The following is a 113899-nucleotide window of genomic DNA, read 5'->3' on the forward strand; positions in this document are numbered from 1 at the left end:
TGTCCGGACGTAAAGCGTCGCAGCTCGCGCGAAGCGCGGTGACCACGCGACGGAGGCGCACATCGATCACAGCGCAGTCCGGACACGCACCTCCGGAGACCCCGGCCCCCGGCAGCACAACGGCGCACCCGCACCACGACCCCCCGCCGGACGGCGCACCGCACCCGCACCACCGGCCCCAGCCGAACCGCACCCCGCACACCACGGCCCCCTGCCGGGAGGCGCACCGCACACCACGGCCCCCCGCCGGACGGCGCACCGCACCACGACCCCCCGCCGGACGGCGCACCGCACCCGCACCACCGGCCCCAGCCGAACCGCACCCGTCACCCAATATCCGGCGGATCAATCCGCACCCGCACCTGATCCCCCCCACCCCGTGCCAACCTCCCCGCCTGCGCCCCCTTCAGCGCCCCGGCAAGCGCCGCCCCACTCCCCGGCGGCACCCGCACCAACGCCCTCTCCCACCGCTCCCCCACCGGCGCGTCCCCCGCCCGACGCGGTCTGCCCGGATCCGTGACCGGCATCGGCACAGGCCCCAGCACCTCCGCGTCGACCGGCAGTTCCGCGGCCGCCGCCGCCAGGAACGCGGCCACCGCCTCCCCGCGCCCCAGCACCGCCGCCATCCGCGACACCGGCGGAAACCCCAGCTCGGCACGTTCCGCCAGTTCGCGCTGCGCGTGCCCCACGGGATCCCATCGCACCAGCGCCTGCACGGGCCGCAGCGTCGGCTCGGCGACCACCACCACCGTGCCGCCCTCGCCCTGTCCCCGTACCAGCGCCCCTGCCTGTATCCAGCGGCGCAGCGCCTCCTCCCCCGCCCGCAGATCCGGCCGCCCGAGCATCGCCCAGCCGTCGAGGAGCAGCGCCGCCGCGTAACCGCCCTCCGCCACCGGCTCGGCGCCGGGGGTGCTGACCACGAGGGCGGGGCGGCCGGGGACGGAGTCGAGCACATGGTCGCGTCCCGATGTACGGACGGGGACGGCCGGGAACGCCCGTCCCAGCTCCTCCGCCGTACGCCGCGCCCCCACGATCCGCGCGCGCAGCCGGGTGCTCCCGCACGCCACGCAGTGCCAGGCCGGTTCGTCCCGGCCGCACCAGCCGCAGTGCAACTCCCGTTCCCGCGCCGCCTCCAGCGGCCCCGCGCACTGCCGGCAGCGGGCGGGCGTACGACACCGTTCACACGCGAGCCGGGGCACATAGCCGCGCCGGGGCACCTGCACCAGCACCGGCCCGGTCTTGAGCCCTTCCCTGACGGCCTGCCAGGCGAGGCTGGGCAGCCGCGCGGCGCGCGCCGCCTCGTCCCGCGCCAGCTCGCCGTCGCCGATGGTGCGCACGAGCGGCGCGGCCGTACGCACCTGCTCGCGGCCGGCCGCGAGGGGCAACGCCCAGCCGGTGCCGACCAGTTGGGCCGCCTCGACGGTGCAGGACGTACTGCCCAGCAGGAAGCCGCACTTGTCGTGCGCGGCCCGCAGCAGCAGTACCTCGCGGGCGTGCGGCTGCGGTGCGTGCTGCTCGCTGTGGCTGCCGTCGCCGTCGTCCCAGATGACCACCAGCCCCAGGTCCCGCACCGGCGCGAACATGGCCGCGCGGGTCCCGACGACCGCCCGTACCGCTCCGCGCCGTACGGCGAGCCACTCCCGGTACCGCTTCTCGGGCCCCGCCTCGGCCGTGAGCAGTGCGTGCCGCCCTTCGCCCAGCAGCGCCGTCAGCGCCGTGTCGACCCGCGCGGCGGCCCGCCCGTCCGGTACGACGACGAGCGCGCCCCGCCCCGAGGCCAGCGTCGCCACCACGGCGCGCGCCAGCTCATCGGCCCAGTGCGGCCCCGGGAGCGCGGTCCACACGGCCCGCGGCGCCCCGCCCCCGGCGAGCGCGGCCAGGAACGCGGGCCCGTTGACATACCGCTCCCAGGTCCCCGCGTCCGGGGCGGCGGGCGGTGGCAGCGGCTCCGGGGAGGGCTTCGACTCGGCACGCGCGTTCCGCGGCGGGATGGCGAGCTGGAGTACGTCCGCGAGGCTGCCCGCGTACCGGTCGGCGACGGCACGGGCCAGCCCCAGCAGCTCCGCACTGAGCACGGGCTCGGGCGACACCACATCGGCGAGCGCGGCGAGCGGCCCGGAGTAGTCGGACTCGGCCCGCCGCTCGACCACGAACCCGTCGATCAGCCGCCCGCCCTCACGCCGCCCGCCCCGCACCTGATGCGCCCCGGCCCCGAACCGCACCCGCACCCGCACCCCCGGCTGCGCCGCCTCGTCCAGCTCCTCCGGCACGGCGTAGTCGAAGAACTGATCAAGATGCAGCACGCCTTTGTTGACCACCACCCGCGCGACCGGCAGCTCCCCGGCCAGCGCGGCCCCCCGCCACGTCCGCGGCTTCGCGCGCGGCACCTTGGCCTTCCGCACACTCTCCCGAATCAGCGCAAGCTGCTCAGGCCCGCCACCCCCGGCGGGATCGTCGGCCTGCCTGTCGTCCCTGCTCACAGCTTCATACCTACCAGACAGCACCGACACGACGACTTCCGAGCTGTCCGGGGTGGGGCCGGGCACGCGCGAGGCCCCGGACCGTCATGCGGTCCGGGGCCTCGACGTCACGCCTGAAGGGTCAGACCCCCGCGGCCTTGCGCAGGGCGTCCACGCGGTCCGTGCGCTCCCAGGTGAATTCGGGCAGCTCGCGGCCGAAGTGGCCGTACGCCGCCGTCTGGGCGTAGATCGGGCGGAGCAGGTCGAGGTCGCGGATGATCGCGGCCGGGCGGAGGTCGAAGACCTGCGCGATGGCCTGCTCGATCTTCTCCGTGTCGACCGTGGCTGTGCCGAAGGTCTCCACGAAGAGGCCGACCGGCTCGGCCTTGCCGATCGCGTAGGCGACCTGGACCTCGCAGCGGGCGGCCAGGCCCGCGGCGACGACGTTCTTCGCGACCCAGCGCATCGCGTACGCCGCCGAGCGGTCGACCTTGGACGGGTCCTTGCCGGAGAAGGCACCGCCGCCGTGGCGGGCCATGCCGCCGTACGTGTCGATGATGATCTTGCGGCCGGTCAGGCCCGCGTCGCCCATCGGACCGCCGATCTCGAACCGGCCCGTCGGGTTGACCAGCAGACGGTAGCCCTCGGTGTCCAGCTTGATGCCGTCGTCGACCAGCTCCTTGAGGACATGCTCGACGACGAACTCGCGCACGTCGGGGGCGAGCAGCGAGTCCAGGTCGATGTCCGAGGCGTGCTGCGAGGAGACGACGACCGTGTCGAGACGGACGGCCTTGTCGCCGTCGTACTCGATGGTGACCTGCGTCTTGCCGTCCGGGCGCAGGTACGGGATGGTCCCGTTCTTGCGGACCTCGGAGAGGCGGCGCGAGAGCCGGTGCGCGAGGTGGATCGGGAGCGGCATCAGCTCGGGCGTCTCGTCGCAGGCGTAGCCGAACATCAGGCCCTGGTCGCCGGCGCCCTGCTTGTCCAGCTCGTCCTCGTCGCCCTCGACGCGCTTCTCGTACGCCGTGTCGACGCCCTGCGCGATGTCGGGCGACTGCGCGCCGATGGACACCGAGACGCCACAGGAGGCGCCGTCGAAGCCCTTCTTCGAGGAGTCGTAACCGATCTCCAGGATCTTGTTCCGCACCAGCTGGGCGATCGGCGCGTAGGCCTTGGTGGTCACCTCTCCGGCCACGTGCACCAGACCGGTGGTGATCAAGGTTTCCACGGCGACCCGGGAGGACGGGTCCTCCTGCAGGAGCGCGTCAAGAATGGTGTCGCTGATCTGGTCAGCGATCTTGTCGGGGTGACCTTCGGTCACTGACTCCGAGGTGAACAGACGGCGGGACACATCGCTCCCTGTGGTTGCAGCGGCTGCTGGCTGATCATTGGCGGACCGGCGGAGGGCTGCAGCCCCGCGACGGTCCACGACCACTTTATCGGTCGTATCGGGCCACGGGGGCAAGTGTCTCGATCTGTGGGAGTCCCGCCGCCCGCGGCTCTGCATTATGCGATACGCCGATCGACCCTGACCAGGGGGTGCTACGCCGGGATTCTTCGGTTTTCCGCTCTCCGCCGCGGTGATTCCCCGGAAACGGGACGGCGGCGGCGCAACGAAGAATTCACGCGCACCACGGTTGACGTTCAGCTGGAGCCCTCGGAATCGCGCCCCCGCCCCCACGGGCCCCTCAGGTCCCAGGCGTCTCAGGTCACCAGCCGTGGCGCCACCAGGTCCCAGACGACATCCGCCAGCGCCTCCTTCGGCCCGTACGGCACCGCCGTCTCGCCGCCGTCCGCCGCGAGCACGACCGCCTCGTTCTCCTCGGCGCCGAAGGTCTTCCGCTCCCCGACCTCATTGACCACCAGCAGATCGCACCCCTTGCGCCGCAGCTTCTTCCTGCCATTGGCCAGGACGTCGTCCGTCTCCGCCGCGAAGCCCACGATCACCTGTCCGGGGCGGGCCCGCTCCGCCGAGATCTCGGCGAGGATGTCCGGATTACGGACGAGCGCCACCGGCGCGGGCTCCTCGCCGTCCTTCTTCTTGATCTTGCCCTCGGCGTAGGACGCGGGCCGGAAGTCGGCCACGGCCGCCGCCATGACCACGGCGTCGGCCTCCGCGGCCGCCTTCAGCACGGCCTCACGCAGCTGCACGGCGGTCCCGACATGGACCACGTCCACACCCGCGGGGTCCGCGAATCCGGTATTCGCCTCGATCAGGGTGACCCGCGCGCCCCGCGCCGCCGCCGTACGGGCCAGGGCGTATCCCTGCTTCCCGGAGGAGCGGTTCCCCAGGTAGCGGACCGGGTCGAGCGGCTCGCGCGTACCGCCCGCGCTGATCACGACATGGTGTCCCGCCAGGTCGGGCACGGAGTCGGGTACGGACGCGCCGCGCGCCAGCACGCGCTGGCAGAGCTCGAAGATCTCTCCCGGGTCCGGCAGCCGCCCCTTGCCCGTGTCGACGCCGGTGAGGCGGCCCACGGCGGGCTCGATGACGACGGCGCCACGGCGGCGGAGCGTCGCGACGTTCTCCTGGGTGGCGGGGTGCTCCCACATCTCGGTGTGCATGGCCGGCGCGAAGACGACCGGACAGCGGGCGGTCAGGAGCGTATTGGTCAGCAGATCGTCGGCGAGTCCGTGCGCCGCCTTGGCGAGCAGGTCGGCGGTGGCCGGCGCGACGACGACCAGATCGGCGGCCTGCCCGATCCGCACATGCGGCACCTCGTGGACATCGCTCCAGACCTCGGTGGAGACGGGGTGGCCGGAGAGGGCCGACCAGGTGGCGGCCCCGACGAAGTGCAGCGCCGAGTCGGTCGGTACGACCCGTACGTCATGGCCCGATTCGGTCAGCCGTCGCAGCAGCTCGCACGCCTTGTACGCGGCGATCCCGCCCGCGACCCCCAGAACGACCTTCGGCTTGTCCACCGTGTCTCCCCTCTCTCGTCCGTCCCCGGCTCTCACGTCCGTGCCCGGCCCTAGGGACATGACACACCACAGGCCCGGCGGTCGGACCGCCGGGCCTGTGCTGAAAAGCCTGTTACCGAAGAGCGCGTACGCCTACTGGGCGGGGCCGTCGATGGCCTCGGAGGTCAGCAGACCCGCGTTGATCTCACGCAGGGCGATCGAGAGCGGCTTCTCGTGGACGTGGGTGTCCACCAGCGGACCGACGTACTCAAGCAGGCCCTCACCGAGCTGCGAGTAGTACGCGTTGATCTGGCGCGCGCGCTTGGCCGCGTAGATCACGAGGCTGTACTTCGAGTCCGTGGCCTCGAGCAGCTCATCGATCGGCGGGTTGATGATGCCCTCGGGCGTGGTGATGGAAGAGGACACTCTCTAGCCTTCCGAAGAAAATTCAGGGAGAAACCGGTAATTGCGGGATTCACCAGGGAAGGAAAGCCCACAAAAGATCATGCAACTGCCATCAAGGCTAGCAGCTCGCGCGCGACGTCCTCGACCGAGGTGTTGACCAGCGTCGTATCGAACTCCGACTCGGCGGCCAGCTCCACCGTGGCGGCCTCCAGACGGCGCTCGATCACCTCGGGCGATTCCGTGCCCCGGCCGGTGAGCCGGCGCACCAGCTCGTCCCAGCTCGGGGGCGCCAGGAAGACGAGCCGGGAGTCGGGCATCGACTCCTTGACCTGCCGCGCACCCTGGAGATCGATCTCCAGCAGTACGGGCTCGCCCGCTCCCAGCCGGTCGAGGACCGCCTGGCGCGGAGTGCCGTAGCGGTTGCCCGCGAACTCCGCCCATTCCAGCAACTCACCATTGGCGACCAGTTTGTCGAATTCATCGTCGGTGACGAAGAAATACTGGACGCCGTGGCGCTCGCCGGGACGCGGCTTTCTGGTGGTGGCCGACACCGAGAGCCATACCTCGGGGTGGACCTTGCGCATATGCGCGACGACCGTGCTCTTGCCGACCCCGGAGGGGCCGGAGAGCACGGTCAGCCGCGGTCGTACCTCTGCTGCCATGCAGCGATTATCCAGGTTCCCGGGGGTGCCCGGGAACGTCAGGCGGCCTTGCCGCCGAACTCGCGCTCCAGGGAGGCGATCTGGTTGGAGCCAAGACCACGCACTCGGCGGCTCTCGGAGATCCCGAGCCGCTCCATGATCTGCTTGGCGCGGACCTTGCCCACGCCGGGCAGGGACTCAAGCAGTGCGGAGACCTTCATCTTCCCGATGACGTCGTTCTCCTGACCCTGCTTGATGACGTCATGGAGGGAGGCGCCGGAGTGCTTGAGTCGATTCTTGACCTCGGCCCGCTCCCGGCGAGCCGCGGCGGCCTTTTCGAGCGCGGCTGCGCGCTGTTCAGGGGTAAGGGGCGGAAGAGCCACGCCTACGTCACCTCGGATGTCGAACTGTCGGATACGGACCGGTGAGGAACCTAATCGCCCCACACCAGGCGAGCAACGGGCAACGCACTGCTCGTTGGCTCTCGACGGAGACTAGCGGCCATGACCGCCGGAGTCAGCGAGAACAGACGAAAAGTCCTGGTCAACGTCGATCGGGCCGGACATTTCAGGCATATTGCCCAGCTTTTTGGCCAAGAATCTCTTCATCGGCGTCCCAGCGGTGTTCCCCTGGCGTTCAGGGACACCGCTCGAAGGACGCTCGCCGCACCACCTGAAGCCTTCCGACACGCCCCCGGCGCACGCCCTACGCGCCCCCGACAGCCGCCCTCACCTCATCGGCGAAACGCTCCGCCGCCGCCCTCAGCGCGCCGAGGTCCGGACCGTGCCGCAGTACGCCCCGGCTGACGCTCGGGACCACATCGCCGACCGCCGCGCCGAACACACCGGGCAGATCGGCCGGGGTCGCGCCCTGCGCGCCGATACCGGGCGCGAGAAGCGGCCCGTTGATCGCGAGATCGACCCCCGCGTCCCCCAGGGTGGCGCCGACGACCGCGCCCACCGAGCCGAGCGGGGTCGCGCCCGCGTTCTCCGCGGCCATGTGGTCCAGCATCAGCTGCGCGACGGGCCGGCCGCCGGCGGCCGTGGCGCGCTGCACCTCCGCGCCCTCGGGGTTGGACGTCAGGGCGAGTACGAAGACACCCGAGCCGGAGAGCGCCGCCGCGTCCAGGGCGGGACGCAGGGATCCGAAGCCGAGGTACGGGGAGACCGTGACCGCGTCCGAGAAGAGCGGCGAGTCCTTGTCCAGATAGGTCGCCGCGTACGCCCCCATGGTGGAGCCGATGTCGCCGCGCTTGGCGTCCATCAGGACCAGCGCCCCCGCCGCGCGTGCCTCCGCCACGGTCTTCTCCAGGACGGCGGTCCCGCGCGACCCGAAGCGCTCGAAGAACGCCGACTGCGGTTTGAGCACGGCCACCCGGTCCGCCAGCGCCTCCACCGTCGTACGGGCGAAGCGCTCCAGGCCCGCGAGGTCGTCGCCCAGGCCCCAGTCCGTGAGCAGGGAGCCGTGCGGGTCGATACCGACGCAGAGCGGTCCACGGGTGTCCATGGCGCGCCGCAGCCGGGCCCCGAAGGGCTCTTCCGCGGCCGGATCCGGGGCCGGTGCCGTGGGGGCGGGGGTCATGCGGTCACCTTCCGGGTGTCGGCGCCGACGGCCTCGGCGAGCGTGGCGTACGGGCTGACCGCCAGCCGGGCGGCGAGCCCCTTGTGGATCGCGCGGCTCCAGAACGGGCCCTCGTAGATGAAGGCGCTGTAGCCCTGGACGAGCGTGGCGCCCGCGAGGATACGCTGCCAGGCGTCCTCGGCGTTCTCGATGCCGCCGACGCCGACGAGCGTGATCCGGTCGCCCACGCGCGCGTACAGCCGGCGCAGCACCTCCAGGGAGCGTGCCTTGAGCGGCGCGCCGGACAGGCCGCCCGTCTCCGCGACCAGGGCCGGGTCCGAGACCAGGCCGAGCCCCTCGCGCGCGATGGTGGTGTTGGTGGCGATGATGCCGTCGAGGCGCAGTTCCACGGCCAGGTCGGCGACGGCGTCGATGTCCTCGTCGGCGAGATCGGGCGCGATCTTCACCAGCAGCGGCACCCGGCGGTGGGTGACGGTACGGTCGGCGGCCTCCCGTACGGCCGTGAGCAGCGGTCGCAGCTGGTCGACGGCCTGGAGGCTGCGCAGTCCTGGGGTGTTGGGCGAGCTGACATTGACCACGAGATAGTCGGCGTGCCCGGCCAGCCGCTCCGTCGAGAGCACGTAATCGCCGATCGCCTCACTCTCGGGGACGACCTTGGTCTTGCCGATGTTGACGCCGACAGTGGTCCTGAAGACCGGCCTGCGCGCCGCCAGCCGGGCCGCGACGGCGGCCGAGCCCTCGTTGTTGAAGCCCATCCGGTTGATCAGCGCGCGGTCGGCGACGAGCCGGAAGAGCCGTGTCCTCGGGTTGCCGGGCTGCGGCTCCCCGGTGACCGTACCGATCTCGATGTGGTCGAAGCCGAGCATCGTCATGCCGTCGATGGCCACGGCGTTCTTGTCGAAGCCCGCGGCGAGCCCGAAGGGGCCGTGCATCCGCACTCCGAACGCCTCGGTGCGCAGTTCGCGGTGGCGCGGCGCCAGGGCGGCGGCGATGAACGTACGCAGGACGGGGATACGGGCGGCGAGCCGGATCCAGCGGAACGCCAGGTAGTGGGCGCGCTCCGGGTCCATCCGCCGGAAGACCAGCCTGAAGAAGAGTCTGTACATGGAGTGGTTTGTCCTCGAAGAGACCTCATGAAGAGGGGGACACCGGCTTCGGTGTCCCCCGTCCTCGGGCCGGCTAGTTGTCGCGTGCCGCGGTCAGGTGCCCGGCGTGTTCCTGGAGGGAGCGGACGCCGACCTCGCCGTGTTTGAGGGCGTCGATGCCCTGGACGGCGGCGGCCAGCGCCTGGACCGTCGTCAGGCAGGGAACGCCGCGCGCCACGGCCGCTGTGCGGATGTCGTAGCCGTCGAGCCGGCCGCCGGTGCCGTACGGGGTGTTGACGATCAGGTCGACACCTCCGTCGTGGATCAGCTGGACGATGGTCTTCTCGCCGTCCGGGCCCTCGCCCTCGCTCTGCTTGCGCACGACGGTGGCGTTGATGCCGTTGCGCTTGAGCACCTCGGCGGTGCCGGAGGTGGCGAACAGCTCGAAGCCGTGGGCGACCAGCTCACGCGCCGGGAAGATCATCGAGCGCTTGTCGCGGTTGGCGACGGAGATGAAGGCGCGGCCCTTGGTGGGCAGCGGGCCGTACGCGCCTGCCTGCGACTTGGCGTACGCCGTGCCGAAGACGGAGTCGATGCCCATGACCTCACCGGTCGAACGCATCTCCGGGCCGAGGACGGTGTCCACCCCGCGCCCGTGGATGTCGCGGAAGCGCGACCACGGCATCACGGCCTCCTTGACGGAGATCGGCGCGTCGAGCGGCAGCGTGCCGCCGTCGCCGTGCGCCGGCAGCAGCCCCTCGGCGCGCAGTCCGGCGATGGTGGCGCCGAGCGAGATTCGGGCCGCCGCCTTGGCGAGCGGTACCGCCGTCGCCTTGGAGGTGAAGGGGACCGTACGGGAGGCGCGCGGGTTGGCCTCCAGGACGTACAGGATGTCGCCCGCCATCGCGAACTGGATATTGATCAGCCCGCGGACCCCGACCCCCTTGGCGATGGCCTCGGTCGAGGCGCGCAGCCGCTTGATGTCGAAGCCGCCCAGCGTGATGGGGGGCAGCGCGCACGCCGAGTCGCCGGAGTGGATCCCGGCCTCCTCGATGTGCTCCATGACGCCGCCGAGGTACAGCTCCGTACCGTCGTACAGCGCGTCCACGTCGATCTCGATGGCGTCGTCGAGGAACCGGTCCACCAGGACCGGCCGGGTGGGGCTGATCTCGGTGGACTCCGCGATGTACGAGGAGAGCCTGGTCTCGTCGTAGACGATCTCCATGCCGCGCCCGCCGAGCACGTACGACGGTCGGACCAGTACGGGGTAGCCGATCTCGTCGGCGATGGCCTTGGCCTCGGCGAAGGTGGTGGCGGTGCCGTGCTTGGGCGCGGGCAGCCCGGCCTCGGCGAGGACCCGGCCGAAGGCGCCGCGGTCCTCGGCGGCGTGGATCGCCTCGGGGGACGTGCCGACGACCGGTACGCCGTTGTCCTTGAGCGCCTGGGCGAGTCCGAGCGGGGTCTGCCCGCCGAGCTGGACGATGACGCCCGCGATGGGCCCGGCCAGCGTCTCGGCGTGCACGATCTCCAGGACGTCCTCCAGGGTGAGCGGCTCGAAGTAGAGCCGGTCGGAGGTGTCGTAGTCGGTGGAGACGGTCTCCGGGTTGCAGTTGACCATCACGGTCTCGTAGCCGGCGTCGCTGAGCGCGAAGGAGGCGTGGACACAGGAGTAGTCGAACTCGATGCCCTGGCCGATCCGGTTGGGGCCGGAGCCGAGGATGATCACGGCGGGCTTCTCGCGCGGCGCGACCTCGCTCTCCTCGTCGTACGAGGAGTAGAAGTACGGGGTCTTCGCGGCGAACTCGGCGGCGCAGGTGTCGACCGTCTTGTAGACCGGGCGGATCCCGAGCGCGTGCCTGACCTCGCGGACCACATCCTCGCGCAGCCCGCGGACACCGGCGATCTGGGCGTCGGAGAAGCCGTGCCGCTTCGCCTCGGCGAGCAGCCCGGGGTCGAGCTCGGGGGCCGCGGCCAGCTCGTCCGCGTACTCCTTGATCAGGAACAGCTGGTCGACGAACCACGGGTCGATCTTCGTCGCGTCGAAGACCTCCTCGGGGGTGGCACCGGCCCGGATGGCGCGCATGACGGTGTTGATCCGGCCGTCGGTGGGGACCTTCGCGGTCTCCAGCAGGGCGTCCTTCTCGGCGGGACCGCCCGCCTCGCCGGTGAAGTCGAACTGGCTGCCCGCCTTCTCCAGCGAGCGCAGCGCCTTCTGGAGCGCCTCGGTGAAGTTACGGCCGATGGCCATGGCCTCGCCGACCGACTTCATGGTGGTGGTGAGGCTGGCGTCGGCAGCCGGGAACTTCTCGAAGGCGAAGCGCGGCACCTTCACGACGACATAGTCGAGCGTGGGCTCGAAGGACGCCGGGGTCTTCTCGGTGATGTCGTTGGGGATCTCGTCGAGCGTGTAACCGACGGCGAGCCGGGCGGCGATCTTCGCGATCGGGAAGCCGGTGGCCTTGGACGCGAGCGCGGAGGAGCGGGAGACGCGCGGGTTCATCTCGATGACGATGACCCGGCCGTCGTCGGGGTTGATCGCGAACTGGATGTTGCAGCCGCCGGTGTCGACCCCGACCTCGCGGATCACGGCGATACCGATGTCCCGCAGGATCTGGTACTCCCGGTCGGTGAGCGTCATCGCGGGCGCGACCGTGATCGAGTCGCCGGTGTGCACACCCATCGGGTCGAAGTTCTCGATGGAGCAGACGACCACGACGTTGTCGTGCTTGTCGCGCATCAGCTCCAGCTCGTACTCCTTCCAGCCGAGGATGGACTCCTCGAGGAGCACCTCGGTGGTCGGCGAGAGCATCAGGCCCTGTCCGGCGATCCGGCGCAGGTCCTCCTCGGTGTGCGCGAAGCCGGAGCCGGCGCCGCCCATGGTGAAGGAGGGACGTACGACGACGGGGTAGCCGCCGAGTTCGTCGACGCCCTTGAGCACGTCGTCCATGGAGTGGCAGATGACCGAGCGCGCGGACTCGCCATGGCCGATCTTGGCGTGGACGGCGTTGACCACGTCCTTGAAGAGGTCGCGGTCCTCGCCCTTGTTGATCGCCTCGACATTGGCGCCGATCAGCTCGACGCCGTACTTGTCGAGCGTGCCCGCGTCATGGAGCGAGATCGCGGTGTTGAGCGCGGTCTGGCCGCCGAGGGTGGGCAGCAGCGCGTCGGGGCGCTCCTTGGCGATGATCTTCTCGACGAAGTCGGGGGTGATCGGCTCGACATAGGTGGCGTCGGCGATCTCCGGGTCCGTCATGATCGTGGCGGGGTTGGAGTTGACCAGGATGACGCGCAGGCCCTCGGACTTGAGGACGCGGCACGCCTGGGTACCGGAGTAGTCGAACTCAGCGGCCTGGCCGATGACGATCGGTCCTGAACCGATGACCAGGACGGACTGGATATCGGTGCGCTTAGGCACGCTGGCCCTCCATGAGCTCTGTGAAGCGGTCGAACAGGTACGCGGCGTCGTGCGGGCCCGCGGCTGCCTCGGGGTGGTACTGGACGCTGAAGACCGGCCGGTCGAGCAGCCTGAGCCCCTCGACCACGTTGTCGTTGAGACAGACGTGGGAGACCTCGGCGCGGCCGTAGGGGGTGTCGGAGACCCGGTCGAGCGGTGCGTCGACGGCGAATCCATGGTTGTGGGCGGTGACCTCGACCTTGCCCCATGTGCCGTTGGCGTCGCGCTCCTGCACCGGCTGGTTGATGCCGCGGTGCCCGTACTTCAGCTTGTACGTGCCGAACCCGAGCGCGCGGCCGAGGAGCTGGTTGCCGAAGCAGATGCCGAAGAGCGGGGTGCCGCGCTCCAGCACGCCCTTGACGACGGTGAGGTCGGCGGTGGCCGGGTCGCCGGGGCCGTTGGAGAGGAAGACCCCGTCGGGCTCGGTCGCGTACACCTCGTCGAGGGTGGCGGTGGCGGGCAGGACATGCACCTCGATGCCGCGCTCCGCCATCCGCTGCGGGGTCATGCCCTTGATGCCCAGGTCGAGCGCGGCGACGGTGAAGCGCTTCGTCCCCTGCGCGGGCACGATGTACGTCCGCTCGGTGGCGACCTCGGCGGACAGGTCGGCACCCGTCATCTGGGGGGACTCCTGGACGCGGGCGAGCAGCGTCGCCTCGTCGGCCAGGGAGGCGCCGGAGAAGATGCCGACGCGCATCGCGCCGCGCTCGCGCAGATGGCGGGTGAGCGCGCGGGTGTCGATCCCGCTGATGCCGACGACGCCCTGGGCGACCAGTTCGTCGTCGAGGGAGCGCCGGGAGCGCCAGTTGGAGGGGGTGCGCGCGGGGTCGCGTACGACATAGCCGGAGACCCAGATCCGCCGCGATTCGGCGTCCTCGTCGTTGACGCCGGTGTTGCCGATGTGCGGCGCGGTCATCACGACGACCTGGCGGTGGTACGACGGGTCGGTCAGGGTCTCCTGGTAGCCGGTCATGCCGGTGGAGAACACCGCCTCGCCGAAGGTCTCCCCCACGGCCCCGTAGGCGCGACCGCGGAAGCTGCGGCCGTCCTCCAGGACGAGTACGGCGGGAGTCGCCTGGTCGCGGGCGGTTCCCGGGGTGGAGGTGGTCATCGTGCGGGGCCTTCCGTCGTCGTGAACTGATTGGTGAGGTTGATCGCCTCGACCCATGCGGTGTGCTCGGCGGAGCGGTCGGAGCGGAAACCGGAGTCGATCAGCCGGTCGCCGTGCTGCCAGGTGACGATCAGCAGTCCGCCCTCGGCCAGGACCTTGCCGGCGATGCCCTTGTCGAGCCGGGCCTCGCGCAGCTGGGCGGCCGGGATGAAGAAGTCGTTCGCGCCGGGGCGTACGACCTCCAGCCCCGCGTCCGTCAGCGTCAGCTCGACGCGGCTGCGGGCGCCCAGTCCCTGGGCCACGATCCGGTCGAGCCACTGCCCCGCGGTCGTGGAGCCGTGGTAGCGGCCGCTCATGCTCAGCTTGGCCTCACCGGGCGTGTCCGGCGCGGCGGGCAGCTCCGGCAGATCGGACTGGAGGCTGCCGCGCCACTTCCAGCCCTGGCGCATCAGCCAGTACACGAAGGCGATGAAGAGCAGCAGACCGAGGACCCAGCCGATCCGGGCAGCCCAGTCGGTCACCTCCGCCGATTTCTGTTCGGCGGCCAGAGGAAGCAGAAGGTTCGCAGTTGTCACGCCAGATTCCCGTCGACGACCGTGGCACGGCCCCGCAGGAAGGTGTGGGTCACCCGCCCCGGCAGCTCACGCCCCTCGTAGGGGGTGTTACGGCTGCGGGAGGCGAACCCCGCGGGGTCCACGGCACCACGGTATGCCGGATCCACCAGCGTCAGGTTGGCCGGCTCACCCGCCGAGACGGGACGGCCATGGCCGTCGAGCCTGCCGATGCGGGCCGGCCGGAACGACATCCGGTCGGCGACCCCGGCCCAGTCGAGCAGTCCGGTCTCGACCATCGTCTCCTGGACCACCGACAGCGCCGTCTCCAGCCCCACCATGCCCATGGCCGCGGCGGCCCACTCACAGTCCTTGTCCTCGTGCGGATGCGGCGCGTGGTCGGTGGCGACGCAGTCGATCGTGCCGTCCGCGAGCGCCTCGCGCAGGGCCGTCACATCGGCCTCGGTGCGCAGCGGCGGGTTCACCTTGTAGACCGGGTTGTACGACCGTACGAGTTCGTCGGTGAGCAGCAGATGGTGCGGGGTGACCTCGGCGGTGACGTTCCAGCCCTTGGACTTCGCCCAGCGGACCAGCTCCACCGATCCGGCGGTGGAGAGATGGCAGATGTGGACGCGGGAGCCGACATGGGCGGCGAGGAGGACATCGCGGGCGATGATCGACTCCTCGGCCACGGCGGGCCAGCCGCCGAGCCCCAGCTCGGCCGAGACGATGCCCTCGTTCATCTGGGCGCCCTCGGTCAGCCGCGGTTCCTGGGCGTGCTGGGCGATCACGCCGTCGAAGGCCTTCACGTACTCCAGCGCGCGGCGCATGATCACCGCGTCGTCCACGCACTTGCCGTCGTCGGAGAAGACCCGGACGGCGGCGGCCGAGTCGTGCATCGCGCCCAGCTCGGCGAGGTGCTTGCCCTCCAGACCGACCGTGACGGCGCCGACGGGCTGGACATCGCAGTAGCCCGACTCCTTGCCCAGCCGCCAGACCTGCTCGACGACCCCGGCGGTGTCGGCCACCGGGAAGGTGTTCGCCATGGCGTGGACCGCGGTGAAACCGCCCACGGCCGCGGCCTTCGTACCGGTCAGTACGGTCTCGGAGTCCTCGCGGCCGGGCTCGCGCAGATGGGTGTGCAGATCGACCAGACCGGGCAGCAGGATCCGGCCCTCGGCCTCGATGACGGTCGTCGCGCCGTCGGCGGGCAGCTCCGTGCCCACCTGGGCGATGGTCTCGCCGTCGATCAGTACGTCCTGTGCCTCGCCGCCCAGTACCCGCGCGCCCCGGATCAGAATCTTGCTCATGGTTACTTGTTCTCCTCGGCGTTCAGACGGGAATGGGTGACGGCGGGCTCGTTGCCGCCCAGCAGCAGATAGAGCACGGCCATCCGGATCGAGACACCGTTGGCGACCTGCTCGACGGCCGTGCAGCGGTCGGAGTCGGCGACCTCCGCGGTGATCTCCATGCCGCGGTTCATCGGTCCCGGGTGCATCACGATCGACTTCCCGGGCATCCGGCCCATGCGCTCGCCGTCCAGTCCGTAGCGCCGGGAGTACTCCCGCTCGGTGGGGAAGAAGGCGGCGTTCATCCGCTCGCGCTGCACCCGCAGCATCATCACGGCGTCGGATTCCGGCAGCACCCGGTCGAGATCGTACGAGACCTCGCACGGCCACCGCTCGACCCCGATCGGTACGAGCGTGGGCGGGGCGACCACGGTGACCTGGGCGCCGAGCGTGTGCAGCAGCAGGACATTGGAGCGGGCGACCCTGCTGTGCAGCACATCGCCGACGATGGTGACGCGCCGCCCCTCCAGATCACGTCCGATGCCCGCGTCCGCGCCGACCAGCCGGCGGCGCAGGGTGAAGGCGTCGAGCAGCGCCTGGGTGGGGTGTTCATGCGTACCGTCGCCCGCGTTGACGACCACGCCGTCGATCCACCCGGAGGTGGCGAGGCGGTACGGGGCGCCGGAGGAGCCGTGCCGGATGACGACGGCGTCGGCGCCCATCGCCTCCAGGGTCAGCGCGGTGTCCTTGAGCGACTCGCCCTTGGAGACGGACGAGCCCTTGGCGGAGAAGTTGATGACATCGGCCGACAGGCGTTTGGCGGCGGCCTCGAAGGAGATCCGCGTACGGGTCGAGTCCTCGAAGAAGAGATTCACCACGGTGCGGCCGCGCAGGGTCGGCAGCTTCTTGATGGGCCGGTCGGCGACCCGTGCCATCTCCTCGGCGGTGTCGAGGATCAGCACGGCCTCGTCGCGGCTGAGGTCGGCGGCGGAGATGAGATGGCCGGGTGTGCGGGGGCCGGCCCCCGGGAGGCGCAGCATCTGGGGAGTGCTCCGTTGTGTGGGTGTACGGGCGTGCGGGCGCGCGAAGGCATCCGTACGGGATGGGTGGCGTACGGAGGCGTGCTAGCGCTCGCCGGACGCGGCAGGCTGCTTGAGGCCGAGCAGGACGGTGTCCCGGCCGTCTTCCTCGGCGAGCTGGACCTTGACCGTCTCGCGCAGCGAGGTGGGCAGGTTCTTGCCCACGTAATCGGCGCGGATCGGCAGTTCGCGGTGGCCCCGGTCGACGAGGACGGCGAGCTGCACGGCGCGCGGGCGCCCGATGTCGCCGAGCGCGTCGAGGGCGGCCCGGATCGTTCGGCCGGAGAAGAGCACGTCGTCGACGAGGACGACCAGCCGTCCGTCGACGCCGTCGCCGGGGATGTCCGTACGGGCCAGCGCGCGGGCGGGCCGCAGGCGCAGGTCGTCGCGGTACATCGTGATGTCGAGGGAGCCGACGGGGATCGAGCGGCCGGTGATCTCGGCGAGCTTTCCGGCCAGCCGGCGGGCCAGGAAGACTCCGCGGGTCGGAATGCCGAGCAGCACCACGTCGTCGGCGCCCTTGGCGCGTTCGACGATCTCGTGGGCGATACGGGTCAGGGCCCGTGCGATGTCGGGGGCCTCCAGGACGGGGCGTGCCGCCTCGCCGATGCCCTCTGTCCGGCCTGCCCCGCCGACGGGGCCGGTCTCGCTGGTTCCGGTTTCGCTGGTGTCGCTGGTGTCGCTGGTGTCCATATGAAACGGACCTCCTTCTCCGCCTCACGGGACGGATCTTAAAGGACGTCGGAATTACGCCACCCAGGCTAGCAGGAGGCCCGCGCCGTACCTGCTCGCACCCCTGTCGTGGCACGGCGGAAAGCCCGTTGCGGGCCGCGGGGCGACTCCTTCGGCTTGACGCATCCAAGTAACGCTGCGTAACCTCACAGTGAGTTACCAGACTTCGTCCGGGGAGCTATATGTCCAGCGAATACGCAAAGCAGCTCGGGGCCAAACTCCGCGCCATCCGCACCCAGCAGGGCCTCTCGCTCCATGGCGTGGAGGAGAAGTCCCAGGGCCGCTGGAAGGCAGTGGTGGTCGGTTCGTACGAGCGGGGCGACCGCGCCGTCACGGTGCAGCGCCTCGCCGAGCTGGCGGATTTCTACGGGGTCCCCGTGCAGGAGCTTCTTCCCGGCACGACCCCCGGCGGAGCCGCCGAGCCGCCGCCGAAGCTCGTCCTCGACCTGGAGCGGCTGGCCCATGTGCCGCAGGAGAAGGCGGGCCCCCTCCAGCGTTACGCGGCGACGATCCAGAGCCAGCGCGGCGACTACAACGGCAAGGTGCTGTCGATCCGCCAGGACGACCTGCGCACGCTCGCCGTGATCTACGACCAGTCGCCCTCGGTCCTGACCGAGCAGCTGATCAGCTGGGGCGTTCTGGACGCCGACGCGCGGCGCGCGGTCGCCCACGAGGAAGGCTGACAAACCCGCCGCAGACCAGCAGAAACGTCACCTCCGGAGGGCGGTCCCGTATGCCTACGGGCCCGCCCTCCGGTGCGTTGCCACAGGCCGCCCACACCCCCGGAAGAGGCGCGCCGGGAGGCCCCGTCCCGGAACGCGGCAAAGCGCCGGACAGAGCTGGGACAGCCCGTCCGGCGCTTTCGCGGCACGCCGGCCAAGTCCATGATCCGGAGCGTCTCCGTGCCCCGGTGGCCGCTCAGACGCGGCGCAGGCTCGGCTTGAGGTCCTTGAAGCGGCCGAGCAGACCGTTCACGAAGGACGGGGAGTCGTCGGTGGAGAACTCCTTGGCGAGCTGTACCGCCTCGTCGATCACCACCGCGTCCGGGGTCTCGTCCACCCACACCAGCTCGTACGCGCCGAGCCGCACGATGTTCCGGTCGACGACCGGCATCCGGTCGAGCGTCCAGCCCACCGAGTAGGTGGAGATGAGCTCGTCGATGCGGTCCGCGTACTCCGCGTACCCCTCGACCAGCTCCATCGTGTACTCGCCCACCGGCGGCTGGCGGTCATCGGTCCGGGCATGCCGCAGCCAGTCCGCGAGGACGGTCTGCACGGACGCCCCGCGCTGGTCGGCCTCGAAGAGAATCTGGAAGGCGCGCTTACGGGCCTTGTTGCGGGCAGCCACGGTTAGCTGTTCACCCGGCCGAGGTACTCACCGGAGCGCGTGTCGACCTTGATCTTCTCACCGGTGGTGATGAAGAGCGGGACACCGATCTCGTAGCCGGTCTCCAGCCTGGCGGGCTTGGTGCCGCCGGTGGAGCGGTCGCCCTGGACGCCGGGGTCGGTGTGCTCGATCGTCAGCTCGACGGCGGCGGGCAGCTCGACATAGAGCACCTCGCCCTCGTGGGCGGCGACGGTGGCCGTGAAGCCCTCGATCAGATAGTTGGCGGCGTCCCCGACCGCCTTGCGGTCGACCATCAGCTGGTCGTAGGTCTGCATGTCCATGAAGACGAAGTACTCGCCGTCCATGTACGAGAACTGCATGTCGCGGCGGTCAACGGTGGCCGTCTCGACCTTCACGCCGGCGTTGAAGGTCTTGTCGACGACCTTGCCGGAGAGCACGTTCTTCAGCTTGGTGCGCACGAAGGCCGGGCCCTTGCCGGGCTTGACGTGCTGGAACTCGACGACGGACCAGAGCTGGCCCCCGTCGAGCTTGAGCACCAGGCCGTTCTTGAGGTCGTTCGTGGAAGCCACGGTTGCGGAATCTCCTGGACTGAAGCTGGTGGACGACCGAGGGTGCGCGCTAGAGCGCGAGCAGCTCCTTGGTCGTGATGGTGAGTAGCTCGGGTCCGCCGTCCGCCTCGGGGCGGACGACGAGCGTGTCATCGATCCGGACACCGCCCCGGCCCGGGAGGTGGACCCCCGGTCCGACGGTGACCGGCACACAAGCGTCCAGTTTACCCATGGCCGCGGGGGCGAGCTGCGGGTCCTCGTCGATTTCGAGTCCGACACCATGTCCCGTACGGGGTGCGAGCCCCTCGCCGTGCCCCGCGGCCTCCAGCGGGTGCCGGGTGGCGTGGTCGACCTCGCGGTAGCCGGCGCTCGGCACAAGGGCCTCCCGACCTGCCCGTTGTGCCGCGAAGACCAGCTCGTACAGCTCGATCTGCCAGTCGGCCGGGGAGGTCCCGATGACAAACGTGCGGCCGATCAGACACCGGTAGCCGCGGTAGTCGGCACCGAGGCTGACGGAGAGGAAATCTCCCTCCTCGACCCGGCGGTCCGAGGGGTGGTGCCCGCAGCGCCCGGAGTTGGGGCCGGTGGCGACGGCGGTCGGGAAGGCGGGGCCGTCCGCGCCGTGGTCGACGAGGCGCCGCTCCAGCTCCAGCGCGAGATGGCGTTCGGTACGGCCCACCAGGATCGACTCCAGCAGCTCGCCCAGCGCCTGGTCGGCGATCTCGGCCGCGATCCGCAGGCAGGCGATCTCCTCCTCGTCCTTGACGATCCGCTGCTGCTCGACGGCGCCGGCCAGATCGGTCAGCCGCAGCCGTGGCGCCACGGAGCCGATCGCGCGGTGGCGGGCGACGGTCAGATGGTGCTCCTCCACGGCGAGGGTCCCGGCGACCGACGAGCCGAGGGTTCCCGCGGCGGCGATCGCGGGGTCGCCGGTGGTGTGGGACAGGACGGTGAGCCGGAGGTGTTCGTCGATCCGCCGTCCCCCGGCGTCGTCGTCGGAGGGAGGACGCGGGCAGTACAGCATGTCCCCGTCGGGTCCGGGGCCGAGCAGCAGTACGGCGCCGGGGGGCGTCCCGCCCGCGAGGTAGCGGACGTTGGCGGGGCGGGAGACCAGGGCCGCCGCGACGCCCGCGGCCGAGCACCGGTCACGCAGCCGCGCGCGGCGGGCCGCATACACGTCTGACATGACCCGAGCGTATGAGCGAGGACCTCACCCGGCCGGTTCAGCGCGTCCGACCGGGGGGCGCGGCTCACGGCGGCTCACATCAGGGGCGCGGCTCACGGCCGGCGGCGCGGCTCACGGCGGCTCAAGCCGACGGCACGGCTCATGTCGTACGCGCGCCGCCGACAGCCGCCGGCCGTCACCAGCTGGGCGGGCTCGTGAGGGAGCGGGCGAGGAAGTCGTCGAGGACCCGGGCCGTGGTCTCCACGTCGTACTTGGAGTTGTCGATGATCGGCAGCCCCGAGCCGTACCAGCCGGCCATCCGGCCGTGGATGCTGGCCACCTCCTCGTCGGAGAGCCGGCGGTTGCCGCTGCGCTCGGCGTTGCGCTCCAGCACGATCTCCAGCCCCGGCAGCAGGACCACCGGCAGCAGGCCGGGGCCCACATGGCGCTTCCAGCCGCCGAGACCGACGACCGGCCGGTCGGGGAAGACCGCGTCGTCGAGGATGCAGGAGATGCCGTTGGCGAGGAAGTTGCGCGCGGCGAAGCCGCAGGTGCGGCGGGCCAGCCGGTACTGCGCCTCGGAGTGGTCGTTCCAGCCGGACTGCGGATCCGCGAAGCCGGAGCAGACCCATTCGCGGACGTCATCGAGGCTGATGTGCGCGGTGGGCACGCGGCGGCTCATCGCCCAGTGCCTGGCCACGGTCGTCTTGCCCGCGCCGGCCGGGCCGATCAGCAGAACGGCGAGGGTCGCCGCGCCGGTGCCGCCGTCGGGGGCGGGTGGCATGGCGGGTACGGGCACCGGGCCACCGGGCGGCAGCTGGATATGACCGGTGGAGTCCGCGGCGGGCGGCCCGGCGGGCGGCCCCTGCGGCGGTACGGGCGCGCCGTGCGGCGCGTGCGCCGGACGCGGGCCGGGAGGCTGGTGCGGGCCGGGCGGCTGAGGCTGCGCGGGCACATGGTGCGGCCCCGGAGGCTGAGGGGGCACAGGCGGTTGCCCCGGCCCCTGGTGCGCCCATCCGCCGGATCCGTACCCCGGTCCCTGGGGAGGCGGCAACGGAGCCCCCGCTGAGTGCTGCATCCGGTGCCACTCCGTCTCGTGCGACTGCGCTGGTCGGCGACTCCCTGCCCTGTCGGCCGCGCGCTACCGAACGGTACCGCCCCCCGCCGCCACACTGGCAACGGCCGGGGTGCGGCAACAGTGCCCGGTCAGCCGGACACTTCCTCCGCGAGCGCCCGCAGGGCGAGCCGGTACGACCCGATGCCGAAGCCCGCGACCGTACCGCTGGCGATGGCCGCGACCACCGACGTATGGCGGAATTCCTCCCGTGCGTACGGATTCGAGATATGCACCTCGATGAGCGGCGCGGTGCGCTGAGCCGCCGCGTCCCGCATTCCGTACGAGTAGTGCGTGAACGCACCGGGGTTGAGAACGACCGGAATCGAACCGTCCGCGGCCTCGTGCAGCCAGCGGATCATCTCCCCCTCGTCGTTCGTCTCACGGACGTCCACCTCGAAGCCGAGCTCCTTGCCCAGCTCACGGCACGCGTCCACGAGACCCGCGTACGAGGTCGCGCCGTAGACATCGGGCTCGCGCGAGCCGAGCCGGCCGAGGTTGGGGCCGTTGAGGACGAGGACCCGCCGGGTCACGCCGACACCTCCCCGTACGCGGCGAGCAGTACCGCCGGGTCCGGGCCCTCCAGGACGGTCGGCTTGGCGAGCCCGTCCAGCACGATGAAGCGCAGCAGATTGCCTCGGGACTTCTTGTCGACCTTCATCGTCTCCAGCAGCCTGGGCCACTGGTCACCGCGGTAGGTCAGCGGCAGGCCGACGGACTCCAGCACGGAGCGGTGCCGGTCCGCGGTCGCGTCGTCCAGCCGGCCCGCGAGCCGGCCCAGCTCCGCGGCGAAGACCATGCCGACGGAGACGGCGGCGCCGTGCCGCCACTTGTAGCGCTCGTTCTTCTCGATCGCGTGGGCGAGGGTGTGGCCGTAGTTCAGGATCTCGCGCAGCCCGGACTCCTTGAGGTCGTTGGAGACGACCTCGGCCTTGACCCGGATCGAGCGCTCGATCAGCTCGGCGGTGTGCGGGCCGGAGGGCGTACGCGCGCCCTCGGGGTCGGCCTCGACGAGATCGAGGATGGCCGGGTCCGCGATGAAGCCCGCCTTGATGATCTCGGCCATACCGCTGACGTAGTCGTGGACGCCCAGCGAGTCCAGCGCGGCGAGGTCGCAGAGCACCCCGGCGGGCGGATGGAAGGCGCCGACGAGGTTCTTGCCCTCGGCGGTGTTGATACCGGTCTTGCCGCCCACGGCCGCGTCGACCATGGCGAGCACGGTCGTCGGTACGGCGATCCAGCGCACCCCGCGCAGCCAGGTCGCGGCGACGAATCCGGCCAGGTCGGTGGTGGCTCCGCCGCCGACCCCGACGATCACATCGGTACGCGTGAAGCCGGTCTGTCCGAGCGCCTTCCAGCAGTACGCCGCTACCTCGGCGGTCTTGGCCTCCTCCGCGTTGGGCACCTGGATCGCGACGGCCTCGTACCCCTGGTCCGCGAGATCCTGGCGCAGCGCCTCGCCCGTACCCTCCAGCGCCTCCGGGTGCAGGACCGCGACCCGCTTGGCCTTCGGGCCGACGAGCGCGGGCAGTTCCCCCAGCAGCTGCCGGCCGACCAGCACCTCGTACGGGTCGTGCCCGGCGGTGCCGCCGACCTGGATACGGGTGACTGTCTGGTCCGTCATGCGGGGTTCTCCTTGCCGGGGGTCCGGAGTTCTTCTGCCGGGAGGTGCTTGAGCTCCAGCGCGTCGAGGACGGCCTCGGCGACCTCTTCGGGGGTGCGGTCGTCGGTCGGGACCACCACCCGGGCCACATCCGTGTAGTGATGGCGGCGTGCCTCCATCAGCGTCTTCCACTGCTGGCGGGGGTTGACGGCCAGCAGCGGGCGGGCGATGTTCAGCCCGACCCGCTTGACGGCCTCGCCGACCTCCATCGAGAGATAGACGACGGGGAGCCCGGCGAGCAGCGCGCGCGTGGCGGGATCCAGGACGGCGCCGCCGCCGAGGGCCAGTACGCCCCGGTGCTCGGCGACCGCCCGCCGCACCGCCTCGCGCTCCAGCTCGCGGAAGCGCGGCTCACCCTCGTCCACGAAGATGTCCGCGATCGACCGCCCCTGGCCTGCGACGATATCGGCGTCACTGTCGCGGAAGCCGGTGCCCAGACGTTCGGCGAGCAGCTCGCCGACGGTCGACTTACCGACCCCCATCGGCCCGACCAGCACGATGACCGGTGCGCTCACCCGCTCCGTCCCCTCTGTGCCCTCTGTGCCCTTCACCGGATCTGCCTTCTCCACCGGATCCGGCCCGCTCACCGGAACCGCAGATTGTCGAGGTACGAGCGGACATTGCGCCGCGTCTCGGGCACGCTGTCGCCGCCGAACTTCTCGGCGACCGCGTCCGCGAGGGTCAGCGCGACCATGGCCTCGGTGACGATGCCGGCGGCCGGCACGGCACACACGTCGGAGCGCTGGTGGTGCGCCTTCGTGGCCTCGCCGGTGACCACATCGACGGTGGCCAGCGCGCGCGGCACGGTCGCGATGGGCTTCATCGCGGCCCGCACCCGCAGCAGTTCACCGGTCGTCAGCCCGCCCTCGGTGCCGCCGGAGCGGCCGGACGCACGCCTGATGCCGTCGTCGGTCGCCACGATCTCGTCGTGCGCCTGCGAGCCCGGCACCCGCGCCAGGTCGAAGCCGTCGCCGACCTCGACGCCCTTGATCGCCTGAATGCCCATCAGGGCGGCGGCGAGCCGCGCGTCGAGCCTGCGGTCCCAGTGCACGTGCGAGCCGAGCCCGACGGGCACCCCGTACGCCAGTACCTCGACCACTCCGCCGAGGGTGTCGCCGTCCTTGTGGGCCTGGTCGATCTCCGCGACCATCGCCTCGCTCGCGTCCGCGTCGAGGCAGCGCACCGGGTCCGCGTCCAGCTTCGCCACATCGGACGGGACCGGGTACACACCGTACGGAGCCTTGGCCGTGGCCAGCTCGACGACATGGGACACGATCTCGATCCCGGCCGTCTCCTTCAGATACGAACGGGCCACCGCGCCGAGCGCGACCCGCGCGGCGGTCTCCCGCGCGCTGGCCCGCTCCAGGACCGGCCGGGCCTCGTCGAAGCCGTACTTCTGCATCCCGGCGAGATCGGCGTGGCCGGGCCGCGGGCGGGTCAGCGGCTCGTTACGGGCGAGTCCCGCCAGCACGTCGGGGTCGACCGGATCGGCCGCCATGACCTGTTCCCACTTGGGCCACTCGGTATTGCCCACCATGATCGCGACGGGCGATCCCATGGTCAGACCGTGCCGTACACCGCCGAGGAACGTGACCTCGTCGCGCTCGAACTTCATCCGGGCACCGCGCCCATAGCCGAGGCGCCGCCGGGCCAGGTGGTCCGCCACCATCTCCGTGGTGATGGGCACACCGGCGGGAAGTCCCTCCAGCGTCGCCACGAGTGCGGGGCCGTGGGACTCCCCCGCGGTCAGCCAGCGCAACCTGCTCAACGGTGCTCCTCATGCTCGCGCCCTCGACTGCTAGTGGCGCGACCGGTGCGCGGCCCTGGCCCGCCATGTCCGATCCTCCCACGGCCGGGAGTCCGACCGCCGACACGGTCCGATACGCGGACAAAGACGCGCGACGAGGACGCGCGAGGCGGAGCCCGACGCCGCCGTCAGGACGAGAACGAAGACGAGGACGAGGACGGCGACGAGGACGGCAACGCGGACGGCGACGCGGACGAGCCGGCGGCGTCCGCGTTCCCGCCGATCGCGGCGGTCCCCGCCGCCCGCATGACGGCGAGCGGGGCGGGCGAGCGGCCCGTCATCAGCTCCACCTGGAGCACCGCCTGGTGCACCAGCAGATCGAGCCCGCTGATGACCGCCCCGTCGCGCTCCGCCCAGGCCGCCGCCAACGGGGTCGGCCAGGGCTCGTACAGCACGTCGAAGAGTGTCCCGGCCCCGGCGGGAACGGCCGCGGTCAGCTCGTCGGTGGCACCGGCCGGGGTGGTGGCGATCACCAGAGGGGCGCGCAGAGCCCGGTCCGCCTCCGCCCAGTCGGCGATCCGGACGTCGACCGCGAGCCGCTCGGCCCAGCCGCGCATCTCGGCCGCGCGGGTCTCGCTGCGTACGTACGCGGTGACCGGGCCCGTACAGATCAGGGCGAGCGCCGCGACGGCGGACGAGGCGGTCGCGCCCGCGCCGAGGATCGCCGCGGACTCCACCTTCTCCACACCGCGCTCACGCAGCGCGGCGATCATGCCGGGGATATCGGTGTTGTCGCCGGTACGCCGGCCGTCGTCGCCGAAGACGACGGTGTTGACCGCCTCCACGGAGGCGGCGGTACCGGTGATCTCGTCCAGCAGCGGGATGACGGCCCGCTTGAGCGGCATGGTCAGCGAGAGACCGGCCCAGGACGGATCGTCCCGCAGCGTCTCGAAGAATTCGGGCAGCCCAGCCTCTCCGACCTCGAACCGGTCGTACGACCAGCCGTCCAGGCCCAGCGCGTCGTACGCGGCGCGATGCAGCACCGGGGACAGGGAGTGGGCGATGGGCGATCCGAGGACCGCCGCCCGCCGACATCGGGTCACGGTTTCTTGCTTTCCTTCTCGTACTGCTGACGGTTCTCCTCGTGCTCCTCATTCGTGACGGCGAAGAGCGTCTTGTCCGAGGTCACCGAGACGAAGTAGTACCAAGGACCGTCCGCCGGGTTGATCGCCGAATTCAGGGCGTCGGCACCCGGATTCCCGATCGGCCCCGGGGGCAGACCCTTGATGTCGTACGTGTTGTACGGGTCCTTGATCTTACGGAGATTGTCGACCGCACCAATATCCAGTCTGCTCTGGCTCTTGATGTAGTTGATCGTGGAGTCGAATTCAAGGCGTCCGACCGTCTCCGTGTTCTCCGGCTGAAGGCGGTTGTAGACGACTCGCGAGACCTTGTCGAAGTCGTGCTTGTACTTGCCCTCCGCCTGCACGAGGCTCGCGACCGTGATCAATTGGAGCGGTGATTTCAGTCCGAGCTTCGCGGCCTCGGCCTTGAGGTCCTGCTTGCCGTATTCGGCGTTGGCGCGGGCGACCATCTTCTTGAGCACTGCCTCGGGCTTCATGCCCTTGGCGACCGGATAGCTCGCGGGGAAGAGGAAACCCTCCAGCGGGTCCTTGATGTCCTTGTTGTCATTCGCCCAGGCCGGCAGACCGAGATTCTTCGCCTCGGCCTTCGCGACAGCGGCGGTCTCGCCCTTCTTGAGGTCGAGCCGCTTGTCGATCTCCTCGTAGACCCAGACATTGCGCCGGCCCTCGGGAATGACCAGCGCGTTACGGCTGCTCGGGCTCAGCATGGTCTTCACGGCGTTCGCCGCGGACATTTTCTTGCTCAGCCGGTAGACGCCCGCCTGGATGGTATTGCCCTTGGGATTCGCCTGCTGCGCGGAGACAAAGGCGCGCTGGCTCTTCACCACGCCTTTCTTCACCAGGAGTGCGGCGATCTCATAACCGCCCGCGCCCTGCGGGATCTCCACCTCGACCGTGCCCGATCCGGTGCCGACGTAGTCAGGCGGAGGACCGAATTTCGTCTGCCAGTACTGGTATCCGACATAGCCGACGCCACCGACACCGCCGACCAGCACCACGGCCACGACCATGCAGGCGACGCCGTTGCGGCCCTTCTTCTTCGTCTTGCCGCGACGGTCCCGGCCGCCGCCCCGGCGGCCCTCGCCCGGCTCGGCGCCCTCGTCGTCGCCATCGCCGTCACCGGTGAAGAAGGGGTGGGTCTCCTTCTGCTGCTCGTCCTCCCAGCCGTCCCCCTGTTCGGGCGCGGGCTCCGGCTCGGCGCGTCGCTGAGCGGGCGGCTGTGGCGGCGGATACGCGTCGGGGGTGGCGTAGTAATCCTGGTTGTCGCCGTAGCCGGCGGGCTGCTGGGCGTCGTAGGACGTACCGGGCTGTCCGCCGTACGGCATGGTGGCCTGCTGGCCGTTGTCCCAACTGCCGTTGTACTGAGGGTCGTTGTACTGCGGCTGCGGATGCTGCTGATGGGCCTGCCGCGCCTGCTGCTGCGCCTGGGGATGCTGTTGCTGATGAGGGTGCTGCTGCTGACCGCCGTACTGCTGGGTCTGGTGCGCCTGCTGCGGATCGCCGTACTGGGGGTTGTGGTACTGCTGCCCGTCGTACCGCGGCTGCTGCGCCTCGTAGTGCGGCTGCCCACCCTGCTGCGGGTGGTACTGCTGCTGGTACGGGTCCTGACCGCCCCCGTACTGGGCCTGCCCCTGCGGGTGCGGCCGCTGCGCGTACTGCTGCTGGGCCTGCCCGGCATAGGGAGCGCTGCCGTCGGTGGCCTGCTGTGCCGCCCACCCCTGGTCCCCGTACAAGGGGTCCTCGGGGTGCCACGGTTCGGAGCCGGGGCCCCGGCCATAGTCAGTCATCGATCCCCTAGAGCCGCGAGGCGATAGCCGCTGAGCGCTGTGGCGCCGCGTCCGTTTCTCCTCTTTGCTGTGCGGCAGCTGTTCGAACACTGCCGCATCGCGCGGAACGTTACCGTATCGCGATCAGATGACCACTTCGACGCCCTCGCCGGGAGGATTACCTGATACCCGTTCGGCCTCAAGCGCGCTCTGGAGGATGACGACCGCCGCCACTTGGTCGATCACGGAGCGGCCCTTCTTCGCTTTCACGCCGGAGGCCCGCAATCCCTGACTGGCCGTCACTGTGCTCATCCGCTCATCGACCAGTCGTACGGGCAGCGGCGCGATGGAGCGCGCCATCTCCTCGGCGAACGTACGTACCTTCGCCGCGGCCGGTCCCTCGCCCCCGTTGAGGGAGCGCGGGAGCCCGATCAGCACCTCGATCGGTTCGTACTCCTCGACGATCTGGCGCAGCCGCCGGTGGGCGGCCGGGACGTCGCGTCCCGGCACGGTCTCCACCGGCGTGGCGAGGATCCCGTCGGGGTCGCACGAGGCGACCCCGATGCGGGCGTCCCCGACATCGATCGCTAGCCGGCGTCCGCGTCGCATACGGCGTCAGGCCGTTTCGGCGACGAGGCGTTCCACAGCGGCGACGGCGTCCCCGATGGCGTCCGGGTTCTGGCCGCCGCCCTGGGCGACGTCCGGCTTGCCGCCACCGCCGCCGCCGAGGGTCTTGGCGGCGGTACGGACCAGGTCACCGGCCTTGAGACCGCGCCCACGGGCGGCCTCGTTGGTGGCGATGACCGTCAGCGGGCGCCCGTTGGCCGTGGTGAACAGGGCCACGACGACCGGCCGGTCACCCTGGACGCGGCTCCGGACGTCGAGGACCAGCTTGCGCAGATCGTCGGCCGAGGTGCCGTCCGGGACCTGTCCGGTGACCAGCGCCGTGCCCCGTACGTCCTTGGCGCTCCCGGCGAGCCCGGCGGCGGCGGCGAGCACCTTCTCCGCGCGGAACTTCTCGATCTCCTTCTCGGCGTCCTTCAGCTTGGCGAGCATGCCGGAGATCTTCTCGGGCAGCTCCTCGGAACGGCCCTTGACCAGCTCCTGGAGCTGGGCGACGACGGTGTGCTCCTTGGCCAGGAAGTTGTAGGCGTCCACGCCGACCAGCGCCTCGATACGCCGCACCCCGGAGCCGATGGACGACTCGCCGAGCAGCTTCACCAGACCGAGCTGGGCGGTGTTGTGGACATGCGTACCGCCGCAGAGCTCCTTGGAGAAGTCGCCGATGGTGACGACGCGGACCCGCTCGCCGTACTTCTCGCCGAACTCGGCGATGGCGCCCTGCTTCTTGGCCTCGTCGATCGACATGACCTCGGCCTGCACATCCAGCTCGCGGGCCAGGACCTCATTGATCTTCTGCTCGACGTCGAGCAGGACCGTGCCGGGTACGGCGGCGGGCGAGCCGAAGTCGAAGCGGAAGCGGCCCGGCGAGTTCTCCGAGCCGGCCTGGGCGGCCGTGGGACCGAGGGCGTCACGCAGCGCCTGGTGCGTGAGGTGCGTGGCGCTGTGGGCGCGGGCGATGGCGCGGCGGCGGTTGATGTCGATGGCGGCGTAGGCCGAGGAGCCCACGGTCACCTCGCCGACCTGCACGGATCCCTTGTGCACGGAGACCCCGGGGACCGGCTGCTGGACATCGCGGACCTGGATGACGGCGCCGCTGTCGAGCTTGATCCGGCCCTGGTCGGCGAGCTGGCCACCGCCCTCGGCGTAGAAGGGCGTGCGGTCGAGGACGATCTCGACGTCGTCGCCCTCGGTGGCGGCGGGCGACGGCACCCCGTCGACGAGGAGGCCGACAATGGTCGACTCGCCCGCGGTGGAGGTGTAGCCGGTGAACTCGGTGGAGCCGCTGTTGTCGGCGACGGCGCGGTAGGCGGAGAGGTCGGCGTGGCCGGACTTCTTGGCCTTGGCGTCGGCCTTGGCCCGCTCCCGCTGCTCCTTCATCAGCCGCCGGAAGCCGGCCTCGTCCACGGAGAGGCCCTGTTCGGCGGCCATCTCCAGGGTGAGGTCGATCGGGAAGCCCCAGGTGTCGTGGAGCAGGAACGCCTTGTCGCCGGAGAGGACCTGACCGCCGGCGGACTTGGTCTCGGTGACGGCGGTGTCGAGGATGTTCGTGCCGCCCTTGAGGGCCTTGAGGAAGGCGGCCTCCTCGGCGAGGGCCACGGTCTCGATGCGCTTGCGGTCGGTCTCCAGCTCCGGGTACTGCTCGCCCATGGTCTTGATGACCACGTCGATCAGATCGGCGACGACCGGCTGAGTGGCGCCGAGGAGCCGCATATTGCGGATGGCGCGGCGCATGATGCGGCGCAGCACATAACCACGGCCCTCGTTGCCGGGGGTGACACCGTCGCCGATGAGCATGGCGGACGTACGGATGTGGTCGGCCACCACGCGCAGGGAGACGTCCGAACCGCGGTCGGCGCCGTAGCGCACGCCGGTCAGCTCGGTGGCCTTGTCCATGACGACGCGCAGGGTGTCGGTCTCGTACATGTTCTGTACGCCCTGGAGGATCATGGCGAGACGTTCGAGGCCGAGACCGGTGTCGATGTTCTTGGACGGCAGCTCGCCGAGGATCTCGAAGTCCTCCTTGCCGGTGCCCTCACCGCGCTCGAACTCCATGAAGACCAGGTTCCAGATCTCCACATAGCGCTCGTCGTTGACGGCGGGGCCGCCCTCGACGCCGAACTCCGGACCGCGGTCGTAGTTGATCTCCGAGCAGGGGCCGCAGGGACCCGGCACGCCCATCGACCAGTAGTTGTCCTTCTTGCCCAGCCGCTGGATGCGCTCGGCCGGCACGCCGATCTTCTCGCGCCAGATCTGCTCGGCCTCGTCGTCGTCGAGGTAGACGGTGATCCACAGACGCTCCGGGTCGAGCCCGTAACCGCCGTCCGCCACGGAGCTGGTCAGCAGCTCCCAGGCGTAGGTGATGGCGCCTTCCTTGAAGTAGTCGCCGAACGAGAAGTTGCCGCACATCTGGAAGAACGTGCCGTGCCGGGTGGTCTTGCCTACCTCTTCGATGTCCGGTGTGCGCACGCACTTCTGCACGCTGGTGGCGCGCCGGTGCGGAGGCTTGACCTCGCCGAGGAAGTACGGCTTGAAGGGCACCATGCCCGCCGGGACCAGCAGCAGAGTCGGGTCGTCCGCGATGAGCGACGCCGAAGGGACGACGGTGTGACCGCGCTCCTCGAAGAAGCTCAGCCAGCGGCGACGAATTTCAGCCGACTCCATCAGTGGTCCTCATTCCGGTTGTGCGGGTTGTAGTGACGCGGGTGGTGGTTCTGCGGGTGGGCGGAGTACGCGGTCCGGGGCTGTTCGGTGTACTCGATGGCGGCGAGGCGCCGGGGGGCGGGAAGCGCGGGATCGACGGGCGCTTCGAGGCCGAGCGCCTCGCCGAGCTCCGCCTCGCGCCGTACCATCCCCGTCCTCACGTCAACGGCGAATTCCCTGACTTTGTGCCCGGCGTCGATCGCCTTGTTCGCGGCCTGGGCGGCGAGGCTCTCCGGGGTCAGCTGCTTGAGCTTGCGGTGGACCTTGGTGGTGGCCCAGACGCCGGCGGCCGCGCCCGCGGTGAACCAGAACGTACGGCGGAACATCGCTGCGTCAGCCCTTCTTCTTCCTGCGCCGGGCGGACGGCAGCGTACGCCCGGCGATGACCGTGCGCCGGACGGCCGGCTCGGGCGCCGTACCGGCGTCCTGCGCTCCTCGCCGCCCGAGCGCCTGGCGTACGCCGTAGCCGAACGCCGCGACCTTGACCAGTGGTCCGCCGAAGGTCGAGGCGACCGTCGTGGAGAGCGCCGAGGCATTGGAGGTGACTTCCTGGACGTCCGTCGCGATGGCGTCCACCCGGTCGAGCTGGGTCTGTGCGGAACGGACCGTCGCCGACGCGTCCGCCAGCAGCGGCACGGCCTGTTCGGTCACCTCCGCCACCAGTCTGGTGGTCGCCCTGAGCGTCTGGGCCAGCCTCACCAGCACCACGGCCAGGAAGGAGACCAGAATGGCCCAGAACACGGCCACCAGGATCCCGGCAACCTCTCCACCGGTCACGCCGCACCGCTCCCTGATCGTCGACGGTCATCTGGAAAGCGACTGGAAAGTCGTCCTCCGACCCTATCGCGCCGGGGGTGGCGTCCCGTACCGGATTAGCTCCTGTCCGGCCGGGGGCCGGGTGGCGTTCGGCGGGAGAGATTGTACGGAGTGCGGCGGGTTGAGTACTCTGCGTGTCCCATGCGACGCCCCTTTCGCTCCGGCCCTCCGCCGGCCGTACCCGCCCCGGCTCCGGGCAATCTCCCCGCCGAGCTGAACCGCTTCGTGGGGCGCGACGACGAGCTGGCCGCGCTGACGCGGCAGCTCGGGGAATCCCGGCTGGTCACGGTGGTGGGGGTGGGCGGAGTCGGCAAGACCCGGCTGGCCCTGAAAGCCGTGGAGGCCCTGAAGAAACGCTACTGCGATGGCATCTGGCTCGCCGAACTCTCCGCGCTCCGCGACCCCGAACTGCTCGAACACGCGCTGGTGGAGGCGCTCGGACTGACGGACCACAGCGGCAGGCCCACGCGTCAGGTGCTCACCGGCCGGCTCGCCACGCGCCAACTCCTGCTGGTGATCGACGGATTCGAGCAGCTCGTCGACGCCTGCGCCGTGATGGTACGGGAACTGCTGCGCCGGGCACCGGAGTTGCGGGTACTCGCCGTCGGCAGGCGACCGCTCAGGGTGGACGGTGAGCTGGTCTTCTCGCTCGCCCCGATGACGGAGACGGACGCGGTACGCCTCTTCGCCGAACGGGCCGCCGCCGTATCGCCCGGCCCGCCCGTACCCTCCGCCGACGCCCGGTCCGCCGCCGTACAGGAACTGTGCCGCCGCCTCGACGGGATCCCGCTCGCGCTGGAGCTGGCGGCCGGACGGCTCCATGTCCTCTCCGTCGAGCAGATCCTCGACCGCGTCGGGGACCGCTTCCGGGTGCTCACCGACGGCAGACGGGGCGCGCCGCCGCGCCATCAGACGCTCAGGACCGCGATCGGCTGGAGCCATGAGCTGTGCACCCCGGCCGAACGGCTGCTGTGGGCGCGGCTGTCGGTCTTCGCCGGACCGTTCGACCTGGAAGCCGCCGAGTATGTGTGCGGCGGACCCGAACTGCCGGACGAGGAAGTCCTGGACGTGCTCGCCGAGCTGATCTCGCAGTCGCTCGTCGTCCGCGAGGAGACCCCGGCGGGGACGCGCTACCGGATGCTCGACACCGTCAGGGCGTACGGCGCCGAGTGGCTGGAGGCGCTGGAGGACACGGAGCGGATGCGACGCCGGCACCGCGACTGGTACATGGGGCTGGCGACCTGGTACGAGCTGGACTGGTTCAGCCCGCGCCAGGCCGAGGTGGCGGCCGGTACGGAGAGCGCGCTGCCCAATCTGCGCGCCGCGCTCGAACTGTGTCTGGAGAGTCCCGAAGAAGCCCATCTGGGCCAGCATCTGGCGGGCACGCTCTGGTTCTACTGGGCGGGATGCGGCCGGCTGACCGAGGGGCGGCACTGGCTGGGCCGGGCCCTCGCGCTGGACACCCCGTATGACGAGTCACGGCTCAAGGCCCTGTGGGTGCTCGGCTATGTCGCCGTACTCCAGGGGGACAGCACGGCCGCGATGGGCGCCCTGCACGAGTGCCGGGAGGAGGCCGCGCGTACCGGCAACGCGCCGGCGCGCGCGTATGCCGTGCACCGGCTGGGCTGTCAGGCGCTGCTCACCGACGACATGCCGCGCGCCGAGCGGCTGCTGCGCTCGGCGCTCGACATGTACCGGGATCTCGGCGAGCTGAACAGCAATGTGCTGATGGCCCAGGTCGAGCTGGCCATGACCCTGGTCTTCCAGGGCGATCTGGAGGCCGCCGTCGCCCTGTGCGAGGAGGTCCGCGAGATCTGCGAGGACAGCGGCGAGCGCTGGACCAGGGCGTACGCGCTGTATGTGCTGGCCTACGCGGCCTGGACGCGCGACGCGCACGCCGAGGCCCGGGCGCTGGTCGCGGAGTCGATCACCATCCACCATGGGTTCAACGATCTGGTGGGGCTGGTGCTGGCCGTCGAGCTGATGGCGCTGGTGACGGCGAGCGAGGGCGATCACGCGGAGGCCGCGGTGCTCCAGGGCGCCGCGAGCCGGCTGTGGGAGTCGGTCGGGCCGCCGCTGTTCGGCTCCGGTTTCTTCGGTGCGCCGCGCGCGCTGTGCGAACGGCGCGCGAACGAGGCGCTCGGCACGGAGCGGTACGCGGCGTACGAGGACGAGGGGCTCGGGCTGTCGACGAGCGCGGCCGTGGCGCGGGCGCTCGCCGAGCGCAGACCGGCCGCCGCGGTGCCGCACCAGCAGCCGGAGGCGTCCCGGCCGGCCCGGAAGACGCGGAAGCCCGCCGGCTCCCCCACCGTACGAGGCGGGGAAGCGGCGGGCTGAAACGCCCTCTGCTCACGCCCGCGTCAGCGGGCGCTCCACATCAGCGGGCGTAGTACTCGACGACCAGCTGCTCGTCACAGATGACCGGGATCTCCTTGCGCTGCGGGTCACGGTCCAGGCGGAACGCCAGGGCCTTCAGGTTGACCTGCAGGTAGCGCGGGGTCTCGCCGTCCGTGTCGTAGCCGCCCTCGCGCGCGACCTGGAAGGGGACCTTGTCGCGGCTGCGCTCGCGGACCATCACGACGTCGTCGGGACGGACGCGGAACGACGGCTTGTCGACCTTGCCACCGTTGACCTCGATGTGGCCGTGGACGACCATCTGGCGGGCCTGGTAGATGGTGCGGGCAATGCCCGACCGCAGGACCAGGGCGTCGAGGCGGCGCTCCAGCTCGACGACCAGGGCCTCGCCCGTCTTGCCCTCGGCCTTGCGGGCGCGGTCGTAGGCGCGGGCCATCTGGCGCTCGCTGATGTCGTACTGAGCGCGCAGGCGCTGCTTCTCCAGCAGACGGACCTTGTAGTCACTGTTCTGCTTGCGTCCACGGCCGTGCTCGCCCGGCGGGTAGGGACGGGCCTCGAAGTACTTGACAGCCTTCGGCGTCAGCGCGATACCGAGCGCGCGTGACTTCTTGACCTTGGGACGCGACTGGTTAGGCACGTTCTCCAGACCTCCGTTGTAGGTTAGGTTAGGCTCACCTTACTTAAGGAGATCGCATGTCTCGCCCTGGGAACACCACGCGCATCACAGACAGCCTCGGCGCACAGAGCGACGAATCGACGGAGGTCCGATCAGCTCATGGTCAGCCGCGTCCCAGCGGGCTTGAAATCGATCGGATGCCGTCAGCAGCCGAGCGCACACGAACTCTCGTACAGAGTACATGCTCGGCAGTACTGATCATTCCGGGCCTGGACGGTGCCAAGCCCTACCAGCTGATGCCCGACGCGCGGAGCGTCGGACCGGACGGTGAGGTGTTCCTCGCGTTCCCCGCCGACTCCCCCGCCGTACGCGCCGCGGCCCACGCGCAGCACGACGAGCTGAACGCGGTGCTGGAGATCACGGACGTCGCGCCCGTATCCGTACCCCACCGTATCCGGGGCCGCGCCTGGCTCTCCGGCTGGCTCACCCGCGCACCGGGCGGGGCCGGACCCGGGCGGATGACGCTGCGCCTGGAGGTCGGCGAGGCGTCTGTGGACGATCTCTGGGGCGCGGACCCGGTGGAGCCGGAGGACTTCGCCACGGCCGCGGCCGATCCGCTGGTGGAACACGAGGCGGAACTGCTCCAGCATCTGCACTCCGCCCACAGCGCGGAGGTCCAGTCGCTGCGCGCGCTGCTCGGCGAGCGGGCCGCGCTCCTCGGAGGCCGGGACCGCCGCGGGGACCGTCGCCGTACCCGTCGCGCTCGACCGATTCGGACTACGGGTGCGCTTCGCCGGAGTGCGGTGCTTCGACGCCCGCTTCGACTTCCCCGAGCCGGTGCGGAACGTCAACGAGCTGCGGTACGCGATGCACACGCTCTTCGACGCGGCGGCGGGATAACGGGCTCACGGGGCAGCCGGCTCAGACCCCGTCACCGCTCGGCGCCGTCACCGCTCTCCGCCGTCACCGCTCGGCGCCGTCGCCGCGCAGCCGCTCGCGCACCTTGTCGACCACGTCCGCGTACCGCGCCTCCGCGCCGTACCGCGTCGGCTCGTAGTAGCGCCTGCCCCGCACCTCGTCCGGCGCGTACTGCTGGGCCGCGATCCCGCCCGGCACATCGTGCGGATAGATATAGCCCTGGGCATGGCCCAGCTTGGCCGCGCCCTTGTAGTGGCCGTCGCGCAGATGCGCGGGGACCGGCCCCGCCAGCCCCTTCTTCACATCCTCCAGGGCGGCGGAGATGGCGGTCGTGGCCGCGTTCGACTTGGGGGCCAGCGCCAGCGCGATGGTGGCGTGGCTCAGCGTGAGAGCCGCTTCCGGGAAACCGATCATGGCCACGGCCTGGGCGGCGGCGACCGCTATCGGCAGGGCGGTGGGGTCGGCGAGGCCGATGTCCTCGCTCGCCGAGATCATCAGCCGTCTGGCGATGAACCGGGGGTCCTCCCCCGCCTCGATCATCCGGGCCAGATAGTGCAGCGCCGCGTCCACGTCGGAGCCCCGGATGGACTTGATGAGCGCGCTCGCCACGTCGTAGTGCTGATCGCCGTCACGGTCGTAGGCCACCGCCGCCCGGTCGACGGTCTCCTCCAGGGTCCGGAGGCTGATCTCCTTCTCACTCTTGTCGATCGCGGCGCCGGCCGCCGCCTCCAGCGCCGTCAGCGCGCGCCGGGCGTCGCCGCCCGCGATCCGCAGCAGATGCGCCTCGGCGTCGTCGGGGAGCGTGACCGCGCCGCCGAGGCCGCGCTCCTCCGTGAGCGCCCGCCGCAGCAGACCGCGCAGATCGTTGTCGGTGAGCGGCTCCAGCGTGAGCAGCAGGGAGCGGGAGAGCAGCGGGGAGATCACCGAGAAGTACGGATTCTCGGTGGTGGCGGCGATGAGCGTGACCCAGCGGTTCTCGACCGCGGGCAGCAGCGAGTCCTGCTGGGCCTTGCTGAAGCGGTGGATCTCGTCGAGGAAGAGGACGGTCTCCTTGCCGAACCCGCCGGAGGCGCGGCGGGCCCCGTCGATGACGGCCCTGACCTCCTTGACGCCCGCGGTGATCGCGGAGAGCTCCACGAAGCGCTTGTTGGTCGCCTTGGAGACGACATACGCGAGGGTCGTCTTGCCCGTACCCGGCGGGCCCCAGAGGATCACGGACGAAGGACCGGCCGGGCCGCCGTTGCCCTCGCCCACCAGTCTGCGCAGCGGGGATCCGGGCTTCAGCAGATGGCTCTGGCCGACGACTTCGTCGAGGACGCGCGGCCGCATCCGGACGGCCAGGGGGCTGCTGGACGGGTCCTTCTCCTGGCGGTCTTCCGCCGCTGCGGTAAAGAGGTCGGGCTCCACGCGTGAAGCCTATGCCAGACCACTGACAGCGCTGGTCCCGTCGGTCCCGTCAGGGATCCCCGGCCGCCGACACGGTCCTCAGCCGGTCCAGAAGTCCCACCAGCGGGTCAGGATCAGCATCCCGATGATCCCGATGTGCAGCACCGGCAGCACCCAGGTGAACTCGCTCAGGAAACCGCGCAGCCAGGACGGCGCGGGCAGCACGCCCTCACGGATGTTGTGGGACGTGACGTACCAGAACATCAGGATCGTGGCGACCCAGGCCAGGCAGCACCACAGGCAGAGCGAGTTGATGCTGTAGAGCGACTGGTACTGGAGCCAGGTGCAGAATCCGACGCCGAAGAGGGTGCCCGCGTTCAGCCCGAGCCAGAACCAGCGCCGGTAGCGCGCCCCGGCGAGCAGTCCGACCCCGATGGAGATCACCACGGCGTAGGTGACGAGCCCGAGCATCGGGTTCGGGAAACCGAAGACCGACGCCTGGTCGCTCTTCATGATGTTGCCGCAGGAGACCACCGGGTTGAGGCTGCACCCGGGGGTGAAGTTCGGGTCCTCCAGCAGCTTGAACTTGTCGAGGGTGATCACCCAGGCCGCCAGCAGGCCCGCCGCGCCCGTGATGACCAGCAGGAGCGCGAACGCCCGGCCGCCGCCGACCGTGCCCGCAGCCGTCTTCTCCTCCCGGTCGGAGGAGGAGACGTCGTCCACCACAGCTCTCGTCATCATCGCCGTTCCATCACTCAGGGAGTTCCCGCACTCAGGGACCCGCGGGGGCAGGCTCATTGTGCCGCACGGGCCCCGGGGTCCACCGTTCGCCCGGGATAAGGAAAGCGGGGCCCGGACGGTCTCCGTCCAGGCCCCGCACGGTCTCCGCGCGGTCAGCCGAGCCGCTGTGTCAGCTCCGTCACCAGATCATCGAGAGCCACCGCCGACTGCTCGCCGCTCTCCATGTCCTTGAGCTGAGCGACCCCCTCCGCGAGATCGCGCTCGCCCGCGACGATCGTGTAGCGGGCACCGGAGCGGTTCGCGTTCTTCATGGCCCCCTTGAGGCCCTTCGCGCCGTACGAGAAGTCCGCGGCGATCCCGGCCCTGCGCAGCTCGGTGACGACGGCGAACAGCCGACGCCGCGCCTCCTCGCCGAGCGGCACCGCGAAGACGCTGGTGGCGTTCGGGAGGTCGAGCCGGATCCCCTCGGCCTCCAGCGCCAGCACCGTACGGTCCACGCCGAGCGCCCAGCCGACCGACGGGAGCGCCGGGCCGCCGATCATCTCGGAGAGCCCGTCGTAACGGCCGCCACCGCCCACCGCGGACTGCGCGCCGAGCCCGTCGTGCACGAACTCGAAGGTGGTCCTGGTGTAGTAGTCGAGCCCGCGTACGAGCTTCTCGTCGTCCTCGTACGCCACCCCGGCGGCCGTCAGCAGCTCGCGCACCTCCTCGTGGTACGCCTTGCACGCGTCGCACAGATAGTCGCGCAGCATCGGCGCCCCGACGAGCTGCTTCTGTACGTCGGCGCGCTTGTCGTCGAGCACCCGCAGCGGGTTGATCTCGATGCGCCGGCGGGTGTCCTCGTCCAGGTCGAGCCCGCGCAGGAAGCCCTGGAGCGCCTCGCGGTAGACGGGGCGGCACTCCTTGTCACCCAGCGAGTTGAGCAGGATACGGAAGTCGCGCAGCCCCAGTGAGCGGTACGCCTGGTCGGCCAGGATGATCAGTTCGGCGTCGAGAGCGGGGTCCTCCGCGCCGATCGCCTCGGCCCCGACCTGCGAGAAGTGGCGGTAGCGGCCCTTCTGCGGGCGCTCGTAGCGGTAGTACGAGCCGGAGTACCAGAGCTTGACCGGCAGATTCCCGGCCTTGTGCAGATTGGCCTCCAGCGCGGCGCGCAGTACGGAGGCGGTGCCCTCGGGGCGCAGCGCCAGCTTGTCGCCGCCCTTGGTCTCGAAGGCGTACATCTCCTTGGACACGATGTCGGTGGACTCGCCGACACCGCGGGCGAACAGCTCGACGTTCTCGAAACCGGGCGTCTCGATATAGCCGTAGCCGGAGTTCTTCAGCGGCGCGGAGATGGCCTCGCGCACCGCGAGATAGACCGCCGAGGCGGGCGGGATCAGATCGTAGGTGCCCTTGGGGGCCTGGAAGGTGCTCATGAAGATCGGTGCTTCACATTCCTCGTCGCGGAGCGGCGGTGGGGCCGCTTCCGTGGCCGGCGGCCAGCTCCCTGAGATAGGGGTTGGTGGCGCGCTCGCGGCCGATGGTCGTCTGGGGGCCGTGTCCGGACAGCACCACGGTCGAGTCGTCGAGCGGCAGGCACACCCGTGCCAGGGACTCGATCATCTCGGCGTGGTCGCCTCCGGGCATATCGGTGCGTCCGATGGAGCCGGCGAAGAGCAGATCGCCCGAGAAGAGGACCGGCGGAATATCCGCGCCGCCGACCGCCTCGGGTGTTCCGAACGTCACCGACCCCTTGGTATGGCCCGGCGCGTGCGCGACGGTGAACTCCAGCCCCGCCAGCGTCAGTTCGGCGCCGTCGGTCAGTTCCTGGACCTCGTCCGGCTCGCCCACGGTCAGCTCGCCCATCAGCGGCATCCCGATCGAGCGGCCGAGCGCCTTCTCGGGGTCGCTCATCATGTAGCGGTCCGCGGGGTGGATCCACGCCGGGACGTCATGTGCTCCGCACACGGGGACGACCGAGGCGACATGGTCGATATGCCCATGGGTCAGGATGACGGCGACGGGCTTGAGCCGATGCTTGCGGACCGCGTCCTCGACGCCCTGTGCGGCCTGGTGGCCCGGGTCGATGATCACGCACTCCTCGCCTGCGGCGGGGGCGACCAGATAGCAATTGGTCCCCCAGGCCCCGGCGGGGAACCCGGCAATGAGCACGATCGTCCTTATATGTCGTCCGTCGGGAGAATGCAGCAGTTCAGAGACTACCGGCGGTCCTCAATCCACAGCGAACCCATATACCGTACGCGCTAGATCAGGCCGGACAGGAATACACATACGAGGAGTAGGAGTGGACCCGGTGGTCAACAGCGATCAGCGGCGGCGGCAGCTCGCCCGGGAGAAGTTCGAGCGGCAGCAGCAGCGCCGGGCCGAGGCCCGGAAGAAGGCGAAGCGCCGCAATGTCATCATCGCGTCCGTGCTCGCCGTGGTGGTGCTGGCGGGAGCCGCGGCGTACGCCTCGGGCGGTCTGTCGGGCGGCGACAGCAGCGACAAGGCCGCCGCCCCGGAGTCGAGCGACTCCCCCGCGCCCTCGCCGAGCGAGAGCGGCGAGCCCGAGCCGAAGATGACCATCGACAAGAACGCCGCGTACACGATGGCGCTCAAGACGAGCCAGGGCGACATCTCCATCGCCATGGACGCCAAGAAGACACCCCACACGGTGAACTCCTTCAAGGCGCTCGCGGACAAGAAGTACTTCGACAACACGAAGTGTCACCGGCTGACCACCGAGGGGATCTTCGTGCTCCAGTGCGGCGACCCGAAGGGCGACGGCACCGGCGGTCCCGGCTACACGATCGAGGACGAGAATCTGACCGCCCTGGGCAAGGCGGGCGCCGACGGCTCGGTCACGTACCCGGCGGGGACGGTCGCGATGGCCAATACCGGCCAGCCGCACACCGGCGGCAGCCAGTTCTTCCTGGTCTACAAGGACACCAAACTCCCGCCCAGCTACACGCCGTTCGGGACCATGGACGACGCCGGCCTGAAGACCGTGGAAGCCGTGGCGAAGGCCGGAGTGGACGGCGGCACGGGCGATGGCGCGCCCAAGAAGACCGTCACCGTGGAGAAGGGCACGGTCGACAAGGCGTGACCCTGTGAATTTCGGCCGTGCTGAGTGCGGACAGCCGGGCGGCCGGTCGCCTAGATTGGCGTTGTGCAGGGCGGGCGCAGCCCGTCCCAGGAAACTGTGGATGATGCCCGGGGGCCACACCCTCACAGGCATCAGGTGGAGGAGGCGCTGTGAGCAGCGACCCGTGGGGCCGCGTCGATGAGACGGGCACCGTGTACGTGCGTACGGCCGAGGGCGAACAGGTCGTCGGATCGTGGCAGGCTGGCTCTCCGGAGGAGGCTCTGGCCTATTTCGAGCGCAAGTACGAGGGCCTGGTTGTCGAGATCGGCCTCCTCGAACGGCGGGTGAAGACCACCGATCTGTCCGCGAAGGATGCGACGACGGCCATCGAGCATCTGCGCGGCCAGGTCGACGAGCACCACGCCGTGGGCGATCTCGAAGCGCTGCGCAAGCGGCTCGACGCGCTGGTGGCGACGGTCGACTCGCGCCGCGAGGAGCGCAAGGCGCAGCGGGCGAAGCAGGCCGACGAGGCGCGCCATGCCAAGGAGGCGCTGGTCACCGAGGCGGAGGAGCTCGCGCAGAGCGACCAGTGGCGCTCGGCCGGTGAGCGGCTGCGGGCGCTGGTGGACACCTGGAAGGGCCTGCCGAGGCTGGACCGGAAGTCCGACGACGAGTTGTGGCACCGCTTCTCGCACGCCCGCTCGGCGTTCTCCAAGCGCCGCAAGGCCCACTTCGCGGCGCTCGACGCGCAGCGCGAGGAGGCCCGTAAGGCCAAGGAGAAGCTGGTCGCGGAGGCCGAATCACTGTCCGGCTCCACCGACTGGGGCGGTACGGCCGCCCGCTACCGCGAGCTGATGACGGAGTGGAAGGCGGCGGGCCGCGCCCAGCGCGAGGCCGAGGACGATCTGTGGAACCGCTTCCGCGGCGCCCAGGACGTCTTCTTCGCGGCGCGCGGCGAGGTCTTCGCCGAGCGGGACGCGGAGCAGACCGAGAACCTCAAGCTCAAGGAGGAGCTCGCGGTCGAGGCGGAGCGGCTGGTGCCGGTCACGGACCTCAAGGCGGCCAGGGCGGCGTTCCGGGCGCTCAACGAGCGCTGGGAGGCCATCGGCCACGTACCGCGCGACGCCCGGCCCAAGGTCGAGGGCCGGATGCACGCGGTGGAGCGGGCGCTTCAGGAGTCCGAGGAGAACGAGTGGCGCCGGACGAACCCGGAGGCGCGGGCGCGCGCCGCGGGTCTGACGGGTCAGCTCCAGGGCGCGGTCGACAAGCTGCGTACGCAGATCGACGCGGCGCGCGCGGCGGGCAACAACGCGAAGGCGGACAAGCTCGCCAAGGAGCTGGAGGGCCGGCAGGCCCTGCTGGACCAGGCGCTGAAGGGTCTCCAGGAGTTCGGCGGCTGAGCGCGGCCCCGGCGTCGCCGGGCAGCTGATACGCGACGTACACGAAGGGGCTCCCCGCAGCGGATGCGGGGAGCCCCTTCGTTGTCGCCTGCCGCCCTTGACGGCCCGCGCGTTACGGCCTGCGCGCCGAGGTGACCCGGTAGACGTCGTAGACGCCCTCCACGCCCCGTACCGCCTTCAGCACGTGTCCCAGGTGCTTCGGATCGCCCATCTCGAAGGTGAACCGGGACGTGGCGACCCGGTCGCGGGAGGTCTGGACGGCCGCGGACAGGATGTTCACATGCTGGTCGGACAGGACGCGCGTGACGTCCGACAGCAGCCGGGAGCGGTCCAGCGCCTCGACCTGGATGGCCACCAGGAAGACCGACGACTGCGTCGGCGCCCACTCGACTTCGAGGATCCGTTCGGGCTGCTGCGAGAGCGAGTCGACGTTGACGCAGTCGGCGCGGTGCACGGAGACGCCGCTGCCGCGCGTGACGAAGCCGATGATCGGGTCGCCCGGCACCGGCGTACAGCAGCGGGCGAGCTTGACCCAGACATCCTCGACGCCCTTGACGACCACGCCGGGGTCGGCGTTGGCGCGGCGCTTGCCGCGTCCGCGCGAGGGCGGGGCGCTCTCGGCGATGTCCTCGTTGGCGGCCTCCTCGCCGCCGAGGGCCTGCACCAGCTTCTGCACGACGCCCTGCGCGGCCACATGGCCCTCGCCGATCGCCGCGTACAGGGACGAGATGTCGGGGTAGCGCATCTCGTGCGCGAGCGTGACCAGCGAGTCGCCGGTGAGGATGCGCTGGATCGGCAGGTTCTGCTTGCGCATGGCCCGCGCGATGGCGTCCTTGCCCTGCTCGATCGCCTCGTCGCGGCGCTCCTTGGAGAACCAGGCGCGGATCTTGTTCCTGGCCCGCGGCGACTTGACGAAGCCCAGCCAGTCGCGCGAGGGGCCGGCCCCGGACGCCTTGGAGGTGAAGACCTCCACCAGATCGCCGTTGTCCAGCGTCGATTCGAGCGGTACGAGCCGCCCGTTGACCCGGGCCCCTATGGTGCGGTGGCCGACCTCGGTGTGGACGGCGTACGCGAAGTCGACGGGGGTGGCACCGGCCGGCAGCGCTATGACATCGCCCTTGGGCGTGAAGACGAAGACCTCGTTGCGGGAGAGGTCGAAGCGGAGCGACTCCAGGAACTCGCTGGGGTCCTCGGTCTCCTTCTGCCAGTCCAGCAGCTGGCGCAGCCACGCCATGTCGTTGACGGTGTCCTGGCCTGCGCCCTTGCCCGCGTTCCTGGGCACGTCCGTACGTACCTTGGAGGCGCCCGCGACGGCCTCCTGCTTGTACTTCCAGTGCGCGGCGATGCCGTACTCGGCGCGGCGGTGCATGTCGAACGTGCGGATCTGGAGCTCGACGGGCTTGCCGTTGGGTCCGATGACCGTCGTGTGCAGCGACTGGTACATGTTGAACTTGGGCATCGCGATGTAGTCCTTGAACCGGCCGGGGACCGGATTCCACCGCGCGTGGACGGTGCCGAGCGCCGCGTAGCAGTCACGGACGGTGTCGACGAGGACGCGAATGCCCACCAGGTCGTAGATCTCGGCGAAGTCCCGGCCGCGGACGATCATCTTCTGGTAGACGCTGTAGTAGTGCTTCGGCCGGCCGGTGACGGTGGCCTTGATCCGGGCGGCGCGCAGATCCGACTGGACCTCGTCGGTCACTATGGCCAGATACTCGTCCCGCTTGGGGGCGCGCTCCGCGACGAGCCGGACGATCTCGTCGTACATCTTCGGGTAGAGGATCGCGAAGGCGAGGTCCTCCAGTTCCCACTTGATGGTGTTCATGCCCAGCCGGTGGGCCAGGGGCGCGTAGATCTCCAGCGTCTCGCGGGCCTTCTTCTCCTGCTTCTCCCGCTTGAGATAGCGCATGGTGCGCATGTTGTGCAGCCGGTCGGCGAGCTTGATGACCAGGACCCGCGGGTCCTTGGCCATGGCGACGACCATCTTGCGTACGGTCTCGGCCTGCGCCGCCTCGCCGAACTTGACCTTGTCCAGCTTGGTGACGCCGTCGACGAGCAGCGCGACCTGGTCGCCGAAGTCGCGGCGCAGGGTGTCGAGCCCGTACTCGGTGTCCTCGACAGTGTCGTGCAGCAGACCCGCCATCAGAGTGGCCGGGTCCATGCCCAGCTCCGCGAGGATCGTCGTCACCGCGAGCGGATGGGTGATGTACGGGTCGCCGCTCTTGCGCTTCTGACCGCGGTGCCAGCGCTCGGCGACCTGGTAGGCGCGCTCGATCTGGCGGAGCGTGGCGGTCTCGATCTTGGGGTCGTTGCCCCGCACGGTCCGCAGGAGCGGTTCGAGCACGGGGTTGTACGGCGACGAGCGCTGCACCCCGAGCCGGGCGAGCCGGGCCCGTACGCGGTTGGAGGACCCGCCGGAGCGCGGCGCGGCCGTGGCGCCGGGCTTGGGGGCGCTGACGGGCGTGGAGGGGCGCTCCGGGGGCGCGGGAGGCAGCGGCGCCGGGCCGGGCGCCGGGGGCGCCTCCACGGGGCGCGCGTCCGAGGTCTCCGCGGACGCGCGGGCGGCCTTCTCCTCCGCCGCGACCGCGGCCTTGTGCCGCGACACGGCCGATGCCGCCGCGGCCTGCTCAGCGGAGTGATCGGGCGTTGCGGCGGCCAGTGGCTGGACCTCTTCTGGCAAGAGCGCTCCTCGTGCGGATCCAGGTCCCCCGGTCAGGCCCGGAGGTTCCATGGTATCGACCTCGGGCGTCCCTCTCGCCCCAGGATCCGGGTCCCTCGTCCGGACCCCGCAGAACGACGGACGGGCACCCGGTTGTTCCCGGGTGCCCGTCCGTGTGCCTCGAAGGGCCGCTCAGAGCGTGATCAGAGCCTCCAGCGGGGCCCCGCGCAGGGCGGGCTCCAGCCGGGCCCGGCCGCCCAGGAAACCCAGCTCCATCAGGACCGCGACGCCCACGACCTCGGCGCCGGCCCGCCGGACCAGCTCCAGCGAGGCTTCGGCCGTACCGCCGGTGGCCAGCACGTCGTCGATGACGAGGACCCGGTCGTCCTGGTCCAGGTCCTCCGCGTGGACCTCGATCTCCGCGGAGCCGTACTCCAGCTCGTACGCCTGCGAGAGCGTCGCGCCGGGGAGCTTGCCCGCCTTGCGTACGGGGATGAAGCCGACGCCCGCCCGGACCGCCACGGGGGCCGCCAGGATGAAGCCGCGCGCCTCCAGGCCGACGATCTTCGTCGCGCCGTACCTCGCGCACAGCTCCGCGAGCGTGTCGGTCAGCGCCGTGAAGGCCTTCGGGTCGGCCAGCAGCGGTGTGATGTCCTTGAAGACCACGCCCGGCTTGGGGTAGTCCGCGACATCACGGATACGGCTGAGCAGCAGCTCCCGCGTACTGGTGTCGGTCACCGGCGCCTCCCCGAACCCGACGGACGGCCACGCCCGCCCCGGCCGCGCTGACCGGCCACCGCGGCCGCCGGCGCTCCGGGAACCATGTCCGCCGGACCGTCCTCGACGGCGTCGTCGCTGTCCGAGGAGCCGTCGGCCGGCTCGCCCTTGGCGGCAGCGGCGGCCCGCTTGGCGAGCACCCGCTTCTTCAGCGCCTTGATCTGCGGGTCGCGTTCCTTCAGGTCGGCGACGAGCGGTGTGGCGATGAAGATCGAGGAGTACGCACCGGCGGCGAGGCCGACGAAGAGCGAGAGCGAGATGTCGTTCAGCATGCCGGCGCCGAGGAAACCGCCGCCGATGAAGAGCAGACCGGCGACCGGCAGCAGCGCGACCACGGTGGTGTTGATGGAACGCACCAGCGTGCTGTTGATCGAGCGGTTGGCGACCTCGCTGTAGGTCCAGCGGGTCTGCTTGGTGATGCCGTTCGACCCCTCCTTGAGACTGTCGAAGACGACGACGGTGTCGTAGAGGGAGTAACCGAGGATGGTGAGCAGACCGATCACCGTACCGGGGGTGACCTCGAAGCCGACCAGCGCGTACACACCGACGGTGATGGTGAGGTCATGGATCAGGGCGACCAGTGCCGCGACCGCCATGCGCCATTCGAAGGCGATCGCCAGATAGATCACCACCAGGACCATGAAGATCCCCAGGCCCATCCATGCCTTGTTGGCGATGGTCGCGCCCCAGCTCGGACCGACGAGTTCGGCGTTGATCTTCGCCTCGTCGACCTTCAGGTCCTTGGCGAGCTGCGTCCGCACGCCGTCGGCCTGCTTGGTGTCCAGTTCGGTGACCTGGATCCGCATGCCGCCGTTGCCGAGCTTCTGGACGATCGCGTCGTGGCCCGAGGCCTCTTGGGCGTCCGTCCGGGCCTGCGTCACGGAGACGCTGGTGCTCGGGATGGTGAAGACGGCACCGCCCTTGAACTCGATGCCCATGTTGAGTCCGCGCACCGCCACGCCCGCGATGGCCGTGATGGTGATCAGGATCGAGAGCGCGTACCAGAACTTGCGCTTCCCGATGAAGTCGTAGCCGACTTCGCCGCGGTAGAGCCGGGCGCCGAGTGCGCCGAGTCGCGACATCTCACGCCTCCTTCGGGTCGGTGGGAGCGCTGACACGGCGGGAGCGGCGCAGCGGGGGCTTGGCGCCGAGCCGCTTCGGGTCCAGTCCGGACCAGGGATGACCGCTGGCGAAGAACTTCGTGCGGGCCAGGAGCGTCATCACCGGCTTGGTGAAGAAGAACACCACGACCACGTCGAGGAGCGTGGTCAGACCGAGAGTGAACGCGAAGCCCTGGACCTTGCCGACCGTGACGAGGAACAGCACGGCGGCGGCGAGGAACGACACGAAGTCGGAGACCAGGATCGTGCGCCGGGCACGCGGCCAGGCACGTTCGACGGCGGGCCTGAGCGTGCGGCCCTCGCGGATCTCGTCGCGGATGCGCTCGAAGTAGACGATGAACGAGTCCGCGGTGATACCGATGGCGACGATCGCGCCGCACACCGCGGGCAGGTTCAGCGCGAAGCCGATACCCGGGCCGAGCAGTGACATGATCGTGTACGTCATGACGCCCGACGCGCCGAGGCTGACGATGGCGATGCCGGCGAGGCCCCGGTAGTAGGCGACCAGGTAGATGACCACGAGTCCGAGGCCGATCGCGCCGGCGATCAGACCCGCCTCCAGCTGCTCACCGCCGAGCGCGGCGGTGACCGTCGTGACGCTCTGCTCCTGGAAGGAGAGCGGCAGCGCGCCGTACGACAGGATGTTGGCCAGGTCCTGGGCGGACTGCTGGGTGAAGCTGCCGGAGATCTCGGCGCTGCCGCCGAGCGTCTGGCTCACCGAGGGCGCCGAGACGACATTGCCGTCGAGCACGATGGCGAACTGGTTCATCGGCGGCTGCTGCTGGGAGAGCTTGCCGGTGATGGACTGGAACTTCTTCGTGCCGCCGCTGGTGAAGTCCATCGTGACGATCCACATGCCACGCTGCGGGTCGAGAACGCCCTTGGCGTCGTCGACGTCCGTGCCCTCCAGCTCGGCGGGGCCGAGGATGTACTTCTCCCACTCGCCGCCGGAGTTCGTGCCACAGGCCACGATCGTGTCCTTGGGCGCGGCGCCCTGGTTGGCCTTGGTGCGCGCGGCCTGGTCGGTGCAGTCCAGGTCCGTGAACTTCTTCTCCAGCGCGGCCGTGGCCGGGTCGGTGGAGGGCGAGGAGGAGGGGTCGGGGCTCGGCGAGGAGCCGGGCTTGTCCGAGGAGGACGTGCCCGGAGAGGGCGTCGTGTCCTTCTTCAGGGCGTCCGTGACGGCACGGCCCTGAGCGGTGGAGCTCGCCGACGGATCGGGGCTGCCGGCCGACGTGTCGCTCGACGGAGCGCCCGCGGAGGGAGAGGAGGAGCTGCTCGGAGAGCTGCTCGGCGAACCGCTCGGGGAGCCGCTGGTGGAGGGCTGCGGGGCGGCCGGGCCGCCCGCGGCGACCGTCAGTACCGGCCGGAAGTACAGCTGGGCCGTGGTGCCGACCTGATCACGGGCCTGCTTCTCGTTCGTCCCCTTGGGGATGTTGACGATGATGTTGCTGCTGCCCTGGGTCTGGACCTCGGCCTCCGAAACACCAAGACCATTGACACGCCGCTCGATGATGCTGACGGCGGTGTCCATGTTGGTCTTGTTGATCGCGTTCGGCTTGCCCGGCGTGTTCTTCGCCTGGAGCGTGATGCTCGTGCCGCCGGCCAGGTCGATTCCCAGGCGTGGCGTGACATGACCGGACCAGAACATCCCGCCCGTGAGGGCGACCATGGCAATCAGGAACAGTGCCAGGGTGCGCCCTGGCCTGCCTGGGGACCCCGCTTGCCTGCGGCCCTTATTAGGTGCTGCCACCTTCTCGTTTCTCCCTGTCCAACCGCCCCACGCCGGGTGTGCGCCGGAGCGGCCACGAAGTGTAGTGGGGACCTGCCCCCGCAGAATTCCAGCGCGACCTTACGCCGCGACGGGCCGCGGAGCGGCCCGTCGGCACGGTCGGGACTACTTCGCGCCGGCCTCGCCGTCGGCCTTGCCGTCCTTGGGCTCGGCGTCGTCGGCCTCGGGCTTCTTGCCCAGGTCGATCTTGGCGTCGTCCGGGGTGCTGTCGGTCTCGGTCAGCGAGGAGGCGTCGTCCGGGACGACCGGAGCGTCGAGGTCGCTCTTGAGGTCGTCCTCGCCGTGCACGATGCGGTTGTACTCGTCGTCGTCCAGGACGGCGCCGATGGCGTTCTTGGCGTACACGGCGTGGACACCCGGAGCGACCTCCAGAAGAACCATGTCGTCGTGCACCTCCTTGACGGTGGCGTACATGCCCCCGATGGTGCGGATGCCGGTGCCCGGCTGCATTTCGTCGCGCATCTGCGCGGCGGCCTGCTGCTTCTTCTTGGCGGACCGGGTCATCAGGAACATGGCCCCGATGAGCACGATGAAGGGGAGGAGGGTCACGAGACTCACGGGAGGGAACTTCCTTCGCACGACCGCGCTGTCGAGCGGCCTGGTATACGGGGGTGGGCATGCCGACCCGGAAGGGCGGCATCGGCGGAGTCTAAGCGAGTCCGCTTCGTTGGAACAACGCCCAGCATCGCACCGGGGTTCCTGACCGTACGGGTGTCGTTGCCCTCACGCCCCGAACAGACCCTGTTGTCCGCTTGCGCCGGGGGCCTGCTGAGGGGGTACGAGCCCCAGGTGGGCCCAGGCGGCGGGGGTGGCGACCCGGCCGCGCGGAGTGCGGGCGAGCAGCCCCTCCCGTACCAGAAAGGGCTCCGCGACCTCCTCCACCGTCTCACGCTCCTCCCCCACGGCCACCGCCAGGGTCGACAGCCCGACGGGGCCGCCGCCGAAGAGCTTGAGCAGGGCTTTCAGTACGGCGCGGTCGAGCCGGTCCAGGCCACGGGCGTCGACCTCGTAGACCCCGAGGGCCACGGCCGCCACCTCGCGGTTGATGACGCCGTCCGCCTTGACCTGCGCGTAGTCGCGTACGCGGCGCAGCAGCCGGTTGGCGATACGGGGCGTGCCCCGCGAGCGTCCCGCGATCTCCGCGGCGCCCTCGGCGTCGATCTCCAGGTCGAGGAGGTGGGCGGAGCGGTGGATCACGCGCTCCAGCTCGGTGCTCTCGTAGAACTCCATATGGCCCGTGAAACCGAAGCGGTCGCGCAGCGGGGGCGGCAGCAGCCCGGCCCGGGTGGTGGCGCCCACCAGGGTGAACGGCGGCAGCTCCAGCGGGATGGCGGTGGCGCCAGGACCCTTGCCGACGATGACGTCGACCCGGAAGTCCTCCATCGCCATGTAGAGCATCTCTTCGGCGGGCCGGGACATCCGGTGGATCTCGTCCAGGAAGAGCACCTCGCCCTCCTGGAGCGAGGAGAGGATCGCCGCGAGATCGCCGGCGTGCTGGATGGCGGGGCCCGAGGTGATCCGGATCGGGGCGTTCATCTCGGCCGCGATGATCATGGAGAGGGTGGTCTTGCCGAGCCCCGGGGCGCCGGAGAGCAGGACGTGGTCGGCGGTCGCGCCACGCGCCAGGGCCGCCTTCAGCACCAGGTCGAGCTGCTCGCGGACGCGCTCCTGGCCCACGAACTCACCCAGCGACTTGGGCCGCAGCGCCGCCTCGACGGCCTGGTCCTCGCCGTCGGCGGAGGAGCCGACAAGCCGCTCGGCGATGTCGTCCGGCGGCGTCCCGCCGCTGGTGTCGTCCCAGTTCACTCTGTTTCACCTCGGGAAAGGGGCGCGTCGCTGGACGGCGCCTCGGAGTACGGCACGGAGGAGCAGCCTGCGCCGGCTCAACGCGTTCTGTTCAGGCTCTGGAGAGCGGCCCGCAGCAGCCTCGGCACGGGCGGCTGCGCCCCCTCGGCGAGCGCCGCCTCGGCCTGCGGGGTGACCAGGGCGACCGCGTCGTCGGCCTCGCGGGTGGCGTAGCCGAGACCGATCAGGGCGGCGTGCAGCTGGTCGCTCCAGGAGGAGGACACGGCGGAGCCGACGCCCGGCCGTCCGGCCGCGCCGACCGGCTCGCCGAGCCGGTCCTTCAGTTCGAGCAGCAGCTTCTGGGCGCCCTTCTTGCCGATGCCGGGGACCGCGGTCAGCGCCTTCTCGTCGCCCGTGGAGACGGCGATACGCAGCGCGTCCGGGCTGTGCACGGCGAGCATGGCCTGCGCCAGCCGCGGGCCCACCCCGCTCGCGGTCTGCAACAGCTCGAAGACCTGGCGTTCGTCGTCGTCCGCGAAGCCGTACAGGGTCAGGGAGTCCTCCCGTACGACCAGGGAGGTGGCGAGCCTCGCCTCCTGGCCAACGCGCAGCCCGGCGAGCGTGCCGGGCGTGCACTGGACGGCCATGCCGACGCCGCCGACCTCGATCACGGCCGTGGTCGGGGCGAGGGCGGCGACCGGGCCGCTGACGAAGGCGATCATCGCGTGACCTTCCGTACGGACGCTGTGGTGGGGATACGGGAGGCACGGGCCGCGGCCTGTGCCTGCTGGAGCCGGTTCAGCGCGGGGGCACGCCAGATATGGCAGATGGCGAGCGCGAGGGCGTCGGCGGCGTCGGCCGGCTTCGGCGGGGCGTCCAGCCGCAGCAGCCGGGTCACCATCGCGCCGACCTGGGCCTTGTCCGCACGGCCGCTGCCGGTGATGGCCGCCTTGACCTCGCTGGGGGTGTGCAGCGCCACGGGGATGCCGCGTCGTGAGGCACAGAGCATGGCGACCGCGCTGGCCTGTGCGGTGCCCATGACCGTACGCACATTGTGCTGGGCGAACACCCGCTCCACCGCGACGAGTTCGGGCCGGTGCTCGTCCAGCCAGGCGTCGATGCCCTGCTCGATGGCGACCAGCCGCTGTCCGGTCTCCTCGTCCGCGGGCGTACGGACCACGCCGACGCCGAGCATGGCCAGCGGACGGCCCGCGACGCCCTCGACGACGCCCACACCGCACCGGGTCAGCCCGGGGTCAACTCCCAGCACCCGCATGGCGCCCCCTCCCTCGGTCAAATGTTCCCGCTGATCAGCACAGTATCGGTCGTCACCGACAACGCGACGGGCCGACGGGATGGCGTGTCCCGTCGGCCCGTCAGGTGAAGCCGTGTCAGCCGTGACCGTCAGGCGTCGACCTTCTCCATCACATCGTCCGAGACGTCGAAGTTGGCGAAGACGTTCTGTACGTCGTCGCTGTCCTCCAGGGCGTCGATCAGCTTGAAGATCTTGCGCGCGCCCTCCTCGTCCAGCTCGACCTGCATGGTCGGGACGAAGTTGGCGTCGGCGGAGTCGTAGTCGATACCCGCCTCCTGGAGCGCGCTGCGGACCGCGACCAGGTCGGTCGCCTCGCTCAGCACCTCGAAGGACTCACCGAGGTCGTTGACCTCCTCGGCGCCCGCGTCGAGCACCGCGCCCAGGACGTCGTCCTCGCCCAGCTCGCCCTTGGGGACGATCACAACGCCCTTGCGGTTGAAGAGATACGAGACGGAGCCCGGGTCGGCCATCGAGCCGCCGTTACGGGTCATGGCCACGCGGACGTCGGAGGCGGCGCGGTTGCGGTTGTCGGTCAGGCACTCGATGAGCACCGCGACACCGTTCGGGCCGTATCCCTCGTACATGATCGTCTCGTAGTCGGCGCCACCGGCCTCCAGGCCGGCGCCGCGCTTGACGGCCGAGTCGATGTTCTTGTTCGGCACCGAGCTCTTCTTCGCCTTCTGGATGGCGTCGAAGAGGGTCGGGTTACCGTCGACATCGGCACCGCCGGTGCGGGCCGCGACCTCGATGTTCTTGATCAGCTTCGCGAAGAGCTTGCCGCGCTTGGCATCGATCACGGCCTTCTTGTGCTTCGTCGTAGCCCATTTAGAGTGGCCGGACATCTGCCTGTCTCCTTCGCGTAACCCATCCTGCTCCGTTCGGCAGCGATCCTACCGGGATCCGGTCACCGTGCGGAGCGCACCATGTCAGTGAAGAACCGGTGCAGCCTGTGGTCGCCCGTCAGCTCCGGATGGAACGACGTCGCGAGGGCGTTGCCCTGCCGTACGGCGACGACATGGCCCCCGTACTCCGCGAGCACCCGCACCTCGGCGCCGACCGACTCGACCCAGGGGGCCCGGATGAAGACGCCCTCCACGGGACCGCCGTCGACACCGCTGACCTCGACCGCCGCCTCGAAGGACTCGTTCTGCCGGCCGAAGGCGTTCCGGCGGACGATCATGTCGATCCCGCCCACCGTCTCCTGGCCGGAGCGCGGATCGAGGATCTTCTCGGCGAGCATGATCATCCCGGCGCAGGTGCCGTATACGGGCATCCCGGCCCGTACGCGCTCCCGCAGCGGCTCCAGCATGCCGAAGAGCGCGGCGAGCTTGGACATCGTGGTGGACTCGCCGCCCGGGATCACCAGCCCCTCGACGCCGTCGAGCTCCGCCGGGCGCCTGACGGTCCTGGCCCCGGCTCCCGCCGCCGCCAGGGCCGTCAGATGTTCCCGGACGTCGCCCTGGAGCGCCAGGACGCCGATCACAGGGGTGTTCATCGCCGGTTACCAGCCACGGTTCGCGTAGCGCTCGGCCTCGGGAAGGGTGTCGCAGTTGATGCCGACCATGGCCTCGCCCAGATTGCGGGACGCCTCCGCGATGACCTTCGGGTCGTCGTAGAAGGTGGTGGCCTTCACGATCGCCGCGGCGCGCTTGGCCGGGTCACCGGACTTGAAGATGCCGGACCCGACGAACACGCCCTCCGCGCCGAGCTGGCGCATCAGCGCGGCGTCGGCGGGGGTGGCGACACCGCCCGCGGAGAACAGCACCACCGGCAGCTTGCCGAGCGCCGCGACCTCCTTGACGATCTCGTACGGCGCGCGCAGCTCCTTGGCGGCGGCGTACAGCTCGTTGTTGTCGAACCCGCGCAGCCTGGCGATCTCGTTCTTGATCTGCCGCAGATGCCGGACGGCCTCGACGACATTGCCGGTGCCCGCCTCGCCCTTGGAGCGGATCATCGCCGCGCCCTCGCCGATCCGGCGCAGCGCCTCACCGAGGTTGGTGGCGCCACAGACGAACGGCGTGGTGAACGCCCACTTGTCGGAGTGGTTGACCTCGTCGGCCGGGGTCAGCACCTCGGACTCGTCGATGTAGTCCACACCGAGCGACTGCAGGACCTGGGCCTCCACGAAGTGACCGATCCGGGACTTGGCCATCACCGGGATCGAGACCGCGTCGATGATGCCCTCGATCATGTCCGGGTCGGACATCCGGGCGACGCCGCCGTCCTTACGGATATCGGCGGGCACCCGCTCCAGCGCCATCACGGCGACCGCGCCGGCGTCCTCGGCGATCTTCGCCTGCTCCGGGGTGACGACGTCCATGATCACACCCCCCTTGAGCTGCTCGGCCATGCCGCGCTTCACGCGCGCGGTGCCGGTCTCGGGGGACTGGGGGACGGTGGGAAGCGTGGTGGACACGGAGCGACCTCACTGGCTGAAAACGATGGGGAAGTGACACCCCAGAAAACGCCCCGGAACCAGTCCACAGCAAGGGCCAATGAGGAGGCGGTGGCTCGTTTCCCGTGCTCAGGAACCCGGCCGGTCGGCCAGCGCGACCGGCGGCTCGTCGTCCATCTCGAACGCGAGCGGAAACGGCGCGTGGCCGGCGAGCCGGAACCAGCGGACCTTGCGGTGCCGCCGCAGCGCGCGGGCCGCGCGTACGGAGTCGTTGTGGAACCGCCGCGCCATGGGTACGCGCCGCACCGCCGCGGCCAGCTCCCCGGCGGCCTCCTCGCCCCCGGGGGCGGCCCGCACCGCCTCGACCTGCGCGGCCTCCCCGAAGACGGCCCGCAGCGCCTGGCTCAACTCGCTCTCCGCGACCTCGCGTTGCTCCTCCTCGGCCTGCCGGGCGGCGTGGGCGGCCTGATACAGGACGATCGACGCGGCGGGATCGAGCACGCCGGAAGAGGCCAGCTCCTGAGTGACCGAGGCGCGCCGCAGCAACTGGGCGTCGAGGGCGGCGCGGGCGGCGTCGATGCGGGCGTGGAGGCGGTCGAGGCGGCCGGCGGTCCAGCTGAGGTAGAGGCCGATCGCGACGACGGCGACGACGATCCAGATAAGGGTCTCGATCACGGGCGCCACGGTATCGCCTCCCGGCGGGGGGCCGTTGTGCGGTGCGGTGCGCCTCCCGGCGGGGGGCCGTGGTGCGGGGTGCGTTCGTCTTCGGCCGGGACCGGTTTCCGGGTACGGGTTGTCGCCAGGGTGCGGTGCGCCGTCCGGCGGGGGGTCGTGGTGCGGGGTGCGGTGCGCCGTCCGGCGGGGGTGCGTTGTGGTGCGGGGCGCGGTGGGTGGTGCCGGGTGCCGGGGCCTCCGGAGGTACGTGTCCGGACTGCTTTCCTCACCGCGCTTCGCGCGAGCTGCGACGCTTTACGTCCGGACACGCACCTCCTCCGACCCCGACCCCCTCCCCCCGGTGGGCCCCAACCAGCCGCCATCCGGCCGGGGTTGGGGGTCGGTGCGGGACGGTTCGTAAGCCCTGCGCACGACCCAGGCCGCTTGTGCGGGCGGCGAAGGGGGGCGCGCAGGGGTCGTGTCCGGGACACTAAAGCGTGATTTGTGGCGCGCGACCGCCCGCCTTCCAACTGTGGCCCGGTACGCGCCGTAAATCATGCCGTCCCGGGCGCGAGCCCCGGAGCGCACCCCGGCAACAACCCGCACCGCACCACCGGCCCCAGGCCAAAGACAACCGGCCCACGCCCCCCGCCGGAAGGCGCACCGCACCGGCCCCAGCCGAAACGGACCCCTACCCGCCCGAGAAAAGCGTCTCGCCACCGCTCTCGCCCCGCCGCCAGAGGCGGCCCCTCAGTCCCGTTCGTTCGTCCGTCGCCACCGACGCCGCCCCGTCCGTCACCGTCTCGTACACCGCCAGAATGTCCGCCCCCACCGTCGACCAGTCGAAGCGCCGCACATGCGCACTCCCCCGCTCCCGCAGCTCCGCTCGCCTTCCCGCGTCGCCCAGCAGCCGTACCGCCGCCCCCGCCAGCGCGTCCGCGTCCTCGTTGGTGAACAGTTCGCCGGCCGCACCCTGGTCCAGGACCTGCGCGAACGCGTCCAGGTCGCTCGCCAGCACCGCCGCGCCCGCCGACAGCGCCTCGACGAGGATGATGCCGAAGCTCTCGCCGCCCGTGTTGGGCGCGACGTACAGGTCGACGCTGCGCAGCAGCCGCGCCTTGTCCTCGTCGCTGACCATGCCGAGGAACTCGACGCGCTCCCGCATCTCCTTGGGCAGCGACTCCACCGCCTCCTTCTCGTCGCCGCGCCCCGCGACCAGCAGCCGCGTCTCCGGGTAGACGGCGAGGATCCTCGGGAGGGCGTTCATCAGCACCGGCAGGCCCTTGCGCGGCTCGTCGATCCGGCCGATGAAGCCGATGGTGCGCCCCTGCCAGGCCGGATTGACCTCGGCCTTGGCGAAGAAGTCGACGTCGACGCCGTTCGGGATGACCACGGCGTCGCCGCCCAGATGCTCGACCAGCGTCCGCCGCGCGTACTCGCTCACCGCGATCCGCGCGCTGATCTTCTCCAGTGCCGGCTGGAGGATCGGGTACGCCGCGATCATCGCCCGCGACCGCGGGTTCGAGGTGTGGAACGTCGCGACGATCGGGCCCTGCGCGGCCCAGCAGGTGAGCAGCCCCAGTGAGGGCGCGGTCGGCTCGTGGATGTGGATCACGTCGAAGGCGCCGTCGTGCAGCCAGCGCCGCACCCGCGCGGCCGAGAGGAGGCCGAAGTTCAGCCGGGCGACCGAGCCGTTGTACGGGACGGGCACGGCGCGGCCGGCCGAGACGACGTACGGCGGGAGCGGGGTCTCGTCGTCCGCGGGGGCCAGTACGGACACCTCGTGTCCGAGCCGGATCAGATGTTCCGCCAGGTCCCTGATGTGGAACTGGACGCCGCCCGGTACGTCCCAGGAGTACGGGCAGACGATGCCGATCCTCACTCGGGCCCCCGCTCCAGGTCCTTGAGCCACAGCCGTTGCAGCATGTGCCAGTCCTCCGGGTGCTCGGCGATTCCGTCGGCGAAGGCGTCGGCCATCGCCTGTGTCATCACAGACGTCTTCTCGGCGCGGGTACCTGTCTCCGGCACCTCGATCGCCGGGTACACACGTCCCCGCATGACCGTCGAATCGTCGAACCAGAGCGCCGCCGGCATCAGCAGCGCGCCGGTCTGCTGGGCGAGCAGCGCGGGTCCGGCCGGCATCCGCGTGGCGTCCCCGAAGAAATCGACCTCGACACCGGACGACGACAGATCACGGTCGGCGACCAGACAGACCAGGCCACCGCCGCGCAGCCGTCGCGCGAGCAGGCCGAAGGCGGAGCCGCCGGTGTGCGGCAGGACCTCCATGCCCAGGCTCTCGCGGTAGGCGACGAACCGGTCGTACAGCGTTTCCGGCTTGAGCCGCTCGGCGACCGTGGTGAACGGAACCCCCTGCCCCCGGGTGAGCCACGCGCCGGCGAGGTCCCAGTTGGCCATGTGCGGCAGGGCCAGCACGACGCCGCGTCCGGAGGCGAGTCCGTCCATCAGCAGGTCGATGTCCTTGATCTCGACGCCCGCGCGCACCCGCTCCTTGCTCCAGGCGGGCAGCCGGAAGGACTCCATCCAGTAGCGCATGTACGAGCGCATCCCGGCCTTGGAGAGCGCGGCGAGCCGCTCGGGCCCGGCGTCGGGGACCACGCGCGCGAGATTGGATTCGAGGCGCAGCACGCTCGGCCCGCGCCGCTTCCACACGGTGTCCGCGATGGTCCGGCCGAGGGCCGTGGCCACGGGCTCCGGGAGCTTCTTGACCGTGCTCCAGCCGAGCCCGTACAGCGCGTCGGTCACGCGGTCGCGCGCCCCGCTCATGAGGTGGCCCCGCTGCCCCGTGAGCCGGCCGCGGCGTCGGCCTCTGCGGACTCGCGGCGTACCGTCACGACGCGCTGGCCGAGTGTGACGAGACTGCCCACGGCGACGATCCACAGGGCGATCGGCAGCAGGATGTCGATGCCCGGGACCCCGAAGCCGTGCAGCCCGGCGAGACCGGCCGCGACCAGCGAGATGACCAGCCGCTCCGCGCGCTCGACCAGTCCGTTGACGGCCACCGGCAGCCCGATGGACTCGCCCCTGGCCTTGGTGTACGAGACGACCTGGCCGCTGGCCAGACAGAAGATCGCGACGGCGCACAGCGTGTTGTTGTCGCCCGTGCCCGCGTACCACAGCGCGAAACCGGCGAAGATCGCGCCGTCCGCGACCCGGTCGAGGGTCGAGTCCAGGAAAGCGCCCCAGCGGCTGGAGATCCCGGCCTGCCTGGCCATATTGCCGTCGATGAGATCGGAGAAGACGAAGACGGTGATGACGATGGTGCCCCAGAAGAACTCCCCGCGAGGGAAGAAGACCAGCGCACCCACCATCACTCCGGCCGTACCGATGAGCGTGACCGCATCCGGACTGACTCCGCGGCGGAGCAGAAATGCGGCGAACGGTGTGAGGACACGCGTGAAGAATGCACGCGCGTACTTGTTCAGCATGGCCTTCCCGAGGTTCGGTGGGCCGAGTGGCCCCGACGGCCACCGGCTGGGCCCTGCCCGGTGGGTCTCCGTGGGCCTTCGGACAGGACCTGGCCCATCGTAGCCAGGACCCCGGCACCGTACTCCCGGGCACCCGCACCATGGGGCCGGGTACGACGTATGGACGCACCATGGCCGGAGTGCGAAGCTCGAAGGACCACCGCGGGCCTCGCCGGAGCTGCCGCGCGGCTCACCCGGCCCGCTCCTCTCTCCATCCCCTCACCGTGGACGATCGGGAGGCAGGAATCATGGGCGACAAAGCGCATATACACCCCGGAGCCGCCGGAAGGGCGCCGACGGCCGACCGGCCCGCGTCCGTACGGAACGTGGTGCTGGTGGGCCACAGCGGTTCGGGAAAGACCACCCTGGTCGAGGCTCTGGCGCTCACCGCGGGTGCGGTGAACCGGGCGGGCCGGGTCGAGGACGGCGCGACGGTCTCGGACTACGACGAGATCGAGCACCGCCAGCAGCGCTCCGTACAGCTCTCTCTCGTACCCCTGGAATGGGGTGGATACAAGATCAATCTGCTGGACACCCCCGGCTACGCGGATTTCGTCGGGGAGCTGAGGGCCGGTCTGCGCGCCGCGGACGCGGCCCTCTTCGTTGTGTCGGCCGCGCAGGAGGCGGAGGCTGTGGCGGGGGCGACCCGTACGGTCTGGGACGAGTGCGCGGCGGTCGGGATGCCGCGCGCCATCGTCGTCACGCATCTGGACACGGCACGCACCGATTTCGACGAGATGACCCGGATCTGCGCGCGGATCTTCGGCGGGGACGACCCGGACGCCGTGCTGCCGCTGTATCTGCCGGTGTACGGCGCGGAGGGGCCCGACGGACACGCTCCGGCCACCGGGCTCGTGGGGCTGCTGTCGCGGAAGATCATCGACTACGCCTCCGGGGAACGCCGGGAGAATCCGCCCGGCCCCGGCGAGCTGCCGCGGATCGAGGAGGCCCGCGACCGGCTGATCGAGGGGATCATCGCGGAGAGCGAGGACGAGACCCTCATGGACCGCTACCTCGGCGGCGCGGACATCGACGTCAAGACGCTGATCGAGGATCTGGAGAAGGCCGTGGCGCGCGGCGTCTTCCATCCCGTGCTCGCGGCGGCCCCCGCACCGCCCGGCGCCCGGCAGGGCCTGGGTACGGTCGAGATGCTCGATCTGATCGCCAGCGGCTTCCCGACCCCGCTGGAGCGGCCGGCCCCCGCCGTGACCACCCCGCAGGGCGCCCCGCGTCCGGAGATCCACTGCGATCCACAGGGCCCGCTGGTCGCCGAGGTGGTCAAGACCGCCTCGGACCCGTATGTCGGCCGGATCTCTCTCGTACGGGTCTTCTCGGGCACTCTGCGGCCGGACGAGATGGTCCATGTCTCGGGCCACGGCCTCACCGACCGGGGGCACGAGGATCACGACGTCGACGAGCGGATCGGCTCGCTCTCCTCGCCCTTCGGCAAGCAGCAGCGCGTGCTGGCCCACTGCGTCGCCGGCGATCTGGCCTGTGTCGGGAAGCTGTCCCGCGCCGAGACCGGCGACACGCTCTCCGCCAAGGACGATCCGCTCCTGATGGAGCCCTGGACCATGCCCGATCCGCTGCTGCCGCTGGCCGTGGAGGCGCACAGCAAGGCCGACGAGGACAAGCTGTCGCAGGGGCTCGCGCGGCTGGTCGCGGAGGACCCGACGATGCGGCTCGAACAGAACCAGGACACCCATCAGGTGGTGCTCTGGTGCCTGGGCGAGGCCCATCGGGAGGTCGCGCTGGACCGGCTGCGCAGCCGGTACGGGGTGCAGGTGGACGCCGTACCGTACCGGGTCGCGCTGCGGGAGACCTTCGGCGGGAGCTCCGCGGGGCGCGGCCGGCATGTGAAGCAGTCCGGTGGCCACGGCCAGTTCGCGATCTGCGAGATCGAGGTGGAGCCGCTCCCTCCGGGGTCCGGGATCGAGTTCGTGGACAAGGTCGTGGGCGGCGCCGTGCCGCGACAGTTCATTCCCTCCGTCGAGAAGGGCATCCGCCTCCAGGCGGCGCGCGGGGTCGCGGCGGGTCATCCGCTCGTCGACGTCCGGATCACGCTGCTGGACGGCAAGGCCCACTCGGTGGACTCCTCCGACGCCGCCTTCCAGACGGCGGGTGCCCTGGCGCTGCGCGAGGCGGCGGGCGACGCGTCCATCCATCTGCTGGAGCCGGTCGCCGAGTTGGCGGTCCTGGTCCCCGACGAGTACGTAGGCCCGGTGATGAGCGATCTGTCCGGCCGGCGTGGCCGGGTGGTCGGCACCGAACAGGCGGGTCCGGGAAGGACGTTGGTGAAGGCCGAGGTCCCGGAGCTGGAGATCGGGCGGTACGCGGTGGACCTGCGGTCGGTCTCGCACGGCACGGGCCGTTTCAGCCGCTCGTACGCGCGCCACGAACCCATGCCGCCCGCGGTCGCGGACCGGCTGCGCGCGCAGGAGGAGGCGAGCGTCTGAGTCCGTTCGGGTAAGTCCGTTCCGGCGCCGGAGAGTTGCCGTGGTGCGCCTTCCGGCGTCCTCGGGTGGCGAAAGAGCGCCAGGTCTCCTGACGCGGAGGGTGCGACCCGGTTACGCTGAGGTGCCCAGCTCCAGCAGGTGTGCGGGGTACGCGCGCCGGGAGGCCGGCCGCGGCAGCGGATCCTTGTGGCGGAGGGGCGCCAGTGGCGGACGACGTATTCGACTTCAGCCCGGGGGCACAGGTCCCGCTCCTGGGTTCTGATGGACAGACCGCGGCGACGCATGCCCTCGCCTCGGCCGCGTACCGGGACAGCCCGGTCGAGGAGATCCTCAAGGCCGACAACGAATGGCACAAGTCCAAGGTCTCGAAGGGCAAGTTCTCGCTCTTCGAGCCGAATCTGGGCGAGGCGTTCGCCCGTGCCGTACAGCTCCGGATGCTCGGCGGCGGCCGTGGCGCACTGATCCAGTCCTTCGGCATGGAGCCGCAGACGGTGGTGGAGCACGCCCTGGCGGCGACGCGTATCCGCAAGGAGCGTGACTCCAAACTCACCGCCGTGACCGTGGTGTTCGGGGTGCTGTTCCTGCCCGGACTGCTGCTCTGGCTCGGGGTGTTCCAGCTGCGCCGCACGCTGGCGGGGTCCAAGGACAAGCGGGCCGGCATGGTGGGCGGCGCGCTGCTGCTCGCGGTGGCGGTGCTGGCCGTGATCGTTCTGGTCGCGCTGCCGTTCAACGGCGTGCTCGGCTGGTATCTGCGCGGCGTGATCCTCGCGCCCGTCGTCGGCTGGCTGGTGGCCAGGCGGATCTGCGAGGCGACCGCGAAGGATCTGCGCACCCGCTGGGACGATCTCCTCTCGGGCGGCGGTGTGGGAGCCAAGATCCCCGAAGCCGTGCCGGGGAACCCGGGCGACGCCACGCGCGAGGCGCTGCGCCAGGGGCTGCAGAAGCTCACCGCCGAGCAGCGGTCCAATGTGGTCTTCTACGCGGGGCCCAAGGGCATATTGGGGATGGGCACCCGCTGGGGCAGCTGGCAGCTCGCCGAGGCCCTGGTCCCCAAGGACGCGGGCAAGGAGATCCACCAGTTCCGCGCCTATGACGTGATACGGGCGATCCACGACCAGATGAAGCTGCTGGAGCGCGGCCCGCTCAACTCCGGTGGTTTCCCGACCCCTTCGGTGAAGCACTGGATCGTGTCGCCGGTCGGCGAGGGCGCCGGCTCGGTCTCCAGGCCCGAGGGCCAGGACATCGAGGCGTTCCAGGTCAAGAGCCACGAGATACAGCGCATCTGCAACCACCAGCAGTTCGGCAAGGGCAACCGGCACTATCTCGGGGTCCAGTTCACCCTGTGGGAAGGCCAGTTGGTGATCACGATGATGATCTCGGTCACCGTGCTCCACGAGACCCTGCGTATCGAGGTCACGGGCCATGCCCTGGGCCCGGTGCACTCCCTGTTCACCACGAAGTCCTCGCCCAAGACCGTCACGGTCGCCAAGACGGTCCGGTTCTGGGAGACCACTTCGCGGACGCTTCCCCTGGTCGAGCCGCGCGAGGTGGTGCGGCTCGCGGTCCGCGCGCCCCTCAGCTGGTATCCGCCGGTCCTGGACTTCCTCGGCGGCAAGCTGTCGCTGCCCGAGCCCTTCGGCCTGCGGCACGCCTGGGCCGATCAGCCCTGGCGCCACCGCTTCATGGCCGACGACGCGATGCGCGCCGCCACGCCCGTGCTGCGCGTGGCGCACAACGCGGCGATGCGGGTCCTTGAGGAACACGGCGTGGACATCGAGCGCTTCAGCAGCCGCGCGTCCTCGCTCCTCGGCGCGGTGCAGGACCCGTCACCCAAGAAGGTCGACGCGTACGACGCGTAGGCCCGGCTACGGGCGGTGCGGCCAGGCGTCGGCCAGCATCGCCCGGGTGTCGGCGAGCAGCTGCGGAAGCACCTTCGTATGGCCGACGACGGGCATGAAGTTGGTGTCGCCGCCCCAGCGCGGCACCACATGCTGGTGCAGATGGGCGGCGATCCCGGCGCCGGCCACCGTGCCCTGGTTCATCCCGATGTTGAAGCCGTGCGCCCCGGAGGCCGTACGGAGCGCGGTCATCGCCCGCTTGGTGAACAGGCCGAGCTCGGCGGTCTCCGCCTCGTCCAGCTCCGTGTAGTCGGCGACATGACGGAACGGCACGACCATCAGATGCCCGCCGTTGTACGGGTAGAGGTTGAGCACGGCGTACACCCGCTCGCCGCGCGCGATCACCAGCCCGTCCTCGTCGGACTTGGACGGGATGGAGCAGAAGGGACAGCCGTCCTCGGCGCCCGGCCCGGTGGGCTTGTTCTCGCCCTGGATGTAGGCCATCCGATGGGGCGTCCACAGGCGCTGGAACGCGTCCTGGGTCCCCACTCCGATCTGCTGCTCCGGCTCACTCGTCATGCTGTGCAGCATATGACTTCGGCCCCGCCGAGCGTGTCGCCGGGCCCGTGCCCTACGGGCCCCCGCGATGCTGGGGCGATGCATGTCCGAAATGGTCCCGACCGGCTGCTCGGCTGGGAGCGGCGTACGGAGTTGCCGCTGCTCGCGGCCTCGGTGCTGTTCCTGGTCTGCTACGCGGTACGCGTCCTGAACCGCAGCCCCGACCCGTTCTGGCGCGACCTCGCGCTGGCCCTGGCCCTGCTGATGTGGCTGCTCTTCGTGGTGGACTACGCGGTGCGGCTGGTGCTCAGCGACGAGGGTCTCCGGTTCGTCCGTACGCACTGGCTGGACACCGTCGTGCTGGTACTCCCGCTGCTGCGTCCCCTGCGGATCGTGAACACGTACGAGACGCTCCAGCGGCGCCGGGATCGCCCCCGGCTCAGCCTGTACGGGCGGGTGATGGCGTACGCCGGGATCACGTCCGTCCTGCTGAGCTTCGCCGCGGCCCTCGCCGTCTATCAGCAGGAGCGTGACGCTCCCGGGGCCACGATCACCACGTTCGGCGACTCGGTCTGGTGGGCCTGCTCCGCGATCACCACGGTCGGCTACGGCGATGTGACGCCCGTGACGCCGCTCGGCCGGGTGTACGCGGTGTTCCTGATGATCTGCGGGCTGGCGCTGCTCGGCGCGGTGACCGGTTCGTTCTCGTCCTGGCTGATCCAGGTCTTCGGCAGGGAGGACAAGGAGGGGCCCCCGGGGAGTGGTCGCTCCCCGGGGGCCCCTTCCTGATGTCCCGGACCTGCCCGCTCCCCGGACCCGCCCGCGGCCTCGGCCCTGACCGCGGCCCCGGATCCGGGCGCTGCCTCAGATCTGGGCGCGCTCGTCCACGACCTTGGCGATCTTCGCGATGGCCTCGTCGACGGGGATCCCGTTCTCCTGCGATCCGTCGCGGTAGCGGAAGGAGACGGCACCGTTGGCCATGTCCTCGTCACCCGCGATGATCATGAACGGAACCTTCTGCTTCTGCGCGTTCCTGATCTTCTTCTGCATACGGTCGGACGACGAGTCCACCTCGACCCGCAGCCCCCTGGCCCGCGCCGCCTTGGCGAACTCCTGGAGGTACGGGATGTGCGCGTCGCCGATCGGGATGCCCGTCGCCTGCACCGGCGCCAGCCACGCCGGGAACGCGCCCGCGTAGTGCTCAAGGAGGACCGCGAAGAAGCGCTCGATCGAGCCGAACAGCGCGCGGTGGATCATGACCGGACGCTGCTTGGACCCGTCCGGCGAGGTGTACTCCAGGTTGAAGCGCTCGGGCAGGTTGAAGTCGAGCTGCACGGTCGACATCTGCCACGTACGGCCGATGGCGTCCCGCGCCTGCACCGAGATCTTCGGACCGTAGAACGCGGCGCCGCCCGGGTCGGGGGTCAGCGGCAGGCCCTGCTTCTCGGCCACCGCGCGCAGCACCTCGGTGGCCTCTTCCCACGCCTCGTCGGTGCCGACGAACTTCTCCGGGTCCTTGGTGGACAGCTCCAGATAGAAGTCGGTCAGACCGTAGTCGCGCAGCAGGTTCAGCACGAAGGTGAGCGTCGAGTCCAGCTCGTCCGCCATCTGCTCCTTGGTGCAGTAGATGTGCGCGTCGTCCTGGGTGAAGCCGCGGGCCCGGGTGAGCCCGTGCACGACGCCCGACTTCTCGTAGCGGTAGACCGTCCCGAACTCGAACAGCCGCAGCGGCAGCTCACGGTAGGACCGGCCCCGCGCGTCGAAGATCAGGTTGTGCATCGGGCAGTTCATGGGCTTGAGGTAGTAGTCCACGCCCTCGTCGAGCTGCATGGGCGGGTACATGCCGTCGGCGTACCAGTCCAGGTGCCCGGACTTCTCGAAGAGCTTCCCCTTGGTGGCGTGGGGCGAGTAGACGAACTCGTACCCCTCCTCCTCGTGCCGGCGGCGCGAGTAGTCCTCCATCGCCCGGCGGATGACGCCGCCCTTGGGGTGGAAGACCGCGAGGCCCGAGCCGACCTCGTCGGGGAAGGAGAACAGATCCAGCTCGCTGCCGAGCTTGCGGTGGTCGCGCTTCTCGGCCTCGGCGAGGAACTCCAGATGCGCCTTCAGCTCTTCCTTCGACGGCCACGCGGTGCCGTAGATGCGCTGGAGCATCGGGTTCTTCTCGCTGCCCCGCCAGTACGCGGCGGCGTTCCGCATCAGCTTGAACGCCGGGATGTTGCGGGTGGTGGGCAGGTGGGGGCCGCGGCAGAGGTCCTTCCAGCACAGCTCGCCGGTCTTGGCGTCCAGGTTGTCGTAGATGGTCAGCTCGCCGCCGCCCACCTCGACATCGGCGCCGTCGTCGGTGGAGGCCGCGCCCTTGATGCCGATGAGCTCCAGCTTGTACGGCTCGGCCGCCAGCTCCTCGCGGGCCGCCTCGTCGGTGACGACACGGCGCGAGAAGCGCTGCCCGCGCTTCTGGATCTCCTGCATCTTCTTCTCGATGGCCTTGAGGTCATCGGGGGTGAAGGGGGTCGCCACATCGAAGTCGTAGTAGAAGCCGTCCTTGACCGGCGGGCCGATGCCCAGCTTGGCCTCGGGGTGCAGCTCCTGAACCGCCTGCGCCATGACATGCGCGGTGGAGTGGCGGAGGATGGCGAGGCCGTCCTCGGAGGAGATCTCGACGGGCTCGACGACCTCGCCCTCACCGATCTCGTACGCGAGGTCCTTCAGCTCGCCGCCCACGCGCGCGGCGATCACGGTGCGCTCACCGGGGAAGAGCTCGGCCGCCGTAGTGCCCGTCGTCACCACGCGCTCTTCCCGCTCGGAATCGCGTTGGATGATCACACGGACGTCTGACACCGGTCTCTCCTGACTCACGGGGCGCGACAGCGGATACTGCGCGTTCTGAATCGTACCGAGCCCGGAGGACCGCGCGCGAAACGGTTTGCCGGGAGGCCGGCGGACGGCGCGGGCGGCCCCGGCAACGGTCCGGTCACCGTCCGGCGCCCACTGGACACGGCGCGTACCGGACGGCCTGTCCGGGTATCCCCTTTTCGGGCAGAGCTGGAACATCTGCCGCTCATGCGCGAGGAGTTCGGGAATGACGTGTTGGTACGAAGGGCCGCTGGCCGCATTCGACACCGAGACGACGGGGGTGGACGCCGAGGAGGACCGGATCGTGTCGGCCGCTCTGGTCGTCCAGGACATGGCGGGCGCCCGGCCTCGGGTGACGCGTTGGCTGATCGATCCCGGTGTGCCCGTGCCTCCGGCCGCCACCGAGGTGCACGGGCTCACCGATGACTTTCTGCACCGCAACGGCCGCTGGCCGGCGCCGGCGCTGGACGAGATGGCGCGGGCGCTGGCCGGGCAGTGCGCGTCGGGCCGGCCGCTCGTGGTGATGGACGCGCCATTCGATCTGACGGTCCTCGACCGCGAACTGCGCCGCCACCGCGCCTCGTCCCTCGCCGAGTGTCTGCGGAACGTACCGCTGTGTGTGCTGGACCCCCTGGTCCTCGACAACCATCTGGACCGTTACCGCAAGGGCGGTCGTACGCTCGCGGATCTCTGCGCCCATTACGAGATCGAGCTGGACGGGGTACGGGATGCGACCGGTGGTGAACTGGCCGCGCAGGCGGCCCTCGACGTCGTGCGCGCGGTCGGACGGCGCTTCTCCGCGCGGATGGAGCGGCTGAGCGCCCCGGAGCTGCATACGCTCCAGGCCGTCTGGCACGCGGCGCAGACCCGGGGCCAGCAGACCTGGTTCTCGCGCGGGGGCGAGGATCCGGCGGATCCGTCCTGGCCCCTTCGGCCCGAACTCCCCGCCGAGGCGGCCTGATCCGGAAAGCCCCCCTGCGGAAGCCGGAACGCGCGAAGGCCGGTCCGTCATCGACGGACCGGCCTTTCCCGGTGGGCGATACTGGGTTCGAACCAGTGACCTCTTCGGTGTGAACGAAGCGCTCTCCCACTGAGCTAATCGCCCGGGAACGGTCTGAACCATACAGGCCCTCGCGGGCTTCCTTCAAACCGAATGCGGCGTACTCACCCGCGTATCTGAGTACGCGCACCGATGGCGGACCGTGTGGCGCCGGACACACTCCCTGTCCATGGAGAACATTCCGCCGCCCGCCCAGGAGCTGGCGATGATCGACCAGGAGCTGGTCCGACTCGACGCGCGCAGAGGCCAGTTGCTGGCACGCAGGGCGCAGCTGCTGAGTCTTCTGGCGCGGTCCGCGCCACCGCCGTGGGCGCCCGCGCCGCCGGTCCCGCCCGGCCCGGGGCGGGCGTCCGCCCCGCTCCCCGCCGGGGAGATGCCCCCGCCGAGTGCGCAGAATGTGCTGCTCGCGCTGGGCGGGACGCTGCTGACGGTCGCCGCGATCGCGTTCACCCTGGTCAGCTGGGGTCAGCTGAGCGTGGGCGGCCGGGCGGCGGTGCTGACGGTCATCACGGTCGCGGCGCTGGCGGTTCCGGCGGCGCTGCTGCGCCGGGGGCTCGCCTCGACCGCGGAGGCGGTGGCCGCGTTCGGGCTGGCGCTGACGGTGCTCGACGCGTACGCGCTCCATGAGGTGGCGCTGCCCTGGACGGACGGCCTCCGCTACACGGCGGGCGCCACCACCGTACTCGCCGCGCTCTGGGCCGGGTACGGATCGGCGCTCGGCCGGCTCCGGCTGCCGCTGCCCGTAGCGGTGGTGACGGCCCAACTCCCGCTGTTACTCGGCTCGCTGGCCATCGAGGCGTCCGCGCTGACGACGGCCTGGGCGCTGCTGATCACAGCCGCGCTGGACACGGCGCTCGCGCTGCGGCTGAAGCCGGGCGCCGTACGGACCGTCGCGGTCGTCGCCGCCAGTGGGACAGCGGGCGCGGCGCTGCTGACGGGTGGTTCGCTGTCGCTGACGGCCGGGACACCGCTCGCCGCGGCCGGGCCCGGCGGGCTGCTGCTCGCGGCGTCGGGGCTCGGGCTGTTCGCGGCATGGCGCGCGAGCCGTGTCGCGAGCCGTATCGCGAGCCGCATGGCGCCCGCGTGCGGGGTGGTGGCGGGTCTGGCGGCGGTCGCGGCGGCCGGCGGTGTGATCCGTGCGGCCGTGCCGGACGGCTGGGCCGTGCTCGGGTATCTGCTGTGCGGGCTCGCGCTGTTGACGGTCGTACGGACCCGGCTGCCGCGCGCGGTGGTACATGGCCTGGCCGGCGCCTCGGGGGCGGTGACGGCGGCCTCGGTCCTGTGGACGCTGCCGGCGTTCGCCGTGGTGCCGCTGGGCGCGCTGAGCCGGATCACCGCGATCTGGACGGGCGCTCCGGGCGGCGCGCGGGCGGCGCTCGGGGTGGATCTTCCCTGGCCGGAGCAGCCGACGGCGCCGCTGGTGCTGCTGATCGCGGCCGGGGTGACGGCGAGCGCGTACCGCCTGCTGCCGGGGGCGCGGGAGTCCGGCGGGCGGGAGTCCGGCGGGCGGCAGTGGCGCGTTCCGGCGCTCTGCGGCGCTGTCGTGTTCGGCTGGGCCGCCGTTCTGGTGGCGCCGCCCGCGCTGGACCTGGGATATCCGGCGGCGGTGGCGGTGCCCCTGGTGCTGACGGCGGTCCTGCTGGCAATCGTCGTACGCCCGCGTGCCGCGGTGGGTACGGCGGTAACGGTCGCCGCGCTGGTCTGCGCCCTGACGGGTTCGGTCTCCGTGGCGCTGCTGTCCCTCGCCACCCGGACCGCGACGGTGACGGCGCTCGCGGCGCTCTGCGCGCTGTTCACGGGGGCGGCCGTAGCGGTGGAGAGCGTACGCGCGCGAGGCGCCGCAGCGGGCGTCCAGAGGGCTCCACGGCCCGTGCGCGCGCTCCTCGCCTGTGTGGCCGTCGGAGACGCGACGGCGCTGGTGGCCGCTGCCTGCCCGGCGGCCGGTCTGCCCGCCGAGCACACCGCCCTGGCGCTTCTCGCCGTACCCGCCGCCGTGGCGCTGCTGGGCGCCCGGCTGCGCCGTCATCCAGTGGCGCCGCCGATCGAGCTGACCGCCGCCGGCGCCGGAGTCCTCGCCGTGGTCCTCGCCGCAGGCCGGGCGCCCGTGCTGGCGCTGGTGCTCGCGCTGTGCGGGGTGATCGCGGCGGGCACGGCGGTACGGGCCGAGCGGCGGCCGGTGGCCGGGTACGCCGCGACCGCGCTCTTCGTCCTCGCCACATGGGTACGGCTGGCCTCGTCCGGTGTGTCGGCGCCCGAGGCGTACACGCTGCCGGTGACGGTGCCCGCGCTCGCCGTGGGGCTGCTGCGGCGCCGGCGCGACCCGGCAGCCTCGTCATGGACGGCGTACGGCCCGGGGCTGGCGGCGACGCTGCTGCCGAGCCTGCTGGCGGCCTGGGGCGACCCGGGCTGGCCGAGGCCGCTGCTGCTGGGCCTGGCGGCGCTGGCGCTCACCCTCGCCGGAGCCCGGCTGCGGCTCCAGGCGCCGCTGGTCCTCGGCGGTGCCGTGCTCGCCCTGGACGCGCTGCACGAGCTGGCCCCGTACGTCGCGCAGATGGTGGGCGTACTGCCGCGCTGGCTGCCGCCCGCCCTCGCCGGGCTGCTGCTCCTCGCGGTGGGAGCCACGTACGAGCAGCGTCTGCGGGAGGCCCGCCGGCTGCGCAGAACACTGGGCCGGATGCGGTGAGCGGCGGAAACGGCCGAGGCTCCGAAGACCTTGCCGGTCTTCGGAGCCTCGGTTCCGGGTGGGCGATACTGGGTTCGAACCAGTGACCTCTTCGGTGTGAACGAAGCGCTCTCCCACTGAGCTAATCGCCCGGACGCACCGCACACATTACCCCATGTCAGCGGCGTCCCCGGACGCGTTCCGGGTCACTGGTCGATCTTCCAGGGCATGACGATCCCGAACTTCCAGAGGTAGATCCCGACCAGCACGGCGATGATCACCAGGCCGACGGTGGTGAGGATGATGTTGCGCCGCCGGACCCTCGGGTCCAGGGCCTTCTGGGCCGCCTCGGTGACCTTGCGCCGGGTCCAGCGCAGCACCAGCTGCGCCCAGACGAACTCGGTCGCCCAGATCGCCATACCGCCGAAGATCACCAGCCAGCCCGGACCCGGCAGCACGAGCATGAAGACGCCCGCGATCACCACCGCGAGGCCGACGACGAACACGCCGACCTGCCAGCTCAGATGCAGCGTCCGCGACGCCTTGATGAATCGGGGCGCACGGGACCCGAGCTCACGCTCCGAGTCCCCCGGCACACCCTCCGCCACGTCCCCCGGCACGGGGCGTTCAGCCGTCGGCACCACGACATGCCCCCGCTCGTCACTCTGCGCATGCATGGGCCCCAACTTACCGGAATCGCCCGCATCACTGGAATGGCCGTATAACCCGAAGTCACACACCGCCGTACGAGCTACCCGAAGAATCACAAAACAGACAGAGGGGTTTACAACGGCACCGTAGGTGGCATGTCGATTTCGCCGACGTGCGAATCCCCGAGCGCACACTGAGCGAAAGGCCCTGGCGCTTATGAACACCACGGTCAGCTGCGAGCTGCACCTGCGCCTCGTTGTATCGAGCGAGTCCTCACTGCCTGTACCCGCGGGCCTCCGGTATGACACGGCCGATCCCTATGCCGTGCACGCCACCTTCCACACTGGAGCCGAAGAGACGGTCGAGTGGGTCTTCGCCCGCGACCTTCTCGCCGAGGGGCTGCACCGGCCCACCGGCACCGGCGACGTCCGAGTCTGGCCATCCCGCAGCCACGGTCAGGGCGTCGTCTGCATCGCACTGAGCTCCCCAGAGGGCGAAGCCCTGCTCGAGGCCCCGGCGCGGGCCCTGGAGTCGTTCCTCAAGCGGACCGACGCCGCGGTGCCACCGGGCACCGAGCATCGTCACTTCGATCTCGACACGGAGCTCTCACACATCCTGGCCGAGAGCTGAGCCAGGCGGAGAGCTGCACGGCGCCGTCCGACTCGGGGAGACGGCGCCGCGCGGACAACCGCATACGGAGGACACCGGCGCCGTCGCCGCGGAACCCACCGCGACGACGGCGCCGGTGCGTCCCGACCATGCCCCGTCCGGCGCGAGCAGGGACTAAAGTCGGCGGGATTCGGCGGGCACCGGCCCGCGGCAGGCCAGGGAGCGGATCGTGCTGATTCCACACGACACCCGGATCGCACTCGACACGGTCGTCGATCTGGTGAACACCGCACCGCAGGAGGATTCGGGCGGCGTCGGCGGTACGGACGGGCTCGGGGACGTCGAGGCGCTGTACGGCTTCGTACGGAGCCATGACATCAGCGGGGTGGGAGATCTCGGCGACCGCGATCTGCGGGCCGTACTGAACGTACGGGCCCGGTTCGCGGAGGTCTTCGCGGCGCCGGACGCGCGCTCCGCCGCCGATCTGATCAATCAGCTGGTCGCCGGTGCGGGGACGACGCCGCAGCTGACCGATCACGACGGCTACGACTGGCATGTGCACTACTTCGCGCCGGGCGCCTCCGTGGCCGATCATCTCGCCGCCGACTGCGGCATGGCACTGGCGTTCATGGTCGTGGCCGGGGAACAGGAACGGCTGCGCCGCTGCGAGGCCCCGGACTGCGGGCACGCGTTCGTCGACCTGTCGCGGAACCGCTCGCGCCGTTACTGCGACAGCCGCACCTGCGGCAACCGACTGCATGTGGCCGCGTACCGGGCACGCCGCAAGGAAGCGGCGGCCGGCTGACGGCGCTCACAGCAGAAAGAGATCGTGCACCGCCGCCATCAGCAGCAGCGAGCCGATCACCGCCAGGAAGATCATCAACGGCGGCTGGGAGAGCGCGAAAAGACAACCGCGCTGCTCATCGGTGGGTGCGGGGGGTTCACCCCGTGAGGTATCGAGCATCTCGGGGCGATCATGACGTACCCCGAACCGGGCCGTTGACCAACACGCGTCCTCGGGGCGGGAGTTCATCATATTCCGTGGAAAACATCCCCGAAATTCCGCCGAATCCCGTCTCACCTGCGATGCTGCCCCGCACTCGCGGAAACGGGGAGCGCGCTCCGGTCTGCGGCCAGGGTCTGCCGTGAGCCCCTAGATGCCGTGCTTCTTGAGGATGGCCTCGATGTCACTGAAGTCGTCGGCCGGCTTCGCCGCGGGCTGGGCGGCCTTGGGCTGGGCGGCCGGCCGGGCGCCGGGGCCCAGTGAGGGCGCGGACGCGGCGGGTTCGACCGCGGCTCCCTGGCGCGCCGCCTTCGCCGCGGCTCTGCGCTCCTTGCGCGTGCCGCCGCGCCTGCGCTCGATGGCCCGGGTGGTCATGAAGAGCAGCCACGCCACCGCGAGGACCCCGAAGCCCGCCCACGCGACCGGGCTGAACGCCGTGTTGGCGGCCCACTTCACGATGCCCGTCATCGCCAGCGCCACCGGCACCAGCGAGTAGGCGGCGATACGCGCCGCCGTGAGGAAGCGCTTCCGGTACGCCGTGATCGCGGCGATGCCCAGGCCCGCTGCTGACACCGCGGAGCAAATGGTCTCGGCAATCATCAGGTCCTCCAGGCAGGGCGCGTCATCGGCCGAACACTTCTCGCTCTCTATCGTGCACCTCGTGACCGGGTCGGGGCCACGGTGCGGGGCGGGGCCGGGCGGATCTGGGGGAGATCTCGGGGACGGAGTCCTCCCCAGGTCCCGGTCGGCCGGGGGTACGGCGGGCTGGAAGACTGGCCCCATGAACGACTCCACCGCCACCCGCCCCGTCGTCCTCGACGTCTGGTGCGAGCTCGAGTGCCCCGACTGCCACCGGGCCCTGGACGATCTGCGCGCGCTGCGCGCCCGCTACGGGGACCGGCTGGAGCCGCGGCTGCGGCACTTCCCCCTGGAGAAGCACAAGCACGCGTACGCCGCCGCGCAGGCCGCCGAGGAAGCCGCCGAGCAGGGGCGCGGCTGGCCGTACGTCGAAGCCGTACTGGCCAGGTCGGCGGAGCTGTCCGCCAGGGGGGAGCCCGTCCTGCTGGAGGTGGCACGCGAGCTGGGGCTGGACGCCGAGGAGTTCGACACCGCGCTGATCGACGGCCGGCATCTCCTGGCCGTCGACGCCGACCAGGCCGAGGGCAAGGCGATCGGGGTCACCGGCACCCCGACGTATGTCATCGGTGACGAGCGGCTGGACGGCGGCAAGAGCCAGGAGGGGCTGCGGGGGCGCATCGAGGAGATCGCGGACCGGCTGCTGGCCGGCTCCTAGCGGCGGCCGGCGGTCCGGGGTGCTCGGATCGGCTGTTCCGCTCAGAGCAGCTGTTTGAAGAAGTTGCGGCTCGTGGTGGCGTACTGGAGCGATTCGTACAGCCGGAGCGCCGGGGTGTTGTTCGCGAACACATGCAGCCCCAGCAGGCTGTCCCCGGTCTCCAGCGCCACCCGCTCGGCGAGCAGCATCAACGCGCGGCCGTAGCCCTTGCCGCGCCGGTCCTCGGCCACCGCCACGTCGTACACCCACGAACCCCATTCGCCGGGCCGCACCTCGCGCGGGGCGACCCACACATGGCCGACGACCGTTCCCGCGTGCACGAGGACGGTGATGGAGACGCCGGGGGTGGCCAGGCCGTCGGGGAGGCTCTCGCGGTGGCCCGCCTCCGCCTTGGCGCGGGCCTGCTCGGGCGGCACGCCCCGGGCCGTCCAGTTGCGCGCGTAGTCGTCGAGGGCGTGTGCCTCCCAGACCTCGTACTCCGCCTCGTTCATGGGACGGGCCTCGACATCCGCCGGGAGCTCCGGCGCACGGGGCGGCACCGCCTTGACCATGTTGCGGCTGCGCTCGGTGTAGCCGAGGGACTCCAGCAGACGGAGCGCGGGCACCGCGTCGGGCGGTACGGGGGCCAGCACCTGGCCGCAGCCCCAGCCGCGCAGCACTTCCTCGGCGGCGAGCGCGGCGACCGTGCCCCGGCCGCGCCGGCGGTCGGGTTCATCGATGCGCAGCGCCTCGATGATCCCGGCTCTGTGCCCGAAACCGGGGTCCGTGGCGAGCTCGATCGTGCCGACGCGGCGGCTGTTCACGCAGACCTCGTAGGAGCGTGACTTCCCGCCGTCGTCGGCCTGCTGGAGCGGCCCGGTCGGCCGCAGAGTGGTGGTCATCAGGGGAGTTGTACCCGTCGTACGGCGCGCAGTCATCCGGTTTTCGGACCGGCTTCGCCGCCCACCCGGGCCTCAGGGATCCAGGTCGGCCCCGGCCCGCTCCTCGAAGACACGCATCGCCTTGGTGGTCACCGGCCCCGGGGCGGCGGGCAGTTGACGGTCGTCGAGACGGTGGACGGCCTGTACGTCGCGCAGCGTGGAGGTCAGGAAGATCTCGTCCGCGCGCTCCAGCACGTCCATCGGCAGATCCGTCTCATGGGCACCGCACCACTCGACCGTGAGGGCCCGGGTGATGCCGGCGAGGCAGCCGGACGCGAGCGGCGGGGTGTGCAACTCGCCGTCGAGGACGACGAAGACATTGGAGCCCGTGCCCTCGCAGAGCGCGCCGACCGTATTGGCGAAGAGGGCCTCGCTCGCGCCGTGCTCGCGTGCCCGCGCGAGGGCGACGACATTCTCCGCGTACGAGGTGGTCTTGAGGCCGGTGACCGCGCCGCGCTCGTTGCGCGCCCAGGGAACGGTGATGGCGGCGGTGGTGTCGGGGCGGCGCTGCGTCCCGCCGACGGCGACCACCAGGGTCGGCCCCGCCTCGCCCCGGTCGGAGCCGAGCGGGGAGAGTCCGCCGGTGTAGGTGATCCGCAGCCGACCGAGGTCCACGGGGTTGGCGTCGAGAACGGCCGCGCAGGCGCGGCGTACCTCGTCGTGATCCGGTTCCGGCAGCCCGAGTCCGCGGGCCGAGCGGCTCAGCCGGTCGAGATGGCGGGTGAGGGCGAAGGGCCGGCCGTGGACGGTCTTGACCGTCTCGAAGATGCCGTCCCCGACGGTCAGTCCATGATCGAGCACGGACACAAGGGCGCCTTCGGCCGTGTGCAGTCCGCCGTTGACCCAGATCTTCATCTACCCGGTCCTTCCGCTCGCTTCGTACGCGCCCGACGCTATCGCGAGCAGCCGGGCGGCCTTCAGTTCGGTCTCCGCCCACTCCCCCTCCGGGTCGGATCCCCAGGTGATGCCCGCCCCGGCGCCGAAGCGCAGGACGGGTCCGGGGGCCGCGTCGCGGTCGATCCAGAAGGTACGGATCCCGACGGCCAGCGCGGACGTGCCGCGGTCGGCGTCGACCCAGCCGACGCCGCCGCAGTAGGGGCCGCGCGGTGCGGTCTCCAGCTCCTCGATGATCCGCAGGGCACTGGACTTGGGGGCGCCGCTGACCGAGCCGGGCGGGAACGTGGCGGGCAGCAGCTCCGGCCAGCCGGCCTTCTCCGCGAGCTCGCCCCGTACGGTCGAGACGAGATGGACGAGGCCGGGGTGCGGCTCGACCGCGCAGAGCGCGGGGACCGTCACGGATCCGGTGGCGCAGACGCGGCCCAGGTCATTGCGGACGAGGTCCACGATCATCACGTTCTCGGCGTGGTCCTTCTCCAGCAGCTCGTCCTCGGTGCGGGCGGTGCCCTTGATCGGACCGGACTCGACGGTCCGGCCGGCCGTGCTCAGAAACAGCTCGGGCGAGGCGGTCGCGATCTCCACGCCATGCTCCGGCAGCCGGATCGTCCCGGCGTACGGGGCGGGGTTGTCGCGCGCGAGCAGCGCCGTCAGGGCGTCGACGTCGGCCGCGTCGGGATCGGGCAGCGGCGCGGAGAGCACCCGGCAGAGGTTGACCTGGTACACATCGCCCGCCGCGATGTACTCGCGGATCCGGCGGACACCCTTGGTGTACGCCTCGCGGTCGAGCGACGACGTCCAGTCACCGGCCGCGGGCCCGCGCCACTGTCCCGGGACCGGTACGGGCACCGGCTCGGCGCGTACGTCGTCGAAGCGCGCGCAGGTGAGACGGCCCTCGAAGTCGGCGGCGACGGCCCAGAACCCGGCGGAGTCGAGCGCTTCCGGATCATGGGTGACATCCCGCAGACCGGAGGCGACAAGGCCGCCGAAGCGGGCCAAAGGAGCGAGGTCGTGCACGCTTGCGAGTTTAGTGCCCCTCCCGGCAACGTTTGCCCCGTCGCGGCGTCCAGCACGCGCGCTCGCGGCGTTGGCCAAAAGCCCAGGTAGCTCCGCTACAAGGACTTCCGGCCGCCTTGCGATCACACGCACTGGACGCCGCTCCTCGACGGGCGAACATTGCCGGTCGCGGCACTTGAACAGCCGCCGTTGGGCCGCCCCGTGCTGAACGTACGGCGAACGCACGCCAGCACGCTGCGGAAACGCGTTTTTGTGCTGGCCCCGGAATCCGCTAGAGTTCAACACGTCGCCGGGCCGTACGGATGGGCCCGGAAACGATACGCGGACGTAGCTCAGTTGGTAGAGCGCAACCTTGCCAAGGTTGAGGTCGCCAGTTCGAACCTGGTCGTCCGCTCGAATATGGGGGATCCTTCCCGAGCCCCCCGTACTCCTGGTGGAGTGGCCGAGAGGCGAGGCAACGGCCTGCAAAGCCGTCTACACGGGTTCAAATCCCGTCTCCACCTCCAAGGACGATTAGCTCAGCGGGAGAGCGCTTCCCTGACACGGAAGAGGTCACTGGTTCAATCCCAGTATCGTCCACTGGATCCATCCGGATTCCCGCGCGATTAGCTCAGCGGGAGAGCGCTTCCCTGACACGGAAGAGGTCACTGGTTCAATCCCAGTATCGCGCACGCAGTACACGCGGGTCCCACCCGCGCGATTAGCTCAGCGGGAGAGCGCTTCCCTGACACGGAAGAGGTCACTGGTTCAATCCCAGTATCGCGCACCGTCCGAAGCCCCCGGCCGTCTCCATGGCCGGGGGCTTCGTCGTGTGTGTCAGCGGTCGTGTGCCCGAGCCAGGACTCAGGAGGAGAAGAGCATCCGTCCGAAGCTCTTCTGGCGGTGGTGTCCGCCGTGGTGACCTCCGTAATGGCCGCCGCCGTGCTGCGGCGCGCCCCAGGCGGGGGCGGGGGCGGCGGGGTACGCCTGCGGGGGCGGTGCCTGCTGTACGGGCGGCGCCTGCTGCGTCCACTGCGACTCCAGGCGGGTCAGGGACTCCAGCTCGCCGTAGTCGAGGAAGATCCCCCGGCAGCCGCTGCACTGCTCTATCTGGACACCGTTGCGGTTGTATGTGTGCATCGCCGCGTGGCACTTGGGACACTGCATGGTCGGCTCGCTCCTCGCCATTCGTCCGGCACGCCGTAACACGCTCCCGGCGGCCGTGGGTTCGTCTGTGGCCCCACCCTACGACGACGCCCCGGGCGCCAACTCGGTTGCGAGGGCGGCGATACGGGCGCAGGCGTCGATCATCAGCGTCTCCACGTCATCCGGATTCCGGCCCTCCGCGGTCGACTTGGCGAGCGCCAGCGCGGCGGTCTGCACGGTGAGGGCGCGGGCCGGGACATCCAGCCGGGGCCAGGGATCCGCGTCGGGAGCGGCGGGCACGGCCGGTCCGCGCGCGGACCGGTAGGCGCCGAGGAAGCGCAACCAGGGCTCCGGGGGCAGCAGTCCGGCGGCGTACCAGGCGGCGGGGCGCCCCAAGTCCCAGGCCGGGTCGCCGAGTCCGAGGTCGTCGATGTCGATGAGCAGCCAGGGGCCGTCGGGGGCCGGGTGGCGTACGAGCTGGCCCAGATGCAGATCGCCGTGGCACAGGGCGTACGGTCCCGGCGGGCGCGTCTCACCACGGGCCCAGGCGGGCAGGCGGCGCCAGGCGCGCTCCACCGGAACGGCGGCGGGGTGCGGTCCGGCGGCACGCATCCGGGCGACGGCGCGGGCGGCCTTGGCGGGTCCCCGCATGTCCGGCAGCCCGGGGCCGCTGCCCGCTCCGGCCGGGGCCCCGACGGCGTCGGACAGGGCCGCGGGCGGCAGGGCGTGCAGCCGGGCCAGGAGCGTGCCGGCCTGCTCCCAGGGGGCGGCGTCGGGGTCGGTGGGGTCGACGGGGGTGCCGTACGGCCACGCGGTCACCGGCCGGCCGCTTACCTCCTCGGCGGCGGCCGGAAGCGGCGGCAGCAGAACCCCGGCGAGCAGGGGATGCGCGGCGACGGCGAGCCTGGCACGGTGCCCGGCCGGGTCCGTACCGTCGGCATGGGCCTTGGCCACGACCTCGCCGTGCCGTACGACCGTCCCGTCCGGCCGGTCGGCGAGCACGGTGCTCCCCCGGCCGCACGCCCGGCAGTCCGCCGGATGTTCCGCGCGCACCGCCGGATGGGCGGTGTCACGGGCCACGCGGCCCAGCGCGCGTACGACGGATGCGGTCACAGAGGCCCCCCGGATGCGTGGTGTTCCGCGCCGAGCGTACGGCGGCAAAGACGGCCCCGGACAGCGCGATGGCCGGTCAGCTCCCCAGCTGACCGGCCAAACGCTGCCGTCCGCCGCACCCCCGTCCCCACGGGGTTGTTGGCCGGATGTCCCCGACCCGGGCCGCTCTCCCGGATCCGAAGCGCCGCTCAGCGCCCCAGCATCACGCCCACGGACGACGCTTGTGTCACCACTGCTTCCCAGCCGCCGAAGACGACCACCAGCAGGGCTGCCAGAGGAAGGACCATGGCGGTCGCCACCAGGGGGTGGCGGGTACCGGACCGGCGCCCGCCGAACGCGGCGAACGCCTTGCGTCCCTGCGTGCGGATCATCGCCCGCGATGCCGTGTCCGCCATGGTCCTTCTCCTGTCCTGTTCCGAGAGCGGCGAGTGTCCGACCTCGGGGGACGAGTGCTGCACCCGCCGCTTGACCTCAACATTAGGGATCCGCCGCACCCCGGTCGTCATGCCCGCGTACCGATTGCCGGGCCTCCCGGAGGATGAGCCTGACGCCCGTCACGTACTCCCCTGGGTGGAGAGGGGGGCCTACGCCCCCGGGTCATCCCGGAAGGGACGCTCCGCGGGCCGCTCGGCGGTGTGCTCCGAGGAGTCCTCCCGGGGCACCGGCTGCTCGACCAGCGCGAGGACCCGCGTGGCCATGAACCGCGCCGTTCTGACCACCCCTCCACTGCGGGTGACTTCGCTCACTTCCACCACTCCCCGGCGCACCGCGGTCTCCACCCTGCGGCCCGCCCGGCTCGCCACCACTTCGTAGGTCCGTGTCGTGTCCCCCGCGTCCACGACTATCTCCACCCGGTCACCCTTCACGATCCAATCCCCCTTCTGCGTCAGACCTTTGAGATCACGCACGGGCCGGAGGACCTGGGCTGCGCCACTCCCCTGACCACCACTCAAGTTTCCCACCCGGCACTGACAATCGGTCCGTGCGCGAGGGCGCGGCCTATGAGCGCGCCGAGGCGCGGGTACGTAAGCTGTGCCACGTCACACGGACGACCGGGCAGCGGGGATGGACATGGCGATGATGCGGCTCCGGCGCGAGGACCCGCGTGTCGTCGGTTCGTTCAGGATCCACCGGCGGCTGGGCGCCGGCGGGATGGGGGTCGTGTATCTGGGCTCCGACCGACGGGGTCAGCGGGTCGCGCTGAAGGTGATCCGGCCGGATCTGGCCGAGGATCAGGAGTTCCGGTCGCGGTTCGCCCGCGAGGTCTCCGCCGCGCGGCGGATCCGGGGCGGCTGTACGGCACGGCTGGTGGCCGCGGATCTCGACGCGGACCGCCCGTGGTTCGCCACCCAGTACGTGCCGGGCCCCTCGCTGCACGACAAGGTCAACGAGGAGGGGCCGCTCTCGGCCGCCGAGGTCGCCTCGGTGGGGGCCGCGCTCTCCGAGGGGCTGGTGGCCGTGCACGAGGCGGGCGTCGTGCACCGCGATCTCAAGCCGTCGAACATCCTGCTCTCGCCCAAGGGCCCGCGCATCATCGACTTCGGCATCGCCTGGGCGACGGGCGCGAGCACGCTGACGCATGTCGGTACGGCGGTCGGGTCGCCCGGCTTCCTCGCCCCGGAGCAGGTACGCGGCGCGGCGGTCACCCCGGCCACGGACGTGTTCTCGCTGGGCGCCACGCTGGCCTACGCGGCGACCGCCGATTCCCCGTTCGGGCACGGCAGTTCCGAGGTCATGCTCTACCGGGTGGTCCATGAGGAGGCGCATCTCCACGGGATGCCGGACGCCCTCGCGCCGCTGGTGCGGGCCTGTCTGGCCAAGGACCCCGAGGAGCGTCCCAGCACGCTCCAGCTGTCGATGCGGCTCAAGGAGATCGCGGCGCGCGAGGCCCAGGGGCTCTCGGACAGCCGGCCGCCCGTACAGCGGACCCGGAACGGACAGGAGCTGCCGACCGGCCGGCTGACCGAGCGTTATACGGAACGGACCGCCGACCACGGCGCGCCGAGCCGTGCACCGGGCGGCCCGGCGTCGCGTCCCGGGCCCTCCCGGGGCACGGGGTCCTCTCCCCGTACCGGCGGGTCCTCCCCGCGCAACGGCTCGGCGCGTCCCCCGCAGGCCCGTGGCGCCTCCCGTACGGGCAGCGGCCGCCCGAAGCCCGGTCCCCGCACGAAGTCGGGCAAGCTGCGCCCCGCCAACCCGCGCCTGCTGCGGCAGCGGCTGATCGTCTTCGTCGTCGTGACCCTGATCGTCGCGCTGGGCATCGCGGCGGCCCAGCAGCTCTGACGGTGCCCCGCGACCGCCCGGTCAGCTCTCCGGGCGCCCCGTCGTGACCGCGTAGAAGGCGACGGCCGCCGCCGCGCCGACGTTCAGCGAGTCCACGCCGTGCGCCATGGGGATACGGACCCAGGTGTCGGCGGCGCCGAGCGCCCGCCCGGAGAGCCCCGCGCCCTCCGCGCCCAGCATCAGCGCGACCCGCTCCAGCCGGTGCGGAGCGGCCTCGTCCATCGGGACCGCCCGCTCGTCGGGGGTGAGCGCCAGCAGCCGGAAGCCCGCTTCCCGTACGGAGTCCAGCGCCCGGGGCCAGCCGTCGAGCCGGGCGTACGGCACGGAGAACACCGCGCCCATCGAGACCTTCACCGAGCGGCGGTAGAGCGGATCCGCGCAGTCCGGGGAGAGCAGGACGGCATCCATACCGAGGGCAGCGGCGCTGCGGAAGATCGCGCCGATGTTGGTGTGGTCGTTGACCGCCTCCATGACGGCGACGCGGCGGGCCGTACGCAGCACCTCGTCCACCGTGGGCAGCGGCTTACGGGCCATGGAGGCGAGGGCGCCGCGGTGCACGTGGTAGCCGGTGACCCGTTCAGCCAGCTCGGGGCTGACCGCGTACACCGGGGCCGTGACCTCGTCGATGATGTCCCGCATGGTGTCGACCCACTTGGCCGAGAGCAGCATCGACCGCATCGCATAGCCGGCCTGCCCGGCCCGGCGGATGACCTTCTCGCCCTCGGCGATGAACAGCCCTTCCGCGGGCTCGCGCCTGCGGCGCAGCTCGACATCGGTCAGACCGGTGTAGTCGCGCAGACGCGGGTCGTCGGGGTCGTCGACGGTGATGAGTTCAGCCACGGGGTGACACTGCCTTGTCGGGTGGTGGGTGTGCGGGACGGCGGCGATCAGCTGCCGTCCCCCAGGGCGACGACATCGCCGATGACGATGACGGCCGGGGGCCGGACCTCCTCGGTCCGTACGACCTCCGCGACCGTCGCGAGCGTGGCGTCCACGCGTCGCTGGGTCGCCGTGGTGCCCTCCTGTACCAGGGCGACCGGGGTCTCGGGGGCCTTGCCGTGCTCCACGAGCGCCTGGGCGATCGCGCCGATCTTGTCCACGGCCATCAGCAGGACGAGCGTGCCACGGAGCCGGGCGAGCGCCGCCCAGTCGACGAGCGAGCGGTCGTCGTCGGGGGCGACATGGCCGCTGACCACGGTGAACTCATGGGCGACGCCCCGGTGTGTGACGGGGATTCCGACCGCGCCCGGCACGCTGATGGAGCTGGAGATACCGGGCACGACGGTGCACGGGATACCGGCTGCGGCGAGCGCGTGCGCCTCCTCCATGCCCCGCCCGAACACGAACGGGTCGCCTCCCTTCAGCCGCACCACGGCCTTGCCCGCCTTCGCGTGCTCGATCAGCGCGTCGTTGATCGCCTCCTGGGCCATGGCGCGGCCGTACGGGATCTTCGCGGCGTCGATCACCTCGACGTGCGGCGGCAGTTCGTCCAGCAGATCGCGCGGACCGAGCCGGTCGGCGATCACGACATCCGCCTCGGCGAGGAGCCTGCGGCCGCGCACGGTGATCAGGTCGGGGTCGCCGGGGCCGCCGCCGACGAGGGCGACGCCGGGGGTACGGGTCCGACGGTGCGGGGCGGCGAGCGTGCCGTCGCGCAGCCCCTCGACGATGGCGTCCCGCACGGCGGCGGAGCGGCGCGGGTCGCGCCCGGAGAGCACGGCGACGGTGAGGCCCTCACTACGGCCGGTGGCGGGCGTCCAGGCGGTGGCGGCGTCCGCGTCGTCGCTGCGTACGCACCAGACGCGGAGGCGCTCGGCCTCGGCGGACGCGGTGCGGTTGGCGTCCTCGTCGCTGGACGCGATGAGGACGTACCAGGCGTCGGTGAGGTCGCCCTCTTCGTAACGGCGGCGCTCCCAGCGGATCTCGCCGGCCGCCGCCATGGCCTCGACGGAGGGTTTCGCGGAGGGCGACACCAGCACGATGTCCGCGCCGGCCGCGATGAGCGCGGGCAGCCGGCGCTGCGCGACCTGCCCGCCGCCGAGGACGACAACGCGGCGCCCGGCGAGGCGGAGTCCGACGGGGTAGGCGGGGTGCGGGTGCGCGGCGTGCTCGGCGTGCTCGGGCATGGGGGCGGGGGCTCCTTGGGCGGGGCGGGGGTGAAGTGGCTGGTGGGGTGCGGTGGGATGGGGCGTCCAGCTTACGGCGGAGCGGGGCGCCTCCCGGCGGGGGATCGTGATGCGGGTGCGCCGTCCGGCGGGGGGTCGTGGTGCGGTGCGCCGTCCGGCGGGGGTGCGTTGTGGTGCGGGGCGCGGTGGGTGGTGCCGGGGGCCGGGGCCTCCGGAGGTACGTGTCCGGACTGCTTTCCTCACCGCGCTTCGCGCGAGCTGCGACGCTTTACGTCCGGACACGCACCTCCTCCGACCCCTGCCCCCTCCCCCCGGTGGGCCCCACCAGCGCGCGCCCCGGCCGGGGTTGGGGGCGGGTGCGGGACGGTTCGTAAGCCCTGCGCACGACCCAGGCCGCTTGTGCGGGCGGCGAAGGGGGGCGCGCAGGGGTCGTGTCCGGGACACTAAAGCGTGATTTGTGGCGCGCGACCGCCCGCCTTCCAACTGTGGCCAGAGCCGCGCCGTAAATCATGCCGTCCCGGGCGCGAGCCCCGGAGCGCCACCCGGCAACAACCCGCACCCGGAAACCGGCCCCAGCCGAAACGCACCGGTACAACGGCCCCGCCGGGAGAACCTACTTCTCCGTGACGCCCGCCGCGTCGAACGTCGCCACCTCATGCATCGCCCGCGCCGCGCTCTGTACCACCGGAAGCGCCAGCAGCGCCCCCGTGCCCTCGCCCAGGCGGAGGTCCAGGTCGACCAAGGGGCGCAGGCCGAGTTTGTTGAGGGCCGCCACGTGGCCCGGCTCCGCGCTGCGGTGGCCCGCGATGCAGGCCGCCAGGGCCTCCGGGGCGATCGCCCGGGCGACCAGCGCCGCCGCGCCGGCGCTCACGCCGTCCAGGATGACCGGCGTACGCAGCGACGCGCCGCCCAGCAGGAATCCGACCAGCGCCGCGTGCTCCAGGCCGCCGATCGCCGCGAGGACGCCGACCGGGTCGGACGGGTCGGGCTGGTGGAGTTCGAGACCCCGGCGGACGACGTCCACCTTGCGGGCGTGCATCTCGTCGTTGATGCCGGTGCCCCGGCCGGTGACCTCCGCCGGGTCCTGGCCTGTGTAGACGCAGATCAGCGCGGCCGACACGGTGGTGTTGGCGATGCCCATCTCTCCGGTGAGCAGGGCCTTGTTGCCCGCGGCCACCAGATCGCGGGCCGTCTCGATGCCGACCTCGATCGCCGCGAGAACGTCCTCGCGGCTCAGCGCGGGCCCCGTCGTGAAGTCGGCCGTACCGGCGCGGACCTTGCGGGGCAGCAGGCCCGGCGTCGCCTGGAGGTCGGCGGCGACGCCCACGTCGATGACGCAGACCTCCGCGCCCACCTGGGTCGCGAACGCGTTGCAGACCGCGCCGCCGCCCAGGAAGTTGGCGACCATCTGGCCGGTCACCTCCTGCGGCCATGGGGTCACCCCCTGCGCGTGCACGCCGTGGTCGCCCGCGAAGATCGCGACGGCGGCCGGTTCCGGGATCGGCGGCGGGCAGAGCCGGGACAATCCGCTCAGCTGGGCGGAGATGATCTCCAGCATGCCGAGCGCGCCGGCGGGCTTCGTCATCCGCTTCTGCCGCTCCCACGCCTCGCCCAGTGCCTTGGCGTCCAGCGGGCGGATTGCGGCGATGGTCTCCTGGAGCAGGTCGTGCGGCTCCTCGCCCGGCAGGGCGCGGCGGCCGTACGTCTCCTCGTGGACGACCCAGGAGAGCGGCCGGCGCTTGGACCAGCCGGCCTGCATCAGCTCGGGCTCGACGGGGAACTCGTCCACGTATCCGACGCAGAGGTACGCCACGACTTCGAGATGCTCGGGCAGCCCCAGCGCGCGCACCATCTCGCGCTCGTCGAAGAAGCTGACCCAGCCGACGCCGAGGCCCTCGGCGCGGGCGGCGAGCCACAGGTTCTCCACGGCGAGCGCCGAGGAGTACGGGGCCATCTGCGGCTGGGTGTGCCGGCCGAGGGTGTGCCGGCCGCCGCGTGTGGGGTCCGCGGTGACGACGATGTTCACCGGGGTGTCGAGGATGGCCTCGATCTTCAGTTCCTTGAACTGCTTGGCCCGGCCCTTGGGCAGCGCCTTGGCGTACGCGTCACGCTGACGCTGTGCCAGCTCGTGCATGGACCGCCGGGTCTCGGCGGAGCGGATGACGACGAAGTCCCAGGGCTGGGAGTGGCCCACGCTGGGCGCGGTGTGCGCGGCTTCCAGGACGCGCAGCAGGACCTCATGCGGGATGGGGTCGGAGCGGAAGCCGTTACGGATGTCCCGGCGCTCGCGCATCACGCGGAGCACGGCGTCGCGTTCGGCATCGTCGTAGCCGGACGGGGCCGCGGTGCCTTCCTGGGCCACAGGCGCGGGCTCGGCCTGGGGCGCGATCCCAGGCGCGGGCTCGGGTTCCGGCGCGGGCGCGGTCTCAGCCTCGGCCTCGGGCTGCGGATCGGCCTCCGGTACGGCGACGGGCTCCGGTGCGGCCGTGGCCTCCGCGACAGGTTCCAGCGTGGCTTCGGGCTCCGGGGCAGGCTCCGGTGCCGGTTCGGGCGCGGGCTCGGGTTCCGGCGCGGGCTCGGGGGCGGTCTCCTGGACCGGCGCGGGCTCAGGGGCGGTCTCCTGGACCGGCTCCGGTTCCGGCGCCGCCTCGGGAGCGGACTCCTGGACCGGCTCGGGCTCGGGGGCGGGTGCGGGTTCGGGCTCTTCCGCCGGCTGCTCGATCTGCTCGGCGGGAGCCGGTGCCTCCTGCGCCTCCGTCGGCTCGACCGCCTCCGGAGCAGGTTCCGGCAGTTGCTCCGCGGCGGGCGGTTCGGGGGCGATCGGCTCGGGCCGCGGTTCCGGCTCGACGACGGCGGCCACCTCGGGCTCCGGCCCGGCCGGCTCCGGCTCGGCCGCCACGGGTGCGGGTGCGGGTGCGGGGACCGGCTCGGCCTGGGCTTCCGGCTCGGGGACGACCGTTTCCGCCGGCGCCACGGCCACCGGCTCGGGCTCGGCGGGCGGCGGCTCGGCCGACCACGGCGCCCCCGCCTGCGGCGGGATCTCGCTCAGCTGCGGCCCCGCGAGGACGGCGGCCTCCTCGCGCGGGACGTCCAGATACTCCGGGCCCGTGGTGGCGGGTCCCTGGGCCTGGGCGCGTACCCGGACGGCCTGCGTCGGCGTGCCCGCGGGCCCTCGGTCGGCGAGCGAACGCACGACGCCGCCCGTCGGGTCGGGCACCGGCGGGCCCATGTGCAACGGGCGGCGCGCCGGCGTCGGGACCGGGGCGGGCGCGGGGGCTGCCGCGGGGGCCGGTACGGGGGCGGGCATACGTACGCCGGTGAGATCCACCGAGCCGGTGTCCCGGCCGCCGGCCTCGTGCGCGCCCGGCTGGTGCGGGGCCTGTCCGGGCTGCGGCAGGTCCGTCATCTCTTCGGCAGCGACCGGGGCTTCGGGCGCCACGGCGGCGGCCGGCTGCTCGGGCTCCGCCTCCGCGACGGGGGCCTGCCGGGCCGGCTCGGCGGTGAACTCCGGCCCCGGCTCGTACCCGTCCGGCGTCGCGGCCTGGACCTGGGCCACCGGCTCCTGGACCGGTGCCGGCTGTTCTATGGGCGGCATCTGCTGCTGGATCAGGGCCTGCTCGGGAGCGGCGTAGGCCTGGGGTGCCACCGGGGCATAGCTCTCCGGCGCGGTGGCGTACGCGTCCGGCGTGGCGTACCCCTCGGGCGCGGCATAGGCGACGGGCGCCTCACCGGGCACCACTTGGGGGTCGTTCCAGCCGCCCTGGGCGCTCGGCATGAGCAGGAGGTCTTCGTCCTCGGTGACGGGTGCGGAGGGATCGAGGTAGGTGTACGCGCCGGGAGTGGGGATGCCCGGCTGTTCCACCATGCCTGCGTTCTCCGGCAGTCCCTCGACCGGGACCTGGCCGGTGTCAGTCATGTGCGTACCCCTCGCCCATTGGTTCTGCTCCTTCAGCCCTTCCACCGGGGCGCCCGATCCGCGGCGCTTCCGGCGCCCGTCATGAACAACGAGCGTGGGCGCCGGGCGGCACGAAAGACCCCCGGTTCTCGCCGTACCACATCAGGGCTCAAAACGGGCCCCTTTTCCGGACATTGACGAACGAACTGACGAACGCCCGGCTGCTGTACAACGATCGGCCAGCCTACCCCGCGCGGCGCGGAAGCAGGGTCAGGGGCCGCTCTCCGGACGCTGTCCGGAGACGAGGAAGACGACGGAGCGCTCGCGCTCGGACCAGTCGCCGGTGTCGAGGCCGACGGACTGGAGCAGGGCGCACTCCACCTCATATCCGCCTGCCGCCAAGGCCGTTCCCACCGCCTCGGCCTCGTCCCGGGTGGCCGCGTGGGTGACGATGCGCTCGGGCCTGCGGTCGGCGCAGGCGGTGACCACATCGAGACCGCCGCCGCCGATCCGTACGACATCGGGCTCGGGCAGCCGCTCCAGTACGTGGGGCGCCCGCCCCTGGACGACCTGGAGCTGTACGCCGGCGCGGCGGGCGGCGGCGGCCGTGCTGGCGCAGGCTCCCGGCTCGTCGTCCACCGCGATGACGGCCGCGCCGAAGCGGGCCGCCTCGGCGGCGAGTGCTCCGCTGCCGCAGCCGATGTCCCAGACGAGATCGCCGGTACGGGCGCCGAGCCGGGCCAGCTGGGCGGCGCGCAGCCAGGTGGACTCGCCCTCGTCCAGCTCGATGCCGTACTCCTCGGTGGGCAGCGCCCAGCCGCGTTCGGCCGGCGGGTATCCGGGGTCGCGGCCGGCGATCCAGCCGCTGCCCGGGGAGACCGCGGTGCCGACCCCGCCGATGACGATCACCACGTTCGGATCGCGCCAGACATGGTCGGCGGCCTTGTCGGAGGTGAGGACGGTGACCTGTTCCCGGTCGGTGCCCAGTTCCTCGCAGATGACGAAGGTGCGGTGGATCCCGTCGAGGAGGAGCGCGAGTTCGGCCGGTCCCGCGCCCGGGGAGGTGAGGACGGCGACCTTGGTGTGCGCCCGGCAGACATTGACGGCGCGGCGGAGCGTACGGCGTTGGGCGACGACGACCTGGGCGTCGTCCCAGGCCATCCCGGCCCGCGCGAAGGCACTGGCCACGGCGGAGACGGCGGGGACGACCTCGACCTCCAGGCCGTGCTCCGGGGCGCGCAGGGTGCGTACGACGCCGAAGAAGCCGGGGTCGCCGTCGGCGAGGACCACGGCGCTGCCGCGGTGCCCGGCGATCCTGCGGGCCGCGAGGTCTATCGAGCCGAGGCGGATGCGCTCGGCGCCTGGCGGCACCTCGGGGAGCGCCAGATGGTGGGCGGCTCCGGCCACCAGAGTGGCGGCGGAGAGCGCGGATTTGGCCGCGGCGGTGAGGGGCGAGCCGTCCCAGCCGATCACCGTGACGCGGTCGGCCATCGTCGTCAGTCTCCGTAAGTCGTCTCAAGTGGGGCGGAAGCGCGGCAGCGGTGGGTGATCGCTGCCGGTGGTCATGGATCGCGGCCGCCGCGCGGTGCACTGCCCGTACGGTCGTGAGCGCACGGTGAGAGTACCTGGCCGGGTCGGGAGGCGGCCGGGCGGTGGGGGTGGCCGTCAGTTCCAGTCGGTGAAGGACGCGTAGCCCGACGCGTCCGCCATCTGTTCGGCGACGCCTTCGAGATCCTCGGGCAGCAGGCTCCAGACGATCAGGTCGGTGCGGATGTCGGTCCAGCCGCCGTCCTCGGTCTGGGTGCGCGCTATCCAGGCGTTGCGCAGGACGCCCTCGCTGATACAGCCGATCTTCTGCGCGACCTGCTGGGAGGCGGTGTTGCCGGCGGGGGTGCGCACCTCGATGCGTTCGAACTTCTGGTCGCGGAAGAGCCACTGGGCGACCGCGAGCACCGATTCGGTGGCGTATCCCTCTCCGCGCGCCCAGGGGGCGGTCACATACGCGGCCTCGGTGGCGAGTGCGTGCCAGTTGGTGTTCCGCAGCCGTACGACCCCGACGAGCCGCTGGGTGAGGAACTCGGTGACGGCGAACGCGATCCCCCGCCCTTCGAGGCGTTCGGCGGGGGCGATTCTGCCGATCCACTCCTCGGCGTCTCGTCTCGTATACGGATGGGGGACGGAGGTCCAGGCCGTGACCAGCTCGTCATTCATCATCTCGATGTGCGCCGGGGTGTCCGCAGGCTCGAAGGGGCGCAGCACCAACCGCTCCGTGCTGATGGAAACGTCCGGAAAGGTGGTAGTCATGCACAGCTCCATGCCTCAGTCCGTCGTAAATGCACAGCATGCAGCATCGGGTGGGGTATGCGCATGACCGGGTCCGTACGGATGGGGAAGCCCCGTACACGACGTGCGTGTACGGGGCTCTCGCCGACAAGAACGTTACTGCGGTGACTACTTGGCCGCGCCGAAAGCGGGTACGACCGAGCCCTCGTAGGTGTCCTCGATGTACTTCTTCACCTCGGGCGAGTTCAGGAGCTTCGCGAGCTTCTCCACCCGCGGGTCCTTCTCGTTGCCGCGCTTGACGGCGAGGAAGTTGGCGTACGGGTTGCCCTCGGCCTTCTCCAGGGCCAGGGCGTCCTTGGCGGGCTTGAGGTCGGCCTCGATGGCGTAGTTGCCGTTGATGACGGCGGCGTCGACGTCGTTCAGGGCACGGGGCAGCGTGGCGGCCTCCAGTTCCTTGAACTTCAGGCCCTTGGCGTCCTTGATGTCGGCGAGGTTGGCGTCGGTGCCCGCGCCGTCCTTGAGCGTGATCACACCGTTGTCCGCGAGCAGCTTGAGCGCGCGGCCCTCGTTGGTGGTGTCGTTGGGGACGGCGACGCTCTGGCCGGCCTTGAGTTCCCTGAGGTCCTTGACCTTCTTGGAGTAGAGGCCGAGGGGCTCCAGCTCGACATCGACGACGGGCACGATGTCGGTGCCCTTCTTCTTGTTGAAGTCGTCCAGGTACGGCTTGTGCTGGAAGAAGTTGGCGTCGACCTCGCCGCTCTGGGTGGCGGTGTTCGGCAGGACGTAGTCCGTGAACTCCTTGACCTCCAGCTTGAGACCTTCCTTGTCCGCCAGGTTCTTCTTGACGAAGTTCAGGATGTCGGCGTGCGGCGTCGGGGACGCGGCGACGACGAGCGGCTTGGAGGTGTCGGCGGAGGCTCCGGCGGCGGACGAGGAGCCCGGGTCGGAGGAGGTGCCGCAGGCGCTGAGACCGAGGGCGAGAGCGGCGGTGGCGGCGGCTGCCGCGCTGAACTTGACGGTGGTACGCACGAAGAGTGCCTCTTTCCGGTGGTGCGGGTGACGTGGCCCGGACAAGGAGTGCGGGCCCGAGGGGGGAATCGGGTCAGGCGGCGGTACGGCCGCGGCGCGCCAGCAGCCGTACGACCCCGTCGCCGAGCAGCTGGACCACGGTGACGATGGCGATCAGGACGACGACCGTGGCGATCATGAAGCCGTTCTCGAAGCGCTGGAATCCATAGGTGACGGCCTTGGATCCGAGCCCCTCGCCGCCGACCGCGCCGGCCATGGCCGAGTAGCCGATGAGCACGATGACGGTGGTGGTGACGGCGGACACCAGGGACGGCAGGGCCTGCGGCAGCAGCACCTTGCGGACGATGGTGGGGATGGAGCCGCCCATCGCCTGGACCGCTTCGACCAGTCCGTGGTCGACCTCGCGGATGGCCGTCTCGACGAGCCGCGCGAAGAACGGGATGGCGCCGACCGCCAGCGGCACGATCATGGCGGTGGGGCCGATGAAGGTGCCGACGATCAGGGTGGTGAACGGGATCAGCGCGATCAGCAGGATCATGAACGGCAGCGAGCGGCCGATGTTCACGATCACCCCGACGGCCTTGTTGACCACGGCGTTCTGGAGCAGTCCGCCCTTGTCGGTGAGGACCAGCAGAATGCCGAGGGGCAGTCCGCCGGCGAGGGTGACGAGCGCGGACCACAGCACCATGTAGAGGGTGTCGATGGTCCCCTGGGACAGCAGTGGCTGCATCTGCGACCAGGTCACTTGGCATCTTCCTTCACCGGGGTCGGGCTCTGCGCGGGGACGGTCGCTGTTGCGGCCGTGCCGATCTCTGTGTCCGCGTCGTCCACGATCTCGGCCTGGAGACCCTGCTCGCGCAGGAAGCCGATCGGTACGACGTTGTCCTCGTAGGCGCCGGGCAGCTCGATCCGCATCCGGCCGATCTGCCGGCCGCCGACGGTGTCCATCGCGGCGCCCAGGATCGATATGTCGATGTTGTAGGTCCTGGCGAGCTGGGAGATCACCGGCTGGGTCGCGGCGGCGCCGTGGAAGGTGACGTCGAGGACCGTACGGCCGGGGCCCGAGGCCGTACCGCCCACCGGGAACAGCTCCTGCGCCAGCTGCGATCCGGGGGTGGCGAGCAGTTCGCCGACCGTGCCCGACTCGACGATCCGGCCCTTGCGCATCAGCGCCGCCGAGTCGCAGATCGTCTTCACGACCTCCATCTCGTGCGTGATGAGCAGCACCGTCAGACCGAGCTGCCGGTTGAGGTCGCGCAGCAGCTGGAGGATCGAGCGGGTGGTCTCCGGGTCCAGGGCGCTCGTCGCCTCGTCGGAGAGCAGCACCTTGGGGTTGCCCGCCAGCGCGCGGGCGATCCCGACGCGCTGCTTCTGGCCGCCGGAGAGCTGGGCCGGATACGCCTTGGCCTTGTCGGCGAGGCCGACCAGATCCAGCAGCTCCAGGGCGCGGCGCGTACGTTCCTGGCCCGCCACGCCCAGGATCTCCAGCGGCAGTTCGACGTTGTCCCTGACCGTGCGGGAGGACAGCAGATTGAAGTGCTGGAAGACCATGCCGATCGAACTGCGCGCCCGGCGCAGCTCCTTGCCCGCCCGCCGCCCTCGGCCGGCGAGTGCGGTGAGGTCCCGGCCGTCGACGGTGACCGTGCCGGCGGTGGGGCGTTCGAGGAGATTGACGCAGCGGATGAGCGACGACTTCCCGGCGCCGCTCTGTCCCACGACCCCGAAGACCTCGCCCTCGCGGACGTGCAGGTCGACGCCGTCGAGTGCGGTGACTTCACGGCCGCGCGACTGGGCGGACCGGTAGATCTTCGTCAGGCCCGTAGTGGTGATCACAGGGGTTTCCATCACTGTCGAGTGCGCGGCGAGGGGTCCGCCGGGCACGGGGCATTCGTCATTCCGGCATGGCGCGCTGGAGCGGTGGGTGACCGGGAGGCGGCGCACGCGGGGGCCAGGCACGCCGCGCCCACCGGCCTTCGGACCATGGCTCTCATGGCCTTCACGGGGTACGGACGCGGCTCGGCCGTCAGGTCTCGCTTCGGGGCGCGAGGCTCAGGCAGGGGCCCTCAGTTGGCGCACATTCGACACAGACAACGAGCACCGGGCGTGTGGTTCGCCTCGGTCGCGGGGGCGCGGTAGCTCGTTGTGGTCATGCCGTAAGTAAAACAGACGTGAGGACGGACGCCCGGGGGCCGTCCGTATAGCGGACAGTTTCGTCGTGCCATACGGACACCCCGCCGAGGTCCACGACGGTCGGCGGTGGCCCCCATCGGGCGGCCCGCATCCCCGCCGCACCTGCTGTGACCTGCGCGGATGCCGCGGAGCGGGGAGGGATCGCGTCAGCCGGCGACCGCTGCGAGCGGTCGCGCGCTGTGGTCAAGGCCACGGTCTCCGGGGCCCGGAGGCACCGGGCGCGGAGGCACCGGCCGCGCAGGGGCACCGGCCTCGCGGACCCGGCGGCCTCGCGGGGGCGCGCGCGGCGGGCCTTTCGCCCCGTAATACGCTCGGGCCCATGCTTGTCGCCCTGACGGTCACGGTCTCCGTGGCCGCGCTCGCCCTCGCCGCCTGGTGCGGCTTCGCCGCCTACCGCGACCAGCCCACCAAGGACTGGCACTTCATCGGCATGGCCGTGGTGTCGGTGCTCGCGCTGGCCCAGCTGGTCGTCGGGATCGTGCAGCTGGCGCGCGGTGAGCGGGCCGACGAGGGCTCGGTGATCTTCGTCTCGTATCTGCTCGGCGCGCTGTTCGCGGTCCCCGCGGCCGGCTTCCTGTCGCTGAGCGAGCGGACCCGCTGGGGCTCGGTCACGGTCGCCGCCGGAGCGGTCGTCCTGGCCGTACTGGAAGTGCGGCTCCATGACATCTGGGGAGGCTGACGCCATGACCACCGAAGGAGCCGACGGGGCACCGGTCAGACTGGTCCGGGGTCCCGGGCTGCTGCTGGTCTGGCTGTACGGCGTGATGTCGGTCGGCGCGGTCTCCCGGTCCGCCTACCAGATCGCCACGGAATTCGACCGCGCCCCGCTGGCCTACGCGCTCTCCGCCGTCGCCGCCGTGGTCTACGCGTTCATCACCTACACGCTGGTACGCGGCGGGGAGACGGCGCGGAAGGCCGCTCTGCTCTGCTGCGCCGCGGAGCTGGTGGGCGTGCTGACCGTCGGGACGTGGGCGCTGGCCGATCCGTCGGCCTTCCCGGACGCCACGGTCTGGTCGGACTACGGGAGGGGCTATCTCTTCATTCCGGTGCTGCTGCCGGTCACCGGCATCCTGTGGCTGCGCAAGAGCCGTCGGCGGGGCGCGTCGCCCGTCTCCGCCGGGTGACCGGGAAGCGGAACCCCCTTCGTACCCCTGAGGCCCTGCCACTGGGGTCGTGCCGCCGGGGATTCCGCCCTCACGTCAGGCGCTGGCGACGTACGCGCCGGCGGCCGCCGCTTCCTTCGAGGCTTCCTTCTCCAGGGTGACGAGCCTCAGCCGGGGGCCCGCCTGCTCCGTCGACACCGGGGCGTAGCCGCGGCTGCGGTAGAGCCGCAGATTGCCCTCGCTGCGGTGGCCGGTGAAGAGCTGGAAGCGCTGGGCCGCCGGCTGTCCCGCGAAGTGCGTCTCGATGGCGTCGAGCAGCCGTCCGCCGAGGCCGTGGCGCCGCATCCGGGGATGGACGATGAGCTTGGCGATCCGGGCGGTGCCCGTCGCGTCGACGCTGCCGCGCACCGACGCCACCACTTCGTCGCCGAGCCTGGCCACCAGGCCGTGGCCCTGGGCGAGTTCGGCCCGCAGATCGTCCAGCGTCTGGGTCAGGGGCTCGATGGTGTAGTCGCCGTACAGCTCGGCCTCGTTCTGGTAGCACAGGTACTGCAGCTTCAGGATCTGTTCCGCGTCCTGCGCGCTCGCCGCTGAGATGGTCACGCTCATGCCCATGTGTGCATGCCTCCCGCTCACTTGGTCCGCCGGTGGTCTACCGCTCCTTTCCCCCGAGTTCAGGAGCCGCAACCTCGGCCGCCAGCATTCTGCGCAGGCATCCCAGACATCTGGAACGTAACGGTCCAAGACTGCCCTGTGACATACCCAACTCACCCGCGATCTCACGGTAGGTGAGGTCCTCCGGCGACAGCATCGCGGTCAGGACCAGCGGACAGCGGCCGGGGGTACGGCCGACCGCCGCGCGGAGCATCTGACTCCGGTCGGTGCGCAGCGCGGCACGCTCGGGGTCGGACTCGGGCCCGGCGGCGGGTTCCTCGTAGCGGTACGGGAGTTCGCGGGCGGCGGTGCGCCGGGCGCGGCGGGCCTCGGCCCGTACGACGTCCCGTACCCAGCGCGCGGTGTCGCCGGGCCAGGGCTCGGCGGCCGGCCGTTCCAGCAGCCGTACCCAGGCGGCCTGTTCGAGATCTCCGGGCTCGGCCCCGGCCCCCGGCGCCTCCGCCGCCGCCTCCGCGCGCACCAGCGGAAGGAGCGCGTGGACGAGAGCCGACGACCGCGCGGACTGCGCCAGCCGCGCGGCCTCCGACGGGCGGACGGCCGCCGGCGGGCGGTGCGCCACGGTCTGGGGCGGTCGGGAAGCGGGGAGGGGCCGGGTCGGCCGGACTGACGTCATGCCCGCCGTGACGTCCGGGCGACGACGGGCGGTTGCTCCCCGGCCGGGCCGTCACCCGACCGGGGCACGCGCCGTCAGCGGCTGACGAAGTCCGCCCGCGCCAGCAGACCGGTGTCCGGGTTGTCGGTGAAGATGCCGTCGATGCCCTGCTCGAAGTAGACCCGGAAGGCGCCGAAGGCGTCGCCGTAGGCGTTCGGGTCCGTACCGCGCCGGAAGTCCGCCGGCAGGAAGGCGTTCTCGTCGCGCAGCGTGTACGGGTGGAGGACCAGGCCCTCCGCGTGCGCGTCCCGTACCAGCGTGGTGGGCGTGCCGAGCTTGCCCGTGGCGTCCTTCGGGATGACCAGGTCGAGCGTCGGGCCGATGCCCTGCGCGTAGGACGCGATCCACTTCAGGCCCTCGGGCTTGACCAGATCGGCGACCGTACGCGGGTCGTTCGCGACCTTGAAGTCCCACGGGCGGGTGCCGGCGGCGTCGAGCAGGACGACGCGCGGCGAGGAGACCAGCTTCGCCATCCGCTGCATGCTGCTCGGCTCGAAGGACTGGAGGAAGATGGCGGAGTCCTTGCGGTCACGCCCGTAGCGGCGCAGCAGCTTCGCGAGGGGCTCCTCCAGGCCGAGGCCGAGACCGCGGAAGTAGGTGGGGTGCTTGGTCTCGGTGTACAGCCAGATCTTGCGGCCGAGGCGGCGGCCCTGCTCGTCCGCCCAGCGCAGCACCTCTTCGAAGGTGGGGACGTCCCAGCGGCCGTCGTAGAGCGTGTTGCGCTGCCGGACGCCGGGGATGCGCTCCTTGGCGCGCAGCGTCTTCAGCTCGGCGAGCGTGAAGTCCTCGGTGAACCAGCCGGTGAGGCTGACGCCGTCGACGCTCTTGGTGGTCTTGCGGCCCGCGAACTCCGGGTGGTCCGCGACATCGGTCGTGGCCGTGATGTCGTTCTCGTGACGGCACACCAGATGGCCGTCCTTGGTGGGCACCAGGTCCTGCTCGATCACATGCGCGCCGAGGTCAAGGGCGAGCTGGTACGAGCCGAGAGTGTGCTCGGGACGGTAGCCGCTGGCTCCGCGGTGGCCGATGATCGTGGGTACGGGCAGGGCCGGCTTCGCCGGTCCGTGGCCGCCCCGCCCCGCTTCGGCCGCGCGCTCCGCCGCCTGCGCCGGGGCGGGCAGCGCCACGGCCGCCGAGCCGAGCACCGCCGCTCCGAGTACGGTCCGCCGTCCGGGCGTATTCCGCGCACCCTGTGTCATGAACGCTCCTCGATGTGATGTCCCGCACCTGTCAACGACTGCCAAACGAGGGCTGAGCGTAGGCGGCCACGCCTTCCGTACGGGAGACCCTGGGCGAACGTGGCGGAAACTCACGTCAACAGCGCGTATCCGGTTCGTGAACTCGATGTGCGCTCGTGTGGAGTTGCGAGTACCGTCCTCACCTGCAGAGATTTAGTCGGCCGTCCCACAGCTTCACACGACACCGGAGGAACCGTTGTCCCGCTTCGCGCTCATCAAGGCAGCGCTCGGACCGATCATGCGCCTGATGTTCCGCACCCGTGTGGAAGGCGCCGAGAACATTCCGGGGAGCGGGCCGGTGATCCTCGCCGGCAACCATCTCACCTTCATCGACTCGATGATCCTGCCGCTGGTCTGTGACCGTCAGGTCTTCTTCATCGGCAAGGACGAGTACGTCACCGGCAAGGGCCTCAAGGGCAGGCTGATGGCCTGGTTCTTCACCGGCGTGGGCATGATCCCGGTGGACCGCGACGGCGGCCGGGGCGGGGTCGCGGCGCTGATGACGGGCCGCCGGATCCTGGACCAGGGCAATATCTTCGGGATCTATCCCGAGGGCACCCGCTCCCCCGACGGACGGCTGTACCGGGGCCGTACGGGCATCGCGCGGCTGACGCTGATGACGGGCGCCCCGGTGGTGCCGTTCGCGATGATCGGTACGGACAAGCTCCAGCCGAACGGCTCGGGCATGCCCAGGACCGGCAAGGTGACCGTGCGCTTCGGCAAGCCGATGGAGTTCTCGCGGTACGAGGGCATGGACCGCGACCGGTATGTGCTGCGGGCGGTGACGGACTCGGTGATGGCCGAGGTCATGGAGCTGTCGGGGCAGGAGTACGTGGACATGTACGCCACGAAGGCGAAGGCGGCGTAACGCGGCCGGGCGCCGAGGGCTGTCACGCTCCCGGCGCCCGGCGCTCGTGAGGGCTCGACACCCGTCCGTGCTCACGCCGCGTCCGTGCTCACGCCCGCGTCAGTGCTCCACGCCTCGTCAGTGCTCCACGCCGCCCTCCAGCTTCTGGCCGCGCAGCAGGAACCAGGCCACCACCGCCGTGGCCAGCAGCACCGCCGCGCCCGCCCCCGCCGCGAGGCGCAGACCGTCCACGAACGCCTCCTGAGCCGCCGCCACCAGCGCGGCCCCCGCGTGCCCGGGGAGTCCGGCGGCGGCCTCCACCGCGCCGCCCAGGGACTCGTGCGCGGCCGAGGCCGCGTCGGCCGGGGTCCCCGACGGGGTGGGGAAGCCCCGGTAGACACCGGTGACGATCGAGCCGAGCAGCGCGATACCGAGCGCCGCGCCCAGTTCGTACGCGGTCTCCGACACCGCGGAGGCGGAACCGGCGTGCTCCTTGGGGACGCTGGAGAGAATCACATCGGCGGTGACGGTGAAGGAGAACCCCGCGCCCACGCCGACCATCAGCAGCACAGCCCCCAGGAGCGGATAGCCGGTGGACTGGCTGATCGTGACGAGCGCCGCGAGGGACAGACCGATCGCCGCGAGCCCGCCGGCCACCACGGACCGTACGGAGTAACGGCGGGCGATGGTTCCGGCGAGGAGTCCCGCCGCCACCGCGCCGACGGCGGCGGGCAGTTCGGCCAGCCCCGCCTCCAGCGGCCGGCGTCCCTGCACCAGCTGCAGATACTGCGACAGGAAGAAGACCAGCCCGGAGAGGCCGAGGATGGTCAGCAGATCGGCCAGGACCGCGGCGGAGAAGCCCCGGTGGTGGAAGAGCCGCATGTCGAGCAGCGGGGCGGGCAGCGTGAGCTGGCGCCGTACGAACCCGTAGAGCGCGCCCGCTCCCAGCAGGCCCACGACGACGACATTCCAGCCGGGGCCGTGCGAGGCCCCTTCCTTGATCGCGTAGACGACGCCGACGATGCCGACCAGGGAGAGCACCACGCTGATCAGGTCCCAGGGACCCGGCGCGGGGTTCTTCGACTCGGGCAGCGTCCTGAGGCCGACGATCACCAGAACGGCCATCACGGGCAGGTTGATCAGGAAGACCGAGCCCCACCAGAAGTGCTCCAGCAGGAAGCCGCCGACGACCGGGCCGACCGCCGCGCCCGCGGAGGCCATCGCGCCCCAGATCCCGATGGCGAGGCTGCGCTCCCTGGGATCGTGGAAGAGGTTGCGGATCAGGGCGAGGGTGGCGGGCATCAGGGTCGCGCCCGCGACGCCGAGCAGCGCCCTGGCCACGATCATCATTTCCGGGGTGGTCGCGTAGGCGTTGAGTACGGAGACCCCGCCGAAGGCCACCGCGCCCGTCAGCAGCAGCTTCTTGCGGCCGATCCGGTCGCCGAGGCTGCCCATGGAGACCAGCAGACCGGCGATGACGAAGGAGTAGATGTCCCCGATCCAGAGGAGCTGGGCGCCGGTCGGCTTGAGGTCCTCGCTGAGGAACGGTGTGGCCAGGCCCAGCACGGTGGCGTCGACGGCCACCAGCAGCACGGCCAGGACGAGTACGGCCAGCGCGATCCAGCGCCCGGGACGGGGCGTCTGTTCGCTCTCCGTCGCGGTGAGGTGGGTGCTGGTCATTGCTTCACGCTCCGTCGTGCTCCGCCGAGCAGCAGCTCGGCGATCATGTAGGGGAAATCCTTGGGGGCGGCGCGGCCGTCGTGGACGGTCCAGGCGCCGGCGCTGATCAGTCCGTAGAAGGCGTCCGTCAGCCAGGCGTGGCTGAGGTCGATACGGAACACGCCCTCCTCCTGTCCGCGCCGGAAGAGCGCGGAGATCCGGGCGTCGGTGCGGTTCCAGCCGTCGGAGACCTCGCCCTCGAAGAGCTGGTTCTCGGTGAGGAGAAAGGCGAGCAGCCCGGCGGAGGGTTCGACGCACGCGATCAGCCGGCGCAGCGCCTCGTCCGCCGGGCCCTCGTCGAGCCGGGCGTCGTCGAGGGCCGACTCCAGTTCCTTGAGACCCAGCTCCTCCAGCGCCTTGATCAGCGCGTCCCGCCCGGCGAAGTGCCGGTGCAGCGTCGCTCGCCCTATCCCCACGGACCGGGCGACCTCGTCCATGGTGGCGGTGGCCCTGCGGGTGAGAAGGGCGGCGGCGGTGCGCAGCACCTGTTCACGATCGACGGTCATGAGACAACCATAACCCACATGAGACATCAATGTCTCATTCGATACAACGCTGAACCATTATTCGGAGCGTTCAGGGGCGCTCCGGGACACTCCGGGGCACTACCGAGAAGGAACGAACCCGCGTATGAAGTCGCGTATGGACTCGCGTAGGGACTCGCGTACGAAGCCACTGCTGCTGATCGATGTCGACGGTCCGCTGAATCCGTATCTCGCCCTCGCGGCCGAGCCACCCCCGGAGGGATACGCCAGGCACTGGACGCGGCCCTCGGGCTGGCCCGGGGATCAGCCGCTGCCCGTGCTGCTCAACCCGGAGCACGGAGTGGAGCTGCGGGCGCTCGCCGACCGCTACGAGCTGGTCTGGGCCACCACCTGGGAGGACGACGCCAATGAGTGGATCGGGCCGGTCCTCGGGCTGCCGGAGCTGCCGTACGTCGAGTGGACCGTCCCGGAGCCGAGGGCGCCGCTCGGGACTCTCTGGAAGACGCCGTACGTACTGGAGTACGCGGCCGGCCGGCCCTTCGCCTGGGTCGACGACGAGATCACCTCGTACGACCGCGCGTGGACGGACCAACGCCACCACGCCGCCGCCCTGTTGATGCGTATCGATCCCGGGGTCGGGCTGACCCGTACGGACTTCGACACGCTCGCGGAGTGGGCGGCGGCGCTGTAGCGGCTGGCCGCTGGTCACTTCTTGGCGTGGGCCCAGGCGTGCTGTATCACCAGATCGGCCTTGACCTCGGAGAGCTGGACGGCGACGGCCGACGGGGCCGTACCGCCGCGGCCGTTGCGGGAGGCCAGCGAGCCCGCCACATTGAGCACCGTCCGCACCTCGGGGGTGAGGTGCTCGGAGATCTTCGCGAACTGCTCGTCCGTCAGATCGGCCAGCTCGATACCGAGCGTCTCGCACTCCTTGACGCACTCCCCCGCGACCTCGTGCGCCACCCGGAACGGCACACCCTGCCTGACCAGCCACTCGGCGATGTCCGTCGCGAGCGAGAAGCCGGCCGGTGCCAGCTCGGCCATCCGCTCCCGGTTGACGGTCAGCGTCGCCATCATGCCGGTGAAGGCCGGCAGCAGGACCTCCAGCTGGTCGCAGGAGTCGAAGACCGGCTCCTTGTCCTCCTGGAGGTCACGGTTGTACGCGAGCGGCAGCGCCTTCAGCGTGGCCAGCAGCCCGGTCAGATTGCCGATGAGCCGGCCGGACTTGCCGCGCGCAAGCTCGGCGATGTCCGGGTTCTTCTTCTGCGGCATGATCGAGGAGCCGGTGGAGAAGGCGTCGTGCAGGGTGACGAAGGAGAACTCCTTCGTGTTCCAGAGAATGATCTCCTCGGCGATCCGCGACAGATTGACGCCGATCATCGCGGTGACGAAGGCGAACTCGGCGACGAAGTCACGGGAGGCCGTGCCGTCGATCGAGTTCCCGGCCGAGCCGCGCTCGAAGCCGAGGTCGGCGGCGACCGCCTCCGGGTCGAGCCCGAGCGAGGATCCCGCCAGCGCGCCGGAGCCGTATGGGGAGACCGCCGTGCGCTTGTCCCACTGCCGCAGCCGCTCCGCGTCCCGGGACAGCGCCTGCGCGTGCGCCAGCACATGGTGGGCGAAGAGGACGGGCTGGGCGTGCTGGAGGTGCGTACGGCCCGGCATCGCGACGTCCGGGTGCGCCTCGGCGAGCCCGACCAGCGCGTCCTGGAGCTCCGCGATCAGGCCGCCGATGATCCGGGCGTGGTCGCGGAGGTACATCCGGAAGAGCGTGGCGATCTGGTCGTTACGGGACCGCCCGGCGCGCAGCTTGCCGCCGAGGTCGGCGCCGAGCCGCTCCAGCAGACCGCGCTCCAGCGCGGTGTGGACGTCCTCGTCGGCGACGGTGCCGGTGAACGAGCCGTCGGCGACATCGGCCTCCAGCTGGTCGAGACCGGCCAGCATGCGGGTCAGCTCATCGGCGGTGAGCAGACCGGCCTTGTGCAGCACGCGGGCGTGGGCGCGGGAGCCGGCGATGTCGTACGGCGCGAGCCGCCAGTCGAAGTGGACCGACGCGGACAAGGCGGCCAGCGCCTCCGCCGGACCGTCGGCGAACCGGCCGCCCCAGAGCCGGACATCACCGTTGCTGCTGCTCACTGCTGCTCCTCAGAAGGGATCGGGAAGTACGACCGCCTCCCCGCCGCGGAGGAACGGGGAGGCGGACTGTCAAACGGTTGGGATCAGGCGAGGTCACGCCGGGCGGCGATCTTCGACGAGAGGCCGAAGATCTCGATGAAGCCCTGCGCCTTGGACTGGTCGAAGGTGTCGCCCGAGTCGTACGTGGCGAGGTTGAAGTCGTACAGCGACTCGTCCGACCTCCGGCCGGTGACAACGGCCCGGCCGCCGTGCAGGGTCATCCGGATGTCGCCGGTGACATGCTGGTTGGCCTCGTTGATGAAGCCGTCCAAGGCGCGCTTGAGCGGGGAGAACCACAGGCCGTCGTAGACGATCTCGCCCCAGCGCTGCTCGACCTGCCGCTTGTAACGGGCCAGCTCGCGCTCGACGGTGACGTTCTCCAGCTCCTGGTGGGCGGTGATCAGCGCGATGGCGCCGGGGGCCTCGTAGATCTCCCGGGACTTGATGCCGACGAGCCGGTCCTCGACCATGTCGATCCGGCCGATGCCCTGGGCGCCGGCCCGCTCGTTGAGCTGCTGGATCGCCTGGAGGACGGTGACGGGCTTGCCGTCGATGGCGACGGGCACGCCCTCCTTGAAGGAGATGATGACCTCGTCGGCCTCGCGGGGCGTGGCCGGGTTCGAGGTGTACTCGTACACGTCCTCGATCGGACCGTTCCAGATGTCCTCCAGGAAGCCCGTCTCGACGGCCCGTCCGAAGACGTTCTGGTCGATGGAGTACGGGGACTTCTTGGTGGTCGCGATCGGGAGGTTCTTCTGCTCGCAGAAGGCGATCGCCTTGTCGCGGGTCATCGCGTAGTCGCGGACCGGGGCGATGCACTTCAGATCCGGGCCGAGGGCGGTGATCCCGGCCTCGAAGCGCACCTGGTCGTTGCCCTTGCCGGTGCAGCCGTGGGCGACGGTGCCGGCGTTGTGCTTCTTCGCGGCGGCGACGAGGTGCTTGACGATCGTCGGCCGGGAGAGGGCGGAGACCAGCGGGTAGCGGTCCATGTAGAGGGCGTTGGCCTTGATCGCCGGGAGGCAGTACTCCTCGGCGAACTCGTCCTTCGCGTCCGCGACCTCGGCCTCGACGGCACCGCAGGCGAGCGCGCGCTTGCGGATGACGTCCAGGTCCTCGCCGCCCTGGCCGACGTCCACGGCGACGGCGATGACCTCGGCGCCCGTCTCCTCGGCGATCCAGCCGATGGCGACGGAGGTGTCCAGGCCGCCCGAGTAGGCGAGTACGACGCGCTCGGTCACGGGTTTCTCCTTACGGTGCATTCACTGACAGGTATAACTATGCGATGCACCGTATGGTTTTGTCAACGTGCTTCCCCGCGGACCTCCGCGGCGAGCAGCGGGGCATGGCTGTAGCGCAGGTCCTTGGTGGCCGTGAGCAGGGTGAGCGTGTCCTCAACGGCCAGTTCCCGCAGCCGGACGAGCGCCCGCTCAGGGCCGGGTCCGGCGAGTTCGGCGGCGTACCGGCCGGCGAATTCCTCGAACCGCGCCGGATCGTGTCCGTACCAGGTGCGCAGCTCCGCCGAGGGCGCGGCGTCCTTCAGCCACTCGTCCAGCGCGGCCTCGCTCTTGGCCAGCCCGCGCGGCCACAGCCGGTCCACCAGCACCCGGGTCCCGTCGCCGGGCTCCGGCGCCTCGTACACCCGGCGCACCCGTACCTCGTGCCCGCCGGTGCCGCTCTTCGTCTTCCGCGCCTTCGTCATCGTTCCATCGTGCGACCGTCCGGGCCGTCCCACCCGTTGAAAACGGCCTGCCCGCCGGGCGCCCGGCGCCGATAATCAGGAACATGGGTAAGCGATACGAACGGATCGACGGCAGGATCAGAACCTTCATCGAGGAACAGCCCGTCTTCTTCACCGCCACCGCACCGCTGGCGGCCGACGGCCATGTCAATCTCTCGCCCAAGGGGCGGGCCGGGACCCTCGTCGTGATCGACGAGCTGACCCTCGCCTATCTGGACTTCGGGGGCAGTGGCGCCGAGACCATCGCGCATCTGCGGGAGAACGGCCGCATCACCCTGATGTGGTGCGCGTTCACCGGACCGCCCAAGGTGCTGCGGGTGCACGGACGCGGAGAGCCGGTCTTCCGGGACGATCCGCGCTGGGGCGAGTACATCCGCCTCTTCGCGGACGCCGACGGGCCCGGCGCCCGCGCGATCATCGTGATCCACGCCGAGCGCGTCGGCGACGCCTGCGGTTTCGCCGTCCCCTTCATGGACTACCGGGAGGAGCGCACCCAGCACGCCGAGCACTTCGGCCGGAAGTCGGACGAGGAGTTCGCCGCGTACTGCGAGAAGAAGGACCATGTCGGGGTGAGCCTGGACGGGCTGCCGGCGCTGCCGCTGCCGCTGCCCGCGCGCGCGGACTGACCGAGGGGGCCGGCCGTACGTCCGGCGCACCGCCGTTCGGGGCGCCGCCGTTCGGAGCAGCGGAGAGGCCGTCGCCGGCCCGGCGGCATACGGTCCGGGCATGCGCATCGCTCTCGTACTCGGCTCCGTCCTGCTCACCGTCGCCACGCTCACGGCCGCGTCCCCCGGGGCGCCGTCGGCCAAGGTGCCGCTTCCCGAGCGGATGGCGGACACCGGCGGCGGCAGCCAGCTGATCACCGCCGAGGCCCCGGAGCCCGGGGCCACCACCGGCCGGGTGACCTGGTGGGACCGGCGTGGCGCGCGGTGGGTGGCGGCCGGTTCCGCCACGGCGCGTTTCGGGGCCGGCGGGCTGACCGAGGGCCGGTCGCGTCAGCAGGGCACCTCGACCACCCCGACCGGGCTCTACGGTCTGCCGTTCGGATTCGGCCTCGCGCCCGCGCCGGGCGGGACGCGCGTCGGCTACCGCCCGGTGACGGAGCGGTCCTGGTGGTGCCAGGACAATGAGTCGCGGGCGTACAACCGCTGGGCGGAGGGGCTGCCGTCGGACTGCCGGGCGACGGAGTCCGAGCATCTGGCCGACTACCCGTCCCAGTACGACCTCGCTCTGGTGATCGGCTTCAACTACGACCGGCCGGTGCGCGGCCGGGGCGCCGGGATCTTCCTGCACGTCAACGGCGAGGGCGCGACCGCCGGCTGTGTCTCCGTACCGGCCGACGCGATGAGAGCCGTCCTGGCCTGGGCCGATCCCGGCCGCCGTCCGCATATCGCGATCGGTACGTCCTCGGGACCGACGGCGATCACCTCCGTGCGGGCCGCCGAGAGCGCCACCTGACCGGCCCCCGCGCTCTTCTCCGCGACCGGATCCCGAACTCCCCCGCCTTCAGCGGTCGTTCTGGGCCAGCTTCAGCAGATGGTCCGCGAGCGCCTGGCCGCCCGCCGGATCGCGGCTGATCAGCATCAGGGTGTCGTCCCCGGCGATCGTGCCCAGAATGTCGCTCAACTCCGCCTGGTCGATGGCCGAGGCGAGGAACTGCGCCGCGCCCGGCGGCGTACGCAGGACGACGAGATTGGCCGACGCCTCGGCGGAGATGAGCAGTTCACCGGCGAGCCGCCGCATCCGCTCCTCCTTCGCCGACTCCCCGAGCGGGGCGTGCGGGGTACGGAAGCCACCCTCGCTCGGGACCGCGTAGATCAACTCGCCGCCGGTGTTGCGGATCTTGACCGCGCCCAGTTCGTCCAGATCCCGGGAGAGCGTCGCCTGTGTGACGCTCAGCCCGTCGTCCGCGAGCACCTTCGCCAGCTGGCTCTGGGAGCGCACCGGCTGCCGGTTGAGGATGTCGACGATCCTGCGGTGGCGGGCGGTTCTGGTCTGCGGTACGGACTGCCCGCCGTGCTCGGTGTCCTGGGCCTCGGTCATCGTCGTCTCATTCTCCGTGTCGTCCATCCCCGTTGGCCGCGTCGAGAATGCCGGGCAACGCCCCCAGAAGCGCGTCCACTTCGGTGTCGCCGATGATCAGCGGCGGCATCAGCCGCACGACATCCGGAGCGGGCACGTTCACGAGGAACCCGGCACCCTGAGCCGCCTGATGCACCTGGGGCGCGTGTGGCTCGGTGAGCACGATACCCAGGAGCAGTCCCGAGCCGCGGACGTGGGAGACCAGCGGATGGCCGAGACCCTCGATACCGTCCCGCAGTTTCTCGCCGAGCCGCTTCACCTGGTCCAGGAGTCCGCCCGCGGCGAGCGTGTCGAGAACGGCGAGTCCGGCGGCGCAGGCGACCGGGTTGCCGCCGAACGTCGTACCGTGCTGGCCGGGCCTGAGCAGTTCGGCCGCCTCCCCGAAGGCGACGGCCGCGCCGAGCGGCAGACCGCCGCCGAGCCCCTTGGCGAGAGTGACGACATCGGGCTCGACGCCCTGGTGCGCCTGGTGCTCGAACCAGTGGCCCGTCCTGCCGACGCCCGTCTGGACCTCGTCCAGGACCAGCAGCGTGCCGGTGGCGCGGGTGATCTCCCTGGCGGCCTCCAGATAGCCCTTGGGCGGGACGACCACGCCGTTCTCGCCCTGGATCGGCTCGATGATCACGAGAGCCGTCTCCTCGGTGACGGCGGCGCGCAGCGCCTCGGCGTCCCCGTACGGGACGTGGGTGACATCACCGGGCAGCGGCCGGAAGGGCTCCTGCTTCGCGGGCTGGCCGGTGAGGGCCAGCGCGCCCATCGTGCGGCCGTGGAAGCCGCCGTCGGTGGCGACCATGTGCGGACGGCCCGTCAGCCGGCCGATCTTGAAGGCCGCTTCGTTCGCCTCGGCGCCGGAGTTGCAGAAGAAGACCCGGCCGGGGCGGCCGAAGAGCTGGATCAGCCGCTCGGCGAGCGCGACCGGCGGCTCGGCGATGAAGAGGTTGGAGACATGGCCGAGGGACGCGATCTGCCGCGAGACGGCCTCGACGACGGCGGGGTGCGCGTGGCCGAGGGCGTTGACCGCGATGCCACCGACGAAGTCGGTGTACTCGACGCCGTCCGCGTCGCGCACCCTGGCGCCCTCTCCGTGGACGAGGGACAGCTTCGGCGTGCCGTAGTTGTCCGCCATGACGCTCCGCCAGCGCTGCGCGAGCTTCTCGTTGCCGGTCACTTCGTGGCCCCTTCCTGTCCGTCGGGCACGACCATCGTGCCGATGCCCGAGTCGGTGAAGATCTCCAGCAGGATCGAGTGCGGCACCCGGCCGTCCAGGACGCGTGCGGTCCTGACCCCGTTGCGTACGGCGAACAGGCAGCCCTCCATCTTCGGCACCATGCCGCTGGAGAGCTCGGGCAGCAGCTTCTCCAGCTCGGTGGCGGTGAGCCGGCTGATCACGTCGTCGCTGTTCGGCCAGTCCTCGTACAGCCCCTCGACATCGGTGAGGACCATGAGCGTCTCGGCGCCCAGCGCGGCGGCGAGCGCGGCGGCGGCGGTGTCGGCGTTGACGTTGTAGACATGGCCGTCGTCGGCGCTGCGCGCGATGGAGGAGATGACCGGGATCCGGCCGTCCGCCAGCAGCGCCTCGATGGCGCCCGTCTCGATCGCGGTGATCTCGCCGACCCGGCCGATGTCGACCAGCTCTCCGTCGATCCGCGGCCGGTGCCGGGTCGCGGAGATGGTGTGCGCGTCCTCGCCGGTCATCCCGACGGCGAGCGGGCCGTGCTGGTTGAGCAGTCCGACCAGCTCGCGCTGGACCTGTCCGGCCAGCACCATCCGTACGACGTCCATCGCCTCGGGCGTGGTGACCCGCAGTCCGGCCTTGAACTCGCTGGCCAGGCCGTGCCGGTCGAGCTGGGCGCTGATCTGCGGGCCGCCGCCGTGCACGACGACCGGCTTGAGACCGGCCTGCCGCAGGAAGACGACGTCCTGCGCGAAGGCGGCCTTCAGGTCCTCGTCGATCATGGCGTTGCCGCCGAATTTGATGACGACGGTCTTCCCGTTGTGCCGGGTGAGCCAGGGCAGCGCCTCGATGAGGATCTGTGCCTTGGGCAGCGCGGTGTGCTTACGGGCGGTCATGAGCTGTACGCGCTGTTCTCGTGGACGTACTCGGCGGTGAGGTCGTTGGCCCAGATGACCGCGGAGTCCGTGCCCGCGGCCAGATCGGCGGTGATCCGTACCTCGCGGTACCGCATGTCCACGAGGTCGCGGTCCTCGCCGACGGAGCCGTTCTTACAGACCCAGACGTCGTTGATGGCGACATTGAGCCGGTCGGGCTCGAAGACCGCGCCGGTGGTGCCGATGGCGGAGAGCACCCGGCCCCAGTTCGGGTCCTCGCCGTGGATGGCGCACTTGAGGAGGTTGTTACGGGCGATGGAGCGGCCCACCTCGACGGCGTCGTCCTCGGTCGCGGCGTTGATCACCTCGATCCGGATGTCCTTGGAGGCGCCCTCGGCGTCACCGATCAGCTGGCGCGCCAGATCGGCGCAGACCGCACGGACCGCCTCGGCGAACTCGTCGTCACCGGGCGTCACCCCCGACGCGCCGGAGGCGAGCAGCAGCACGGTGTCGTTGGTGGACATGCAGCCGTCGGAGTCGACACGGTCGAACGTCGTACGGGTGGCGGCGCGCAGCGCGGTGTCCAGGGCCGGCGCCTCGATGTCGGCGTCGGTGGTGAGGACGACGAGCATCGTGGCGAGGCCGGGGGCGAGCATGCCCGCGCCCTTGGCCATGCCGCCGACCGTCCAGCCGTCGCCCTGGACCACCGCGGTCTTGTGCACCGTGTCGGTGGTCTTGATGGCGATGGCGGCCTTCTCGCCGCCGTGCGCGGAGAGCTCGGCGGCGGCCTTCTCGATGCCCGGGAGGAGCTTGTCCATGGGGAGGGGCAGGCCGATGAGCCCGGTGGACGCGACGGCGATCTCCCCGGCGCTGTGGCCGTCCGTGCCCTGGCTGTCCGCGCCGTGGCCGCTGAGGACCTCGGCGGCCTTCTCGGCGGTGGCATGGGTGTCCTGGAAGCCCTTCGGCCCCGTACAGGCGTTGGCGCCACCGGAGTTGAGGACGACCGCGGTCACCGCGCCGCCCTTGAGGACCTGCTCGGACCAGAGGACGGGGGCGGCCTTGACACGGTTGGAGGTGAAGACGCCCGCGGCGGCGCGGCGCGGACCGTTGTTGACCACGAGGGCCAGGTCCGGGCCGCCGTTCTCCTTGATTCCGGCGGCGATGCCCGCTGCCGTGAATCCCTTCGCTGCGGTGACGCTCAAGGTGCCACTCCGATCGTGGAAAGTCCGGTGTCCTCGGGGAGTCCGAGGGCGATGTTCATGCTCTGTACCGCGCCGCCGGCGGTGCCCTTGGTGAGGTTGTCGATGGCGCTGATCGCGATGATGCGGCCCGCGGCCTCGTCGTACGTGACCTGGATCTGTACGGCGTTGGAACCGTAGACGGACGCCGTGGCGGGCCACTGCCCCTCGGGGAGCAGATGGACGAAGGGCTCGTCCGCGAAGGCCTTCTCGTACGCGGCCCTGACCTCCTGCGCCGTGACGCCGGGCCTCGCCTTGGCGGAGCAGGTGGCGAGGATGCCACGGGGCATGGGGGCGAGGGTGGGCGTGAAGGAGACGGTGACCCGCTCCCCGGCGGCCTCGCTCAGGTTCTGGATCATCTCGGGGGTGTGCCGGTGTCCGCCGCCGACGCCGTACGGGCTCATGGAGCCCATGACCTCGGAGCCGAGCAGATGCGGCTTGGCCGCCTTGCCCGCGCCCGAGGTGCCGGACGCGGCGGTGATCACGGCCTCGGGCTCGGCCAGCCCCACCGCGTACGCCGGGAAGAGCGCGAGCGAGACGGCGGTGGGATAGCAGCCGGGCACCGCGATACGCCTGGACCCCTCCAGCGCGGCGCGGGCGCCCGGCAGTTCGGGAAGACCGTACGGCCAGGTCCCGGCGTGGGCGGACCCGTAGAACCGCTCCCAGTCCGCCGCGTCCTTCAGCCGGAAGTCGGCGCCCATGTCGACCACGAGCACCTCGTCGCCGAGCTGCTCGGCGACGGCCGCGGACTGGCCGTGCGGCAGCGCCAGGAAGACGACCTCATGCCCGGCGAGCACCTCGGGCGTGGTCTCCGCCAGCACCCGGTCCGCGAGCGGCAGCAGATGCGGCTGAAGCCCACCGAGCGGCAGGCCCGCGTTGGAGTTGCCGGTGAGGGCTCCGATCTCGATCCCGGGGTGGCCGAGCAGCAGCCGGAGCAGCTCCCCGCCCGCGTACCCGCTGGCTCCCGCCACCGCGGCGCGCACCGTACGTACAGCCATCGACAAACCCTCCTCAGTAATGGCATGACTATACGTTTCTACGCAGCTTTATGCAATGACGAAGGGGTGAGCTGAGCGCGCGTACCCTCGTCCCCGTGCCCGTCCCCTCCGCGCATCGCGTCGCCGTCCTCGTGCTTGAAGGTGCGAAGCCGCTCGATGTCGGGATTCCCGCGCAGGTTTTCACGACGCGCGCGAGCATGCCCTACGAGGTGCGGGTGTGCGGGGCGGGACCCGGTCTCGTGACCGGCGGCGACGGCCTGTCGTACTACGTCGCCCACGGCCTCGACGCGCTCGCGTGGGCCGACATCGTGTTCGTCCCCGGTTACCGGTTCCCGGGCCGCGACGACCCGCCGGGGGCCGTCGTCGACGCGCTGATCGCCGCCCACGGTCGGGGCGCGCGGCTCGCCGCCATCTCGACGGGCGCCTTCGCGCTCGCCGCCACGGGCCTGCTCGACGGCAAGCGCGCCACGACGCACTGGCATTACGCGCGGGCGCTCGCGGCGAAGCATCCGCGCGTCCAGGTCGACGAGAACGTGCTGTTCGTCGACGAGGGCAGCGTGCTGACGTCGGCCGGAGCGGCATCGGGCATCGACCTGTGCCTGCACATCCTGCGCGGCGACCTCGGAGTGGCCGCGTCGAACCACGCGGCCCGGCGTCTGGTCGCGGCCCCCTACCGCAGCGGCGGCCAGGCGCAGTACGTGCCGCGCAGCCTGCCCGAGCCGCTGGGCGAGCGGTTCGCCGCCACCCGCGAGTGGGCGCTGCACCGGCTGGGCGAGCACCTCACCCTCGAACTGCTCGCCCGGCATGCCGCGGTGTCGCCGCGCACCTTCTCGCGGCGCTTCGTCGAGGACACGGGCTACACGCCGATGGAGTGGGTCATGCGCGCCCGCATCGACCTGGCCCGTGAACTGCTCGAACGATCGGAGCGGCACGTCGAGCAGATCGCCGCCGACGTCGGTCTCGGCACCGGTGCCAATCTGCGGTCGCACTTCCATCGCGTCCTCGGCACGACGCCGAGCGAATACCGGCGCACCTTCACCCAGGGCGAGTAGCCCCACCGCCACCTGGCGCGATCCCTTGGCGCGATCCTTTTGAACCATGGCGATCACGCCGCTGTCGCGGGCGGAGGCGGCACGCGACATTGAGGGGGAACCGAAGGGACACCATTCATGACGCGCATCGCCATCAACGGATTCGGCCGCATCGGACGCAATGTGCTGCGTGCGCTGCTGGAACGTGACAGCGGCCTGGAGATCATCGCGGTCAACGACCTCACGGAGCCCGCCACCCTCGCGCGGCTGCTCGCCTACGACACGACGGCCGGCCGGCTCGGTCGCCCGGTGACCGCCGACGGGGACGCCCTCGTTGTGGACGGCCGTCGCATCACCGTGCTCGCCGAGCGTGAACCGGAGCGGCTGCCCTGGGCCGAGCTCGGCGTCGACATCGTGGTCGAGGCGACCGGCCGCTTCACGTCGGCCACGGCCGCCCGCGCCCACCTCGCCGCCGGCGCGAGGAAGGTACTGGTCAGCGCACCGTCCGACGGTGCCGATGTCACGCTGGCGTTCGGGGTCAACACGGACGCCTACGACCCGGACGCGCACACGATCGTCTCGAACGCCTCCTGCACGACCAACGCCCTCGCGCCGCTGGCCGCGGTGCTCGACGGCCTCGCCGGCATCGAGCACGGCTTCATGACGACGGTGCACGCCTACACGCAGGAGCAGAACCTGCAGGACGGTCCGCACCGCGACGCCCGCCGCGCCCGTGCCGCCGCCGTCAACATCGTGCCGACCACGACGGGCGCCGCCAAGGCGATCGGCCTCGTGCTGCCGGGCCTTGACGGCAAGCTGTCGGGCGATTCGATCCGCGTGCCGGTTCCGGTGGGCTCGATCGTCGAACTCAATACGACTGTCAGCCGCGACGTGACGCGCGACGAGGTGCTCGCCGCGTACCGCGCCGCGGCGGAGGGGCCGCTCGCGGGCGTCCTCGAGTACTCGGACGACCCGCTCGTGTCGTCCGACATCACGGGCAATCCGGCCTCGTCGATCTTCGACTCGGCCCTCACCCGCGTCGACGGCCGTCACATCAAGGTGGTCGCGTGGTACGACAACGAGTGGGGCTTCTCGCACCGCGTGATCGACACACTCGAACTCCTCGCCGCCCGCTGACCGGCACCGGGGCGGGTGCGTAGGATCGCCGGCATGGCGCTGCGACCCGTTCAGGTGAACATCAAGGCCCTTGACGCCTCGGCGGTCGGCCGGTTCTGGGCGGAGGCCCTCGGCTGGAGTGCTTACAGCGCCGGCGTGACCACCTGTGTGGGACCCGCCGGCGGCCTCGTCTGGCCGGACCCGGTCGCCGTCTGCGTCGACGTCGTTCCCGTCCCGGAACCCAAGACCACGACCAAGAACCGTGTACACCTCGATCTCGCCACCACCTCCGCGGCCCATCAGGCGGAGCTGGTCGCGCGCCTGAGGGATCTCGGCGCGGCGCCCGCCCACGTCGGCCAGGGCGAGGTGCCGTGGACGGTCCTCGCCGACCCGGAGGGCAACGAGTTCTGCGTGCTGGAGCCCCGGGAGATCTACCGGGACACCGGGCCGGTCGCCGCGGTGGTGGTCGACTGCGCGGATCCGCGCGCCATGGCCCGGTTCTGGGACGGGGCGGTGGACTGGACCCTGCACGAGGTGACGGACGATCAGGCGGTGCTCCGCTCGGCCAAGGGCGTCGGCCCGTACCTGGAGTTCCTCCGCACGCCCGATGCGAAGACCGTGCCGGACCGCGTCCACCTCGACCTGCTGCCGTATCCCGGTGACGACAAGGCGGCGGAGGTGGCCCGGCTGCGGGCCCTCGGCGCCACCGATCTCGACCTCGGCCAGGGCGACGTCCCGTGGACGTGCCTGGCCGACCCCGAGGACCACGAGTTCTGCGTCCTCGCTCTGCCCTGACGCCCAGGGCGTGTTGCGAAAGTCCCGGCGTTCAGCGTTCGGTGATCTCGCCGTCGCTCAGCTCCACCACACGGTCGGCCAGATCGAGCAGCTGGGGGTCGTGCGTGGCGACGAGCGCGGCGACGCCCTCGCTGTGCACCACGGTGCGCAGGAGTTCCATCACCGCGAGGCCGGTCTGGGCGTCCAGCTGTCCGGTCGGTTCGTCCGCGATCAGCAGCGCCGGCCGGTTGGCGAGGGCGCGGGCGATGGCGACGCGCTGCTGCTGGCCGCCGGAGAGTTCGCCGGGACGCTGCGCCGCGTGATCGCCGAGGCCCACGAGAGAGAGCAGCAGCGCCACCCGCTCCTCGCGCTCACGCGGATCGGCCCCGCGCAGCCGCAGTGGTACGCCCACGTTCTCCGCCGCGCTGAGGATGGGGATCAGACCGAAGGACTGGAAGATGAAGCCGATGCGGTCGCGGCGAAGCTCCAGGAGCCCGTTCTCACCGAGCTCGGCGAGGTCGGTGCCGTCGATGACGACGCGGCCCCGGTCCGGGGAGTCCAGACCGCCGACCAGATTGAGCAGAGTGGTCTTTCCGGCGCCGGAGCGCCCCTTGAGGGCGACCAGTTCGCCGCGCGCGACATCGAGGGAGGCACCGCGCAGCGCGTGGACGGCGGCGGGACCGGTGCCGTACGAACGGTGCAGATCCTCCGCCCTGACCATGGGCCCGCCGGACCGCTCGCCCAGGACGGCGGCGCCGGCCCGGGTGCTGTTGTGCTGCGTCATTGGTGCGCCCCCCGTGCGTGATCGGTCCGGCCACAGTATGTGCGGACGTCCTGCGAACGGGCAATAAGGGCGAACTTCTTTTCGACTGCACGCGGTTTCCTGATAGAAAGCCATTTCAACAGGCGTTGACGTAAACCGGGCGGGGGAACGGGTGGCGGGGTTTATTTTTCTGCGCGCGGTCGGGCACCGGCTGCTCCTGGCGGCCGCGTTGCTCGCGGTGGTGCTGACCACCTGTGTGCTCGCCGCCCTCACCGCGTTCTCCGGTTCGCTCGCGGACACCGCGCTGCGGGAGACGCTGCGCGGCCGGGGCGCCGCGTCCGCCGTGCTCGTCATCAACGCGGACGTTCCACTGGAACGGAGCGACGCCGCCCAGGAGGCGGCGGCCCGGGGCGCGGGGCGGGCCTTCGACGGACTGCCCGTGACGCTGCGGAAGCTGGAGAGCTCGGGAACGTATGCGCTGCCCACGTCCCTCCAGGCGTCCGGCGCCCCCGAGGACAAGCCCGACCTGACCCACTTCGCCGCGCTGGACCGGTCCCGGATCACCCTGGTGTCGGGCGAGTGGCCGGGCTCCGGACGGGAAGCCGGCGGCGCCATACCCGTCGCGCTGCCCGAAGTCGCCGCCACGCAGCTGAAGTTGCGCGCGGGAGCGAGCGTCACGCTCACCGACCGGCTGGCCGGCACCCGGCTGACCGTCCGGGTCACCGGCGTGTACAAGGCCACCAACCCCGTCGATCCGTACTGGCAGCTGGACACGCTGGGCGGGCGCGGGGTCCGTGACGTCGACTTCACCACGTACGGTCCGCTGCTCACGGACCCGGCCGTGCTCGCCGCCGGCCAGGTCTCCCGGGGCAACAGCGCCTGGCTGGCCACCGCCGACTACCGGAGCATCACCACCGACCGGATCGGCGCGCTGCGCACCGCGTCCACGCGCGCCCCCGCGCTGCTGCGCGAGG

General features: G+C 71.2%; 105 protein-coding genes, 7 tRNA genes and 1 pseudogene (1 of these 113 cut by a window edge). 29 read left to right on the forward strand and 84 right to left on the reverse strand.

Translation table 11 applies throughout. From position 1 onward, the window contains the following. Positions 1–326: 326 nt before the first annotated feature. The 14 genes from ACFRKB_RS12925 to pyrR all read right to left on the reverse strand — a co-directional run bounded on the left by ACFRKB_RS12925 (position 327) and on the right by pyrR (position 17249). Complete coding sequence (locus ACFRKB_RS12925; protein WP_383105680.1) at positions 327–2480, reverse strand: primosomal protein N'; 2154 nt, start codon at positions 2478–2480, stop codon at positions 327–329. A gap of 121 nt (positions 2481–2601) precedes the next feature. Further along, positions 2602–3810: a methionine adenosyltransferase gene (gene metK, locus ACFRKB_RS12930; RefSeq protein ID WP_030355516.1), complete on the reverse strand. Its 1209-nt coding sequence runs from the start codon at positions 3808–3810 to the stop codon at positions 2602–2604. A gap of 353 nt (positions 3811–4163) precedes the next feature. Then, positions 4164–5381, reverse strand: a complete 1218-nt coding sequence (gene coaBC / locus ACFRKB_RS12935; protein ID WP_383105681.1) for a bifunctional phosphopantothenoylcysteine decarboxylase/phosphopantothenate--cysteine ligase CoaBC — start codon at positions 5379–5381, stop codon at positions 4164–4166. A gap of 132 nt (positions 5382–5513) precedes the next feature. After that, positions 5514–5786, reverse strand: a complete 273-nt coding sequence (rpoZ, locus tag ACFRKB_RS12940) for a DNA-directed RNA polymerase subunit omega (RefSeq protein ID WP_030355514.1) — start codon at positions 5784–5786, stop codon at positions 5514–5516. Positions 5787–5863: 77 nt separating this feature from the next. Further along, positions 5864–6427 carry a guanylate kinase gene (gene gmk, locus ACFRKB_RS12945; protein ID WP_365977230.1) on the reverse strand — a complete coding sequence of 188 codons (564 nt, stop codon included), beginning with the start codon at positions 6425–6427 and terminating at the stop codon, positions 5864–5866. Between the two features lie 38 nt (positions 6428–6465). Then, a complete protein-coding gene (locus ACFRKB_RS12950; protein WP_030355512.1) occupies positions 6466–6789 on the reverse strand; it encodes an integration host factor in 324 nt (107 codons plus the stop codon). Positions 6790–7111: 322 nt separating this feature from the next. Continuing rightward, positions 7112–7987 (reverse strand): orotidine-5'-phosphate decarboxylase, encoded by an 876-nt coding sequence (gene pyrF / locus ACFRKB_RS12955; protein ID WP_383105683.1) that lies wholly within the window; start codon positions 7985–7987, stop codon positions 7112–7114. Then, a complete protein-coding gene (locus tag ACFRKB_RS12960) occupies positions 7984–9093 on the reverse strand; it encodes a quinone-dependent dihydroorotate dehydrogenase (RefSeq protein ID WP_383105684.1) in 1110 nt (369 codons plus the stop codon). The genes pyrF and ACFRKB_RS12960 overlap by 4 nt, the downstream gene beginning before the upstream one ends. Before the next feature lie 73 nt (positions 9094–9166). Further along, on the reverse strand, positions 9167–12487 hold the full coding sequence (gene carB / locus ACFRKB_RS12965) for a carbamoyl-phosphate synthase large subunit (protein WP_383105686.1): 3321 nt from the start codon (positions 12485–12487) through the stop codon (positions 9167–9169). Beyond that, positions 12480–13637 (reverse strand): glutamine-hydrolyzing carbamoyl-phosphate synthase small subunit, encoded by a 1158-nt coding sequence (gene carA, locus ACFRKB_RS12970; protein WP_383105687.1) that lies wholly within the window; start codon positions 13635–13637, stop codon positions 12480–12482. Before carA ends, carB begins: the two co-directional genes overlap by 8 nt. Next, a complete protein-coding gene (locus tag ACFRKB_RS12975; RefSeq protein WP_383105688.1) occupies positions 13634–14212 on the reverse strand; it encodes a PH-like domain-containing protein in 579 nt (192 codons plus the stop codon). The genes carA and ACFRKB_RS12975 overlap by 4 nt, the downstream gene beginning before the upstream one ends. Next, the gene (locus ACFRKB_RS12980; protein WP_383105690.1) at positions 14209–15498 is read right to left on the reverse strand and encodes a dihydroorotase; all 1290 of its coding nucleotides are present in this window, start codon (positions 15496–15498) and stop codon (positions 14209–14211) included. Before ACFRKB_RS12980 ends, ACFRKB_RS12975 begins: the two co-directional genes overlap by 4 nt. A gap of 2 nt (positions 15499–15500) precedes the next feature. Beyond that, on the reverse strand, positions 15501–16517 hold the full coding sequence (locus tag ACFRKB_RS12985; protein ID WP_383105691.1) for an aspartate carbamoyltransferase catalytic subunit: 1017 nt from the start codon (positions 16515–16517) through the stop codon (positions 15501–15503). An 84-nt stretch (positions 16518–16601) separates the two neighbouring features. After that, on the reverse strand, positions 16602–17249 hold the full coding sequence (pyrR, locus tag ACFRKB_RS12990; protein WP_383105692.1) for a bifunctional pyr operon transcriptional regulator/uracil phosphoribosyltransferase PyrR: 648 nt from the start codon (positions 17247–17249) through the stop codon (positions 16602–16604). Positions 17250–17470: 221 nt separating this feature from the next. Here pyrR and bldD point away from each other — a divergent pair, with 221 nt between their 5' ends. Continuing rightward, positions 17471–17971, forward strand: a complete 501-nt coding sequence (gene bldD, locus ACFRKB_RS12995; RefSeq protein ID WP_030355502.1) for a transcriptional regulator BldD — start codon at positions 17471–17473, stop codon at positions 17969–17971. Positions 17972–18206: 235 nt separating this feature from the next. On the opposite strand, the gene nusB is transcribed toward bldD, so the two are convergent. The 14 genes from nusB to ACFRKB_RS13065 form a co-directional block, all read right to left on the reverse strand. Continuing rightward, positions 18207–18635 carry a transcription antitermination factor NusB gene (gene nusB, locus ACFRKB_RS13000; RefSeq protein WP_365977221.1) on the reverse strand — a complete coding sequence of 143 codons (429 nt, stop codon included), beginning with the start codon at positions 18633–18635 and terminating at the stop codon, positions 18207–18209. A gap of 2 nt (positions 18636–18637) precedes the next feature. Then, positions 18638–19204, reverse strand: coding sequence for an elongation factor P (efp, locus tag ACFRKB_RS13005; RefSeq protein WP_365977220.1), 567 nt, complete (start codon positions 19202–19204; stop codon positions 18638–18640). Positions 19205–19253: 49 nt separating this feature from the next. Next, positions 19254–20369: an aminopeptidase P family protein gene (locus ACFRKB_RS13010; protein ID WP_383105694.1), complete on the reverse strand. Its 1116-nt coding sequence runs from the start codon at positions 20367–20369 to the stop codon at positions 19254–19256. 175 nt (positions 20370–20544) lie between these two features. Then, a complete protein-coding gene (locus ACFRKB_RS13015) occupies positions 20545–21426 on the reverse strand; it encodes a Pro-rich N-terminal domain-containing protein (RefSeq protein ID WP_383105695.1) in 882 nt (293 codons plus the stop codon). A gap of 128 nt (positions 21427–21554) precedes the next feature. Then, a complete protein-coding gene (gene aroQ / locus ACFRKB_RS13020; protein WP_030355497.1) occupies positions 21555–21995 on the reverse strand; it encodes a type II 3-dehydroquinate dehydratase in 441 nt (146 codons plus the stop codon). After that, a complete protein-coding gene (gene aroB, locus ACFRKB_RS13025) occupies positions 21992–23086 on the reverse strand; it encodes a 3-dehydroquinate synthase (protein WP_383105696.1) in 1095 nt (364 codons plus the stop codon). The genes aroQ and aroB overlap by 4 nt, the downstream gene beginning before the upstream one ends. Continuing rightward, positions 23083–23640, reverse strand: a complete 558-nt coding sequence (locus tag ACFRKB_RS13030) for a shikimate kinase (RefSeq protein WP_383105698.1) — start codon at positions 23638–23640, stop codon at positions 23083–23085. The genes aroB and ACFRKB_RS13030 overlap by 4 nt, the downstream gene beginning before the upstream one ends. A 68-nt stretch (positions 23641–23708) precedes the next feature. Beyond that, a complete protein-coding gene (gene aroC / locus ACFRKB_RS13035; protein WP_383105699.1) occupies positions 23709–24893 on the reverse strand; it encodes a chorismate synthase in 1185 nt (394 codons plus the stop codon). Positions 24894–25060: 167 nt separating this feature from the next. Beyond that, positions 25061–25975, reverse strand: a complete 915-nt coding sequence (locus ACFRKB_RS13040) for a shikimate dehydrogenase (protein WP_383105700.1) — start codon at positions 25973–25975, stop codon at positions 25061–25063. Next, positions 25972–27804 carry an endolytic transglycosylase MltG gene (mltG, locus tag ACFRKB_RS13045; RefSeq protein ID WP_383105702.1) on the reverse strand — a complete coding sequence of 611 codons (1833 nt, stop codon included), beginning with the start codon at positions 27802–27804 and terminating at the stop codon, positions 25972–25974. Before mltG ends, ACFRKB_RS13040 begins: the two co-directional genes overlap by 4 nt. A gap of 123 nt (positions 27805–27927) precedes the next feature. Continuing rightward, positions 27928–28392, reverse strand: a complete 465-nt coding sequence (gene ruvX / locus ACFRKB_RS13050) for a Holliday junction resolvase RuvX (protein WP_030355491.1) — start codon at positions 28390–28392, stop codon at positions 27928–27930. 6 nt (positions 28393–28398) lie between these two features. Continuing rightward, positions 28399–31068 carry an alanine--tRNA ligase gene (gene alaS, locus ACFRKB_RS13055; RefSeq protein ID WP_383105703.1) on the reverse strand — a complete coding sequence of 890 codons (2670 nt, stop codon included), beginning with the start codon at positions 31066–31068 and terminating at the stop codon, positions 28399–28401. Beyond that, a complete protein-coding gene (locus ACFRKB_RS13060; protein WP_383105704.1) occupies positions 31068–31433 on the reverse strand; it encodes a DUF6167 family protein in 366 nt (121 codons plus the stop codon). Before ACFRKB_RS13060 ends, alaS begins: the two co-directional genes overlap by 1 nt. A 7-nt stretch (positions 31434–31440) precedes the next feature. Further along, positions 31441–31884, reverse strand: coding sequence for a DUF948 domain-containing protein (locus ACFRKB_RS13065; RefSeq protein WP_376585337.1), 444 nt, complete (start codon positions 31882–31884; stop codon positions 31441–31443). Between the two features lie 180 nt (positions 31885–32064). On the opposite strand from ACFRKB_RS13065, the gene ACFRKB_RS13070 reads away from it, so the two are divergent. Next, complete coding sequence (locus ACFRKB_RS13070) at positions 32065–34260, forward strand: ATP-binding protein (protein ID WP_383105705.1); 2196 nt, start codon at positions 32065–32067, stop codon at positions 34258–34260. Positions 34261–34300: 40 nt separating this feature from the next. Here the strand turns inward: ACFRKB_RS13070 and rpsD are convergent, their stop codons facing one another. After that, positions 34301–34915 carry a 30S ribosomal protein S4 gene (gene rpsD / locus ACFRKB_RS13075; RefSeq protein ID WP_249951035.1) on the reverse strand — a complete coding sequence of 205 codons (615 nt, stop codon included), beginning with the start codon at positions 34913–34915 and terminating at the stop codon, positions 34301–34303. A 176-nt stretch (positions 34916–35091) separates the two neighbouring features. Here rpsD and ACFRKB_RS13080 point away from each other — a divergent pair. Next, positions 35092–35794: pseudogene (locus tag ACFRKB_RS13080) on the forward strand (DUF2470 domain-containing protein). A gap of 63 nt (positions 35795–35857) precedes the next feature. Here ACFRKB_RS13080 and ACFRKB_RS13085 read toward each other — a convergent pair. The 4 genes from ACFRKB_RS13085 to ACFRKB_RS13100 form a co-directional block, all read right to left on the reverse strand. Further along, complete coding sequence (locus tag ACFRKB_RS13085; protein WP_383105707.1) at positions 35858–37219, reverse strand: replication-associated recombination protein A; 1362 nt, start codon at positions 37217–37219, stop codon at positions 35858–35860. A 78-nt stretch (positions 37220–37297) separates the two neighbouring features. Continuing rightward, the gene (locus tag ACFRKB_RS13090) at positions 37298–37936 is read right to left on the reverse strand and encodes a vitamin K epoxide reductase family protein (RefSeq protein ID WP_383106031.1); all 639 of its coding nucleotides are present in this window, start codon (positions 37934–37936) and stop codon (positions 37298–37300) included. A gap of 155 nt (positions 37937–38091) precedes the next feature. Next, the gene (gene hisS, locus ACFRKB_RS13095; RefSeq protein ID WP_383105708.1) at positions 38092–39354 is read right to left on the reverse strand and encodes a histidine--tRNA ligase; all 1263 of its coding nucleotides are present in this window, start codon (positions 39352–39354) and stop codon (positions 38092–38094) included. A 13-nt stretch (positions 39355–39367) separates the two neighbouring features. Beyond that, a complete protein-coding gene (locus ACFRKB_RS13100) occupies positions 39368–40090 on the reverse strand; it encodes an MBL fold metallo-hydrolase (protein WP_383105709.1) in 723 nt (240 codons plus the stop codon). A 142-nt stretch (positions 40091–40232) separates the two neighbouring features. Between ACFRKB_RS13100 and ACFRKB_RS13105 the strand changes: the two genes are divergently transcribed. Next, positions 40233–41024, forward strand: coding sequence for a peptidylprolyl isomerase (locus tag ACFRKB_RS13105; RefSeq protein ID WP_383106032.1), 792 nt, complete (start codon positions 40233–40235; stop codon positions 41022–41024). Positions 41025–41173: 149 nt separating this feature from the next. Next, positions 41174–42403 (forward strand): DUF349 domain-containing protein, encoded by a 1230-nt coding sequence (locus ACFRKB_RS13110; protein ID WP_365977200.1) that lies wholly within the window; start codon positions 41174–41176, stop codon positions 42401–42403. Positions 42404–42515: 112 nt separating this feature from the next. On the opposite strand, the gene ACFRKB_RS13115 is transcribed toward ACFRKB_RS13110, so the two are convergent. The 15 genes from ACFRKB_RS13115 to pgsA form a co-directional block, all read right to left on the reverse strand. Beyond that, positions 42516–45083: a RelA/SpoT family protein gene (locus ACFRKB_RS13115; RefSeq protein WP_383105711.1), complete on the reverse strand. Its 2568-nt coding sequence runs from the start codon at positions 45081–45083 to the stop codon at positions 42516–42518. A 171-nt stretch (positions 45084–45254) separates the two neighbouring features. Beyond that, the gene (locus ACFRKB_RS13120) at positions 45255–45800 is read right to left on the reverse strand and encodes an adenine phosphoribosyltransferase (protein WP_383105712.1); all 546 of its coding nucleotides are present in this window, start codon (positions 45798–45800) and stop codon (positions 45255–45257) included. Continuing rightward, entirely contained in the window at positions 45797–46921 is a 1125-nt protein-coding gene (secF, locus tag ACFRKB_RS13125; protein WP_383105713.1) for a protein translocase subunit SecF, read from the reverse strand. Before secF ends, ACFRKB_RS13120 begins: the two co-directional genes overlap by 4 nt. Before the next feature lies 1 nt (position 46922). Beyond that, on the reverse strand, positions 46923–48710 hold the full coding sequence (gene secD / locus ACFRKB_RS13130; protein WP_383105714.1) for a protein translocase subunit SecD: 1788 nt from the start codon (positions 48708–48710) through the stop codon (positions 46923–46925). A gap of 144 nt (positions 48711–48854) precedes the next feature. Beyond that, positions 48855–49307, reverse strand: a complete 453-nt coding sequence (yajC, locus tag ACFRKB_RS13135) for a preprotein translocase subunit YajC (protein WP_365744950.1) — start codon at positions 49305–49307, stop codon at positions 48855–48857. 165 nt (positions 49308–49472) lie between these two features. After that, positions 49473–50555 carry a Holliday junction branch migration DNA helicase RuvB gene (gene ruvB, locus ACFRKB_RS13140; RefSeq protein ID WP_383105716.1) on the reverse strand — a complete coding sequence of 361 codons (1083 nt, stop codon included), beginning with the start codon at positions 50553–50555 and terminating at the stop codon, positions 49473–49475. A 77-nt stretch (positions 50556–50632) separates the two neighbouring features. Then, positions 50633–51256: a Holliday junction branch migration protein RuvA gene (gene ruvA / locus ACFRKB_RS13145; RefSeq protein WP_383105717.1), complete on the reverse strand. Its 624-nt coding sequence runs from the start codon at positions 51254–51256 to the stop codon at positions 50633–50635. Further along, a complete protein-coding gene (ruvC, locus tag ACFRKB_RS13150; RefSeq protein ID WP_383105718.1) occupies positions 51253–51810 on the reverse strand; it encodes a crossover junction endodeoxyribonuclease RuvC in 558 nt (185 codons plus the stop codon). The genes ruvA and ruvC overlap by 4 nt, the downstream gene beginning before the upstream one ends. A gap of 128 nt (positions 51811–51938) precedes the next feature. Further along, entirely contained in the window at positions 51939–52691 is a 753-nt protein-coding gene (locus ACFRKB_RS13155; protein WP_030355470.1) for a YebC/PmpR family DNA-binding transcriptional regulator, read from the reverse strand. 62 nt (positions 52692–52753) lie between these two features. Beyond that, a complete protein-coding gene (gene pdxT / locus ACFRKB_RS13160) occupies positions 52754–53344 on the reverse strand; it encodes a pyridoxal 5'-phosphate synthase glutaminase subunit PdxT (protein WP_383105720.1) in 591 nt (196 codons plus the stop codon). 6 nt (positions 53345–53350) lie between these two features. Beyond that, on the reverse strand, positions 53351–54265 hold the full coding sequence (pdxS, locus tag ACFRKB_RS13165) for a pyridoxal 5'-phosphate synthase lyase subunit PdxS (RefSeq protein WP_030355468.1): 915 nt from the start codon (positions 54263–54265) through the stop codon (positions 53351–53353). Between the two features lie 108 nt (positions 54266–54373). Next, positions 54374–54919 carry a hypothetical protein gene (locus tag ACFRKB_RS13170; RefSeq protein ID WP_383105721.1) on the reverse strand — a complete coding sequence of 182 codons (546 nt, stop codon included), beginning with the start codon at positions 54917–54919 and terminating at the stop codon, positions 54374–54376. Between the two features lie 670 nt (positions 54920–55589). Next, positions 55590–56780, reverse strand: a complete 1191-nt coding sequence (locus ACFRKB_RS13175; RefSeq protein WP_383105722.1) for a glycosyltransferase family 4 protein — start codon at positions 56778–56780, stop codon at positions 55590–55592. Next, a complete protein-coding gene (locus tag ACFRKB_RS13180) occupies positions 56777–57682 on the reverse strand; it encodes a phosphatidylinositol mannoside acyltransferase (protein ID WP_383105723.1) in 906 nt (301 codons plus the stop codon). Before ACFRKB_RS13180 ends, ACFRKB_RS13175 begins: the two co-directional genes overlap by 4 nt. After that, on the reverse strand, positions 57679–58344 hold the full coding sequence (gene pgsA, locus ACFRKB_RS13185) for a phosphatidylinositol phosphate synthase (protein ID WP_365975366.1): 666 nt from the start codon (positions 58342–58344) through the stop codon (positions 57679–57681). The genes ACFRKB_RS13180 and pgsA overlap by 4 nt, the downstream gene beginning before the upstream one ends. Before the next feature lie 287 nt (positions 58345–58631). On the opposite strand from pgsA, the gene ACFRKB_RS13190 reads away from it, so the two are divergent. Both ACFRKB_RS13190 and ACFRKB_RS13195 read left to right on the forward strand, forming a co-directional pair. Then, positions 58632–60839, forward strand: coding sequence for an elongation factor G-like protein EF-G2 (locus ACFRKB_RS13190; protein WP_383105725.1), 2208 nt, complete (start codon positions 58632–58634; stop codon positions 60837–60839). A gap of 203 nt (positions 60840–61042) precedes the next feature. Further along, on the forward strand, positions 61043–62698 hold the full coding sequence (locus ACFRKB_RS13195) for a hypothetical protein (RefSeq protein WP_383105726.1): 1656 nt from the start codon (positions 61043–61045) through the stop codon (positions 62696–62698). A 6-nt stretch (positions 62699–62704) separates the two neighbouring features. Here the strand turns inward: ACFRKB_RS13195 and ACFRKB_RS13200 are convergent, their stop codons facing one another. Continuing rightward, on the reverse strand, positions 62705–63268 hold the full coding sequence (locus ACFRKB_RS13200) for an HIT family protein (RefSeq protein WP_326612928.1): 564 nt from the start codon (positions 63266–63268) through the stop codon (positions 62705–62707). Positions 63269–63334: 66 nt separating this feature from the next. Here ACFRKB_RS13200 and ACFRKB_RS13205 point away from each other — a divergent pair, with 66 nt between their 5' ends. Further along, positions 63335–64024 (forward strand): potassium channel family protein, encoded by a 690-nt coding sequence (locus ACFRKB_RS13205; protein WP_383105727.1) that lies wholly within the window; start codon positions 63335–63337, stop codon positions 64022–64024. Positions 64025–64099: 75 nt separating this feature from the next. Here the strand turns inward: ACFRKB_RS13205 and thrS are convergent, their stop codons facing one another. After that, positions 64100–66076, reverse strand: a complete 1977-nt coding sequence (gene thrS / locus ACFRKB_RS13210; protein ID WP_383105728.1) for a threonine--tRNA ligase — start codon at positions 66074–66076, stop codon at positions 64100–64102. A gap of 241 nt (positions 66077–66317) precedes the next feature. Here thrS and ACFRKB_RS13215 point away from each other — a divergent pair, with 241 nt between their 5' ends. Next, positions 66318–67052 (forward strand): 3'-5' exonuclease, encoded by a 735-nt coding sequence (locus tag ACFRKB_RS13215; RefSeq protein ID WP_383105730.1) that lies wholly within the window; start codon positions 66318–66320, stop codon positions 67050–67052. A 72-nt stretch (positions 67053–67124) separates the two neighbouring features. On the opposite strand, the gene ACFRKB_RS13220 is transcribed toward ACFRKB_RS13215, so the two are convergent. After that, positions 67125–67196, reverse strand: a tRNA-Val gene (locus ACFRKB_RS13220). A gap of 124 nt (positions 67197–67320) precedes the next feature. On the opposite strand from ACFRKB_RS13220, the gene ACFRKB_RS13225 reads away from it, so the two are divergent. After that, complete coding sequence (locus ACFRKB_RS13225; protein ID WP_383105731.1) at positions 67321–69834, forward strand: SCO7613 C-terminal domain-containing membrane protein; 2514 nt, start codon at positions 67321–67323, stop codon at positions 69832–69834. Between the two features lie 59 nt (positions 69835–69893). Here ACFRKB_RS13225 and ACFRKB_RS13230 read toward each other — a convergent pair. Both ACFRKB_RS13230 and ACFRKB_RS13235 read right to left on the reverse strand, forming a co-directional pair. Then, positions 69894–69965 (reverse strand) — tRNA-Val (locus ACFRKB_RS13230). A 54-nt stretch (positions 69966–70019) separates the two neighbouring features. Beyond that, the gene (locus ACFRKB_RS13235) at positions 70020–70490 is read right to left on the reverse strand and encodes a TIGR02611 family protein (RefSeq protein WP_383105732.1); all 471 of its coding nucleotides are present in this window, start codon (positions 70488–70490) and stop codon (positions 70020–70022) included. A 190-nt stretch (positions 70491–70680) separates the two neighbouring features. Between ACFRKB_RS13235 and ACFRKB_RS13240 the strand changes: the two genes are divergently transcribed. Continuing rightward, entirely contained in the window at positions 70681–71094 is a 414-nt protein-coding gene (locus ACFRKB_RS13240) for an SsgA family sporulation/cell division regulator (RefSeq protein WP_003959770.1), read from the forward strand. Between the two features lie 208 nt (positions 71095–71302). Continuing rightward, positions 71303–71878 (forward strand): CGNR zinc finger domain-containing protein, encoded by a 576-nt coding sequence (locus tag ACFRKB_RS13245; RefSeq protein WP_383105734.1) that lies wholly within the window; start codon positions 71303–71305, stop codon positions 71876–71878. Between the two features lie 6 nt (positions 71879–71884). Here ACFRKB_RS13245 and ACFRKB_RS13250 read toward each other — a convergent pair whose 3' ends face one another. Next, complete coding sequence (locus ACFRKB_RS13250; RefSeq protein WP_249951066.1) at positions 71885–72037, reverse strand: hypothetical protein; 153 nt, start codon at positions 72035–72037, stop codon at positions 71885–71887. A 189-nt stretch (positions 72038–72226) separates the two neighbouring features. Next, complete coding sequence (locus ACFRKB_RS13255; protein ID WP_383105735.1) at positions 72227–72676, reverse strand: hypothetical protein; 450 nt, start codon at positions 72674–72676, stop codon at positions 72227–72229. A gap of 181 nt (positions 72677–72857) precedes the next feature. Here ACFRKB_RS13255 and ACFRKB_RS13260 point away from each other — a divergent pair, with 181 nt between their 5' ends. Beyond that, complete coding sequence (locus ACFRKB_RS13260; RefSeq protein ID WP_383105736.1) at positions 72858–73370, forward strand: DsbA family protein; 513 nt, start codon at positions 72858–72860, stop codon at positions 73368–73370. Between the two features lie 41 nt (positions 73371–73411). On the opposite strand, the gene ACFRKB_RS13265 is transcribed toward ACFRKB_RS13260, so the two are convergent. From ACFRKB_RS13265 to ACFRKB_RS13275, 3 genes are all read right to left on the reverse strand, one after another. Further along, the gene (locus ACFRKB_RS13265) at positions 73412–74251 is read right to left on the reverse strand and encodes a GNAT family N-acetyltransferase (RefSeq protein WP_383105737.1); all 840 of its coding nucleotides are present in this window, start codon (positions 74249–74251) and stop codon (positions 73412–73414) included. A gap of 72 nt (positions 74252–74323) precedes the next feature. Then, positions 74324–75145 carry an aminotransferase class IV gene (locus tag ACFRKB_RS13270; protein ID WP_383105739.1) on the reverse strand — a complete coding sequence of 274 codons (822 nt, stop codon included), beginning with the start codon at positions 75143–75145 and terminating at the stop codon, positions 74324–74326. After that, the gene (locus tag ACFRKB_RS13275; RefSeq protein ID WP_383105740.1) at positions 75146–76201 is read right to left on the reverse strand and encodes a chorismate-binding protein; all 1056 of its coding nucleotides are present in this window, start codon (positions 76199–76201) and stop codon (positions 75146–75148) included. Between the two features lie 321 nt (positions 76202–76522). Here ACFRKB_RS13275 and ACFRKB_RS13280 point away from each other — a divergent pair. From ACFRKB_RS13280 to ACFRKB_RS13300, 5 genes are all read left to right on the forward strand, one after another. Further along, positions 76523–76595 (forward strand) — tRNA-Gly (locus ACFRKB_RS13280). A gap of 38 nt (positions 76596–76633) precedes the next feature. Continuing rightward, positions 76634–76707: transfer RNA gene (locus tag ACFRKB_RS13285), tRNA-Cys, on the forward strand. 1 nt (position 76708) lies between these two features. Beyond that, a tRNA-Val gene (locus ACFRKB_RS13290) sits at positions 76709–76780 on the forward strand. Between the two features lie 20 nt (positions 76781–76800). Continuing rightward, positions 76801–76872 (forward strand) — tRNA-Val (locus ACFRKB_RS13295). A 23-nt stretch (positions 76873–76895) separates the two neighbouring features. Further along, positions 76896–76967 (forward strand) — tRNA-Val (locus tag ACFRKB_RS13300). Positions 76968–77044: 77 nt separating this feature from the next. On the opposite strand, the gene ACFRKB_RS13305 is transcribed toward ACFRKB_RS13300, so the two are convergent. The 4 genes from ACFRKB_RS13305 to ACFRKB_RS13320 form a co-directional block, all read right to left on the reverse strand. Next, on the reverse strand, positions 77045–77347 hold the full coding sequence (locus ACFRKB_RS13305) for a TFIIB-type zinc ribbon-containing protein (RefSeq protein WP_383105741.1): 303 nt from the start codon (positions 77345–77347) through the stop codon (positions 77045–77047). Between the two features lie 78 nt (positions 77348–77425). Further along, the gene (locus ACFRKB_RS13310) at positions 77426–78439 is read right to left on the reverse strand and encodes a phosphotransferase family protein (RefSeq protein ID WP_383105743.1); all 1014 of its coding nucleotides are present in this window, start codon (positions 78437–78439) and stop codon (positions 77426–77428) included. Between the two features lie 188 nt (positions 78440–78627). After that, entirely contained in the window at positions 78628–78834 is a 207-nt protein-coding gene (locus ACFRKB_RS13315; RefSeq protein WP_030355447.1) for a hypothetical protein, read from the reverse strand. A gap of 189 nt (positions 78835–79023) precedes the next feature. Then, positions 79024–79305, reverse strand: a complete 282-nt coding sequence (locus ACFRKB_RS13320; RefSeq protein ID WP_383106033.1) for a hypothetical protein — start codon at positions 79303–79305, stop codon at positions 79024–79026. Positions 79306–79510: 205 nt separating this feature from the next. Here ACFRKB_RS13320 and ACFRKB_RS13325 point away from each other — a divergent pair, with 205 nt between their 5' ends. Further along, positions 79511–80722, forward strand: a complete 1212-nt coding sequence (locus tag ACFRKB_RS13325) for a serine/threonine-protein kinase (RefSeq protein ID WP_383106034.1) — start codon at positions 79511–79513, stop codon at positions 80720–80722. Positions 80723–80743: 21 nt separating this feature from the next. Here the strand turns inward: ACFRKB_RS13325 and ACFRKB_RS13330 are convergent, their stop codons facing one another. The 8 genes from ACFRKB_RS13330 to ACFRKB_RS13365 all read right to left on the reverse strand — a co-directional run bounded on the left by ACFRKB_RS13330 (position 80744) and on the right by ACFRKB_RS13365 (position 91888). After that, positions 80744–81562, reverse strand: coding sequence for a TrmH family RNA methyltransferase (locus ACFRKB_RS13330; RefSeq protein ID WP_383105744.1), 819 nt, complete (start codon positions 81560–81562; stop codon positions 80744–80746). 47 nt (positions 81563–81609) lie between these two features. Further along, complete coding sequence (cobA, locus tag ACFRKB_RS13335) at positions 81610–82848, reverse strand: uroporphyrinogen-III C-methyltransferase (protein WP_383105745.1); 1239 nt, start codon at positions 82846–82848, stop codon at positions 81610–81612. 613 nt (positions 82849–83461) lie between these two features. Next, a complete protein-coding gene (cobT, locus tag ACFRKB_RS13340) occupies positions 83462–86764 on the reverse strand; it encodes a nicotinate-nucleotide--dimethylbenzimidazole phosphoribosyltransferase (protein WP_383105747.1) in 3303 nt (1100 codons plus the stop codon). Positions 86765–87013: 249 nt separating this feature from the next. Further along, positions 87014–88234 carry a precorrin-6y C5,15-methyltransferase (decarboxylating) subunit CbiE gene (gene cbiE / locus ACFRKB_RS13345; RefSeq protein WP_383105748.1) on the reverse strand — a complete coding sequence of 407 codons (1221 nt, stop codon included), beginning with the start codon at positions 88232–88234 and terminating at the stop codon, positions 87014–87016. A 174-nt stretch (positions 88235–88408) separates the two neighbouring features. Beyond that, positions 88409–89047, reverse strand: a complete 639-nt coding sequence (locus tag ACFRKB_RS13350; RefSeq protein ID WP_383105749.1) for a GNAT family N-acetyltransferase — start codon at positions 89045–89047, stop codon at positions 88409–88411. A gap of 147 nt (positions 89048–89194) precedes the next feature. Beyond that, the gene (locus tag ACFRKB_RS13355) at positions 89195–90055 is read right to left on the reverse strand and encodes a MetQ/NlpA family ABC transporter substrate-binding protein (RefSeq protein ID WP_383105750.1); all 861 of its coding nucleotides are present in this window, start codon (positions 90053–90055) and stop codon (positions 89195–89197) included. A gap of 73 nt (positions 90056–90128) precedes the next feature. Further along, the gene (locus ACFRKB_RS13360; RefSeq protein WP_383105752.1) at positions 90129–90800 is read right to left on the reverse strand and encodes a methionine ABC transporter permease; all 672 of its coding nucleotides are present in this window, start codon (positions 90798–90800) and stop codon (positions 90129–90131) included. Continuing rightward, positions 90797–91888, reverse strand: a complete 1092-nt coding sequence (locus ACFRKB_RS13365) for a methionine ABC transporter ATP-binding protein (protein ID WP_383105753.1) — start codon at positions 91886–91888, stop codon at positions 90797–90799. Before ACFRKB_RS13365 ends, ACFRKB_RS13360 begins: the two co-directional genes overlap by 4 nt. 676 nt (positions 91889–92564) lie before the next feature. Here ACFRKB_RS13365 and ACFRKB_RS13370 point away from each other — a divergent pair. Together ACFRKB_RS13370 and ACFRKB_RS13375 are read left to right on the forward strand one after the other, a co-directional pair. Then, positions 92565–92924 carry a hypothetical protein gene (locus tag ACFRKB_RS13370; protein ID WP_383105754.1) on the forward strand — a complete coding sequence of 120 codons (360 nt, stop codon included), beginning with the start codon at positions 92565–92567 and terminating at the stop codon, positions 92922–92924. Between the two features lie 4 nt (positions 92925–92928). Further along, entirely contained in the window at positions 92929–93369 is a 441-nt protein-coding gene (locus tag ACFRKB_RS13375) for a hypothetical protein (RefSeq protein WP_383105756.1), read from the forward strand. Between the two features lie 75 nt (positions 93370–93444). Here ACFRKB_RS13375 and ACFRKB_RS13380 read toward each other — a convergent pair whose 3' ends face one another. The 3 genes from ACFRKB_RS13380 to ACFRKB_RS13390 form a co-directional block, all read right to left on the reverse strand. Beyond that, entirely contained in the window at positions 93445–93963 is a 519-nt protein-coding gene (locus tag ACFRKB_RS13380) for a GNAT family N-acetyltransferase (RefSeq protein ID WP_383105757.1), read from the reverse strand. 37 nt (positions 93964–94000) lie between these two features. Then, positions 94001–94582, reverse strand: a complete 582-nt coding sequence (locus ACFRKB_RS13385) for an RNA polymerase sigma factor (RefSeq protein ID WP_383105758.1) — start codon at positions 94580–94582, stop codon at positions 94001–94003. A gap of 128 nt (positions 94583–94710) precedes the next feature. Beyond that, a complete protein-coding gene (locus ACFRKB_RS13390; RefSeq protein WP_383105760.1) occupies positions 94711–95874 on the reverse strand; it encodes a glycerophosphodiester phosphodiesterase in 1164 nt (387 codons plus the stop codon). Between the two features lie 277 nt (positions 95875–96151). On the opposite strand from ACFRKB_RS13390, the gene ACFRKB_RS13395 reads away from it, so the two are divergent. Then, positions 96152–96781, forward strand: a complete 630-nt coding sequence (locus tag ACFRKB_RS13395) for a lysophospholipid acyltransferase family protein (protein WP_383106036.1) — start codon at positions 96152–96154, stop codon at positions 96779–96781. A 117-nt stretch (positions 96782–96898) separates the two neighbouring features. Here the strand turns inward: ACFRKB_RS13395 and ACFRKB_RS13400 are convergent, their stop codons facing one another. Further along, on the reverse strand, positions 96899–98440 hold the full coding sequence (locus tag ACFRKB_RS13400; RefSeq protein WP_383105761.1) for an MFS transporter: 1542 nt from the start codon (positions 98438–98440) through the stop codon (positions 96899–96901). Continuing rightward, positions 98437–98985 (reverse strand): TetR/AcrR family transcriptional regulator, encoded by a 549-nt coding sequence (locus ACFRKB_RS13405; protein WP_383105762.1) that lies wholly within the window; start codon positions 98983–98985, stop codon positions 98437–98439. The genes ACFRKB_RS13400 and ACFRKB_RS13405 overlap by 4 nt, the downstream gene beginning before the upstream one ends. A gap of 136 nt (positions 98986–99121) precedes the next feature. Here ACFRKB_RS13405 and ACFRKB_RS13410 point away from each other — a divergent pair, with 136 nt between their 5' ends. Beyond that, entirely contained in the window at positions 99122–99655 is a 534-nt protein-coding gene (locus ACFRKB_RS13410; protein ID WP_383105763.1) for an HAD domain-containing protein, read from the forward strand. Positions 99656–99669: 14 nt separating this feature from the next. Here ACFRKB_RS13410 and argH read toward each other — a convergent pair whose 3' ends face one another. The 3 genes from argH to ACFRKB_RS13425 all read right to left on the reverse strand — a co-directional run bounded on the left by argH (position 99670) and on the right by ACFRKB_RS13425 (position 102835). Then, entirely contained in the window at positions 99670–101097 is a 1428-nt protein-coding gene (gene argH, locus ACFRKB_RS13415) for an argininosuccinate lyase (RefSeq protein ID WP_383105765.1), read from the reverse strand. Positions 101098–101180: 83 nt separating this feature from the next. Further along, on the reverse strand, positions 101181–102374 hold the full coding sequence (locus ACFRKB_RS13420; protein WP_365975409.1) for an argininosuccinate synthase: 1194 nt from the start codon (positions 102372–102374) through the stop codon (positions 101181–101183). A gap of 62 nt (positions 102375–102436) precedes the next feature. Beyond that, positions 102437–102835, reverse strand: a complete 399-nt coding sequence (locus tag ACFRKB_RS13425; RefSeq protein WP_383105766.1) for a DUF488 domain-containing protein — start codon at positions 102833–102835, stop codon at positions 102437–102439. Positions 102836–102918: 83 nt separating this feature from the next. Between ACFRKB_RS13425 and ACFRKB_RS13430 the strand changes: the two genes are divergently transcribed. Together ACFRKB_RS13430 and ACFRKB_RS13435 are read left to right on the forward strand one after the other, a co-directional pair. Beyond that, on the forward strand, positions 102919–103500 hold the full coding sequence (locus tag ACFRKB_RS13430) for a pyridoxamine 5'-phosphate oxidase family protein (protein ID WP_383105767.1): 582 nt from the start codon (positions 102919–102921) through the stop codon (positions 103498–103500). A gap of 100 nt (positions 103501–103600) precedes the next feature. Beyond that, on the forward strand, positions 103601–104332 hold the full coding sequence (locus ACFRKB_RS13435) for a L,D-transpeptidase family protein (protein ID WP_383105769.1): 732 nt from the start codon (positions 103601–103603) through the stop codon (positions 104330–104332). A gap of 48 nt (positions 104333–104380) precedes the next feature. Here the strand turns inward: ACFRKB_RS13435 and ACFRKB_RS13440 are convergent, their stop codons facing one another. Genes ACFRKB_RS13440 through argC form a run of 5 tightly spaced genes read right to left on the reverse strand, consistent with a single transcriptional unit; the run spans position 104381 to position 109241 of the window. Beyond that, entirely contained in the window at positions 104381–104917 is a 537-nt protein-coding gene (locus ACFRKB_RS13440) for an arginine repressor (RefSeq protein WP_030355301.1), read from the reverse strand. 7 nt (positions 104918–104924) lie between these two features. Then, the gene (locus ACFRKB_RS13445) at positions 104925–106124 is read right to left on the reverse strand and encodes an acetylornithine transaminase (RefSeq protein ID WP_383105770.1); all 1200 of its coding nucleotides are present in this window, start codon (positions 106122–106124) and stop codon (positions 104925–104927) included. Next, the gene (gene argB, locus ACFRKB_RS13450) at positions 106121–107026 is read right to left on the reverse strand and encodes an acetylglutamate kinase (protein ID WP_383105771.1); all 906 of its coding nucleotides are present in this window, start codon (positions 107024–107026) and stop codon (positions 106121–106123) included. Before argB ends, ACFRKB_RS13445 begins: the two co-directional genes overlap by 4 nt. Further along, positions 107023–108207 (reverse strand): bifunctional glutamate N-acetyltransferase/amino-acid acetyltransferase ArgJ, encoded by a 1185-nt coding sequence (gene argJ / locus ACFRKB_RS13455; RefSeq protein WP_383105772.1) that lies wholly within the window; start codon positions 108205–108207, stop codon positions 107023–107025. Before argJ ends, argB begins: the two co-directional genes overlap by 4 nt. Further along, a complete protein-coding gene (gene argC / locus ACFRKB_RS13460; protein WP_376581121.1) occupies positions 108204–109241 on the reverse strand; it encodes an N-acetyl-gamma-glutamyl-phosphate reductase in 1038 nt (345 codons plus the stop codon). The genes argJ and argC overlap by 4 nt, the downstream gene beginning before the upstream one ends. A 95-nt stretch (positions 109242–109336) precedes the next feature. Here argC and ACFRKB_RS13465 point away from each other — a divergent pair, with 95 nt between their 5' ends. From ACFRKB_RS13465 to ACFRKB_RS13475, 3 genes are all read left to right on the forward strand, one after another. Then, a complete protein-coding gene (locus tag ACFRKB_RS13465; protein ID WP_383105774.1) occupies positions 109337–110293 on the forward strand; it encodes a GlxA family transcriptional regulator in 957 nt (318 codons plus the stop codon). Between the two features lie 117 nt (positions 110294–110410). Continuing rightward, a complete protein-coding gene (gap, locus tag ACFRKB_RS13470) occupies positions 110411–111409 on the forward strand; it encodes a type I glyceraldehyde-3-phosphate dehydrogenase (protein ID WP_383105775.1) in 999 nt (332 codons plus the stop codon). Between the two features lie 33 nt (positions 111410–111442). Beyond that, positions 111443–112183, forward strand: a complete 741-nt coding sequence (locus ACFRKB_RS13475) for a VOC family protein (protein ID WP_383105776.1) — start codon at positions 111443–111445, stop codon at positions 112181–112183. Between the two features lie 31 nt (positions 112184–112214). Here ACFRKB_RS13475 and ACFRKB_RS13480 read toward each other — a convergent pair whose 3' ends face one another. After that, on the reverse strand, positions 112215–112883 hold the full coding sequence (locus ACFRKB_RS13480; protein ID WP_383106037.1) for an ABC transporter ATP-binding protein: 669 nt from the start codon (positions 112881–112883) through the stop codon (positions 112215–112217). Between the two features lie 214 nt (positions 112884–113097). Here ACFRKB_RS13480 and ACFRKB_RS13485 point away from each other — a divergent pair, with 214 nt between their 5' ends. After that, positions 113098–113899, forward strand: partial view of an FtsX-like permease family protein gene (locus ACFRKB_RS13485; protein ID WP_383105777.1) — the beginning only. Its footprint extends 2609 nt past the window's final position; 802 of the gene's 3411 nt are visible here — the first part of the coding sequence; its start codon is at positions 113098–113100; the stop codon falls past the right edge of the window.

The sequence above is a fragment of the Streptomyces scopuliridis genome, assembly GCF_042790125.1.
Classification (GTDB): domain Bacteria; phylum Actinomycetota; class Actinomycetes; order Streptomycetales; family Streptomycetaceae; genus Streptomyces; species Streptomyces scopuliridis_A.

Excerpts from the sequence above, each read along its gene's own strand:
- hisS (WP_383105708.1), bottom strand. The coding sequence starts at position 39,354 with ATGAGCACCTTCCAGGCCCCCAAGGGCACCTACGATCTGATCCCGCCC.
- ACFRKB_RS13475 (WP_383105776.1), top strand. The coding sequence starts at position 111,443 with ATGGCGCTGCGACCCGTTCAGGTGAACATCAAGGCCCTTGACGCCTCG.
- bldD (WP_030355502.1), top strand. The coding sequence starts at position 17,471 with ATGTCCAGCGAATACGCAAAGCAGCTCGGGGCCAAACTCCGCGCCATC.
- ACFRKB_RS13270 (WP_383105739.1), bottom strand. The coding sequence starts at position 75,145 with ATGAAGATCTGGGTCAACGGCGGACTGCACACGGCCGAAGGCGCCCTT.
- ACFRKB_RS13395 (WP_383106036.1), top strand. The coding sequence starts at position 96,152 with ATGCGCCTGATGTTCCGCACCCGTGTGGAAGGCGCCGAGAACATTCCG.
- ACFRKB_RS13370 (WP_383105754.1), top strand. The coding sequence starts at position 92,565 with ATGCTTGTCGCCCTGACGGTCACGGTCTCCGTGGCCGCGCTCGCCCTC.
- pgsA (WP_365975366.1), bottom strand. The coding sequence starts at position 58,344 with ATGCTGAACAAGTACGCGCGTGCATTCTTCACGCGTGTCCTCACACCG.
- pyrR (WP_383105692.1), bottom strand. The coding sequence starts at position 17,249 with ATGGACACCAGCGACACCAGCGACACCAGCGAAACCGGAACCAGCGAG.
- mltG (WP_383105702.1), bottom strand. The coding sequence starts at position 27,804 with ATGACTGACTATGGCCGGGGCCCCGGCTCCGAACCGTGGCACCCCGAG.
- ACFRKB_RS13180 (WP_383105723.1), bottom strand. The coding sequence starts at position 57,682 with ATGAGCGGGGCGCGCGACCGCGTGACCGACGCGCTGTACGGGCTCGGC.
- ACFRKB_RS13235 (WP_383105732.1), bottom strand. The coding sequence starts at position 70,490 with ATGCATGCGCAGAGTGACGAGCGGGGGCATGTCGTGGTGCCGACGGCT.
- ACFRKB_RS13265 (WP_383105737.1), bottom strand. The coding sequence starts at position 74,251 with ATGACCACCACTCTGCGGCCGACCGGGCCGCTCCAGCAGGCCGACGAC.
- ACFRKB_RS13375 (WP_383105756.1), top strand. The coding sequence starts at position 92,929 with ATGACCACCGAAGGAGCCGACGGGGCACCGGTCAGACTGGTCCGGGGT.
- ruvX (WP_030355491.1), bottom strand. The coding sequence starts at position 28,392 with ATGCGACGCGGACGCCGGCTAGCGATCGATGTCGGGGACGCCCGCATC.
- ACFRKB_RS13240 (WP_003959770.1), top strand. The coding sequence starts at position 70,681 with ATGAACACCACGGTCAGCTGCGAGCTGCACCTGCGCCTCGTTGTATCG.
- argC (WP_376581121.1), bottom strand. The coding sequence starts at position 109,241 with ATGGCTGTACGTACGGTGCGCGCCGCGGTGGCGGGAGCCAGCGGGTAC.
- secF (WP_383105713.1), bottom strand. The coding sequence starts at position 46,921 with ATGTCGCGACTCGGCGCACTCGGCGCCCGGCTCTACCGCGGCGAAGTC.
- ruvA (WP_383105717.1), bottom strand. The coding sequence starts at position 51,256 with ATGATCGCCTTCGTCAGCGGCCCGGTCGCCGCCCTCGCCCCGACCACG.
- ACFRKB_RS13405 (WP_383105762.1), bottom strand. The coding sequence starts at position 98,985 with ATGACCGTCGATCGTGAACAGGTGCTGCGCACCGCCGCCGCCCTTCTC.
- ACFRKB_RS13225 (WP_383105731.1), top strand. The coding sequence starts at position 67,321 with ATGGAGAACATTCCGCCGCCCGCCCAGGAGCTGGCGATGATCGACCAG.
- ACFRKB_RS13010 (WP_383105694.1), bottom strand. The coding sequence starts at position 20,369 with ATGTCAGACGTGTATGCGGCCCGCCGCGCGCGGCTGCGTGACCGGTGC.
- ACFRKB_RS13380 (WP_383105757.1), bottom strand. The coding sequence starts at position 93,963 with ATGGGCATGAGCGTGACCATCTCAGCGGCGAGCGCGCAGGACGCGGAA.
- ACFRKB_RS13070 (WP_383105705.1), top strand. The coding sequence starts at position 32,065 with ATGCGACGCCCCTTTCGCTCCGGCCCTCCGCCGGCCGTACCCGCCCCG.
- aroB (WP_383105696.1), bottom strand. The coding sequence starts at position 23,086 with ATGACGGACCAGACAGTCACCCGTATCCAGGTCGGCGGCACCGCCGGG.
- ACFRKB_RS13060 (WP_383105704.1), bottom strand. The coding sequence starts at position 31,433 with ATGTTCCGCCGTACGTTCTGGTTCACCGCGGGCGCGGCCGCCGGCGTC.
- ACFRKB_RS13200 (WP_326612928.1), bottom strand. The coding sequence starts at position 63,268 with ATGCTGCACAGCATGACGAGTGAGCCGGAGCAGCAGATCGGAGTGGGG.
- ACFRKB_RS13350 (WP_383105749.1), bottom strand. The coding sequence starts at position 89,047 with ATGACTACCACCTTTCCGGACGTTTCCATCAGCACGGAGCGGTTGGTG.
- cobT (WP_383105747.1), bottom strand. The coding sequence starts at position 86,764 with ATGACTGACACCGGCCAGGTCCCGGTCGAGGGACTGCCGGAGAACGCA.
- ruvC (WP_383105718.1), bottom strand. The coding sequence starts at position 51,810 with ATGCGGGTGCTGGGAGTTGACCCCGGGCTGACCCGGTGCGGTGTGGGC.
- ACFRKB_RS13305 (WP_383105741.1), bottom strand. The coding sequence starts at position 77,347 with ATGCAGTGTCCCAAGTGCCACGCGGCGATGCACACATACAACCGCAAC.
- ACFRKB_RS13325 (WP_383106034.1), top strand. The coding sequence starts at position 79,511 with ATGGCGATGATGCGGCTCCGGCGCGAGGACCCGCGTGTCGTCGGTTCG.
- cbiE (WP_383105748.1), bottom strand. The coding sequence starts at position 88,234 with ATGGCCGACCGCGTCACGGTGATCGGCTGGGACGGCTCGCCCCTCACC.
- pdxT (WP_383105720.1), bottom strand. The coding sequence starts at position 53,344 with ATGAACACCCCTGTGATCGGCGTCCTGGCGCTCCAGGGCGACGTCCGG.
- ACFRKB_RS13410 (WP_383105763.1), top strand. The coding sequence starts at position 99,122 with ATGGACTCGCGTAGGGACTCGCGTACGAAGCCACTGCTGCTGATCGAT.
- pyrF (WP_383105683.1), bottom strand. The coding sequence starts at position 7,987 with ATGACCCCCGCCCCCACGGCACCGGCCCCGGATCCGGCCGCGGAAGAG.
- ACFRKB_RS13440 (WP_030355301.1), bottom strand. The coding sequence starts at position 104,917 with ATGACCGAGGCCCAGGACACCGAGCACGGCGGGCAGTCCGTACCGCAG.
- ACFRKB_RS13425 (WP_383105766.1), bottom strand. The coding sequence starts at position 102,835 with ATGACGAAGGCGCGGAAGACGAAGAGCGGCACCGGCGGGCACGAGGTA.
- ACFRKB_RS13260 (WP_383105736.1), top strand. The coding sequence starts at position 72,858 with ATGAACGACTCCACCGCCACCCGCCCCGTCGTCCTCGACGTCTGGTGC.
- ACFRKB_RS13315 (WP_030355447.1), bottom strand. The coding sequence starts at position 78,834 with ATGGCGGACACGGCATCGCGGGCGATGATCCGCACGCAGGGACGCAAG.
- ACFRKB_RS13215 (WP_383105730.1), top strand. The coding sequence starts at position 66,318 with ATGACGTGTTGGTACGAAGGGCCGCTGGCCGCATTCGACACCGAGACG.
- ACFRKB_RS13250 (WP_249951066.1), bottom strand. The coding sequence starts at position 72,037 with ATGCTCGATACCTCACGGGGTGAACCCCCCGCACCCACCGATGAGCAG.
- ACFRKB_RS13400 (WP_383105761.1), bottom strand. The coding sequence starts at position 98,440 with ATGACCAGCACCCACCTCACCGCGACGGAGAGCGAACAGACGCCCCGT.
- ACFRKB_RS13435 (WP_383105769.1), top strand. The coding sequence starts at position 103,601 with ATGCGCATCGCTCTCGTACTCGGCTCCGTCCTGCTCACCGTCGCCACG.
- ACFRKB_RS13255 (WP_383105735.1), bottom strand. The coding sequence starts at position 72,676 with ATGATTGCCGAGACCATTTGCTCCGCGGTGTCAGCAGCGGGCCTGGGC.
- ACFRKB_RS13480 (WP_383106037.1), bottom strand. The coding sequence starts at position 112,883 with ATGGTCAGGGCGGAGGATCTGCACCGTTCGTACGGCACCGGTCCCGCC.
- carA (WP_383105687.1), bottom strand. The coding sequence starts at position 13,637 with ATGACCACCTCCACCCCGGGAACCGCCCGCGACCAGGCGACTCCCGCC.
- ACFRKB_RS12980 (WP_383105690.1), bottom strand. The coding sequence starts at position 15,498 with ATGAGCAAGATTCTGATCCGGGGCGCGCGGGTACTGGGCGGCGAGGCA.
- ACFRKB_RS13190 (WP_383105725.1), top strand. The coding sequence starts at position 58,632 with ATGGGCGACAAAGCGCATATACACCCCGGAGCCGCCGGAAGGGCGCCG.
- alaS (WP_383105703.1), bottom strand. The coding sequence starts at position 31,068 with ATGGAGTCGGCTGAAATTCGTCGCCGCTGGCTGAGCTTCTTCGAGGAG.
- cobA (WP_383105745.1), bottom strand. The coding sequence starts at position 82,848 with ATGCCCGAGCACGCCGAGCACGCCGCGCACCCGCACCCCGCCTACCCC.
- gmk (WP_365977230.1), bottom strand. The coding sequence starts at position 6,427 with ATGGCAGCAGAGGTACGACCGCGGCTGACCGTGCTCTCCGGCCCCTCC.
- ACFRKB_RS13390 (WP_383105760.1), bottom strand. The coding sequence starts at position 95,874 with ATGACACAGGGTGCGCGGAATACGCCCGGACGGCGGACCGTACTCGGA.
- ACFRKB_RS13015 (WP_383105695.1), bottom strand. The coding sequence starts at position 21,426 with ATGCAGCACTCAGCGGGGGCTCCGTTGCCGCCTCCCCAGGGACCGGGG.
- gap (WP_383105775.1), top strand. The coding sequence starts at position 110,411 with ATGACGCGCATCGCCATCAACGGATTCGGCCGCATCGGACGCAATGTG.
- ACFRKB_RS13155 (WP_030355470.1), bottom strand. The coding sequence starts at position 52,691 with ATGTCCGGCCACTCTAAATGGGCTACGACGAAGCACAAGAAGGCCGTG.
- ACFRKB_RS12985 (WP_383105691.1), bottom strand. The coding sequence starts at position 16,517 with ATGCTGCGCCTCCCGGGGGCCGGCCCCCGCACACCCGGCCATCTCATC.
- ACFRKB_RS12960 (WP_383105684.1), bottom strand. The coding sequence starts at position 9,093 with ATGTACAGACTCTTCTTCAGGCTGGTCTTCCGGCGGATGGACCCGGAG.
- argB (WP_383105771.1), bottom strand. The coding sequence starts at position 107,026 with ATGACCGCCCGTAAGCACACCGCGCTGCCCAAGGCACAGATCCTCATC.
- ACFRKB_RS13205 (WP_383105727.1), top strand. The coding sequence starts at position 63,335 with ATGCATGTCCGAAATGGTCCCGACCGGCTGCTCGGCTGGGAGCGGCGT.
- ACFRKB_RS13430 (WP_383105767.1), top strand. The coding sequence starts at position 102,919 with ATGGGTAAGCGATACGAACGGATCGACGGCAGGATCAGAACCTTCATC.
- ACFRKB_RS13090 (WP_383106031.1), bottom strand. The coding sequence starts at position 37,936 with ATGACGAGAGCTGTGGTGGACGACGTCTCCTCCTCCGACCGGGAGGAG.